This window comes from Methylobacterium sp. OAE515, assembly GCF_041806315.1.
Taxonomy (GTDB): Bacteria; Pseudomonadota; Alphaproteobacteria; order Rhizobiales; family Beijerinckiaceae; genus Methylobacterium; species Methylobacterium tardum.
Genome location: NZ_JBGMUV010000001.1, coordinates 3,755,445 through 3,868,343, shown reverse-complemented (window position 1 = coordinate 3,868,343; position 112,899 = coordinate 3,755,445). Strand labels below are relative to the sequence as shown.

The following is a 112,899-nucleotide window of genomic DNA, read 5'->3' as shown; positions in this document are numbered from 1 at the left end:
ACGCCCGGCAGCGCGTCGATCTCGGTCTCGACCTCCTTCGGGTAGACGTTGAAGCCGCCCGAGATGATCAGGTCCTTGCCGCGCCCGACGATGTGGACGTAGCCCCGCGTGTCGACCTTGCCGAGATCGCCGGTGATGAAGAACCCGTCAGCCCGGAACTCGGCCGCGGTCTTCTCGGGCATGCGCCAGTAGCCCTGGAACACGTTCGGGCCCTTCACCTCGATCATGCCGACCGAATCCGGGCCGAGCACGCGCCCGCCCTCGGGATCGACCACCCGCAGAGCGACGCCCGGCAGCGGGAAGCCGACCGTGCCGGCGACCCGGTCCCCGTCATAGGGATTCGAGGTGCTCATGTTGGTCTCGGTCATGCCGTAGCGTTCGAGGATGGCGTGGCCGGTCCGGGCCTGCCACTCGCGATGCGTCTCCGCCAGAAGCGGCGCCGAGCCCGACACGAACAGCCGCATGCCCCGGGCCGCCTCCGGCGTCAGGCCCGGCTCCTTGAGGAGGCGAGTGTAGAAGGTCGGCACGCCCATCAGGACGCTGGCCCGGGGCATCAGGCTCAGGATCAGCTTCGGGTCGAGCCGGGGCAGGAACAGCATGGATCCGCCGCTCGCCAGCACCGTGTTGGTCGCCACGAACAGGCCATGGGTGTGGAACACCGGCAGGGCGTGGATCAGCACGTCGTCGGCCGTGAACCGCCAGAATTCGACCAGGGTCCGGGCATTCGACGCCAGATTGTCGTGGGTCAGCATGGCGCCCTTGGAGCGCCCGGTCGTGCCCGAGGTGTAGAGAATCGCCGCGAGATCCTCAGGGCCCCGGGGGACGTCGGCGAACTCACCGTCCTGCCGGTCCGCGGCCTCGGCGGCGCTGCCGCCGCCCGCGGCGTCGAGGGTCCAGATCTGGCGGACCTTCGCGGCGGCCTCCGCCAGCGTGTCGCGCTTGCCGGGATCGCAGACGAACACGCTGGGCTCGGCGTCACCCAGAAAGTAGCCGATCTCCGCCGGCGTGTAGGCGGTGTTGAGCGGCAGGAACACCGCCCCGGCCCGGACCGCGCCGAGATACAGGAAGATCACCTCGGGGCTCTTCTCGACCTGCACGGCCACCCGGTCGCCGGGCTGGACGCCCGCCGCCCGCAGGGAAGCCGCGTAAGCGCCGGAGCGGGCGATCAGGTCCGCGTAGCTGTATCGGCGGCCCTCCGGCGTCTCGATCACAGTCTTGGCGAGATCGGGAACGCCGTCCCGCACCAGGGAGAAGAGATGGTTCGTCATCGTGAGGCTGAGCTATCACGGGCTGCGTGTCTCGCGCACCCATAGCCGCCTGGAGGGCCTTTGGGCGAGCCCTTTCAGGCGGCCAGCCGCTGCCGCGACGACAGGAAGGCGCCGTCCGGGGTACGCTCGGGGGCGAACAGCCCGAGACCGGTGGGCGCGGGCATGCCGACATAGATCGCCTCCATGCCGCGCCGCCCGTAGGCCTCGTGCCAGAACCCGGAGCCCTTGGAATCCCGGGAGAAGTCCCGCCACCATGTGCGGTGCGGCTCCGACCGGGTGAAGGTCTCCAGGCTCTCCAGATCGCGCCAGTACTGGCGCATGCCGACATGCGTCAGCCCGAAGAACAGGTTCTCGTGCGCCAGCAGCCCGTCCGGTTGGCTCCGCACCGAGGCGGCGATGCCGCGGCCGAGGCCCATCAGCGCGAGCAGGCCGCGCCAGCGGGCGACCCGGAAGCCGAGATACACGACCACAAGGTCGGGATAGCCGGAGAGATCCACGGACCGGCGGACGGGAGCGCCTTGCATGAGTCAGCCTCCTGGGCTTGTATGCAGTGTAAACATGCGGTGGTCTGCGTACAGTGTCAACATCGATTTCGGACAGGACCTATCACCATGGCGACCTGCGTGCGGCGCTGGTCGCGGCGGCCCTGGATCTCCTGGAGACGGCGGGCGAGGCCGCGTTGTCGCTGCGCGCGGCGGCCCGGGCCTGCGGCGTCTCGGCCATGGCGCCCTACCGTCACTTCGCCGACAAGGAGGAACTTCTCGAGGCCGTCGCGGCCCGCGGGTTCGCGGATCTCGCCGCCTGTCTGGAGGCCGCCGACAGCTCCGCGACGGGGGCCCAGGCGCTGGCCGCGCAGGGGGCGGCCTACGTGGCCTTCGCCTGCCGGCGCCCGGCCCTGTTCCGGCTGATGTTCATGAGGCCCTGCCGGACGCCGGGCAAATCGCGGGCCTACGGGATCCTGGAGGAGCGGGCGGCGACCCTGGCGGGCCCGGGGATGTCCGCCGAGGACCTGACGCTCGCCGCCTGGTCGCTGGTCCACGGGCTCGCCGCGCTGATCCTCGATCGCCGGGTGCCCCTGGAGGGCGCGGCCGCCGAGGCCGCAGCCCGGCGGATCACCCTGTCCTTCTCCCGGCTGACGGCGCGCGGCTGAATCAGGCCTCGGCGAGCACCACGGCCCGCGGCGGCGGCAGCTTGGCGCGCAGCTCCCGGGTCACCGCGGGGGCCGCGACCACGGTGCCGAGATTGGCGTAGGTCTCGTGGTTCCGCTCGATGGCGGCGAGGTCGTAGAGGTAGTTGACCATCAGGCCGTGCGACTGCGCGAGGCCCTTCCTGGAGGTGTCGCCCAGGAAGTTGATCCGGTCGAGGCGCGCGCCGTTGCCGAGATGGAACCGGGCCACCGGGTCGAGGGGGCGCCCGCGCTCGTTCTTGGCGCGCAGGAAATAGGCCGCCGCCGCGGGGATCAGCGCCCGGCGCACCGTCTCGGCTCGGGTCTTGTCGGCGGCCCAGTCCGGATCGTCCAGCGCCCGCAGGGTCTCGACATCCTCCGGCAGCAGGCCTTGCGGGCTGTCGGCGCGGCGCTCCCGCGCCAGCCACGCGGCGAAGCCCGGCACCGGCGACAGCGTCACGAAGGTCTTGAGCGTGGGGATCTCGCGGGTGAGATCCTCGACCACCTGCTTGATCAGGAAGTTGCCGAAGGTGACGCCGGCGAGCCCCTTCTGGCAGTTCGAGATCGAGTAGAACACCGCCGTGTTGGCCGCCTGCGGCTGCAGGGGCTTGCGCGCCTGCGACAGGATCGGGGCGATCGCCGAGGCGATCTCTCCGGTGAGCGCCACCTCCACGAAGATCAGCGGCTCGTCGGCCAGAGCCGGGTGGAAGAACGCGAAGCAGCGCCGGTCCGGCGGCTCGATCCGGGCGCGCAGGTCGTCCCAGTCCGCGATGGCGTGGACCGCCTCGTACCGGATGATCTTCTCCAGGATATGCGCCGGCGTAGTCCAGTCGATGTGGCGCAGCACCAGAAAGCCGCGGTTGAACCACGAGGCGAACAGGTGCTCGAAATCGCAATCGAGACTGTCGACCGCATCCATCAGGGCCGGGTCGGCCTCGTCGCCGGCGCGCAGCGCCCGGCGCAGGTCGAACAGGTCCTCGCGCATCCGCACGAGGCTGAGCGTCCCGCCACGGGCGAGGTTGAGGCGGCGGATCAGCTCCTGGCTGCGCGGCTCGGCGGCCTCGTGCAGGCTGCCGAGGCGGGCCCGCGACGGGGCGGCCCGGTAGGCGGCGATCGCCGCGTCGACGGCGGCGTGGTCCGCGTCGAAATCGAGGGCGATGGCCCGCAGGAAGGCGTGGCGCTCGGCCTGGCCGAAGCTGGCGTAGCGGTCGAGGATCAGGCGGGCCAGGGCCACGCCGGAGGCCTCGCCGCGCCGGGAAATCAGGTCCTCGCACAGCTTGACGAGGTCGCCGGCGCTCGCGCGGGACGCGATGTCGCCGCGCCCGATGCCGATCAGGTCGCGGCCGCGCTCGCTGATGGTCTGAAGCAGGTCGCCGAAGAAGGAGATCGCCGCCATGACCCTTGCACTGACCCCCGCCGGTTCGGACCTGAAGCGCCTCCGGCCCCGCGACACCGGCTCGTCGATCGGAGGCGTGCGGAACCGGGTCCGTGAACCGCCGGCCTCCGCGCGGAGGCCGGATCAGCCCCCCGATCCTGGGGGACATTCTACGGCGGCGCGCCGTCCGCGACCAGAGCTTGAGCGTCGCGGATGGCGGAAGCCCCATCCTGTCGGGCCGGGATGAAGGTCCTGTGACGGGCTGTGGCTCAGAGCCGCTCGGCCACGGTGGCGAGGTCGGCCCGTTCCCGCCAGTCGCCGACGCCGTGCTGACGGGCGAAGCGGAGCTCGGCGGCGCGGCGGGCGCGCTCGGGATCGCGCGCCCGTGTGATCTCGACCGAGCCGATCGTGAACGGCACCCCGAGGATCTCCTTGGCGAAGTCGACGCGGTAGTTCGGCATCCCGTACTCCCTGCTGCAGCGGTCCCGGATCCGTCCGCACGGAACGAAACCGCCCTCTCGCTCGTCATCCGGTGCGGAACCTGGATCGGCTCGACGCCCTGGACGTGACCTGCGGCGGCCGCTCGCATGCGGACGGCGTCAGCCGCGTCGATGGCATATGGTGCGGTGCCGGCCCGGGTGAAGGGCCTGCGGCGCGATGGAGCGTGCCGGCAGGGATGCGCCGCCGCGGCTTGCCGGGCGGCGCGCTCTGCCCGTATCGCTCGCGCCCTGCCCCATTCTCCCTGCCAGCTTCTTCCGGACACGGACCCAACCATGGCCTACCCGCGGCGGCGCGCCTGCCTGTTCCCGATCCAGCCGTGACGACGTTCCTCGACGCGAAGGCCCGGCTCGGCCTGACGCTGATCGCCGGCGGCGCCGTCGCCAACATCTACTACAACCAGCCGCTGCTCGGCCTGATCGTGGCCGAGTTCGGCGACCGCGCCGCCCTGTGGGTGCCCACCACGGCGCTGGTCGGCTACGGCCTCGGCATCGTCGGGCTCGTGCCGCTCGGCGACGCGCTGCCGCGCCGCGCCCTGATCGTGTGGCAGTGCCTTGGCCTCGCGGTGGCGCTGCTGGCCGTGGGCCTCGCCCCGAACCTCGCGAGCCTCGCGCTGGCGCACCTCATGGTCGGCGTGCTGGCCAGCGCGGCCCAGCAGGCGGTGCCGTTCGCGGCTGAGCTCGCCCCGGACGCGAGCCGCGGCCGGGTCGTCGGCCAGGTGATGACCGGGCTGCTCACCGGCATCCTGCTCGCCCGGACGGCGAGCGGCTTCCTGGGCGCGCATCTCGGCTGGCGGCCGGTCTTCCTCGTCGCCTCTCTGCTGGCGCTCGCCATGGCGGGCATCGCGCGGGCGACCCTGCCGCACACGGTCCAGACGCACCCGCTGCGCTACCGCGCCCTGATGCTGTCGATCCTCCACCTCGCCCGTACCCAGCCGGTCCTGCGCACCGCGAGCCTGTCGCAGGCGCTGCTGTTCGCCGGTTTCAACGCCTTCTGGGCGACCCTGGCGCTGCTGGTCGAGGGGCCGCCCTTCGGGCTCTCCGCCGCCGGGGCGGGGCTGTTCGGAGTGATCGGCGTCTGCGGCGCCTTCGTGGCGCCGATCTCGGGCCGCTTCACCGACCGGCGGGGGGCGAAGCCCGTGGTGCTCGGCGGCAGCCTGCTGGTCGCCCTCTCCTTCCTGGTGCTCTGGGTCGGGGGCACGTGGTCGCTGATCGCGGTGGCGTTCGGCGTACTGCTCATCGATATCGGCATGAACGGAGCGCTCATCGCCAACCAGACCCGGGCCTATGCGCTGGTCCCCGGCGCGCGGGGGCGCATCAACACCGTCCTGTTCACCACCCTGTTCGTGTTCGGGGCGCTCGGCGCCTATGCCGGCTCGCAGGCCTTCCTGCTCGTGGGCTGGCCGGGCGTCTGCGCGGTCGGCCTCGCCTTCTCGGCGCTGGCCGTGATCGTGGCGGCGCGCGACCCGCACCCGCCGGGCGTGCGGTCTACCTGAGCACCCGCGACAGCCGGCACCAGGCCCCCTTCCCGGCCGGCAGGCCGAACCGGAGGCGCTCCGGGCGCTCGGCGAAGCGCCGCACCGCGATCCCGGACGCCGCGAGTCGCCGGAAAAGGTCCGGCCCGTCGGGGAAGTCGGCGGTCCGGAACAGGCTCGTGCCGCCGACGATCCGGCCGCCGGCCCGGGCGATCATCCGGTCGAGGCGCGCCGCGTCCGCCGCGCGGTCCCGGGCGGCCTGCGCGCGCCACGCCGCGTCCGAGAGGGCCGCGCGTCCGATCGCCAGGGCGGGACCCGACACCGCCCAGGGGCCCAGCGCCGCGGCGATCCGGACCGCCGTGGCGGGATTGGCGATCGCGAAGCCGAGGCGCAGGCCGGCGAGCCCGTAGGTCTTGCCGAAGGAGCGCAGCACCACGAGACCCGGCGCCACGTCCGGTGCGGAGACGTGCGGGCACAGGCTCTCCACCGGCTCCAGGTCCGCGAAGGCCTCGTCGGCGACCAGCAGGCCGCCGCGGGCACGCAGCGTACCGGCCAGGGCGCGGCGCTCGGCGCCCGAAAAGGTTCGCCCGTCCGGGTTGTTGGGATCGACGATCACCGCCACCTGGGCGTCCCGGAGCCCCGCGACGGCCGCGACCTCGTCCACGGCGTGGCCGGCCCGCGCCCAGGCGGCGGCGTGCTCGGCATAGGTCGGGCCGAGCACCGCGACCCGGCTCGGCGCCAGGAGCCGGGGCAGGGTCTCGATCAGGATCTGCGTGCCGGGGGCGGGCACGACATGGGCCGCGTCCGGCGCGCCGTAGGCCGCGGCGGCCGCCTCCCGGAGCGCCCAAACCTCCGCGGCCTCGGGCAGCCGCGTCCAGGCGCTGGCCTCCACCGGCGGCACACGATACGGGACCGGGTTGATCCCCGTCGACAGGTCCAGCCAGGGCTCCGGCGCGTCGGGATAGGCCATTCGCAGCCCGCCGAGATCGCCGCCATGCGCGATCGGGGCGACCTCACGCGCGGGAACGCTCCACACCGAATGGTCCATCTGCCCGGTACGTTCGCCGATACGCTCGCCGTCCTCGCCGTCGCCCTCGGGATCGAGGCGGCGGCCGGCTATCCCGACGCGCTCTACAGGGCGGCCGGTCACCCTGTCACCTGGATCGGCCGGCTGATCGCCGCCCTGGAGCGCGGCCTCAACCGCGGCTCCGAACGCCGCCGCCGGATCGCCGGCTGCGTCGCGCTGGCCCTCCTGCTCGCCGTGGTGGGCGCGCTGGCCTGGGCGTTCACCGCACTCGCCGGCCTCTTGGTCGGCCCCCGGATCGGCCCCCTCCCCGCCGTGCTCCTCCTCGGCTTGATCTGCGCAAGCCTGCCGGCGCAGCGCAGCCTGCACCAGCACGTCGCCGCCGTGGAGCAGGCCCTGCGGACCGGCGGCCTCGAGGCGGGGCGCCGGGCCGTGGCGATGATCGTCGGGCGCGACCCCGAGCGCCTCGATGCGCCGGCCGTGTGCCGCGCCGCCATCGAGAGCCTAGCGGAGAATTTCTCCGACGGGATCGTGGCGCCGGCCTTCTGGATCGGCTGTCTCGGGCTGCCCGGGGGCGCCCTCTACAAGGCGATCAACACCGCCGACAGCATGATCGGTCACCGCACCCCGCGCTACGCCGCCTTCGGCTGGGCGGCGGCCCGGCTCGACGATGGTGTGAACCTGCCGGCCGCGCGGCTCGCCGGCCTGCTGATCGCCGGGGCGGCGGCCCTGCGCGGCGCCGACGCCCGGGGTGCGCTCCGGGCGATGGTGCGCGATGCGCGCCATCACCGCTCGCCCAATGCCGGTTGGCCGGAAGCCGCCATGGCCGGGGCGCTGGGCCTGCGGCTCGCGGGGCCGCGGGTCTACGACGGCACCCTCGTCCCCGACGCCCATATGGGCGACGGCCGCGCCGAGGCCACGGCCGACGACATCGCCCGGGCGCTGGCGCTCTACCGGACGGCCTGCTGGCTCCAGGGCGGCCTCGTGCTGGCGCTCCTCGCGCTGTGCCTGACCCTGGCGGGCTGAGCCACACCGTCGTCGCGAGCGGAGCGAAGCAATCCAGCTGCGCCACGCTGACGGAAAGCCCGCTGCCCTGGCTTGCTTCGCGCCGCTCGCAAAGACGGTGACATTCCCCGATCGGGCCTTGGCACGGCCCGCGCACCGGACGCATCGTGGCCGGACGGGGCTGGATGGGGGAGACGCCGATGCGCGCTGTGTTCGTGGATGCCAGCGAGACCCTGGCGGCGGTGGCCCGGCGGCTGCTGCGGCCGGACGATCCGCCCTTCGCGATCCACGCGGATCCCGGCATCACGCCGCAGGACCTGCCCGCGATCCTGGACGGGGCGGAGATCGCGGTGATCGACCACACCGCCCTCCCCGGCGACGTGGCCCGGGCCTGCGCGGGCCTGAAGCACGTGGTGTTCCTCGGCACCGGCGCGCGCAGCTACATGGACCCGGAGGCGCTCGCGGCCGAGCGCGGCATCGCGGTCCACACCATCAAGGGCTACGGCGACACGGCGGTCGCCGAATGCGCCTTCGCGCTGATGTGGGCCGCTGCCCGGGGCCTGCCCGAGATGGACCGGGCGATGCGCGCCGGATCCTGGCTGCGCACGGAGGGCATCCAGCTCACCGGCAAGACCGTCGGCCTCGTCGGGTTCGGCGGGATCGCCGCCGAGATGGCGCGGCTGTGCCGCGGTATCGGCATGCGGGTGCTCGCCTGGAACCGCACCCCGCGAACGCATCCGGGTGTCGACTTCGTCGCGCTCGAGCACCTGCTCGCCGAGAGCGACGTGGTGTCGCTCCACCTGCTCCTGACCGACGAGACCCGCGGCTTCCTGTCGGCCGCGCGGATCGCCGCGATGAAGCCCGGCGCGATGCTGGTCAACACCGCCCGCGGGGCGGTGCTCGACGAGGCCGCCCTGGTCGAGGCCCTGCGCGGCGGCCGCGTGGCGCGGGCCGGGCTCGACGTGTTCACGGTCGAGCCGCTGCCGGCCGATCACCCGCTGGCGGCCCTGCCCAACGTCACCCTGTCGGCGCACTCGGCGTTCCGCACGCCCGAGGCCAGCGACAACCTGATCGGCGCCGCCCTCGACCATTGCCGACGGATCGCCGCCGGTTGACGCGTCCTCAGTGCTCAGTACCCGGCATATTTGGGCGCGGGGTGTCGCCGTGATGGTGGATCACGCTGGAGCGTTCGGGGCTGCCCTTCGCGTCGGCGACCTGCTTGCGCGCCGCGGCGGCCAGGAACCAGACGGCGCCGAGCGTGCCGAAGGCGAGAATCAGAAGCGGGAATCCCTGGCTCATCGCGGTGCCTTCCTCAGCAGAGCCCCGCAGCCTCGCGGGTCCGCATTATCGTGCCGGAAACTCCGGCGTGAGGAAGGATAACGCACGAAGCCGTCCCGTGTTCAGGCAGGCCGCGCGCCCGTCGGAACCGCCCGCCGTGCCGCGTCCCGACGCAGGGCCGAGAGCACCACGAACATCAGGCCGGCGCCTACGGCCAGGCAGGCCGACAGGAACAGCATGGGCACGAGATTGCTCTGCGTCTGGTCGCGGATGAACGGTACGGCGTTCTGCGCGACGAAGCCGCCGAGATTGCCCACCGAGTTGATCGCCGCGATCCCGGCGGCCGCCGAGGCGCCGCGCAGGAAGGTCCCGGGCATCGACCAGAAGACCGGCTGGGCCGCGAAGGTCCCGGCCGCGGCCACGCACAGGCAGGCGAACTTCACCGCGTTGCCCGGCAGGACGACGCTGAGCGCGAGCCCGGCCGCCCCGACCAGAGCCGGCCCGACCACGTGCCAGGTCAGCGCGTTGCCCTCCGCGCCCGTGCGGGCGGCGTGACGCGGAACCCACCACAGGGCGAAGGCCGTGGCCATCCAGGGAATGATGTTGAGGAAGCCGTTCGTCAGGTTCGAGACGCCGAAGCCCTTGACCACGGTCGGCAGCCAGTAGCCGAGGCCGTAGGCGGCCAGAGGCAGCGAGACGTAGACCCCGGCGAGCATCAGCACCCGCCGGTCGAGGAGCGCCGCGAACGGGTTGCCGTGGTCGATATGGCCGCCATCCTCGCGCTCGGTGCGCAGCGTGCGGGCGAGCCAGTCGCGCTGGGCCTGCGACAGCCAGGGCGCGGTCTCGGGCCCGTCGGGCAGGACGACCAGCACCACCGCGGCCATGAGGATCGCCGGCGCACCGGTGGCCAGGAACACCCATTGCCAGCCCTGGAGGCCGAGGAGCCCGTCGAGGCCGAGCAGCGCGCCGCCGACCGCCGCCCCGACCGCGTTGGCGACCGCGCTGGCGATCATGAACCAGCCGATCATCCGCGCCCGGTGTGCTTGCGGGAACCACAGGGTCAGGGCGAACAGCACGCCGGGGAAGAAGCCGGCCTCCGCGGCGCCGAGCAGGAAGCGCAGCACGTAGAACATCGCCGTGCCCTGGGTGAAGCCGAGGAGCACCGTGACGATCCCCCAGGTGATCATGATCCGGGCGAACCAGATCCGCGCGCCGACCCGCTCCAGGAAGACGTTGGCCGGCACCTCGAACAGGAAGTAGCCGAGGAAGAACAGCGAGGCTCCGAGCCCGTAGGCGGTCTCGCTGAGGCCGAGGCTGCCAACCATCTCCAGCTTGGCGTAGGAGACGTTCTGCCGGTCGATATAGGCGATCAGGTAGAGCAGGCCGAGCAGCGGCATCAGCCGCAGCGTCACGGTCCGGACGGTGCTCGCGGCGAGATCTTCCCCGACGGGGGATGGCGTGGGCGGCATGGGGCGTTCCTCTGGGCGCGTGCGGCCCTTCGCGGCGGGACCGGCATTACACAGAGTAATCCCTGGCTCAGGCCGCGCCTACCGGGCAAGCGCCAGGAGGCGGTCGCAGTCGACATGGGCCGCGATGTGTCGCGCGAGGCCGTCCAGCGCCGCCTCGACCCCGGCCTCGTAGCCGGCGCCGTCCGAGGCCGACCCGAGGCGCGCGAGCCACGCCGCCCGCTGGGAATCGTCGGCGAACAGGCCGTGCACGTAGGTCCCGGCCACGCGCCCGTCCGCCGAGACCGCCCCGTCCAGGCGCCCGTCGGCGAAGCGCAGCAGCGGCCGGGCCGCGTCGGGCCCTTCGGTCGCGCCGATATGCATCTCGTAGCCCGAGAACGGCACGGCATCGGGCAGGCTCGTGCCGGTGACCGCGGCGAGGCGCTTCAAGGGGGTCATCACAGTCTCGACGTCGAGGAGCCCGAGGCCCGGCACCGTGCGCGGCGCGCCCTCGATCCCGTGCGGATCCGCGAGCGTGCGCCCGAGCATCTGGTAGCCGCCGCACAGGCCGAGCACCCGGCCGCCCCGCCGGACATGGGCGCGCAGGTCGATGTCCCAGCCCTCTTGGCGAAAAGCCTCCAGGTCGTCGATCGTGGTCTTCGAGCCCGGCAGCAGCACGAGGGCGGCCTCGGCAGGGATCGGCGTGCCGGGCCGGACCAGGACCACGGAGATGCCGGGCTCGGCCCGCAGCGGGTCGAGGTCGTCGAAATTGGCGATGCGTGGCAGCACCGGCACCGCAACCGTGACGGAGCCGGGCCCGCGCGCGTCCGAGCCCGCCAGGCCCAGCACGTCCTCGGCTGGCAGGCGCGTCGCGTCAGGAAAATGCGGCACGAGGCCGAGGGCCGCCCAGCCGGTCTTCTCGGCGATCAGCCGCATGCCGTCGGCGAACAGGCTCGGATCGCCGCGGAACCGGTTGACGAGGAAGCCGGCGATCATCGCGGCATCGCCGGGATCGATCACCGCCTTCGTGCCGACGAGGCTCGCGATCACCCCGCCCCGGTCGATGTCGCCGACCAGCACCACCGGCGTGTCGGTGGCCCGGGCGAAGCCCATATTGGCGATGTCGCCCGCGCGCAGGTTGACCTCGGAGGCCGAGCCCGCGCCCTCGACGAGGACCAGATCGGCCTCGTCCGCGAGCCGCGCGAAGCTGTCCAGGACGGCGCTCATCAGGCGGGGCTTCCAGGCCTGGTAGTCGCGCGCCTTCACGGTGGCGACCATCCGGCCCTGCACCACCACCTGGGAGCCGACCTCGCTCTGCGGCTTCAGGAGGACCGGGTTCATGTGCACGGAGGGCGGCACCCGGGCGGCCCGGGCCTGGAGCGCCTGCGCCCGGCCGATCTCGCCGCCGTCGGCGGTGACGGCGGCGTTGTTCGACATGTTCTGCGGCTTGAACGGCCGGACCCTCAGGCCCCGCTCGGTGAAGGCGCGCGCCAGCCCCGCCACGATCAGCGACTTGCCGACATCGGAGCCGGTACCCTGGATCATCAGGGCCTTCGCGCGCGGCGGGCTCAGAACTCGATTCCTTCCTGCGCCTTCACCCCGGCGGCGAAATGGTGCTTGACGCTGCCCATCTCGGTGACGAGGTCGGCGGCCTCGATCAGGGCCGGCTTGGCGTTGCGGCCGGTGACGACCACGTGGAGGTCCGTCCGGCGGCGCGTCAGCGCGGCCAGCACCGCGTCGAGGTCGAGATAGTCGTAGCGCAGCGCGATGTTCAACTCGTCGAGGACGAGCAGGCGGATCGCGGGATCGGCCATCAGGCCTTCGGCGACGTCCCAGGCATGGCGGCAGGCGGCGATGTCCCGGGCCTTGTCCTGGGTCTCCCAGGTGAAGCCCTCCCCGAGGGTGTGCCACACGACCCGGTCGCCGAAGGCCGCCACGGCGTGGCGCTCGCCGGTATCCCAGCCGCCCTTGATGAATTGAACCATGCCGACCCGCCAGCCGCGGCCGAGCGCCCGCAGCATCAGCCCCAGAGCCGCCGTGCTCTTGCCCTTGCCGGGGCCGGTATGGACCATGAGCAGGCCCTTCTCGAGGGTCTTGCCCGCCACCTCGGCGTCCTGAACGGCCTTGCGCTTCTCCATCTTCTCGCGGTGGCGGGCGGCATCGTCGATCATGGGGAGACTCCTGCGTCAGGGGCTCGATCGGGGGCTCGATCGGAGGCCTGCGGCTTCACGACCAGCGGCAGACCGGCCACGGTGAGCACGACCCGGTCGGCCTGCGCGGCGAGGTGCTGGTGGAGGCGGCCGGCGGCGTCGCGGAAGCGCCGGGCGAGGGCGTTGTCGGGTACGATTCCGAGTCCGACCTCGTTGCCGACCAGCACCAGTGGACCCCGCACGGCGGCGCAGGCCGCGCGCAGCCGCTCGGTCGCGTCCGCCACGTCGGCCTCCGCCAGGATCAGATTGGTGAGCCAGAGCGTGAGGCAATCGACCAGAACCGGCCCTTCGGACGCGGCGACCGCCTCCGGGAGCGCGAGCGGCACGTCGCGGGTGCGCCAGGCCCCGGCGCGCCGGGCGCGGTGCTGAGCGATGCGGTCGATCATCTCGTCATCGAAGGCCTGCGCGGTGGCGAGATACAGCCACGGGCCGGGGCAGGCTTCGATCAGCCCCTCCGCGTAGGCGCTCTTGCCGGACCGCGCCCCGCCGAGGACGAGGGTCATGCGAGGGGTGGGCTGTGGCATATTTCTCCATCGCCGCAACCCGGCGCGCGGTCAAACCTGGTTTCTGCCGCGCATGAGCGGTTGCCGGCCGCGCCCGCTCCGACTATAGAACGCCGGCCCAACCAGTGCGCCCTTCGTCTAGCGGTCCAGGACGTCGCCCTTTCACGGCGAAAACACGGGTTCGATTCCCGTAGGGCGCGCCAGTAAAATCAGGAACTGAGCTCGATTTTGCTGGCGCGGCGGCCTCAGTTCTGTCGCTGCCTGACCCTTCTGGCGGAGCACGCGTTGCGCCTCCAATCTCGGAAGGGACGTTGCTGAGCGACACGCAATGAGCTGTTCTGGAGCCTCTGGTTGAAGCAGGCCGGCCGAAGCGCCGGGGCAGGCCCATGACCCAACGCGCTGCCCTAGCTCGATCGCCTGCCGGGCGTGCTCCAAGGGGGCGCGGTGGATCGGGGCTATTCCATCCATCGCTTCCGGCAGCAGGTTCGAGAGGCCGGGGCAAAGCCCGAGGCGTGGCGGGCCATTGCCGCGCGCGACGAGAAAGCCGCCGCCCGCTGCAGCGGTATCCCCTGCCTCGCCGCTGCCCTCGATCACCTCACGTGACGACAGGCCCTGGTCCCGCGGGCCTGCCTTCCTAGCGGAAGCGGACCTTCGCCGACTGGGCGCTGGGGCGCCCCGCCGCCCAGGCCCGCGCCTGGGGCCGTGGCCGTCGCGGCGAGGGGCTGAGACCTGTCGACGGCCCCGGACGATCCGAGCCGGCCGGCTCAGAGCGTGGCGCTGGAACTGCGGGTGACCGGCGGCGGTGCCCAGGAGCCGTTCAGCAGGGCGTCCTTCGGCCAGTAGGTGCGCAGCATCAGGATGAAGGGCCCCTTCGGGGCTGGCAGCCAGTTAGATTCGCGTTGGGCGCCCGGGCTCTCGGCCTGGATGAGAAGGTCGACCGAGCCGTCCGGATTCGCCTTGAGATCGTCGCGCGGGCTGACCGAGTAGCGGTTGATCGGGTTCTCGACGAAGAAATAGTCCGCGTCGTACATCGTCAGCGACCAGAACCCGTCGACGGGCGGCAATTCGCCAGCGGGGAAGCGCATCACGTACGTGGAGGCGCCGGTCAGCCGCCGGCCTGCGGCATCGACCGTGGCCAGCGGGTAGACCGCGTCCTGCGGCAGGTTGCAGCCGAGTCCCACCGCAGTGACAAGGGCGCGCTGCAGGTAATCCTTGCCGTAATCGCCGCCCTCGGTCGTGAAGGTCCAGCCGTTCACGTGGCTGCCCGTCGCCCTCAGGTGGCCCATGATCCGAAGAATGGCCTCCTTCGGTGCCCGCTCGACCGCCTCGCGGATCGCGGGTGGTTGGCCTGACGGATCGAAGGGCTGGCCCGGCACGATGCCGAGCGAGGCCATCTTGGCGACCGGAACCCCGTCGGCGAGCGCCGGCGGGTTGTCCTTCATCAGAGTAGCCAGCAGGTTGAAGTAGGTCGCCGCGTCCATGCGGTTGACCTGCTCGCGCACGGCCGTCTTCGTATCGACGCTCGGATCGACCCGGCCTGCCGGCGGGGTGTACGGCTTGCCGGCCGCGCTCGCCGGGATGAGCCGGTACTGGTCCTGAAGCGCGTGCACGCCCCTGTAATCCTCGGGCGTGCCCGTGCAGTAGGTCCGGCCGAGGATCCAGATCAGGTTGGTCGGCGCCTGGATCAGCTTGGCGCCGGAGGGCACGCTGCCGCTCCAGCCTGGTCCGGCGATGAAGTAGGTCTGCGGCCCGGTTCCGGTCGTACGCTTGCCCGGCACGGCGAAGACGTTCGTCCAGGCGCTCAGCATCGGCATGAGGTAGTAGCGACCGTCCTCCTCCGGGATGCTGAGAAGGTGCGGTTCCGTCCCGAGATCGACGAAGGCGCTGGAGTAGAGCGTGTCGGCATTGGGTGCGGTCACAGCCCGGAACTTCGCGTCCGGATACGCGCGCATATTGGCGAACTGGCCCATCGGGGCGCCCTTGCCCTCCGGCGCGGCCACGTTGGTGAGCACGCGCCTCGTCATCTCCAGCGTGACGAGCGGATAGCCGTAGATGTAGGCGTCCACCGCCATCGCGAGGGGATCCGCGACCGCATGGGGGCCGATGAGCGGTGCGTCCTGTGCCGTGCTCTGCGCCCGGGCTACGGGCAGTCCCGAGCCGGCAAAGGGGAGCGTTGCAGCGCCTGCGGCGAAGATCCGTCTGGTGACATCCATGACCGTCTCCCGGGACTTGCCCGCTCAGGCAGGCGGCTTCAGGGGAAAATCCCCATCCCCTCTGACCCGTGTCGGATGTTGCGCGCCCGCGCCGGACCAACGTCGCCCACCGTCGGCACGACGCGGATACATTTCGGGCGCCACACCGGATCGCAGCGCGCGGCAGCATACCGAGGCTGAGCAAGGCAGCTTGATCGAATGGGACCGCGGCCCGGTTTCGGCCCGGACGTGCAGAGGAGGTCTGACGTTCCGAGAGGGCGGGCCTGTGTGGAAGGCTCCGGACGACCGCTTGCAACGCCCGCCTCACTGGTTTGCCAACCCTCCACGGTGGACGCGGCCGGCCCGCTTCTGGCCGAGGCAGTCCCGGGGCTGTCGATGAGCTCTCGAGGGACGCCACCTGCGCGCCTTTTCGATTAACGTCTTGGCGCGCCGATCGCATTCTGGATCAACTTACGAGAGGGCGCCATTTATCAACCGCTAACGCCGCGCACTTTAAATTCTGTCGCCGGTCAACAGGGTGCCGAACTTTCACGCTCTGGATATTTGTCGCGCAGTATAGGCTGTCCGTCCCAAGGTTTCGCCTTGGCATCATCGACGGGAGAGTCTCTGTGGCGTTCGCATATGTATCGGGCGGTCTCTTGATGCTCGGCGCGCTGACGGGCGTAGCCGATGGAGCCTTCGCGGCTTGCAATGTCCAGCTCCATATTGCGAATACATGTCTCGGGAATTTCAAGTCAGCCACGGGGCGCGGCGGCGATCTTCTGAAAACGACGGAAGAACGTATCAGCGCTGATGTGACCGTCGGGACATGTTCATCTCGTGAACGGGCCGAAATTGCCCGCGCCTCGTGGGATGCCGGGGAGAAAGCGCTTCAGCTCTCCAAGAGCGGTCAAGTTAAATCGACGGGTGAAGCCCAGAATGTTTGCCTGACGTCTGCTCGCAGCTACCCCAACTAGAACGTTTTCATCAATCGCTGGGGGCTGGCACGACGTTTCCGGGTCCAGGTTCGGGATGCGAGCCGAGATCGTGCCGCCAATCCCACGGGCCGCTCATGGTCCTCGGGTCCGTCTCCACCGAGCCGGAGCGCCGGCCCGAAGGTGACGTCAAGGGCTGCCAGTGCGCGGTGCGCCGATCGTCCAGGCGGTCCCCCGATATCCGCTTGAGCCGCTCAGCGATCGTGACATCGCCGAGCCATTCCGGGTGCGGGTCTGGACGTGGGCTGCTCCGCGCCCCATCGCGGGATCCTCCCCCACGCCCTCACCATCCAGCGCTGGCCGTGCGGCTTCCGCATCTTGCGGTGCGCATCGCGATGAGGACCTTACGTGCGCGGACATTGATCGATGTCCGGGCCAGCGCGGGAGGGAAAAGGATGTCATCGGGCCTTTGCAAGTCCGCCCTCCCCCACCGCGCGGCTTTGAAGGCCCGGGCCGCGTGGACCGTCGTCGCGCTCGCGTGTCTGGACGTGCAAACACCTGCGATCGGAGACGACACGATCAGCATCGATCCCTCCGATCTGGCCCATACAGCGAAATTAACCTTCTCGGATGAGTTCGATACCCTCAGCCTCTGGGACGGCAGCGGCGGCACATGGGACACGACCTACTGGTGGTCTCAGGGCAAGAATGGCGTCACCCTCGCGTCGAACCACGAGCAGCAATGGTACATCGACGCCCGCTACGCGCCGACGGCTTCCGTGAGGCCCTGGTCCGTCTCGAACGGGATCCTGAGCCTGGTCGCCGCCCCCGCCGATCCGAAGCTCCGCCCCCTGATCAACGGCTACGCCTACACCTCGGGCATGCTCACGACCTATCGCGCCTTCACGCAGCAGGGCGGCTACTTCGAGATGCGTGCGAAGCTGCCGGCGGGCCAGGGCATCTGGCCGGCCTTCTGGATGCTGCCGGCCGATGGCTCCTGGCCGCCTGAACTCGACGCGATGGAGATGCTGGGTCACGACCCTGCGACCATCTTCATGACCGTGCACTCGCAGGCCACAGGCACGCATACCCAGGCGCAAGGATCGGCCAAGGTTCCCGAAACCTCGGCAGCCTTCCACACCTACGGCGTGCTGTGGGAAGCCTCCAAGATAACGTGGTCCTTCGACGGCCAGCCCGTCTACACGACGACACCGCCGAGCGACCTCAACAAGCCGCTCTACATCCTGGTCAATCTGGCGGTCGGCGGGGACTGGCCGGGGAGGCCGGACGTTACCACGCCGTTCCCGGCGGTCTACCAGATCGACTACGTCCGCGCCTACGCGCCGCTCGGCACGAGGACGCGCTAGGCGGCCTGCGCGCTCCGACCGAACATCCGCGACCAGACCCCGCCCGCGATGGCGGACTTGTCGAGGTCGTGGATGTCCTGGCTGTAGCGGCCCGTGTAGAGCTTGACGATCATGCGGTCGCGGCACGCGCCGTCGAGCGTGTAGCTGAATTTCACGCAGACAGGCTTGCCCGCCTCCGACTGCACGACCTTCTCGACTTTGCAGCGCAGGTGCGGGAACGCGTCCATCTCGATCCACATATGCTCGCCGCTGCGCAGGTCCGGAGGCGTGGCGAACTCCGCGATTCCTCCCTCCAGCGAGAGGCTGACGATGCGCGCCTCACGGTACGTCTCACTCACCCCGAGCACGAGCGCGCGCTCGTTGGTGGAGAACGACTCCACGAGGGGGCGCGGCTTCTCGAAGCAGATCAGCGATGCGATCATCAAGACCACGATGTTGACCACGGCCCAGTAGGCCGAGACCACCGAGAACTCGCCCTCACCGATGCGCGACCATTCGGGTACGATGTTGACGATGAGACCCAGCGACGTGACCGCGATCCAGAAGGCGATCGAGAAGAACGTGTAGGCGTCGAACGCGGATTCCTCGTTGCCCGAGCCCTTGGGCGTGACCTTGAACGGCACACCGAACGGCTTGATCAGGCTGGAGAGCACGACGGGCAACATGCGGAAGGTCGCGAAGGTGCCGACGGCCGAGGAGATCAGGGGCAGGTAGCGCGTCGGCGTGAGCCAGCCCATCAGCAGGAAATAGCCGACCAGCACGGGAAGCTGGTAGCGCACGATGTCCGCCGTGCCGGTGAAGTAGAGCGGAGCCGCCCCGGTCCACAGGTAGATGGCGGGCACGATCAGGATGACGAAGCGGACGGTGTACTGCACCAACCAGGACAGGGGGATGAACATCACCCGCTGGAAGAGGTTGAGGCCGGGACCGCGCAGCGGGCCGTTATGGAGGTAGATCGTCTGGATGCCGCCCCGGCACCAGCGCCCGCGCTGCACGAAGTAGCCCTTCAGGTTCTCGGCCGCGAGACCCATCGACAGCCGCTCATTGAGGTATCGGGTCTTGTAGCCCCTGTTGAGCATCGCGAGGGTGGTGAGCAGATCCTCGGTGATCGAATCGTGCGGGAAGCCGCCGATCGCGTCGATGGCGCTTCGCCGAGCGATCGAGCAGGAGCCGCAGCAGAAGCTCACGTCCCAGGCGTCGCGCGATGTGGCCATCTCATCGAAGAACAGCCGCTGCTCATCGGGCCAGACCTTCTCGAGACTGAGGTTCGACTGCACCGGGTCCTTGTTGAAGAAGTGCTGCGGCGTCTGCACAATGCCGATGGTCGGATCCTGGAAGAAGGGCAGCGTGCGGCGCAGGAAGTTGCGGTAGGGAACGAAATCGGCATCGAAGATCGCGACGAACTCACCCGACGAGACCGTCAGGCCGTTGTTCATGTTGCCCGCTTTGGCGTGGCTGTTGTCCGGGCGCGTGACGTGGATCGCGCCCTTCGACTCGCAATACTCCCGCAGCCAGTCGCGGCGCTTGTCGTCGAGGACATAGACTTTCAGCTTGTCGCGCGGGAAGTCGAGCGCGAGAGCCCCGACGATGGTCCGTTCCAGGACGTCCAGAGGCTCGTTGTAGGTCGGGATGAACACGTCGACGGTGGGCAGGCCGTCGGAGGGGCGGGCGAAGAAATCGCGCTCCAGGCGGTCAGCCTCGGCGTGCCGATCCACGTAGCGGCTCATCGCCACGAGGAAGAGCAGGATGTCGGCGAAGGCGCCGATCTCGACGCAGAACACGAACCACGTCCAGAAGAAGCCGAAGCTTCGGTCCGCCGGGTAGGGCAGCACGGTGTGGAAGAAGCGCCACCCGAGATAGCGCACGGCGACAAGCAGCACGAAGGTGCAGGTGATCGCGCGCGTCCACGTGCGGTCCCGGGGCCAGTTCAGGGTGAAGAGGAAGAAGAAGGCCGCGACGAACAGCGTCGGTCCGAGGTTTACGAGATGCTGAACCACAGGCCCTTCACCCAGTTCACGATGGGATCGAGCGCGGTTTGCAGGGACGATCCGGCACGCGCGAACCGGACCTGAACCGTGCGGCCGACCTGACAGAAGTTGGCGTAGTCGGTCTGCATATCGCTCGGGTCGAGCGCGACCCGGATGCGCGCGTTCTTGCCCCGGCTCTGCGGCGGGATGGCTGCCAGCACCGTCTCCTCGACGGCGGCGGCCGACCCGCGCACCGACACGACCCGGCCTCCGATCACCTGGGACGTTCCGAGCAGCCGCACGTCGGCCCTGTCGCCCGGCTTGATCTCATCGTAGTTCACCTCGTCCACGAGGATGTCCACGAACAGGTCGCGGCAGTCGAGCAGGCGCATCAACTCGTTGCCGACCAGCACGTTCGAGCCCGCCACGACGTTGTTGCGCCAGATCACCCCCTTGAAGGGAATCTGCACCGCGACGAAGGAGAGCCGGTCGTTGCGGGAGCGCTCCAAGGAGAGCTGGAGGCTCAACTGCTGGGTGCGCGCCTTCTCGATCCGAATCTGCGCCTCGACGTTGGCAAGCTGGATCGTGACCTCGTCGGTGCGCTGCTGCGAGTAGGGCACGTCATTGCGGCCCTCGCCCACGAAGGTGCCGCGCTTGAGCGCGTCCAGCTGGCGCTGGAGCCGCTCCAGTTCGGCCTTGGCGATGTTCTGCTCGCTGCTGGCGCCGACCGAGGCGGCGCGGGCCTGCTCGACCGAACTGCCGGCCACCACGCCGGTCGCGCCCAGCGTCTGCTTGCGCGCGAGGTCCGCCTCGGCGGACGTCTTGTTCGCCTGCGCCGCTGCGATGCGCTGCTGACGGATGACGATCTCTTGCTGGATGCTCGTGATGCTCGCCTGCTGATATTCCTTGAGGCGGCCCACGAGATCGGTTTTCAGCGCGGACAGGTCCTTCGCCTGCATTTCCAGAGCGCGCAGCTTTTCTTTCGATGCGCCCAGATCTGCATCCAGCTGCGCCTCGGCGGTCCGCGCGATGCGGTCGTTGTTGATGAAGAACACCGAGGTATCCTCGGGCAGCGCCGTGCCGACCTTCGGTGGCGTATCGGAGACGACGCCCTCGATGGGCGCCGAGACGAGGGCGAAGCGGGCGTTCACTGTGCCGTCGAGGCTGGTGTAGCCCGTGAAGCTTGGTAGGACAGCAAGGATGGCAGCACTGAGGAGGAGCACGCCGACCAGCACGCGCATCCAGCGACTGTTCCAGGGCATTCGTAGCCTCAGCTCTGTATGATTGTTTGCAAAGCTGGTACCGATTCTATCCGTCTCGGGCACAACTATCCGACCGCAGTGAGGGTTCCACCTCACGCTGAAATTGGTAATCTTGAAAAATCGATCAATATATCTCGCGATTACTTTGGTAAATAGGCGGTTAATCTCGGGTCCTGTCTGAAATCTTATGCCTTCGAGCGGCGGGGCCCACCACCAGGTCTGCTCAGCCGCGTCTGCCTGGCCGCGTCACTCCCGTGACGGCCGTTGGGCCGGCCGCGGGTCAATGCGCCGGTGAGCGGACGTTATGCGCGGTCCGGGTGAGCGGCAGAAGGCAGCCGATTGCGGAACCTTGCAGGGCCGCGTTCACCGTGTCGGCAAGCCGGAGACCTGCAACCGGAACGGACAGGAAGCGGACCTGCTGCTCAGCTCGTCAGGGGCCTCATCCAGGCCCATGCGATGACACAGGAAACGCGCGCGACGGCGGCGCGGTCGTTGCACGACAAGCGGTCACAACGGCTCGCGACGCGCCGCCAGTTCTTGAGGCGGCCAAACACAGGCGCACGATCCGATTGCGCCGCCGGCCTGCGGCTCGGCTGTGTGCTTGCAGAGAACCGTTCGGGTGGCCGTGGACGGCAGGGTGGTCAACCCGGTGGTTCTTCCGGCAATTCCTCAGGCGCTCGGGCGACACCAAGGCCCGCAACAGGGGCAGTGCCATGTGATGTCGGCCCCATTGTGGGTGTCAGGGCGAACGCAACCGGTCGGCCACGACCATCGGCCAAGCAATGAATGTTGCTCGTGACGCCGCGCGAGCGCCCGATGGCTCGGCTCCAAGCCCTCTTTTCCGCCTGCGGCCGAACGGTGGGCTTTCACGGGGAGCGCGTCGAGCATCGACGCGTCCGGGACGGGGCCTGCAACTGCGATCCTGGCAAACAGAGGCTGCCACGCCGCGCTGAGACCACCTGTTGGAGTGGCTGTCGATCGTCGTGTGTGGGCCGTCGGCGGAGGGCGTGACCTGGCAGCGGCAGCCGACCTTCGGCACATGCAGGATGCCGGTGATCACCGGCCTATCATCGACCGGCGGTTTGCCCGGCTGCCCGTGCGGCTCGCGCCGCGCCCGAGGCTCCATCCGAGAGCCAGAACAGCCGTGCCATCGCAAACCTGCTGCGCGGGAAACGACAAACACGGGAAGAAGACGCGAGCCGCGGCAAGGAGGTGTCCGCGTCCCTGCCGGGGCTCAGACCCTGATCGGATCGCACGTGCGCCGTCGCCGAACATCGCCCGCGACGACGATCCGTGCAGATCGTCCTGCCGCGCGCCGCTCAGGCCCGCGCACCCGAGACCAGGCGCCTCCGCGCATCCCGGGTCAGGCGGATCGCCGCCCCCGTGGCCGCTTTGGCGCGATCGCTCAGGACGGAGCAGCCGGGCCCGCGTGGCGTGACGCCGAGGCGCCGGAGATAGTGATTGGCCCGGTAGATGTCGGCGCGGTACCAGGCCGGGAATTCAAAATTGAGGCTCAGCGAGATCGAGATATTGTCGTGGTTCTTGACCCAGTGGGCACCGTGGGTCGGGATATGAACCGCATCGCCGGGATCGAGCTGAAAATGTTTTGCCTCGATATCGACCCTCGGCTTGTAGTGGCCTGCCGCGATGTCGCCCGCATAATAAACCTCAAGCTCCTCCTCGGTCGTGACGGTACGATCATTCGGATCGCAGACCCACAGATCCTTGGATCCGGCGATCTGCACCAGGAAATTGACCTCGGCGTCAAAATGGAACGGCGTGACCCGATTGGGCGAGGTGATAAAGACCAGCATCTCGGGCTTGCGGAGCAGGTGAGCCCCTGAAGGTCCTGCCACGTCCCGTACGAAGGCGGCCCAGTCCGCGAGGACCGCAGCGTAGGCCGGGTTCAACTCGACATGCTTCATGACGATCCAGGCGCCAGCGCTCTCGATCCGCTCGATGACGTCGGTCACCGGTCGGTCCGGCACGGGGATCTTTCCCCATTTGTCGTCGATGCTGACGTCGCCCGCGTCGAAGTAGAGATCACCCTTGCGCTTACTCACCTCACGCGCGAGGCGCATCAAGGCGTCGATCGTGAAGAGCGGATGTGCGGCCAACGGGTGGGTTGCCCGGAACGGCTCACGGTGAAGGGCCCGCCGACAGACCTCGACAGGCTCGCGCGTCGCCCAGTGAACGGTAGCGGCCTCTCCCTTTTGCACCGTCGTCATCGGTATTCTCCTTCTCACGAGCTGATATTGTTGTACAAGTGTGTGCCGAAGCAATGATATTTATCAAACTTGGGAATAGGACAGAAAATGCGGATTTAGTTGTCAGATTACGCACAGACATCCCGCGCGATGATTGATTCGACGCAGGACGTTGATACGGTATCGTCTTAATGTTTGTTCCAGTTTAAATGAATGGTGTCACCTGGATCGCGAGAAATGGTGCGCCTCGGTATTTACCCGCGGCCTGTAATGGTCCGCCGGGATGTCGCAGGCATGATAAACCTCAAGCTCTGCCTCGGTCGTGACCGTGCGGTCGTTCGCATCGCAGACCCACAGGTTCTTGGAGCTGGCGATCTGGACAAGGAAATTGACCTCGGCGTCAAAATGGAGCGGCGTGATCCGATCTGGCGACGTGATGAAGATCAGGATCTCGGGATTGCGGAGCCGCTGAGCCCCTGAATGTCCCATCTCTCTCGTACGAAGGCGGCCCGGTTATTGCCGAATTGCAAATCGGCAGATGCGTTCGTCTAAGTAGTTCTTTTCTCACCAGTGTTGATTGCGACGTTGTCACTCTTCGACCAAAGCTCACCAAACATTTTGATCCTGTGTCCTGGAACTGCATAAGGGATATTGAAATCTCTGTATGGCAAGCGCCATCTGGCAACAAGATCGTACCCGGCGTTTCTCAATTGCTCATCATGCTTGTCGCGGTCGAATATGTAGTAAGGAACCTTAACTCTCTCAAAATTTTCTAACGTTACAAAGGCGCCGCTTCTACAGTACGGCATCTTATTTAGGATTATATTGGCGGGCTTGCATGAGAATTTACTTAGAACATCGATGATTGTAAAAGGGCAATACTGCAAGGACCCCGAACAGAGTAGGATGTCGGCTCGCGTTTCCGGTGTTATCTCTTCCGAAAATGACAGATGCGGTGCGCTATTTTTCGTAAAGATTCGCCTTCCTTTGGAGACCATGGGCGCCAAGTCCACCACATGCCAGCTAAACTCTTTGGGAAGGTCGAGAAGTTCGCGATAAGCGACATATTTGGCGCCAACATGGCCGCCAAAATCCACAAGTGAGAGCAATTTTTGCTCTACAATGAGATTTTTTAGATAAAAAATTACCGGCCAATCGAATAGATGGATTGTCTTGAATCGATCTGAATTAAAATCAACAAGGTTTTCGTCGCTGTAATCCGATATCAAAGCAGATTCAATGCCCTCTTTTGCCTCGTCAATGGTATCATATACTCCCCAGAATGATCCCGCTTCTTCATGCATGAAGCGCCGCCTATACCGCGCGCGCCTAGCATGGAACAAGATTGGAAAATCCTTTATGCGATCTAATGACAACATGAGCGCCCCTTTTTCGAAGATCGACCGTCATTTATCAGCGTACGTTTGCCTAATCTTCGGCCCATCGATCTCGCGTGGAGCATCGCTCCAGCGACCCCCGCTTTTCAGCACGTGGACGATGCCGCTGGGGATCCGCCGGTCATCGATGCGTGCTTTGCCGCGCGTTTCAGACGGCAGATGCGGTGCGATCTTCGCAAGTTGCTTGTCCATCAGCCAGAAATGCTTCATCGGCCGATTCGGTAGGTGCCGTGAATGACATCCGAGCAGATCGCGCTACACATTTGCAAGCAACGGCATCGCAAGTGTCGGCTTGAAGTGGCGTTCGCTTCGGTTTTTGCATTGCACAAATAAACCAGCGATCTGACCATCTAAATCGGCCTGCCACAGGGTAGAACCTCGCCGGTGATTTGGAATTCAAGCCGCATTTATTCGGGTCTCGCAGTTATCATTCGAAGCGACGGCCTGAGATTGATTAAAGTCAACGGAGAATCGAATTATAACGTTAGGAAGGTCGCCCGTTGGGCTTTGGCCTCACATTATAGTCCATCATCTCAAGGCCAAGAGCATGCAGTCTTCGATGGCCGCTGAAGGTGCGCTGCGCATCGCCGAGGCTTCTCAGGACGGATTTACGGCAGGACCCGGATCGGCGGCATGTGTGCTGCCTGAGCGGCTTCTCACGGCGCCGGATCTGCGGGGTTCCTCCTCCGCTGCGGTGCTGGCGTCGCTCTGCGCCGCGGCGAGCGCCGTCTTCCATCGCTACACCGGGGCATCGCAGGTGCGTCTCCGCATCTGCGGGAGCGACACGGAGCAAGGCGTCGAGCTGGAGACGGACATCTCGGACGATCCGACCTGGATCGCTGTCCGCGACGCGGTTCAGGCGCGCATCGAGGCTGCAGGACCTGTCTCGCGTGCTCGGCAAGGCATCCTGATCGAGCTGGCGGGCGATGGGTGGACGGCGGACAGCCTGAATCTCCGCGTGGAACGGGGAACGGCGGAGTACCGGGTCACGGCGTCCGGGGCGGCCGGAATTCTCGATGCGGAAGGTCTTGCCGGCTGGCTCGCTGCGCTGCGGTGGCTTCTGGAGGCCGCTTGCGCCGCGCCCGGCACGCCAGTCGCTCGCTTGCCTCTCTTGAGCCCCGAAGATCGCGACGCGCGGATCGCCAGCGGCATGGGCGCACGACGGCCGTATCCGCGCGACGCGACGGTTCCGGACCTGTTCGCGGCCCAGGTCCGGCTTCGTCCGGACGCGGTGGCGATCCGGGAGGGCACGCGCACGTGGACGTACCGTGAGCTCGATGCCGAGGCCGACGCCCTGGCACGGTGCCTGATCGGCCTGGGCGCGAAACCGGGCGCGCGCATTGGCCTGCTCCTGGACCGGTCCGGGTCCGCCATCGTGGCCCATCTCGCCGCGCTCAAGGCCGGTGCCGCTTACGTCCCCCTTGACCCGGCTCACCCTGACGAACTCCTCGCGCTGCAGATCGCCGACAGCGACCCAGCCGTCGTCGTCTCGAGGCGCGGTCTCGCCGCGGGGCGGGCGCACGGGGGTTTATGGACCTGCCCGACGCTCTGGCTCGACGATCCCGCCCCCCTCCCCGCGTCGCGCGAGGCGCTGCCGGGACCGGGTGCTGCGGAGGATCTTGCCTACGTCATGTATACCTCGGGCACGACCGGACGGCCGAAGGGCGTGATGGTCCCGCATCGCGGTATCGCGCGGCTCGTGATCAACACCGATTTCGCGGCGCTTGGTCCGGACGAGATCGTCCTTCAGCTCGCCCCGCTGGCCTTCGATGCGGCCACCCTCGAGATCTGGGGGCCCTTGCTCAACGGTGGCCAGCTCGTCGTCATGCCGGCGGGCCCGACCACCGTCGACGCCATCGCCCGCGCCGTCGGGGACCACGGCGTCACCACGCTCTGGCTCACGGCCGGACTCTTCCACCTGATGGCCGATGGCCCGCTCGGAGACCTCGCCTCCCTGCGTCAGCTGCTCGCCGGCGGGGACGTCCTGTCGCCGCGCCACGTCAGACAGACCCTCGACGCACTTCCGCATTGTCGACTGATCAACGGCTACGGACCGACGGAGAACACGACCTTCACCTGTTGCTACACGGTACCGCGCGGGTTCCCGCCGGCCGAGACGGTCCCGATCGGCAGGCCGATCGCGAATACCTGCGCCCACATCCTCGACCGCCGGCTCGAGCCGCTGCCGCGCGGCGCCGTCGGCCAACTCTGCGCCGGCGGAGACGGCTTGGCACGCGGCTATCTCGGCCGGCCGGATCTCACGGCCGAGCGCTTCGTGAGCGATCCGTTCTCCCGCGAACCCGGGGCGCGGCTCTACCTGACGGGCGATCTGGTCCGCGAGCGTCCCGACGGAACGCTCGCGTTCCTGGGGCGCGTCGACGGCCAGGTGAAGATCAACGGCCACAGAATCGAGCTTGAGGGCCTGGACGCCGCCCTGCGCCGCCTGCCGGGCGTCCGGGACGCCGCCGCGGTCGTCCAGGCCGACACGGGCGGCGGCAAGAGCCTCGTCGCCTATGTGGTGCTCGAGTCGCCGGAAACCGCGCCCGAGCGCCTGCGCACAGCGCTCGCGCAGCGTGTGCCGGCCGCGATGATCCCGAGTGCTGTCATCGCGTTGCCGACGCTGCCGCTCGGACCGAATGGCAAGGTCGACCGCCGCGCGCTCCAGCAGCCGGCGCGGACCCGCCCCAACCTCGGACGCCCCTATGTTCCGCCGCGGGGGCCGGACGAGGAACGCGTCGCCCGAGAGTGGCGCCGCGTGCTCGGGATTGACGCCGTCGGTGTCGAGGACAACTTCTTCGATCTCGGCGGCACGTCCCTTCAGCTGATGGCGATCCACCAAGCGCTTCGCGGGGTTCTGGCGCCGGATCTCACCATCATCGACCTGTTCGCGAGACCGACCATCCGGTCGCTCGTCGCCTCCCCCCGCGCCCCCGATTCCGAGGACGGCCCGAATGCGCGGGCGCGCGCGTCTCGGCAGAGCGACGCCCTCCGTCGTTTCCGGCAACATGCGAGGTCATGACGATGGACGATTCAGGCATGCTGCTCGAGGGCATTGCCGTCATCGGCATGTCCGGCCGGTTTCCAGGTGCGCGGACTGTCGACCAGCTCTGGTCGAACCTGACAACCGGCGTCGACTCGATCACCCGGTTCGGCGAGGCGGACCTTGAGGATAGCTTCCCGCCCGAAACCCGCGCCCAGCCGAATTTCGTCCGGGCCCGTGCCATCATCGACGATGTCGATCAGTTCGACGCGGGCTTCTTCGGGATGTACCCGCGGGAGGCCCAGCTCACCGATCCGCAGCACCGTGTCTTCCTCGAATGCGCCTGGGAAGCCCTGGAGGACGGCGGCTACGACCCGGCCGCCTGTTCCGGCTCCATCGGCGTCTTCGCCGGGTGCAGCGTCCCGACCTACTTTCTCAACAACGTCTGCACCGCGCGAAGCGTCATCGACGACTTCACCAATCAATACCAAGTCGGCGGCTATCCGACGCTCGTCGGCGCCGCGCAAGATTTCCTCGCGACCAAGACGTCCTACAAGCTTGATCTGCGCGGTCCGAGCATCACGTCGCTGTCGGCGTGCTCGACCTCGCTCCTGTGCGTCACGCAGGCGTGCCAGAGCCTGCTGCTCTACCAGGCCGACATGGCGCTGGCCGGCGGCGTCTCGATCAGCCTGCCGCAGAAGCGCGGCTACCTGCATCAGGACGGCGGGATGGTGTCGGCCGACGGCACCTGCCGGCCCTTCGATGCCGAAGCGACCGGCACGGTGTTCGGCAGCGGCGCGGCCGTGGTCCTGCTCAAGCGGCTGGACGACGCCGTTCGGGACGGGGACTCGATCTACGCGGTGATCCGCGGCTTCGGCGTCAACAATGACGGCGCCACCAAGGTCGGGTACACGGCGCCGAGCGTCGACGGCCAGGCGGCCTGCATCATGGCCGCCCACGCCATGGCCGGCGTCGACGCGAACACCATCGGCTACGTCGAGTGCCACGGCACCGCCACACCGCTCGGCGATCCGATCGAGCTGGCGGGTCTGGAGAAGGCCTTCCGCGCCTCGACCGGCGACCGGCAGTTCTGCGCCCTCGGCTCCGTCAAGGCCAATATCGGGCACCTCGACGTCGCGGCGGGAACCGCCGGGCTGATCAAGACCTGCCTGGCCCTCAAACACCGGCGCCTGCCGCCGATGGCGCATTTCCGGACGCCGAATCCGCGGTTCGACTTCGCGGCGAGTCCCTTCTTCGTGAACACCGCCCTCGGCGAATGGCCGGCGCGGGACGGCGTCCGTCGGGCCGGGGTCAGCGCGTTCGGCGTCGGGGGCACCAACGTCCATCTGGTGCTCGAGGAGGCGCCCGCTCAAGAGGTGGTCGAGGACGCGGCCGGTCCGCAGGTGTTGCTGGTCTCGGCACGCAGCGCCGAAGCGCTCGCCGAGGCGCGGGGCCGTCTGGCCGATCGGCTCACGGCACCCGATGCGCCGACGCTCGCCGACACCGCTTTCACGCTTCAGGTGGGGCGCCGCGCCTTCCCCTACCGCACCGCCATCGTCGCCGACGACCGCGCGACGGCGATCCGCGCGCTGCGGGAGGCGCCGTCGCCCGGCGCGGCGTCGCCCGCCGACCCGCCCGACATCGCCTTCATGTTCCCCGGCCAGGGCTCGCAGCATCCCGGCATGGCGCGGGGTCTCTACGAGGGCGTGGCGAGCGTCCGCGCCGACATCGATCGCTGCGCCGCGTTCCTCGAACGCCACGAGGGCATCGATCTCCGCCGCGTCCTCTACGACATGCCGCCGGACGCGGCCGCGGAGGCCCTGCGCTCGACCGCGATGGCGCAGCCCGCGCTCTTCAGCGTCTCCTACGCCCTCGCCCGGCTCTGGCAGACCCTCGGGCTCGCGCCGCGCGCCACGATCGGCCACAGCGTCGGCGAGTTCGTCAGCGCCCACCTCGCCGGCGTGCTGACCCTGGAGGACGCCCTGCGCGTCGTCGCGGCCCGCGGACGGCTGATGAACGACCTGCCTGGCGGTGCGATGCTCGCCGTCCGGCTGCCCGAGGCGGACCTGGCGCCGCGCCTGCCCGACGGGGTCGCCGTCGCGGCGGTCAACGGGCCGGCCCTGTCGGTGGCGTCCGGCCCATACGAGGGGATCGCCGCGCTCGAAGCGGCCCTGGCCGCCGACGGCGTGATGGCGCGCCGCCTGCACACCTCGCACGCCTTCCATTCGCCGATGATGGAGCCGATAGTCGATCGGCTGCACGATCTCCTCCGGACGGTCGAGCTGCGGCCGCCCTGCGCGCCGTACATCTCCTGCGTCACCGGCACCTGGATCAGCGCAGAGCTGGCGACGTCGGCCGAATACTGGGCGCGGCACGCGCGCGAGACCGTGCGCTTCCACGAAGGCGTCCTGACCCTGGTCGGCGAGACGCCCGCGATCCTGATCGAGGCCGGTGCCGGACAGGCGCTCACGACGCTCGCCATGCAGGCCTGCGTGCGGCGCCCGGACGTGACCGTCGTACCGTCCCTGATGGCGGCCGGGGGCGACGGTGACGACCGCGCGGCGTTCCTGGGCGCGCTCGGACGGGCCTGGGTCGCCGGCGCCAAGCCGGACTGGCGGAGGCTCCACGGGGACGGGCCGCGGCGGGTCTCGCTGCCGACCTATCCGTTCGAGCGCCAGAGCCACTGGATCGAGGCCAGACCCTGGTCCGGCGCCGCGATGGCCGGGACCCCGCTGACCGGGCCGGCTGCGCCGCCGGCCGCGGAAACGAAGCTGATGCCGGTGTCGACCGAGAGGGAGGAGGAGCGGATGCAGGACGGGCGTGAAGCGAAGGTCCGAGAGGCGGTCGCCGCGATCTTCACCGACTTGTCGGGTGAGGATATCGCGCAGGCCCCGAGAAAGAGCTTCCTCGAACTCGGGTTCGACTCGCTGTTTCTCACCCAGGCGGCCAGCAAGATCCAGGCGCGCTTCGGCCTGAAGGTGGCGTTCCGCCAGCTGCTCGGCGACCTCTCGACCCTCGACGCGCTGACGCAGCACGTTCTCGCCGCGCTGCCGCCGACCGCCTTCCGGGACGCGGCGCCTGCAGTCCCGCAGCCGGGCCCCGCGGAAGTCCCGACGCCCGCGGCGCCCACGGCGCCCACGGCGCCCGCCGCGACGGCGGGCGCCGTGGGCGCCGCGTCGCCGGTCGGCACGCCGGGTCTCGAAGGGCTGATGCGCGAACAGCTGCGTGTCATGAGCGAACTCGTCGCGCAGCAGCTCAAGGTGCTCAACGGCGCACAGGCCTCCCCGCCCGTGCACGCCCGCGTCCCGGCCGTCCCGGCAATCCCGGACGCGCCCGCGAAGGCCGGCAGCCCGCCCCGGGCCGACAAGCCCGCCGAGGCGCCGAACCGGTTCGAGATCTTCAAAGGCGGCGGTCAGGCGCGCGGCGATCTCGAGCTGACGCCCGCGCAGCAGCGTCACATCGCCGATCTGGTGGCGCGCTACACCCGCAAGACCGCCGGCTCGAAAGCCTTCACCGAACGGCATCGCAAGGTGCTGGCCGATCCCCGCGCCGTGTCGGGGTTCCGCGCCGAGTGGAAGGAGATGATCTACCCGATCGTCACCGACCGCTCGGGCGGCTCGCGCCTGTGGGATATCGACGGCAACACGTATATCGACTTCCTCAACGGCTTCGGCCCGACCTTCCTCGGGCACAGGTCCGATCTCGTCGTCGAGGCGGTGCGCGCGCAGCTCGACAAGGGCTTCGAGATCGGGCCCCAGACCGCGCTCGCCGGCGAAGTCGCCGACCTCGTCTGCGAGCTGACCGGCAACGAGCGGGCGACCTTCTGCAACACGGGTTCGGAAGCCGTGATGGCGGCGATGCGGATCGCGCGCTGCGTCACCGGGCGCGACCGGATCGTGATGTTCTCCGGCTCCTACCACGGGCAGTTCGACGAGGTACTGGTCAAGCGCGGCGGCCGTTCCGGCGCGGAGCGCGCGCTGCCGGCGGCGCCCGGGATCCCGAGCCCGAATGTCGGGAGCATGATGGTCCTCGAATACGCGGATCCCGCCGCGCTCGACTGGATCCGTGCCCACGGCGATGAGATCGCCGCGGTGATCGTGGAGCCGGTGCAGAGCCGGCATCCCGGCCTCTGCCCGACCGACTTCCTGCAAGCGCTTCGCGCGCTGACCGAAGCCGCCGAGATCGCCCTCATCTTCGATGAGGTCGTCACCGGCTTCCGCATGCACCCGGGCGGGATGCAGACGGTGCTGGGCATCCGCGCCGACATGGCGACCTACGGCAAGGTGGTCGGCGGCGGCATGCCAATCGGCATCCTCGCCGGCAAGTCCCGCTTCATGGATGCGCTCGACGGCGGCGACTGGCGCTTCGGCGACGAGTCCGCCCCCGAGGTCGGCGTCACGTTCTTTGCCGGGACCTTCGTGCGACACCCGCTGGCCCTGGCCTCCGCCCGCGCGGTGCTCCGTCACCTCAAGGCGGTCGGGCCTGCCCTCCAAGAGGAGCTCGGGCGGCGCGCGCGCGGCTTCGTCGGCCGTCTCAACACCCTGCTCGAGGAGCGCGGGATCGCGAGCCGCATCGAGACGTTCGGCAGCCTCTTTTACTTCTCCTTCGCGGCCGAGGACCGGCTCGCGAGCCTGCTCTACTACCACCTGCGGCTGCGCGACATCTACATCCAGGAAGGCTTCCCGTGCTTCCTGACGACGGCCCATTCCGACGCGGATCTCGACGCGTTCGTCACGGCCTTCCGCGAGTCGCTGGACGCCCTGCGGGCGGTCGGGATCCTGGCCGGCCGGGCGGCGGCCGACACACCGGACTTCACGACGCCGGCAGAGCTCCCGGTGCCGGCCGCGGCGCGGGCCGAGATCCCCGCCTCGCTGGAGCAAGCCCCGCTCACTGAGCCTCAGCTGGAGGTCTGGCTCGCGGCCCAGCTCGGCGACGCGACCTCGTGCGCCTTCAACGAATCGGTCAGCGTCCGCCTGCGCGGTCCGCTCGACGCGGCCGCCTTCACGGAGGCCTTCGCCGAGGTGATGGCCCGGCACGACGCGCTGCGGTGCCGGTTCAGCCCGGTCGGCGACGCGCTGCTCGTCTCCGAGGTCGCCCCGTCTCTGGTGGTGTTGGACTTCTCGGGCCAGCCGCTCCAGGCCGCCAGCGAGGCCCTGCGCGGCCTCATCGAGGCCGAGGCGGCGTTGCCCTTCGACCTCGTGGCGGGATCGCCCTGCCGCGCAAGCCTCGTGCGCCTCGCGCCGGATGAGCACGTGCTCGTGCTGACGGCGCACCACATCGTCTGCGACGGCTGGTCGATCAACGTCATCGTGGAGGAGCTCGCCGCGCTCTACGCCGAGGCAATCGGCCGAGCCCCGGCGGAACTCGGCCCGGTTCTGCCGTTCAGCCGCTACGCCGCCGCGCAGGCCGAGGCGCGCGCCACGCCGGAACTCTCCGAGGCCACGCGCTACTGGTGCGAGGTCCTGCGCGACCTGCCGTCCGCCATGGAACTGCCCGGCGACCGGCCGCGCCCGCCGATCAGGACGTTCTCCGGTTCCATGACCTGCGGCCAGCTCGACGGGGCGCTGGTGAGCGCCCTCCGGTCGGTCGGAGCCGAACGGGGCTGCACGCTGTTCGCAACCCTCCTCGCGGGCTTCCAGACCCTGCTGGGCCGCCTCCTCGACGAGCGGGACGTCGTCGTCGCGGTGCCGTTCGCCGGCCAGTCCCTCGTCGAGGATCAGGTCCTCGTCGGCCACTGCGTCAATCTTCTGCCCCTTCGGGCCCGGTGGGACGCCGAGACCGCCTTCGCCACGCTGATGGTGGAGGCGCGGCGCGCGCTGCTCGAGGCCCAAGATCAGCAGAACTGCACCCTCGGCACGATCGTGCGCGCCCTCGGCCTGCCCCGGGACGTGAACCGTCTGCCCCTGACGACGGTGCAGTTCAATCTCGAGCGCGTCGCCTCCGACCTCGCCTTCGTGGATCTGGGGGTCCAGGTCGAAGCCAACCCAAAGCGCTTCGTCAATTTCGACCTGTTCTTCAATCTCGTGGAGACCAGGAACGGCATCCGCATCGAGGTGGATTACAGCCGGGACCTCTTCGACGAGGAGACGGTTCAGCGCTGGATCGGTCACTACCGGACGCTCCTCGAAGCGGCCGTGGCGAACCCGGTCGAGCGGGTCGACACCTTGCCGATCCTGTCCACGCGCGAGCGGGCGGAGTTGCTGCGGGTCGCCGCGGGTCCGGTCCGCGCCGTTCCCGGCCTGTCCGTGCCGGCCCTGGTCGCGGCCGGGGCGCGGGATCCGGATCGCCCTGCCCTCGTCTACGACGGCACCATGCGCACCCACGGTGAGATCGATCGCCGGTCGAGCCAAGTCGCCCATCACCTCAGGCGCAGGCTGGACGGGCGACCGGGCGGCCGCATCGCGGTCCTGGTCGAGCGCTCGCCCGACATGCTCATCGCGCTCCTCGCGGTGATGAAGGCGGGCTACGCCTACGTGCCGCTCGATCCGAGCCATCCCGCGTCGCGCATCGGGCACATCCTCACCGATGCCGACGTGGCCGGTCTCCTCGTGGCAGGCGGCGCCTCCGAGCTCCCGCACGACCTCGCCTGGCCCGACGGTGCCGTCTTGATCGATCTGGCGGCCGATGCGCCGACGATCGACCAAGAGGACACGGCGGCTCCGCAGGTTGACCTCGACCCGGCCCAGCCGGCCTACGTGATCTACACGTCCGGCTCGACCGGTCAGCCCAAGGGCGTCGAGATCTCCCACGGATCGGTGGTCAATTTCCTGATCTCGATGCTGCGCGAGCCCGGCCTCGGTGCGGATGACGCTCTGCTTGCGGTGACTACGGTGTCCTTCGACATTGCGGTGCTCGAGCTGTTCGCGCCGCTCTGCGCCGGCGGTCGGGTGATCCTCGCCACGAGCCGGACCTTGTCCGACACCTTCGCGCTGCTGGACCTCGTGCGCGCGAGCGGCGCCACCGTGATGCAGGCGACGCCGAGCCGCTGGCAGATGCTTGTGGAGGCGGGCTTCCAGTCCAGGCCCGGCTTCCGGATGCTCTGCGGCGGCGAGCCGCTGACCCGGAACCTGGCCGGCGCCCTGCTGGCGGGTGGCGGCGAACTCTGGAACCTGTACGGGCCGACCGAGACCACCGTCTGGTCCTCGGTGGGCCGGGTGGAGGCCGGCGAGGCGCCGATCACGATCGGTGGCCCGCTCGACAACACGCAGCTCCACGTTCTGGACGGCGCCGGCGCGTTGCTGCCGGTGGGGGTCCGGGGCCAGCTCCATATCGGGGGGGCCGGGCTCGCGCGCGGCTACCTCCATCGCGAGGATCTGACCGCCGAGAAGTTCATCGCCGATCCGTTCTCCACGGCGGCCGGTGCGCGGCTCTACCGGACAGGTGACCTCGCCTGCCGGAAAGCCGACGGCAGCATCCGGCTCCTCGGTCGCGCGGACCATCAGGTGAAGCTGCGCGGCTTCCGGATCGAGCCCGAGGAGATCGAGGCGGTCCTGGCGCGGCATGCGGGACTGGGCGCCTGTGCCGTGGCGCTGCGCGAAGACGTCACGGGCGAGCAGCGGCTTGTCTGCTACTTCGCCGAGGCGAACGGGCCCGTCACGACCGCGGCGTTGCGCGAGGCCCTCGGCCGGCACCTGCCCGATTACATGATCCCGAGCCTGTTCGTGCCGCTGGCGGCGCTCCCGCTCTCGCCGGCCGGCAAGGTCGACCGCAAACGCCTCCCCGGGCTCGACGCGGTGCCCGCGGTGGACGCGGCGCCCCTCTCCACGGGCGGGCGGGCGCCCGGCACGCCCACCGAGCGGACGCTGACCGCGATCGTGACTGAGGTCCTCGGCATCGAGGCCATCGGGATCGACGACGACATGTTCGCCTTCGGCCTCGATTCGCTTCAGGTCTTCCGGATCGTGGCGCGCGCACATCAGGCGGGCATTCGGACCACCGCGAAGGACCTGTTCCTCCATCGCTGCGTGTCGGCCATCGCCGCCGAGAGCGACGTGGCGCCGGTTCAGGTGCGCAGCAGGCCGACGCTCGTCGGCGTCGCCCGCGCGGCGCGGCGCGCGGGGGCGAACGGCGGTCACCTGCGGTCCGAGGAACTCCTGTGAGCATCGGCTGGCCCAGGCGCTATCGCTGGCGCCGGTCGTTGCTGCTGGCGACCTTGGCGCTGCTCTTGGAGGGCACGCTGATCGGGCGCGTCACCGGTGCGGGGGCTGAACCGGATCTTGCCGCGCACGTCGTGCGTGCGCGGCTCCCGAACGAGCAGCCCGGTCCGGCTCGCAGGATCGGGATCCATGTCTGGCTGCCGTCCGGCCCGGTGACGGGCCCCTTGCCGCCGCTCGTCTATGCCCACGGTTGGGGCGGCCGCGCGCGCGAGAACGCGGATCTCCTCCGCAGCCTCGCCGATCAGGGCTTCGTCGTGATCGGCATCGACTTCCCCGCCCCGGGTTTCGCCGGCCTGGATTTCCGCTCGGAACTGGCCGGCCAGCGCACCCGCCTGCTCGCGGAGGTCGAGGTCCGCCTGCAAGCCGGCGACATCCAGGCTGCCCTGGACTGGCTAGCCGATACCGGACGCGCGCTGCTGCCCGGCGACCGCGTGGATCGCCTGGACCCGCATCTCGCGGGCGTGATCGGCTATTCCTTCGGCGGCGCCGCGGCGGCGGAGGCGGCCAGCGCGGACCGGCGGATCCGCGCGGTTCTGAACCTCGATGGCTGGCTGTTCGGGAATCCGGCCGCCCCGGTCTTCTCCGCCCCCTACATGGTCATCACCGATTCCCTGGATCCGCCGTCGGCCAAGGCGCTCGCCGGGGGCGATCCGGGCCGTCGTACCCACGCGATCCAGGACGCGCAGGACAGCGACCGGCAGCTTCGGCAGCTGCGATCGGGCGGGTTCGCGATCGAGATCCCGCACGCCACCCACGAGAGCTTCTCGGGCGCGGGGGGCGATCCCGAGATCCGGAGCGTGATCTCGGCCTACGCGGCAGCCTTCTTCGCCCGGTCCCTGCGCGGCAGCGCCGCCGAAATCTCGGAGGCGACGCACCCCTCGCCCCGAATCCGTTTCCGCGCATGGCCGCATTCCGCGGAGGGCGCGACGCTGTTCGCGCGTCCGCTCGCGACCTCCGCCATCATGGCTTCATCCCGCAGGATCTCGCGATGACACAGCTGCAATCGGCGCAGCGCACCTGCTGCGAATTTCCCTGCACACCGGTGCAGGAACGCTTCTTCGTGGCCGAGCTCCTCGCGCCCGGCAACGCCGGCCTCAACATCGCGCTCCGCTGGTCGCTGGTCGGGCCCGTGAGCGGAACCATCGTGGGTCTCGCGCTCCGGCAACTCGTGGCCCGGCACGAGATCCTGCGCACAGCCTTCGTGGAAGGCGAGAACGGCCCCGTCCAGCGCGTCTATCCCACGGCGGACCTGCACGTGCCCGAACTCGACCTGCGGCTTCTGGGGACGGTGGAGCGGGAATTCGACCGGATCTCCGCGGAGGAAGCCCGGCGGCCCTTCGACCTGTCGCGTGCGCCCCTGATGCGCGCGCAGCTGCTCCGGTTCTCCGAGCAGGAAAGCTTCCTCCTGATCACGGCCCACCACATCGTCGCCGACGGCTGGTCGATGGGGATTCTCGCCCGGGAATTCGCCACCCTGTGCGACGGCCTCATCGGCGGGACGCCGGCAGCGCTGCCCGAGCTTCCGGTTCAGTACTCGGATTATGCCCTGTGGCAGCAGGCCCTCTCCGATTTCGGCGAGGGGGCGGCCGCGGACGCTTACTGGCGCGCACGCCTGGCGGGCTTCCGCCGCTTCGAGATCGCCACCGACTTCCCGCGCCCGCCGGCCCTGACGCGCGACAGCGCCATCACGTCGATCCTGATGCGCCCCGCCCTGACCGCCGCGGCAGACCGCGTGGCGCGGGCCAGCGGCGCGACGTGGTTCACCACGATGCTGACGGGGCTGCTGCTCGTGCTGCGCGCCCGCGCGGGCAGCGACGACGTGATCGTCGGCACCCAGGTCGCAGGCCGTTACGAGGTCGAGCTCGAGAACGTCGTCGGACCCTTCATCAACACGCTGGCGCTGCGGACCGACTTCGCCGGCGTGCAGAACTTCGCGGAGGCGCTGGCGCGCGTCGCCGACACCCTGCAGGGCGCCCTCGAGAACGGCACCACGGCGCTCGAGACGATCATCGAGATCGTCAAGCCGGAACGGGACCCGAGCCGGCATCCGCTGTTCTCGATCAACGTCATACAGCAGCGGGCCTTCGACGAGGTCCGGTGCGAGAACCTCCTGCTGCGCGGCGTGCCCTCGCAGTCGGCCGGGGCCCTGTTCGACCTGAACTTCTTCTTCGTCGAGCGGACGGAGGGTTGGCGCTTCTCCTGCGAGTACAACACCGTCCTCTACCGGCCGGAGACCGTGGTCGCGATGCTGGAGGACACGCTGTCGCTCCTGACCGGGGCGCTCGACGACCCCCGGCGGCCGATCCCACAGCTTGCCGCGCGGGCCGCCGCGGAGGCCGTGGCGGCACCGTCTTCCGTCGCACGCCCAGTCGACCAGGCTGACGACGTCGTTCGGCGCCTGCTCCCCTTGTGGCGGGCGACCCTCGGCGCGGGCAGCGACGAGGCGGGCTTCCTCGACGCCGGAGGCCATTCCCTGAGCGCGTTCCGGCTCATCGCCCGCATCCAGCAGACCTTCGAGGTGCGGCTCGAGATCGATCGGTTTCTCGGCAACCCGACCGTGCGTGCGCTCGCCGACGTGATCCGGAAAGCCACGGCCCCGCGCGACGCGCTCGCCTCCGTGGTCGCCCTGCAGCCGCACGGCGCCGCGACCCCAATCATCGCCTTCGACAATCCCTTCCTGTTCCAGGACCTGGCGAAGCGGATCGGCGCCGACCGGCCCTTCCTCTGCGTCATGCCAGCCGCCCATATCAACGGCGATCCCGCGCTCTCGTTTGCCGCGGTGGCGGCCCATTACGTCGAGGGCATCCGCCGGGCCCAGCCCCAGGGTCCCTACATCCTTCTCGGCCACTGCTTCGGCAGTCATCTCGCCTACGAGGCGGCCCAGCAACTGGTCCGGGACGGCGCGGACGTCGCCTGCGTCATCGCGGTCGACGGCTGGGCGCCGGGCCACCTCGCCCGCCGCACCCGGCGCGAGGCCTTCCTGATCAACATGTCCTACCGCCTGATCCGCTGGCAAATGGCGCTCGCCAAGCTCCTGCGCGGGCAGCTGCCCCTGACACGGCTCCTCGAGAAGCTCCGGCTTCGGCTCGGCCGGCCCACCCCGTCGGCGGTCCCGGACGCGGAACTCGAGCGTGTCCTCTGGCTGAAGGACCGGCTGTCTCAGCACCGGATCGCACCCTACAGCGGGACCATCCTCGTGGTGCGCGCCCTCGGAGAGCCCACGGGACTGTTCTTGGACCCGACCCTCGGATGGCGCGAGCTCGCAACGGGGCGCCTCGAGATCCGGGATGCACCTGGAAACCACTTCACCATCTTCGAGGGCGAGTCGGTCCAACACGTCGCCGCGGCGGTGCGCCAGACACTCGCCCGCCTCGAGGACGCCGGCGCCCCAGAACCTGCGACCGCGTGAGGCGCAGACGATCATGGCCGGCCGCCGCGCGGGGCCTCTGCGCCGTGTGTGGGGCATCGTCGGACAGATCTTCACCTCTGGGGATCGAACCGCTTGGTCGTTCTCGGCTGGCGCTGTTCGTCCCTGACGTCGCTTCCCCCGGGGAGCCGTGCCAAGGTCAGGCGCTCATGACACGGGCCTCGTGATGCGGCGGCGCGCAGGGTCATCGGGGCGCTCCGAGGCACCTCCGGACGGGTCGTCCACACGTCGCACTTCGTTGCCCCCGGATCGACCCTTGACGGTCCGATGGACGAGGCGCGCTCACCGCACGGCGCTTCCCGCATGTGCCTCGCGGAGGTCCGAACAATCGCGTTTTGGCCGCTGCGGCGACCCAGCGATCATGCTCTCTGATTCGGGCAGGGAAGACGGTGTGACCTGCCGTGCCGGCGCTGGGCAGGGCCGCTGCACGACGGAGTCCGTCAACAGCCTGGCTTGGAATACGCTCTCACGTGCCAAGGCGTGGCGTTCAGGAACGCGCTGGATCAATCCGATCCCGCAGCCGAACCCGACTTGATGGGCAGAGGACATTCCGTAGAAAGAAGAACCGCTTCTTTCGCAAGTTTATGTTTCGATGAAATACATATGAGATCGGAGCGTGCTTCTCGGAAAGCAGAAGGTTTCTGGAGTATATGGTGCTCATACGACTATTTTAGCTTATTAATGGAAAAAATTAAGCACATCGTGTCGATTTAGACTTAATCTAAGGTACGAAATCGGTTCAGTACAGCTTGGCTGTTGTCTGACAATTGACTTATGTCAATCGGCTTCGTCGACGAATCGACATAATCACGTTTAGGACGAAGCGATAATCCCGAAGCGGATCCGAACTCGATCTCGCGATGACGTGCTTCATGGGGCGATCGTGAATGGCGCTGCCATCACTGGCCCCCCGGCTCAGCTCAAACAATCCCGAAGCTTGATCATTCGATCTGCAGGAGAGCACATGTCGACGACATTGGCTGCGGTTCTGCCCCCATCCTCGGGCCGTCAGCGCTTCGCACCGCTCTCGGCCTTCAACACGTTGGGTTATGCCGGACCGTTCACGCTGCGTGACACGGCCCAGGTCGAGACCTTGCGCCGCTTCATCGAAGGTCATCGAGACCCCGGTATTCTCGGCCGTATCCTGTCCAAGGCACGGTTGATCGGCGATCGCCGTCTTCAACAGGTCGACGGTCACCTGGCATTTCGCCCGCTCTACGACTTCGCGGTGCAGCCCCAGCTGCTCGACGACGTCGAGTCCATCCTGGGTCCCGACATCCTCCTCTGGAAAGGCCGGATCATCGTTCGGCAGCCCGGCAGTTCGGGGCAGGATTGGCACGTGGACTTCGACAACAAGATGGTCGGTGGCGTCCACATCACCTTCGCGATCGCGCCAATGACGAGCGACAACGGGGCGCTGCAGCTGATCCCGGGGACGCATCGCTACGAGGTTTCGCTGCACGAGAGTCAGCGCAACGGCGCCTGCGACCTGCGCGACGCCGCGAGCATGCTCGCGCTCGCCGACGCGACGCATCCCGAGAACGCGCCGCACGAACTCGTCACGATGGAGCTTGAGTCGGGCGAATACTTCCTGACGAAGGGCGGCCTCTGGCACGGCGTGCCGCCGAACCACACCGTCTCGCCGCGTCCCGCCGTGCTGTCGCGCTACATGGCGCCGGACGTCGAGAGCCACATCTGGAGCCACGACGACTCGGCGCCCGTCGTCGTGAGCAAGCGGAGTCTGCCCTGCATCCTTGTGCGGGGCGAGGACAGCTTCCGGCTCAATCGCCTGCATGCGCCGCCGCTGCCGGTGGCGGGGATGGACCCGAACAATCGAAACGCGGCGCGGCGGGCTGTCTAGACCCGTCGGGATACAGCGCGGCCATCGGAGCACCAGAGCGGGCACGTCCGCAGCAGCCGGCCGTCGGTCCTTGATGGGCGCCCAAGCCAAGCATTATAAATCGCGGCTGAAAAACCAGAGGCCGTGACAACTGGCGGGATGAGTGGCATCCCGTCTCATCCGGCCGTGCATCTGCTCGGTGATTGACCGAGACTCCGGACAATGTGCGGGGTTCGGGCGATCGGATGATGGCCGCAGCACTTGTCGGTGTGCGTCCTGCACTCATTCAGGGTTGAAGAGCCGCATGCTCCAGCCCAGGTGGAGCGATCTCTCCGTTCGGCCGCATCGGTTCTACGGCGCGCAGTTCCGGCCGCCCACGCGGTTAGGCCCGCCGTCTCGGCCACCGGTTTGTTCGAGAGCGATGCCGTGTCGCCGGCAGCGTGCACAGGCTCTTGGCGCGCCGCGAACTAAGCTGCCGCCACACGGCGAGGGACGCGCCCCGTCAGCAGAGCGGCGCGGATCAGGGCCGGGAGGCATCAGCGGCATTGGGGGACACACCCCTGAGCGCGCGGACGAACGTTCTGCCGCCGCCTCGCAGTCATGGCGAGCTGCGGGTTCCGGGCGCGTCATGGCGGGCATTCAGAGCGTTTCCCGTTAAGTCTGGTGCGGGATCGCGGCGGTCACCGCGCCGTGGCGCCGATTCGCCGGATGGCTTCGAGACAGGGGCGACGCAGGGCCCGGCCGTCCGTGAGCGGCCCGGCCCGCTCGGCGGCGATGCCGTTCCGAGATGGATCCCGATCGAACAACGGGGTGCCGCTTCGACAGAAGCTGCGTGATGGCGCCCCGGGGCGATCGCTCAAGGGCACAGCTCGAGAACGATGGTCTCGATCCGCTTCTGATTTGATTGGCCTATCGCGTCCAATAGAATCTTACGTATATGTGCGCGAACCTTGCTGATGCTTGCGGAATCGCAGGCGTCATCATTTCTTGTCTTATAAAGGATTGTCATGTCAGCACCTAAAAGCTATTGACAAACCTTAATCCTGCATCATCTTGCCGAAAGGCTTCTGCAGAGTAGGTGACTTTGTATCTTGGTGCAGGTTCGCGGGCCTTGATAAAAGTCGCCTTCTGCACGTGCGATGGTCGGGGGCAGGGATGTTCAGGCGTTTCTACTTCGACGTCGATAATGGACGGGAAACGGTTCGCGACGACGAGGGCGTCGAGGCTGATGACCTGGAGCAAGCGTTGTCCGATGCGCGAGCCGTCATCGGCGAAATAGCCGATGAACTGCAGGCTCTCGATGTGGATAGTATTTGGACGCTCGTCGTGCGCGACGAAACAGGATTGACGGTCGCGCATCTGCCACTCGGACTGTTCTCTCGTTCACAGCGGAAGTAATTCTCTCGCCGAGACGACGACCGGACCGTTCGGGGCGGAGGTCATCCACCGACGCGGACCATGGCGCTCGTTCGAAGCGCTCGCGTTCGCCACCCGCGAAGCGGTGGACGGGTTCAACGCGTCGACGGCGCGGACCGGTCGGCCGCGTGCCTCCCGCCGAAGCGGACGCGCGCTTTGATACCCGAGCCAAAGCCTCAGCCTTGGCCGGCTGCGCGAGAGTCGGCAGCGGCTCGACGGGTGTTCGCCAGACGTCTCGGTAAGGCCTTGTTAACCATACGGGCCCAGACGGATCTCACCAGCCAAGCGCTGGCCTTCCACGCCCACGCGATCCTCCGCTCAACACGCGTGGGCGTGGAAGCAAACCTGCTTGACGGCCTTGGCCGGCTCCGGCCCGAGCCGGACAGGGGGCTGACAAAGCGGCGGATCGCGGTGCAGGGCGTGCAAAGCACGCGCCGGGTGTCCGCCAGCCAGCGCGCGATCTCCGGCAGCGGTCGACGCCACCCGATGTTTCGACGCGCTGCGATCAGCAGCAGGCCTCGGCGCGTGCAGCCCATCTCCCGGCCGCCCGAAACAACGCCGGCTTCTCACGGCAAAAGCGCGGACCGGGTTCCCTGCAGGCGCCCGATTGATCGCATCCGCGCCGGCAAGCTACTGTCCCGGCAACACTTTGCCGGGAGGACGGGGATGGCCCGCGACACGATCTACGACCGCGACCTCGACCGCGTGCCGGCCAACCACCAGCCGCTGACCCCCCTGCTCTATCTCGACCGGGCCGCGCGGGTCTTCCCCGATCAGGTCGCCGTCATCCACGGCGCCCTGCGACGGCCCTACCGGGACCTCTATGCCCGCGCGCGCCGTCTCGCCTCGGCGCTGGCGGCGCGCGGGATCGGCCGCGGCGACACGGTGGCGGCGCTGCTCGCCAACACCCCCGAGATGATCGAGTGCCATTACGGCGTGCCGATGACCGGGGCCGTGCTCAACACCCTCAACACCCGCCTCGACGCCGACGCGATCCGCTTCTGCCTGGAGCATGGCGAGGCCAAGGTGCTGATCACCGACCGCGAATTCGCCAAGACGGCCGCCGCGGCCCTCGACGGCCTCGCGACGAAGCCCTTCGTCATCGACGTCGACGACCCCGAATACGACGGTCCCGGCGCGCGCCTCGGCGAGACCGACTTCGAGGCCTTCCTGGCCGGCGGAGACCCGGAGCACGACTGGCATCTGCCGGACGACGAGTGGGACGCGATCACGCTGAACTACACGTCGGGCACCACGGGCGACCCGAAGGGCGTGGTCTATCACCACCGCGGCGCGGCCCTGCTGGCGCTCGGCAACGTCATCACGGGCGGGCTCGGCCAGCACCCGGTCTATCTCTGGACCCTGCCGATGTTCCACTGCAACGGCTGGTGCTTCCCCTGGACCCTGTCGATCGTGGCCGGCACCCATGTCTGCCTGCGCCAGGTCCGGGCCGAGGCGATGTACCGGCTGATGGATGAGCACGCGGTCACGCATCTCTGCGGGGCGCCGATCGTCATGCAGATGCTGATCAACGCTCCCGATGCCGAGCGGCGCGACCTGCCCCGACGCGTCGCCTTCTTCACCGCCGCCGCGCCGCCGCCGGAGGCGGTGCTGGCCGGCATGTCGGAGGCCGGGTTCGACGTCACCCACCTCTACGGCCTGACCGAGAGCTACGGCCCGGCGGTGGTCAATGCCTGGCACGCCGACTGGGACGCGCTCGCGGCCGACCAGCGGGCGGCCCGGAAGGCCCGCCAGGGCGTGCGCTATCCGGTCCTGGAAGCGCTCGATGTCCGCGATCCGGAGACGCTGGAGCCGATGCCCGCCGACGGAGCCACGATCGGGGAGGTGATGATGCGCGGCAACGTGGTGATGCGCGGCTATCTCAAGAATCCCGCCGCCACCCAGGCCGCCTTCAAGGGCGGCTGGTTCCGCACCGGCGACCTCGGGGTGAAGCACCCGGACGGCTACGTCCAGCTCAAGGACCGCTCGAAGGACATCATCATCTCAGGGGGCGAGAACATCTCATCGATCGAGGTCGAGGACGCGCTGTTCAAGCATCCGGCGGTCGCCGCCGCCGCGGTGGTGGCCAAGCCCGACCCGAAATGGGGCGAGACGCCCTGCGCGTTCGTCGAGCTGAAGCCGGGCGCGACGCCCAGCGCCGACGAGCTGATCCAGTGGTGCCGGGGGCGGCTGGCCTCCTACAAGCTGCCGCGCCACGTCGTGTTCGGGGAATTGCCCAAGACCTCCACCGGCAAGGTTCAGAAGTTCATCCTGCGCGCGCGGGCCCGGCAGGACGGGGCCTGATCCAGACGCCGTCCGCCCGCGCTGCGCGCCAGGACGGCTGCCGGCCTGAGCAGGCCGGCGGGCCGCTCAGGCCTGCGGCGGGGTCCGGCGGTCGGCGCGGACCGGCACGGGCACGGGCACGGGCTTCGGCGCGGACCGGGCGTCGCGGAGGTCGGCCAGGATCTGGGCGAAGAACGCCTGGAACGACATCAGGCTGAACAGGGCGATGGAGGCGACCAGGGCGGCGGAGACCAGGGTCTTGGCGGTTGCGGGGTCCACGGCGGGAGTCCTTGCTGGGTCTCGTCCCGGGCGATCCGGGCGAGAGGCGCCGCGCACGGCGCCGGTGCTCTCCCAAGGTGGGCGCGCCGCGACGGCGGCGCCAGCGTCGCCGCGGTCGCGCCTGGCATGCGCGTGGGTTCGGGCTCGTGCGGCGCGTCACGTCGCGTGACGGTGCAGCTTTCGAGGCTGGCTGCGCGTTCCGTTTCCCGCAATAAGCGCCCGCGCGGCGCAGGGCGCATCGGGAGAGACGGCATGGCCGGCAACGGCATCGCGAACGGCGCCCTCGCAGTGCTGCTCGCCGTTCAGGGAGCGGTCCTGGCCGTGGGTCCATCCCAGGCGCAGGGAATGGTCCCGGTCCAGGTTCCGGCCCCAATCCGGGCCGCGTCGCAGGCCGCGCCTCCGGGAACCGTCCCGGTCCCGGCGCGGGAACCGGCCCCGCCGTCCGGCCCGGCGCCGGACGAGCCGGTGACCCGGGCCGGCTACTTCTACATCGGCGGCCGCTATCAGAAGCTCGGCGACAAGACCGTGATGGTCGGCCAGATGTTCGTGCAGTCGCGTACGCCGGCGCGGGTGACGCAGCCCTACCCGCTGGTGATGGTCCACGGCCTCGCCCAGACCGGCGTGAACTTCCTCGCCACGGCGGACGGTCGCCCGGGCTGGGTGCAGCATTTCGTCGAGAAGGGTTTTCAGGTCTACGTGGTCGATCAGGTCGGGCGCGGGCGCTCGGGCACCAACCCGGAGGTCTACGGCCCCTACGACCGGCTCGGCAGCCGCAGCCTCGAGCGGACCCACACGGCGCCGGAGATCTACGACCTCTACCCGCAGGCCAAGCTCCACACCCGGTGGCCGGGCGGGCCCGGCGTGCAGGGGAATGCCGGCTTCGACCAGTTCTTCGCCAGCCAGGTCCCGTTCCTTGCCAACAGCCAGCAGACCGAGGAGCTGGTCGATCCCGCCCTGCTGGCGCTGCTGGACAAGGTCGGGCCGGCGATCCTGCTGACCCATGGCCAGGCGGCGCTGTTCGGCTGGGCGGTCTCGGATGCCCGCCCCGACCTCGTGAAGGCGCATGTCTCGGTCGAGCCGAGCGGGCCGCCCTTCTTCGACGTGCAGTTCCGCGGCGGCAAGGATTTCTGGGAGAAGGCCGGCGACGGCCGCGCCCGCGCCTACGGGCTGACCCGCATGCCGCTGACCTTCGACCCGCCCGTGAAGGCGCCGGAGGACCTGATCGTGGCCCAGCAGGCCAAGGCGGCCGACGGGCATGTGCGCTGCTGGCTGCAGGGCGAGCCGGTCCGGACCCTGCCGAACCTCGCGAAGGTTCCGACCGTGCTGGTCACCGCGGAGGCCTCCTTCCACGCGCCCTACGACACGTGCACGGAGGCCTTTCTGACCCAGGCCGGCGCCAAGCCCGACGTGATCCGCCTCGCCGACCGGGATCTGCACGGCAACGGCCATATGATGATGCTGGAGACCAACAGCGACGCCGTGGCCGACATGCTGGCCGGCTGGCTTGCCGGCCGGGTGAAGTAACGCCGGGCGTCCAACAGGGTCCCGGCCCGCGATCCAGCCCCCTACCCCGAGGGCGGCGGCACCCGACTGTCCGGGCGCCTCGGTGCCGGCGGAGCGCGCTGGGCCGGCCGTGCGCCACCGAGGCGTGTCGCAGCAGCAACAGCCGTCGCCTTCCGCGCGAAGGCCGCTTGCGGCCGCGCTTGGCTGGCCGTAGTCCGGGTGGCGGAAACGCCAATAAAAACAGTAGTTTATCACAGTTCTAAACAGCACGGCAACCGCGTCGGCCCCGGATCCGGCGAACGCGACCGGCTGCCCGCGGCGTCGCACACGGCTAGGTACAATGAGAGTCGCTCACCCCCGTCCCGGCGCCAGGCGCCCCACCCGGCGCCCCACCCTGCGCGCCCTTCTGGCCGGCGCCTCGCTCGCGGTCCTGGCGCAGGCCGCCGCGAGCCCGGCGCTGGCGCAGGACGCCACGCCGCCGCGCCGCGGCGTCTCGAGCCCGCCGGCCGGGAGCAGCGTGCAGCTCGAGGAACTCAGCGTCGAGAGTCAGGGCGGCGGCGCACCGGTCTCGGCGGCCCGGGCCGGAGCGGCCGCGCGCGCGGTGGAGAGCCCGACCGGACCGATCGACGGCTTCGTGGCGAAGCGCTCGGCCACCGCGACCAAGACCAACACGCCGCTGATCGAGACGCCGCAATCGATCACCGTGGTGGGCCGCCAGCAGCTCGATACCCAGAACGCCCAGACCCTGACCCAGGCGACCCAGTACGTCGCCGGCACCTATGCGGGCACCTTCGGCGCCGACACGCGCCTCGACTTCTTCCAGCTGCGCGGCTTCGTGGTCAGCGATTACGGCCTCTACCTCAACGGCCTGCAGCTCCTGAATTTCGGCTTCGCCTACAGCCGGGTGAACACGTTCGGCCTGGAGCGCATCGAGGTGCTGCGCGGCCCCTCCGCGGTGCTGTTCGGCGCCGGCAATCCCGGCGGCCTGATCAACCAGATCAGCAAGCGCCCGACCCTGGATCCGTTCGGCTATATCGAGGTCGGCGGCGGCTCCTTCGACCAGCGCTACGCCGCCTTCGACGTCGGCGGCCCGGCCGACAAGGAGGGGCACTGGTTCACCCGCCTGACCGGCTACGCCCGCAACGGCGGCACGCAGGTCCAGGGCGCGCCGGACGACAGCTACTACATCGCCCCGGCCTTCACCTATAAGCCGGACGGGTCGACCAAGTTCACGGTGCTGTCGAGCTTCCAGCACGACAACACGGCGGTGACCTCGAACTTCCTGCCCTATTACGGCACGGCGCGGCCCACGGTGCTGGGCCTGCGAATCCCGCGCTCGCTCAACGTGGGGGATGCCGGCTTCAACACCTACCAGCGCGACCAGGCCTTCATCGGCTATGAGTTCGAGCACGTCTTCGACGATACCTGGGCGGTGCGCCAGAACGCCCGCTACGCGTTCACGCAGAGCTACCAGAACTCGTATATCGGCCAGCTCGGCTATGCCGACCCGCTGCAGACCCAGCTCGCCCGCTACCTGTTCCGGGATCACGCCAAGATCGCGCAGCTCGACGTCGACACCCAGGCCGAGGCCAAGTTCTCCGACGGCTTCTTCCAGCACGACTTCCTGATGGGCGTGGAGTACCGGAACTTCCAGATCCACGACAACCAGGCCTCGGGCTTCCCCGGCCCGAACCTGAACATCTTCGCGCCGGTCTACGGCCCGCAGACGGTCTCGGCCTCGCCCTACCTGATCAACGCCGACTCGTTCCAGCAGGTCGGCCTCTACTTCCAGGACCAGATCAAGCTCACGCCGGAGCTGACCCTGATCCTCGGCGGCCGCCAGGACTTCGTCCAGAACACCGTCTACGACCGCCTGAATCCGGCCAACACCAACGGCCGCAACGACAGCGCCTTCACCTACCGGGCGGCGGCGATCTACAATTTCGACTTCGGCCTCGCGCCCTACATCATGTACGCGACCTCGTTCCAGCCCGAGATCGGCACCGACATCAACAACCGGGCCTTCAGGCCCGATACCGGCGATCAGGTCGAGGGCGGCGTCAAGTTCGAGCCGCCCGGCCAGGGCTATTTCCTGACGCTGGCGGGCTTCGACATCCACCGCAACAACGTGCTCACCCCCAACCCGGTGAACACGCTGTTCCAGACGCAGGTCGGCGAGGTGCGCTCCACCGGCTTCGAGGCGCAGCTGGTGGCCAACGTCGCCGACGGCCTCAACCTCGTGGCGTCCTTCACCAAGTTCGACTTCACCACGCTGAAGGATCCCGATCCGGTGCGGGTCGGCAAGACGCCGGTCAACATCCCCCAGACCCTGGCCTCGCTGTTTGCCGACTACACCATCCCGACCGGGCCGTGGCGCGGCTTCGGCTTCGGCGGCGGCGTGCGCTACGTCGGCAGTTCGTTCGCGGATGTCGGCAACACCCTGCGGGTGCCCGACTACGTGCTGTTCGACGCCCAGGTGCACTACGATTACGAGAACTGGCGCTTCCAGGTGAACGCCTCGAACCTCGCCGACCGGCGCTACGTCGCCTCCTGCCAGTCGGACGTGTCGTGCTTCTACGGCGATGCCCGCCGGGTGCTGGCGAAGGTCAGCTACAAGTGGTGAGCCGGGGCGTCGCGGCGTCGCGAGGGGGCGGTGCTCCGGGCTTCGCCCGCTGACGGCTGCGTAACCCGGGCCTCCCGGGCGATCGCCTGCGCGGCCCGCCCCGCGGGCACCCGGGATGATGGGGCTTGGCGTGGCAGAACCGGCGTCCGGCGGTCCCTGAGACGATCGGTCCCGCCGGGCCGCGAGGCGGGCCTGCCTGTGCACTGGCAAGGGCGGGCCGGTTCTGCAACAAGGCCGGGATGAGACGGCGTCCCGCCTTCGCTCCCGCGATCTCCGATCGGCCGGCCGCGTCCGGCGCCCCGCGATCGGGCGCCGGACGCAACCGATGGGTGCGGACGAGTCGGCGGAGAGCGGGCGCGTGGCCGGGCCGCCGAACGAGACCGCCTTCGGCCGGGCAGCCGCGCGGGTGCGCGCGATGATCGCCGGCCCCGACTGACCGCCGATGTCGCTCACCACGCGGATCCTGCTGCTGGTCCTGCTGGCGCTCGCCCCGGCCCTGGCGATCCAGGGCTACAACGAGGTCGCCCTGCGGGCGAGCCGCAACGCCGCCCTGCGCGCCGACGCCCTCGCCAGCGCCCGGGCCGTCGCGGAGGATTTCGCGCAGATCGCCGAGCGGATGCGGCAGGCCCTCGACCTGATCGCGGGTGATCCGTCGGTGCAGGCGCGCGATCCGTCCGCCTGCGGCGCCTCCCTGAAACGGTCCGCCGCGCGGCTCCCGCACATCCTCCTTCTCGCGTTGACCGACCCCGACGGCAGCCCCGTCTGCGACAGCGCCGGCTCGGGCCCGGGCGCCGCCGCGGGCGGCGTGCGCGCCGATCTCCGCCGCGCCCTGGGGGCGGACGGCTTCGCGGTCGGCGGCTACACGATGCGCCACGTCTCGGATCGTCCTTTGATCCACTTCGCCCGGGCCGTGGGACACGACGCGCAGGCGGATGGCGGCCCCCGGGGCGTCCTGCTGGCCGCCGTCGACCTCGACTGGCTCTCCGACCACCTGGCGCAGGCCCTGCACCAGGACGAGACGGCGATCACCGTCACGGATCGCGACGGCCTGATCATCGCCCGGCGCCCGGACGCGGCGGCCTGGATCGGCAAGCCGATCCCGCCCGAGCGCGTCGCCATGCTGGAAGCCCAAGGTGCGGATGTGCGCGTCGCCGCGGGCCTCGACGGCCGGGAGCGGATCATCGCCACCGTCACGCCGGGCGGACCGCTCGCGGGCGTGCGCGTGGCGGTGGGCCGCGACTGCGCGACGGCCTTCGCGGATATCGACGCCGCCACCCGGCGGGGATTGGTGCTGATCGCGCTGGGCGCCGTGCTGGCCCTGGCGGCCGCGCTGATGGCCGGGCGGATGTTCATCCGTCGCCCGATCGAGCGCCTGCTGCGCACGGCGGCGGCGTGGCAGGCCGGCGACCTCGCGGCCCGCACCGGCCTGCGCGGCAGCACGGAATTCGGCCGGCTCGGCAGCAAGCTCGACGCCATGGCCGGCACCCTCCAGCGCAGCACCAATGACCTCCATGCGGAGATCCACCGCGGGCACGCCCTGCAGGACTTGCAGGTGACGATGCTCCACGAGTTGAACCACCGGGTGAAGAACACGCTCGCCACCGTGCAGGCCCTCGCCCGCCAGTCACGCGGCTCCGAGAAGGCCCTCGAGGCGCGGATCCTGGCCCTGTCGAAGACCCACGATCTCCTGACCCGCGAGGCCTGGACCGGCGCGCCCTTGCGCGAGGTGCTCGAGAACGAGCTCAGCCCCTACCGGACCGGCGACGACCAGATCGGCCTTGACGGGCCGGCCGTGTCGCTGTCGCCCCGGGAGGTCCTGGCGCTCGGCATGACCATCCACGAGCTGACGACCAACGCCGCCAAGTACGGCGCGCTCTCGGTGCCGGAGGGGCGCGTCCGGGTCGGATGGTCGCTCGTCGCCTCCGAGGCCGGGGCGCAGCGCCTGCGGCTCACCTGGCAGGAGAGCGGCGGGCCCCCGGTCCAGGCCCCGACCCGGAGCGGCTTCGGGACGCGCCTGATCGCCGGCAGCGTCCGGCGCGAGCTCGACGGCACCGTCGAACCCGCTTTTGAGACCAAGGGCTTGCGCTGCGATCTTGAGGTGCCGCTGGAACCGGCTCTCAGCGCGATGCTGGTCCCAACGCGCTAGGCGCCGCGTCGCCCGCGCGGGGTGGCCGGGACCGCCTGCCGCCCGGTGCCGGGCAACGGGACGACGCGCGGCGGGTGCGGTTGTCCGTACGTTACGCCCCGGTGGTCCGCGCGATCTCCCGGGCGTCCCGCTTCACCTGCCGCCATGTCCGCCAGGGTTCGAGGTTCGAGAGCGCCATCCGGCGTGCCCCGAGCCAGCCGAGCAGGAGGGCCACGATCAGGAACGGCGCGGCGACGATCAGCGCCGCCGGCGCCTCGGAGCCGAGCGGGACCGCCAGCAGCTTCACCACCGCGTCGAGGCCGAGGAAGAAGATGACGATCAGCAGGATCGGGATGGTCCCGACGATGCCGATGAGCGACACGATCGCCCGGATGTTGCCGTCGGTCTCGGTCCGCGCCAGCTCCAGCAGCGCCTCGATATGGGCCGCTCCCGCGCGCAGGGCCGCGACCAGCAGGGCCAGGGTTCCGTCGGGGTGTTGGCGCATCGTGCGGACTCTTCCTCTCAGGCGCTGAGCAGCCCCGGGCCAACGGAGCCGCCGGCCGAAGCGTTCCGCCCCGGTGTCTCACAGCATCAGCAGCACGGCGCCCAGGATCAGCAGCGTCGCGAGGCCCGCCAGCACGACGGCCCGGGTGGCGCCGTCGGCCTCGTCCGGGGGCCGGGCCGGTCCGGCGGCCTGAACCGGGGCCGGGTCCGGCGCCCCGGACGAAGCGGTGCCGGCCCCCTCCGTCCGCCGGATCGGGGATGGCACCCCGGGATCCCGCGCCGGGAGGGTCAGCGCGGTCGAGACCGGCCTGTCTGTCGGCGGCCCGAAGGCCTCGGGCTCGACGCTGATTCCGGCCGCCTCGAGTTCCAGCATCACCAGGACGAGGTCGTCGACCTCCATGCGCTCCACCGGCAGCACGGCCCGCAGGTCGTCCGCCGCGAGCGCCCCGGTGGCCTGCCCCCGGGCGATCAGCCGGTCGAGCGTCCCGCGATCGATGGTCTCCGACATCCCCCGCCCCCGTCCTGCCGCCCCGCCCCCCGGAAACCCGCGAACGGCCCGGGGGTTACCGGGGCTTCAGCGGCCGAGGGCGGGCGCCGCCGGCACGGCCTCGCCGGCGCCCAGCCGGATCGCGCCGCCCGAGCCCGGCCGATCCCGCAGCATCGGCCGCTCGACCAGGTACCAGCTCAGGATCCCGAGGGGGATGGCGGCCGCCAGCGCCAGGCCCGCCACCGTCCAGGGGGAGATCCCGGGGATGCGGGCGATCAGCAGGTTCTGCAGCGGCCAGGCGTAGAGATAGAGCCCGTAGGAGGGATCGACCTGCGCGGTGGCGCGGCTGAGGGCGTTGGGGCGCACCGCGAAGGCGAACCAGAAGATCAGGTAGCCGCCGAGGATCGCGAAGGCCGGCTCGGCCAGCGGCCGGCTGAACATCAGCGGCAGGAGCAGCAGGGCGGCCACGGCCGCGCCGCGCCCGGTATAGGCGATCCGGTCGGCGAACAGCCGGAAGGCGCCGCCGCAGGCGAACACGAAGGTGAGGCGGATCATCTCCGACAGGGAGCCGAGCGCGTCGCCCGGATGCCCGATGGGCAGGTAGAGCCAGCGCAGGGCCAGCAGCGTGCCGAGGCCCGCCCATCAGGGCGAGGTAGCGCCCGCGCCGCTGCAGGGCACGGGCCGTGCCGACGAGCCCGAGCAGCAGGTAGCAGCCGAACTCGCAGGGAATCGTCCACATCGCGCCGTTGAGCAGCGGATAGGGCAGCTCCGCGAAGGCGCCCGGCACGACCGGCATCAGCAGCAGCGACAGCCGGAGCAGGGTCTGCAGGGGCGAGGCCGCCGCGAGATCGCCGCCGCTCAACGGGGCGACGATGGCGATGCAGAGGAGCGAGGCCACCACGAAGGCCGGATAGATCCGCCGCACCCGCCGCAGCACGAAGTCGCCGAAAGAGCGCTTGGCGCGATAGCTCGCGGTGATCAGGTAGCCGCTCACCAGGAAGAAGCCGTCGACCGCCACTTCGCCGAGCGACAGGGTGCCGAAGATCTGCGTGAGCAGCTCGCGCGAGCGGTCGCCGTCCACGAGTTCGGGGGCGTGGGCGAGGATCACCAGGACCGCGAACAGGAGGCGCAGCGACCCGAAATTGTTCGCCCTCCGCACCTGGCCACCTGCCGCCTCCACCACCTGGACCCGCTCCGCGATCTGTCTGACGGCGTCCAGGGGCCTGGAAACAGGGCGCGAAGGCAAGGGCCCGGGGGCAACACCGAGGCGGGATCTGCGCCGACCCATCGGCGAAGCACGATCGCATTGCCGCCGTTGCGCTGGCGGCGCCGTTGGGCTAGGGAATGGCCACGGCCTGCACCCGTAGCTCAGCTGGATAGAGCGTTGCCCTCCGAAGGCAAAGGTCACACGTTCGAATCGTGTCGGGTGCGCCAATCTTAAGGCTCTGATTTTCCTATAGATTCGGCCTCGCTGGTTCGTCATCAAAGCCCGTTTCCGGTCCGTCTGTCACACTGGCGTCACAAGCACAGTGGGACACGAGGTATGGCGACCGTTCGAAAGCGCGGACAAGCGTGGCAAGTTCAGGTCCGGCGCGACGGCTTTCATCTCATCACAAAATCGTTTTGTTCAAATACTGATGCGGACGGTTGGGCGCGAGAAACTGAGCGTCAGATCGAACGAAGCGAATTCTCGGGCCACGGGGCGACCGCGAACAGGCTAACCGTCGGCGCCTTGCTGACACGGTATGAGGCCGAAGTGACAAGCCGGAAGTATAGGCGAAGGTTTGAGGCATCTCTCGTTCTGACCTTCCTCCGGTCCCCACTCGCAAAAGTCGCGGTCTATCGGCTGGCGGCTCAGATGGTCGCAGCATATCGGGATGATCGCCTTCAAGAGCGTGAGCGGGGAGACAGCCCGCCAGGAACTCACCGTCCTCAGGCAAAGTATCGAAGTCGGCCGCAAGGAATGAGGTGCGCCATTCGCCGGAAATCCTGTCCGTCAGATCGCCCCCCTCCCCATCCAAGGTCAGAGGCCAACGGCTGCCGGAGGGAGCCGAAGCGTCGCTGACGGCCGCACTGATGAAACGCGGGTGTGGTATTTTCGGCCTCTCATCATGTTGGCCCTTGAAACAGGAATGCGGCGCGGGGAATTGTTGGCCCTGAAATGGTCCAACATCGATTTAAAGGCGCGTTTAGCCAGATTGGTAGCCCTCAAAAATGGTCATGGCCGATTGGCCTGACCGGTATTTCGGGCCGAGCCGAGTGGGAGGCCACTGCATGGTAGCGGCCACGGGTAGCCGGAGGGCCAGATCTGGGACGCTGACAGGCGCGGGGGCCGGTAGCCCAGGGCGAGTGCGGCCGGACGCGGTTGTCGGTGTTCTTCCGCAGCCCGATCACGATCTGAGCTTCCTTCAGTGCGTAGAAGGTCTCTCGGCGGAGGCACTCGTCGCGCAGCTTGCCATTGAAGCTCTCGCAAGACCCGCTCTCCCACGGCGAGCCGGGTGCAATGTACTGGATCTGCGGCCCCGTCTTGGCGACCCATTGGCGATCCACTTGCGCAGCGCCTTCGAGATCATCTCGCTGCACGGTCCTTCGGTTCAGGGCCGTTGTCGCAGCGGATGTGGTTCGGGATGCCGTGCAGGCACAGGGCGTCGGCCAGCGCCTCGATCACGCCGATGCGTCGCGCCACCTTCAGCGCGAGGCAGGCCCGGCTGTGTTCGTCGATCAGTGTCAGGATGCGCAGGCTCCGGCCGTCGTGCGTCTGCCTCTGCACAAAGTCGAAGCTCCAGACGTGGTTGCGGCGGAGCGGGCGCAGCCGCACGCACGAGCCGTCGTTCAACCACAGCCGGCTGCGTGGTCTGTGTTTTTGCGAGACCTTGAGCCCCTCGCGACGCCAGATGCCCTCATCCTGAGGTTCTCGAAGGATGAACCCGATCCTTGCCCACCTGCCAGCCCGCGGCCTGCAGCAGCGCGGTGACGCGGCGGTAGCCATAGCGCCCGTACTCGGACGCCAGGGCGATAACGGCGCGAGGCAGCGCATCCTCATCGGCCGGCACGGTGGGCACGGTGCGTTGCGTGCCCCGATGCTGGCCGACGATCCGGCAGGCGTGACGTTCCGAGAGGTCTTACTTCTCCCGGATGCCAGCAACCGCCTGCCGGTGTCGTTCGGGGGCTACAAGGTTCCCGACGCGACGTCCGCCAGCGCCTGACCCACCAGAGACAGATCGGCCTCAAGCCGCCGCAATCGAGCGTCCTCGCGCTCCAGGTCTTCCATCCTCCGCGCCTGATTGACCTGCCGGCCGCCGTACTCCTTGCGCCAGCGTGAGTCGCTCTGCTCGGGGATCTCCGCCTCCTTGCACGCCAGTGCTAAGCGGTTGCCCTGGGCCGTCGGCACCTCGATCCGGCGCAGCTTCAGCACGACCTGCTCCGCGCTCGTCTTCTGACCTCGCCGCATGTCCGACGCCTCTGGTCCTGGCTGATCCGCTCAATCAGCCCGGTCCAAAGCCAGCCGGTCAGGTCAATCGCAGGATAGCAGCTCGCACGACAGCACGTCGAAGTCCCGCGTCCGCCCATGGTTGGCCAATCAGCGTGCGGGTAAATGGGTGCGAGGCCATTGCTGCCGCAGGATTGATCCGATAGCCCTCGCCGAACGTCACAGACCGGGGCGAGGGATCGGCCAGATAGGCGTCCACGACAGCCGACACATCATCATCAACGATGTGGAGGGTGGTGAACAGGTCGAGGGTCATCGGGCGTTTTGCCACGACGGCGATGTAGGCGTGCCTCCGCGAGGGAACGACGACCACAAGGCTGCGTAACGGGAATATGTTCAGCCCGTCTGATGCCTGACTCCTGGCTCGGAGACCAATTGCTTTAAGCGCCCCGGCCATACAGCCAAAAGCGGGGTTGCCCAGGATACAGGGAGGCGAACAGCAGTGTGGCGCCGAGGCGCTGGCGACCCACGCTCCGGCATGGCAGGTCAGGGCTATGCCGAACCCTGATCCGCAGACCTGTGAAGTGAAGATCGGGTGCGCCTGGATTGCCGTCAGTCTGGACGAAGCCGCGTCCCAGCACATCATGGCCGTCAAACGCTGTCCGGCCTGTCATGGGCGTGTGGCGCTCAACGGGACGTACAGCGAACCGAGCGTTCGCCGCAGCCTCTATCACCGCAAGGCGCACAATGGCTGCGCGCTCAAGCCCGACACGTACACCGGCCAGCCATCCTTACATCCGCAGGCTGTGACATAGCCCTGCATCTGCCCCGCCGCCCGATCCAATGAGAAAAGCCCGCCCTGGTGTTCCAGGTGCGGGCTTGTTGCGACTGCGCCGGCGAGGCCGCACCGCGAGACCGTACATCCGGGTCTCGGTGCTGCTCTTCCGACGCTCAGCCCCCAGCCGATCGCTGACAGCTACCTCGACCTTTATGGTTAACCGATCGTTACCCCTGGTCGATTGCCCGCCAAGTTGATGACCCCACCGCCCGATCTGATGATGGTGAAGACCACCGTGATCTTGGGTTGTCCGGTCCAGGGATGAGCGACGAAACCGCGAAACACGAACTCGTCGCCAACCGCGTGGTGGAGCGCCTGAGCGGCTTCATCCAGGGCATCGGCATGACCGGCCAGGACGCCCGGCAGATCGTGAATCGCTTCGTCGCCGGGGATCCGTCGGCGCCGGAGTATGACATCGCGGCGAAAGCGCGCCTGGATGCTGATTGCGTTGGCTTAGCCATGAGCGACGACGCCGACCTGGTCCTTGAGGCTGTAGCCATGTTGGGGGCCGCCGGCGTCGCGGTGGCGCCGATCGGCAACGAACTCGACCGCTGGCAGGTCAGAGACCTGACGTTCTTGGATGCCGGCCTGTGGCGCCTCGCCCTCAGACGCGGGCTGGTCGGGAACGGCGAGTCACGGTAGCCCGGTGCCATGCCGAAGGCCCCATCGCCCCGCGGCGCCCGCCCGCGCCTAGACGTCCGCCCGCGCGTCCTGGCGGCACTCACGCCCGAGCCGTCCACCGCCACCGAGATTGCCGAGCGTGCCGGCCTGCCCGGCCGAGAGCAGGCAATGCACGCCGCCCGGGCGCTCGTGCGCCTGGAGGGGACGGCTTTGCGGTGAGGAGCGGGACGCCGCAGGCTCCGCGATCGCGCTCCGCCGTCGCCGCTCCGGCTTCAGCCGGCCAAGGCCAGGAAAATGACGCCTGACGGCGCGGAGCAAGCGTCCGCTTTCGACCCTTCTCAGACCTACGGAAGGTCCGCTTGCCGGTGATCTAACCGACCCCGAATGAGCGAAGGTGGCCGAACGCCGCCAGCCCGCTTCGGAGAAGCGCACCTGCAAAAGCAGACGGGCGCCTACACACTTGATGCTGATGCGGGCCGCTTGTCGACGAGACGTTTTCCGAGCCGCTCCAAGTCGACCACCATCCGCTCGTGCGTCCCAGCTCCGATCTGCTCTGCCTCATCCCAGGCTGCAACGCGGAAGCGGATCTGACGCCCCATCACACCTACCACCTCGGCCTCCGCTCTTACCCGGTGCCCGACTGGGGTCGCCGCCATATGGCTTACGTCGACCTTCGTACCGACGGCGCTCTCGCCGGGATCGAGGAATTGCCGGATGGCGTTCAGAGCTGCGTTTTCCATCATCAGGATCATCATCGGTGTCGCAAAGACGGGCGGCAGGATGGTGTCCTTGAACTGGTTCGCCAGATGCGGGGGACGGACCAGCATGGCGAAGCTGCCCTTTGCGCCCAATGGAATATCCTGCATCTGCTCTCTCCTGATCCGCACCACTCTACCGGTCCGAACCGCTAAGCACCTTGAGGGTTGCGCAGACCTGCCGGCCGGATCTGGCCGGAAGCAGCTCGTCCGCTTCAGAGCAGACCCGACGCAAGGTCAGACAGAAATGAAGCGGCTCGTTCCGATCTGAACCTTGTGACGGGCAGACGATCCTGATCCGCCTCCACGAGACCGGCAAAACGTCAGTGAGCATGGGCTTCGTGACGCAGCTTGCGGCAAAAGCGTCAGGCCACGGCTTTCGGAGATCCGAAACAATCGCCGCAGCTCTCGATGTCACGAGCAAACCTGAGGCCTCTTTCGAGAACGAGCCGGCTCGCAAGCTCGGCGTCACGCAGCTCCAGCGCTTCGATAATGGCCCTGTACGCGGCCCTCAGATATGCGAGGTCGATGCTCTGGCGGAATATCGTCTCGTGAACGCTCCGCAAATGCAGCAGGAGGTGGTTGAGCATAGACAGGATCTCCGCGCATTGCGCGAGGGTGGCGGCATGGCGGCAGAACTGCCAACGAGCCTCGAAGTAGCGGTGATATTGGCCTGTCGGATCTGCCTCATAGAGGGCGCGGAAGCTCGCACGAAGCGCGCCGAGCTGCGCCTCCGTCGCTTTGGCACATGCCAACCGAACCGCCATGCTCTCCAGTGCAGCACAGGCATAGACCATCTCGATGATCTCACGCCTGGTTTTCTTGACAATGAACACACCGTGTCGCGGCCGCCGACGTACGAATCCCTGGTGTTCCAGGATCGTCAGTGCCTCTCGGATGGGCGTGCGGCTGACCCTAAGATCCCCGGAAAGTTTGCACTCATCGAGCTGCAGCTCGCCGGGATGATCATAGATGCGCAATTCGGCGATCACACCCAGTATAGCTTTATAGGCAAGAGCGCGCAGGCCCGATTCGGAACAGGCCGGGACCGCATCGGCTAAGAAGCTATCCAATGTGGACACCAGCCCAACTCCAAAGCGAGATCAAGGTTGATCCGTGTCTGGCCAGACACCGTCTTCTGTCACGATGATGTCCATAGGAACGTCGTGCGCCTGCGGGTGGATTGTCGCGAGCCGCGCAAGGGCAAAGCCGACGCCGATGAGCAGCGGCTTCGTCGGTCTGGACGCGATGGTTCGGTCATAGAAGCCCCCACCATAGCCGAGGCGGTATCTGGCCGGATCGAAGCCGACGAGCGGTGCGATCAGAACGTCAGGATCGACGGCCTCGCCCTCGGCGGGAATGGGAATGTTCCAGACGCCGCGAGTCATGCGGTCACCTGGCGACCAAGTTCGAAACTGGAGGGGGCGCCCCTTCTCCACGACGATCGGAAGCGCCAGTCGTGCTCCCTCTTCACGCATCCCTGTCAGGAGGGGTCTGGCATCGAACTCGCCCCTGAAGGGCCAGTAGAGGCCGATCAAGAGGCCTGATGCCGAGGGTAGAGCGGCTCGGAGAGCTTGCCCGATGCGCGCGCTCCAAGCAGCGCGATCCTGGGCAGAGATGCTGACCCGCCGCTCGATGAGGGCGGTGCGGGTCTCCTTTCGCCACCGCCGCACGCTCGGCCAGTCGGATACTGAGACTTCAGGGGCGCATGGTTCAGAAGGTCGCGTCTCGATCTTCGGGCTGACGAAGTCGGGATCGAGCTCATGCATGAAACAGGGTGGAGAGCTGTACTCGCCGAACTCAGGGCGTTCGGGAGCCGCAGAACCCGACGGCATCTCAGGCGGTTTGGTTGAACGCCCAGCCATGATGCGCTCCCTCGCTATGGTGTGCCCGCGTGCCGCTCGGTGAGCTTGGCCAAACGCTGTCTCAAAACCTTCAGTTCGGTGAAGCGGATCGTGACATCCCGCATCACCGCGACCATGCCGGTCATCGCCCCCTGCTCATCTCTAAGCGGCACGATGGTGAACTCGAGCGAGATCTGCCGCCCATCCTTGCGGATGCCCGGGACAGATAGGAGAGCACCCTCACCATAGCGGCTCTCCCCCGTCGCCATGGACTTGCGGTACCCCTCCCAGTGGCGCTTGCGCAGCCGCTCGGACGTGATGATGTCGAGCGATCGGCCGACTGCCTCGTCGGCCGTGTAGCCGAAGACGCGCTCTGCTCCCGGGTTCCAGACGCGGATGATCCCCTCGCTGTCCGAGGCAATCACCGCATCTGCCGCGGTAGACAGGATCGCGTCGGCCACTTTACGCGCGTAGTCCACGCAGGCGCTCCTCCGGTTGTGGCGCCGCTCACCTGAAGGAGCGGCGCCATCGTGCTCAGGCGGCTTGCCGCGGCTCTTCGATCAGCTCATCCGCCGGACCGAAGAACTCGAACCGGATGCGCTCGGCCGGAATGCCCTGGCGCTGAAGCCCATTCACAAGCGCGCTGAGGAACGGCTTGGGACCGCAGAGATAGTAGGTCGCCTCCTCGCGGGGCGTCTGCGCCACGAGCCAGTCTGCGCTGATCAAGCCGGCCGCATCGTAGTGCTCGCCCTGCCGATCCTGCGCTTCCGGCTCCGCGTAGAAGGTGTGCAAACGGACGTTCTCGGTGCCGGCGGTCAGCGCCTTCGCGTGATCACGCATCGCGTGCACACGACCGTTGAGTGCCCCGTGAACGTACCAGGTCGGCCGCTCAGGTGTCGCCGCTGTGATCGTCTCCAGCATGCTCATCATCGGCGTCAGCCCGACGCCTCCGCTGACGAGCACGACGGGGGCGTTCGACACCTGGTCGAGGAAGAAGTCACCGGCAGGCGGTGCCGCGCGAAGAACCGTCCCGTATCTGGCATGATCGTGCAGCCAGTTCGAGACGATCCCGGCGGGTTCGTCTGCCCGGGCCTCACGCTTGACGGTGATGCGGTAGGTCCGGTCGTTCGGCGCGCAGGAGATCGAGTAGTTCCGCTTCAACACCCCGTGGCCCGGCAGGTTGAACAGGAAGCCCAGGTACTGCCCGGGCCGGTGCCGCAGCACCGGGCCCCCGTCAACCGGGGCTAGGACGAAGGAGCTGATCATCTCGCTCTCCTGCGCGACGCTCTCGACCACGAAGTCGCGCCAGCCGTTCCAGCCCCCCGGCTTGGCCGACAGATCGCGGTAGATCGTGGCCTCGCGGCCGATCAGCAGCTCCGCCAGGAACCAGTACGCCTCACCCCAGGCCGCGCAGATCTCCGGCGTGGCGGCCTCGCCGAGCACGTCGCCGATGGCGCCGAGCAGCGCGTCGGCCACGTAGGGATAGTGCTCCGGCAGGATGTTCAGCGCGACATGCTTCTGCGCGATGCGCTCGACCGCTCCGGCGAGGACGCCGAGATTGTCGATGTTGCGGGCATAGGCCAGCACCGCCTGGGCCAGGGCCTTCGGTTGCGAGCCGGTCTCGCCGTGGTGGGACTGGTTGAAGAGGTCGCGGATCGCTGCGTCCTGGAAGAGGCGCTCGTACATGCGCTTCGTGATCGTCAGGCCGTGCGCCTCGAGGGCCGGCACGGTGGCCTTGATGATGGCTATGGTGGCAGGGCTGAGCGGGTTGGGCATCAACAACTCCCAAAGGTGCACTGACGATGAACCTTATGGGCTATCGGTTGAAAAGATTCAACTGAAATGTACCTTATGGGCAGTACGGAGCCGCCATGCGCCTGACCCGCTATACGGACTACGCCCTGCGCACGCTGATCTACGTCGGCCTGCACGAGCCGCGGCAGAGTTCGATCGCCGAGATCGCGCGCGCGTACGGCATCTCGGAGAGCCACCTGACGAAGGTGGTGCATCAGCTTGGACGTCTGGGGTTGATCCGCACCATCCGGGGCCGGGGCGGCGGGCTGCGGCTCGCCAGGGCGCCGGGCGAGATCGTGGTCGGCGCGGTCGTGCGCCAGACGGAGGACGATCTCGCCTTGGTCGAGTGCTTCTCGGGTGGCGCTTGCGCGATCACGGCACCATGCCGGTTGCGACGCATTCTGGGAGAGGCTCTGTCGGCGTTCCTCGCAGTGCTCGACCGCTACACGCTCGCGGACCTGATCGAAGACCCTGAAGGCCGCGACATCGCCAAGCTGTTAGGACTCCATCAGGACGGCGACGAATTCGCACCCGTTGCGTCGGCCTAGCCAGCCTCGGCCGATCTGCGATGCCGAAACCACATCGCAACCTTCGGAGGTGAGGCCGCGCCCGTTCCGGTCGCGATCGCGCCTATGGCTCGGTCGCGCTTCGATTGCAGCTCCCACGGATAGCGATACTGCTTTGTGAGCTGGGCGGCACCGGCGGGATGGCGTCGGTGTCGGCTTTCGGCGTCGAAGAAGAACGCCTTGAATGACCGGAAACGACAGGATCATCCAGAACGCCCAGCAGGCGATCCAGCGCTCACGCAAATCGCTGGAGCAAACCAAGCATCAGGTCCATCCCGGAACCGGTGGTGCCTACCTGGGCATCAATCCCGCTGGCGCACACGCCGCTGGGATCGGCACCAGCAGCGTGAGGTCGAGGAACGATGTGTGCCGCCGATGCGCGCTCGAAGCCCGTAGCTCGCCGGCCCACGCCCCGCGCCGCGAACTCCCAGACCGGAATGCCCCAGGTCTGACCCGGCTTCGTCCGGCAGCCGGAGAAGCGGTCGAAGACGATCCGGTCGGGCTCGACAGCGATCACCGGCCGTTCGTTCACCATCAGGGCGCCGGCATATTCGACGCGCAAGAAGCCGTGCTCCGGATGCACGCCGAACAACTGCGGGGCGGTTCAGCCGAGCCGGTGCGCCTCAGCGCCATGCTCGTCGAGGAAGGCCAGCGCGTTCTGCCGCATCGCGGCCCACTTCGCCGGCGGGAGATACCGGCACGGCGAGGCGTGCTCGAACAGACGCTCGATCTGGTCGCGCTCGGAGGCGACGGCGGGCGGGAGGTCGGACATGCCGGCGGGGTAGGGCCGAATGGTTGCCGACCCGCCAATCGTCCGCGCAGCTCCCGCTCCGATCTGCTCACGGGGTGGGAGAGCGTCCGATCTCACCAGCGTGTGAGCCGAGCAGCTACGACGAGGCCGGCTCGCCCAACCTAGATCCGGTGAAGGTCAGCGTCCCGGTGTAAACCCTGCGACCAGCCTCATCCCGGACTGTCACCGACACCCTTTGATCGTCGCCATCAGCCGGGGTGATCCATCCCCCGACATCTTGAAAGCTGACTATGACCTTCTCGCGAGCGGCTTCGAGATCGGCACACTGGGTACCTTCATCATCTACGAGTAGCTCGCCATCATGGATGTCAAAATAGTATCGAGGCAATTGAGCCGCCTTTTAACAGACGGTTAGCCAATAGCGGTAACGGCTCAGCTTCGCCACCAGCACGACGATGCAGAAGTGCAAAACATCGTGAGCGGCGCGGTGCCCTGCGTAGTCTTGTCAGCCGACCCGATACGCACCTTGGCTCGGGGACAGGATGGCCGACAAGGACCGCCCGCGAAGCCACACATCGCGAAACGATGATTTAAGATTACTGGTCTACCTTGCGAAGATAATACTGCTTCCTGGTGCCAGTCATGTCTCTCGCGATTGTGGTCGCTTCGATTGCTGGGGCGGTGGGTCTTGGGATGCTATCCGCCCTTGTGTCGCCCGGGCGGCGGCGCGACGATGTCGAGCTAGGCGTGGTGGACGAAGTTGGCATCTTCGATGTCGGCGGACCCCTGATCGACCTCGAGGTGATCCGCTAGAGCCACAACAAGCTTGCAGGCCGTGGCTGGTTGCGCCTCGGGGAATGAAAAGCCCCTGACATCTGATCAGGCAGGCCAGAGCGGAGGCGCGCCATGGACCCTCAACCGTTCAACATTGATACAGAGGCCGGAGCCGAGACGTATCTGGTCGATCTCCTCAAAAAACCAAAGAACCGGTCCATGACCGAGATCGCGAGGCATTGCGCCCTGCGGGTCAGGAATCCAAAGATCAAGGCCTTCTTTCTGACCGAGGGCGCCAAGATGCTCGCCGAGATGAAGGCGTAGGGCCGAAACAAGTAAGCCCGCCCAGATGGGACCCGGGCGGGCTCTATGCGACTGCGGCGGCGAGACCGCACCGGTGTACCGCGACGGTGCTGCTCTGCCGGCGCTCAGCCCGTTCAACCGAACGCGGCCAGACCTGTGATGCGACGGGGTTAACGCTCCCTTGCCTGAGCCGAGCCGCCACGGCGCAGAGACGAAAAAGCCCCGCGCGGCAGCACCGATTGGATGTGCCGCTCAGGTTCGAGAGTCGGGCGGTCGCCGTACGACCGGCGTGCCTTGATCGGTCAGCCCTAAGGTCTCCGCTAGTCGCCTCAGATCCGCCGCCGGCAGGTCAACGCTTGACCCCTCCTCGATCGCGGCAAGTGCTCCTGGCGGCAAGTCGGCTAGGCGCTCGGCGTCGCTCGGATGCAAAGCCAGGCGTAGGCGGGCAGCGTGAGCGTAATTCCGCAGGTTCATGAGAAGGGCTTCGCGTCCGTGAAATTCATCGCTCATGCCGCGCGCTACGGTTGCGCAGTCGGACAAGTTTCAAGCGAGCATGACAACGGCACGAGATAGGTCCGCGCGGCGGTGCCGGCGGGACCGGAGGACGGCAGATGATCAAGGTCCACCCGCGCGATGGCGGCTTTGTAGTGGCTGACTGTGATGGCTGGCTGCCAGGGTTCTACGCGACCGAACATGCGGCTCGGAAAGCGGCCAGTATGCCGTCGGAAACGCTTCAGGCCATTCAGAACCGCAAGAACGAAGAGGTGGGTGGGACCGGTGGCGTGATCACCGACGCCGATCTCGCTGAGGCTGAGGAGTAATCACGCACGAAAAAGCCCCGTGCGGCGGTGCCGGCGGGGCTGAGTAACCCTTGAGAGGAAGCAGGGCCGTCGCGAGCAGCGGGCACTTTGTGGTCGCAATCCGATCCGTGGAACCCGTAGCCAGGGGCTGCTTTCGACCCACTCTGGCCGTACAGATCTGCCATGACGCTTCCCGAAAGCCGCCAGTCGTCGGCAGCCCGGCGACCTCAGTTCGGGGTGGAAAGCTGCCGCACCAGGGTGCGTCCTTGGGTGACCAGCCGCCACAACCCAGGGTAATCGCGCCCGGCGGATAATTGGTGCATAAGGGTTGATCACTGGCTTCGGACCCGGCCGTCAGTGCCTGAGAGCAGCGAGCGCTCCCGCCATGATCACGCGGAGCACGTCTGTGTCTGACAGCAGGCCTCTAGCCATCCTTATCGCGGAGGCTGACGAGCTTGTCCGTATGGTCACGGCTGACATGCTGGAGGATGTTGGCTTTCAGACCATAGAGGTCCGCACAGCCGCCGAGGCGCTGGCGGTGCTCGAAGGATCGATCCCGGTGAGCATTCTGATTACGGGGCGCGGCATCGTAGGGGATGGTGTTGCCCTTGCCCACCTCGTTCATCACCGTTGGCCCGCTGTCGGCATCATTGTCACCTCGGGAGCCGGATCAGATCTTCAGGAGGCGTTGCCACCGGGCACACGCCTGCTCAGCAAGCCCTACGACTTCGCAGACCTCATCCATGAGGTGGAAGGTGGCCTCGCACAAGTTCAGGACGAGCCTTCAGGCGCTCCTGTGCTCCCGAGCGGTTTACCGCCCCACACGGGAACCGAGATGGGCAACGGGATGGGAGCTGTTGCGGCACCCACGACAGAGCCGGATAAAACGTAGCCCCTGCTGTCATGACGACCGGATCTGAACCTGATCAGCTTGGCTGTGGCGATGTCCGCAACGGGCCGCGAGTGGGCGGGACGGCGATATCCGCTTCGATGCCTCTCAGCTCCTAAGCGGACTGTCTGAAGGTTACCCGGAGCGGCCCTCCCGCTTCCGACCCAACGCAGACGTTCACGCTCAGCGGTGCGCATCCCGAAAGCGGATGCATGTTCCGCCGCGACTCAGGCAATGTTGCACCCGTTTTGGCCTTTCAGGCCGCCCTTCGGCATCGTGCCCGATGCGGGCATTTCGAGCCGCTCGGGAAGTCGCATGACCGTTCCCGCCGGGTTTGGCGGTCATGCCCTCGACGCGCGGTAGTCGCGCAGGGGCAGGCCGCCTTGTCCCAGGTCCGCGATCCCGTGCTCGTGGAAGACGACGATCGTCTCCTCGTGAGGCTTGTCCATCACATCGAAGAGTAGATCGGCAATGCCCTTGTAGACCGCGGCCTTCTGCTCGTCGGTGGTGCGGTCCGCGCCCGGAGTGGTGCCTTCACGGGTCACGAGAATGTTCACGATCGGCATGTGGCTCTCCGAGAAGAACAGGAGGGCGCCCGATGCGCTCACCCCCCGTACGGGTCAGCGACCGGCGATCAAACCGCCATCGACGTGGAGAATTTCGCCTGTGGTGAAGGCAGCGTCCTCAAGGTAGAGCACGGCCCGGACAATGTCCTCGATGTCGCCGACCTTGTTCATGGGATGGAAGGCGGCCAGAGCGTCGTAGTTCTCCGGCGAATGCATCGGCGTCTTGATGACGCCAGGGGCCACGGCGTTCACGCGGATGCCGCGCTTGACGTACTCGATGGCCAGACTCTTGGTGGCTGAGTTCATCCCGCCCTTCGTCAGCATGGCTATGAAGGCGGGAGACAGTGAACTGGCGAACTCCGCCGTGGACGCCGTGATCTGCACGACATGGCCGCTGCCCTGCTTGAGCATCACGGGAATGACCTGCTGGGTCGTGAAGAAGAAGCCGTCGAGGTTGGTCCTCAGCTTCAGCCGGTAGTCCTCCTCGGTGTACTCGGTGAACGGCTTGCCGATGAAAATGCCGGCATTGTTCACCAGGGTGTCCACGCGGCCGAACTTCTCCACTGCCGCTGTGACCAGCCGCTTGCCCGTGTCCGGATCGCCGATGTCGCCGGCGACCGTTATCAGATCCGGGTCGGTCGAGGGCCGGATCGAGCGAGAGGTGGCGATGACGCCATAACCCCGGGCACGAAACCCTTGAACGATGCCCTCACCGAGCCCCTGCGAGGCACCGGTGACGATGGCAACCTTCTTGGTGTCCGACATCGCTGGATTTCCTTGATGGCCACGTGCGGGGCCGCTCCGCCGGCTCGCATGTACGGCAGTTCCTCCAGGGAAAAAATTCGCTATCTTCGATCAATGGCTGATAGAAAACGCACAGAGCTTGACTGGCAGGACGTGCGGATCTTCCTGGCGCTCGCGCGGCACGGCAGCTTGTCCGCGGCCGCTCGGACGCTCTCCGTGAACCACGGGACTGTCTCTCGAAGGCTTCGCTCCCTGGAGGAGAGCCTCGGAGACAAGCTCGTTGAGCGGCGGCCTGAAGGCTATGTCCTGACGCCGGCGGGAACGCACGCGCTCGAAGCGGCGAGCGACATGGAACAGGCGGCCGAGATCCTCGGTCGAGGCGCCGTGGATGAGGGCCCAAGCGGTCTGGTGCGGATCAACGCTTCACCAGCGATGTCGAACGGCTTCCTCGCCTTGCGCCTCGCGACGGTGGCGTCGCGGTATCCAAGGCTCAACATCGACCTGGCAGCCAATCATCGCTCCATAAGCCTGGAGCGCCATCAGGCGGACATCGCGGTCCGCTTCAGGCGACCTACCGATGGCGACGTGGTCGCACGTCCGCTCACGACAGTCGGGTACGGGTTCTATGGTACGGACGAGGCCTGCCGTTCGGTCGAGGCGGGCTCCGATCCGGTGTTCATCGGGTTCGACGAGGCGGATGCCTACTTGCCCGAAGCGGCGTGGATGACACGGCATTTCCCACGCGCGCGCCTAGCCTTCCGGGCGCATGACCAGTTCGCGCAATCAATCGCCGCGCGGTCCGGCGCCGGGCTTGTGCTTCTTCCCCACTATATCGGGCGTAGCGACCCGTCGTTGCGGATCACCGATCTCCGCCCCGTGCCGCCGAGCAAGGAAGTTTTCCTGCTTACTCGCAGTCGCGACAAGAAGGACCCGTCGATCCGCGCCGTTGCCGTTGAAGTGGCCGACATGTTCGAGCAGGCTCGTGTTCTATTCCTATAAGTCGATTCCAGCATATCAACAGGCTGGCATAGACCGGCGTCTGAAGGTCGACATTCGCGGTCGATCTGTTCCGGAGCAGCCACTCCGCCTCTGGCCAGAAGTTGCCGAACCTATCGGATTGCCTGGAAGCGGACCTTCCTACCTTCTGCAATGGGTCGGAGGCAGAACGTCTGCTTCAGGGCGAGGGGTCAGGGGCCGCTCTCCACCCTAAGCCGGCCTCGCGAGCGGGCACCAAGCGTCAGATTCGTACTACTGGGGCGGCGCGCACGAAATAAGCCGCCGCGGCCGGAGCCGGGCGGGCAAAGAATAACGGGAAGAAGCGCGCCGTGTTCTCTCGAGCCAACGGCTGAGGTTGCGGGAGGTTTAGCCGCCGCCGCCGCTGCTACTGCCGCCGCCGCTACCGGTCGACCGCGAACCGCGCGACGGCTGACCTGCATTGCCGCCTGCAGCAGAGCTCGCCGAACCACGCCCACCGGTGTTGTTCGTGATAGGGGATCCGGTCCGCTTGGCCGACTTCATATGACGTGAACGCGCGTCAGCGGGCGTGGTCGTCTGTGTCACCACGAAGGATGATAGGGCCAAGGCGCATGCGCCAAGTAGGAGCTTCTTCACGGCAGGTCTCCAATTCACTTGAACCCGGACAACCCATGATGAAAGCATAATATCCGCGCTCGCGGAGGCGGCCCGATCGGACGACGAGATCCGCGACCTGCTCGGCTGACTGCGGCAGCACCTGCGCGGCGAGTTCGCGGTGTGGGCGAGCGCCCTGACCGTCGAGCCTCTCGGGCCAGACGGCTGCCTGCTCCTGCTCGGTAAGGCCGGTCCCGGCGGCAGCGTCGAACGTCCGCGGTGGGGTGCGGCAGGCCGCCAATATTCACGCTCATCAGAGCCTGCCGGGTAAGAGTAGAACAAGCGCTCGCACCGAACAGGGTGGCCGTTAGGGCTCAGGTGCCTCTCTGGGAGGCCACAACGATGAAGCTGCTGCGAGGGCTTGGGTAGCCCTGGATCTGTGATCTTTGTCACAGCGCATAGTGAGGCGCCGTGCTCTTCTGTTCCGAGCACATCGTCACCGTGTGACTTCGCGTGGCGTCGGTGCTGGAGGATCATCACCATGATGTCTCGCGCTGTCTTCGTGGCGGCGGCTACCCTCGCCGCCGTATGCGCCGGTCCGGCACTCGCTCAGCCTGCCGCCAACGGCGGACCGAAGTTCCTCCTTCACGGCAATTACTGCGGCCCAGGCAACAACGCTCCGCTACCACCGATCGACGCTCTGGATGCTGCGTGTGCCCGTCACGACGACTGCACGCCGGATGTCGGCCTACCCTCGAAGGCCTGCAACCTCCGGCTGGAGCGGGAAGCAGCGGCAGTCGCTCGCGATCCACGCCAGCCAGAGGATGTGCGTTCCTTGGCAGGCCTCGTAGCCTCTTTCGCGGCTTCTGCTGCGTCGAACACGGCCCCGTCAGTGCTCCCGGCAAGGCTGGCCCGCTGAAGGATTGGGCGTCGGAGTCCCCGTCTGCCCTCGGCTCAGGACCTCCCCATCAAACGGGCTGCCGCCGGCGAAGGCTGAGCCACGCTCGCGCCGTGCGCACAGCCCTCGCCGCCCTGGCTCTTGTCGTCGCTGCCGGTGGGGCGAAGTCGAGCGATGTCTGAAGGTCGGCCGGCCGCCAAGTGAGGCAGCCCGCCGAAGCCAAGGCGATGCAACGGGGGGAGCTGGCGGCCGGCCTTGCTGACGTGGCACGCTCGGAGCAGAGCATCGCCGGTGCGAAAGCCCAGGTGAGCGCCTCAGAGGGTGCGCTGACGCAATCTCTTGGACTTCTGATCGGGGCCAGGCCGGGCAGGCCTGCCGGCTGTTGATCGCCATCCCGAAGGCGCGGCAACATCGAAAGCTCACGTAACGACCACGGGTCCGACTATCGTGGTAGCCCGTGCACGAACGCTGCAACAATCTCAGCTTCCCATACGTGAACCTGAGGCATCAGCAGAGTTTGTCCGGCGACAGCCGCCGCGGCAGTGCCTGCTACGAAGATGGCAATATCGGCGATGTGGCTTATCCGGGGCATGGCGCAGGCCTCGCAGTGTCGCGCTTGGCTTCACGGCACTGCGGAGACCTATTCTGTTTTCGTTGGATCCGATGTGCCCGGCGTCACATCAGCATTCTTGCTTGCGCGCCGATTTCAGTCGCCGCGAAGGAGTGAGGACTGTCTCGACACCGACACCGCGATGGCTATCTTGCGGATATGCGCGGCACCATCGCTGCTGGGAGGCGCGCTCTGCACGAGGCGGAGTGATCATGAAAAGCGCCGTGGTCAGATGCCTCGTTGTGGCGCTTGCAGGCCTCGGCAGCACTGAGGCTGTTGCCCAACGCAGTCGAGCCCACAGATCGCTTCCTCGCGAAAGACCCGAGGGGCCACCGCCGTTCGGCTTCCCGCGTGTGCCGGCCACGACGTTGCGGCCCGCGGACGACGGCATCATCCACTGGAATACACCGAACAAGGACGGCAATCTCGGCGGACCCGGGACGGGTGGAAGTGGCGGTGGCGGAGGCTGACCGACCCCGCTTTCCATCGACCGCCCGTGGTTCTGCCCGATGGCGCCGAAGAGACTCCCCCACTCGCGCCTGCCCGCTGTCTACAGATCTTGCTAAGCTTTCCAGTATTGCGGCGCTTCAAAATAGGCGTATGAATACTGGCTGTAACTCAATGAGGGCCTGGCCATGCTGAGGTCATTTGAGGATCGCGAGCGCGCGGCTGAGTTCATCTACATTCATGGCGAGGAGATGCGGTTCGTAAACCACATCTCGGGCATCCGAGCCGTCGCAGGCTTGGCGATACGGATGCTGGGTCTCGATGGGATGACATCGGAGGCCTATGCCCAGACGCTGATTGCCGCGAGGATCGACGGTTTGAAACCTGATGCCCTGCTGGAGCGCGTCCAAGCGGATCTCGCTGCCAACGGTGTAGAGGTCACCCTTGCGGAACTGCGGGCCGAGTTGGACCGGACCTCCGCGCAGCACAGCTTCGTGGACGGCCGGATGGCGGATCGCGCGCCTGCACAAGGCTAGCGACGGCCGAAACGAAGCAGCGAAGCTTCCTCGCCGCCGACTCCTGCCCGTGGTTCTGCACGATGTCGCGACAGAAGCGACGCGCCCCGCCAGGAGCGCGCCGCAAAGCCGCTCGCTGTTCAACTGACGTGTCTGAGGCCTTTTGGCGAGGCGCAGGCAAAGCCACCGGGCGGCAACCGCGTCAGCGGCGCCGAATCCGGGGATGAAGCGTCGCGTAGACCCGATGATCTGCCCTGCGTTGTCCCAGAGCATCGCGGACCCCGTACGGTCGCATCCTCCCTGCGCTGCATTGTGGCGGCCTGCGCTCCGCGGATCTAAGGTCGATGGCATCTCGAACCGGGGTGCACGCCATGCGCACGTTCCTCGTCACCTTCCACAAGACCGTTTCGGATGGTCGCGGCCACGACCACCGGGTGCTGCAGCAACAGACCGTCGTGCCCGCCAGCTATGGGGAAGCCGCAGCCGACGCCGCCAAGGCGCTGTTCTGTCAGGCCGCCAGCATCGTCGACTGGCGACTGCGAGCCGACACCTGCGAGGTTGTCGAACTGGCCGATCTGGCCGTCTGAGCGCATGTAAAAACCCGCCCGGATCGGCCGGGCGGGCATCTCACGCATCACATCTCGTCAAGGTCGTTCTCGTGATGTGGAAAGCGGCCGAACGGTTCCCGGGACAAGGCTCATCGATCGGCGACGTAAGCTGCCAGCTCAGCTAACCCCTGCAAGCAGGATCGGTCATGCTTGCCGCTGCTTGAGCCCAATCCTGCGGCCAGCATTTCGAGCTGGGTTTGGAGTATGCCGATGCTCTTCCGGGACAGGTCGGCCGGAAGCAGTATGGTCACGTCGCCCTCGTCGAGCCTGATCGTTTGTCGGGTCGCTGGAGCGTAGGACATCTGACCCTCCGCCGGAGGTGTTGGTCGCTCTATCCGGAAGATAACATCTCATAAAACATAGACGCCCGCGGTGCTCCCGCGCACGCAATTGAGAACCGATTAACCCGGTCCGATACTAGAAAACCCGCCACGGCGAACCGGGCGGGCTCTGGAGGATCGGAGATCAGCTCGGGAAGCGACTAGAAGCCCCCGCGACGCCCGTACCCATAACCATGACCATATCCGCGACCGTAGCCGCGGCCATACCCACGGCCATAGCCATAGCCGCGCCCGCGGAAGTGTGGGCCGCCATAACCCCGACGACCGTAACCGAAGCGCGGGCCGCCATAGCCATACTGCACGTCCTGCACCGAAGAGGCGGCCTCAGGAACCGCTCCGATGCCGATCTGAGCTGCAGATGCCTGGACAGGCGCGAGAAACATGCTGGCTGCGAACAGCCCAGCCGTCAGTGCCGGTGCTTTGAACAAACGCTCTCTCCTGGCCACGTTCGCGGGTGTGCGACAGTGGCTTAGGCAAACCCGACAGCGTCTCGCACCGTTCCCGGCTACGCACCCGCCGGAGCCATCGTCCTCTCCGGAGCAAGACATCCTTGGAGCAATTGCCGGGAGCGGGACAACGAGGGTGCGTGCGCCGCTCGAAGGACCTCATGAGGTCAGATCCTAGGCGCCAAGTTCTTGTTCCAGCCGCGCTGTGGCTTCACCCGGCAGGTCGAGCGCCTCGGCGAGCATCTTGAGGAATTGCCTTTCCTGCAACGTATCCGGATCGATTGCGAGCCGGGCTGCAGCATAGATGCGAGCGGCTTGCTCCGGGCCGCTCACCCCGGCGGCAAGTTCATCGACGTCGGCTGGCTCGGTCAGTTCCTTGTCCAGCCAGGCGCGGCCAGCATCGCCGATCTGGGCAGCAGCAAGGGCGCCGTAGAGCCGCTCCCGTTCCGCGGCATCCATGAGTCCGTCCGCCAGCGTGGCAGCGACCATGGCCCGCAACATGGTTCGGGCCTCGTCCTCGCTGACCTCTGTGTGATCGAACGGCGTGCGAGAAACCGCAGGCGGGCTTGTGTCGTGAGATGGACCTGCCGAGTCCTGCACGGGCCCACGCCGCGGGAGCGCCCTCAATGCCAGGCCGACGATCAGCGCAACGCCGCCCAGTGCGGCTGTCGCGGCGATGGTGCTGCCCTCCCGGTCGCGAACCAGCGCATCGACCATTCGCTTTGCCTCAGCCACGGTGACCTCCTGGTGCCGCACGATCTTTCGTGCTGCAACGGCTCAACCGGGAGGGTGGTTCAGGAACCGTGTCAGGCCCATGGTTGACGCCCTCATCGCTTCGGTCCGGGCTGAGGGCGCGTTTTCTGGGTCCGGGTCAGGTAAGGTCAGCGTTCAGCGGCACCAAGCAGCAGCTCCACACCACCGGATCGGCGCTTGGTTGATCGCGCCGGTCACCGTGGGATCAGCAGATGGCAGACGCGCGACCGCTGGTTCAGCGGGCCGATTGGCCTCCACCAGCATCGCGGCCGAGAAACAGCAGAGCGCGAAGGCAGCGATCCAGAGAGCGCCTCTCAGGGTTCGGATCGTTCGCTTTGACATACCCGCGACGGTGACGGCCGTCGGTTACCGAACCCTTGCACCGTCCGCGACGCCTCGGGCCGGATCCTTATCCTCATGCCGTTCTGCGATGAGCCAACTCGTCGAGCAGCTTCTGGAGCGCCGCACTCGTGGGCCGTTGCGTCTCGTCGACAAGCACGAACAGCGCCCCGGCGACGACAGCGGTGTGCGGGGGCGGGTTGCTGTGTGGCGTTCCCTGCGCATCCGCATAGCCGACTGGCGTGCCGAAGTTCTGGATCAAGACGGCCGTCACAATGTCAGCCCAGGCGACGCCATCGACCTTCACGTCGAAACGAAGGCACTCGTCACCCTCGCTGGAGAACAATCGCTCGATGATCCACTCCGTACCGGGCGCGACAATGGCGCGGACGATCATCTCAGGGTAGCCGCGCAGAGGCCTGACGATGGCCGACGCGCCTGCCTTCCTGAGGCGCTCGCGGTTCAGGTCATCGACGCACTCAGCGATGATGCGGGCTTTGATCCCACGTTCGCGCAAGCGATGGATGATGTCGAACGTGCGGCTGTCGGACAGGCGCTCACCTTCCTGCTCCGCGAGGATGACGAGCACGCGGGCGTCGTCAACGCCGGCGGCTTCGAGGGCGGCAGGATCGTCGAAGCGGCCCTTCAACTGGACGATGAGCGGATCGTCCTCGAGATCGGGCGGTAGGCCGTCCGGAAAGGCTTCGGTCAGGATCAAGGAAGGCACGGTGGCAAAGTTGGCGTGGGACCGGTGCAACTGGTCGAGGAGGCGCCGCAGATAGTCGCCGGGCTCATCAGCGGGCGCGTTCACGAAAACGATGTGGTCGCGCATGCCCCACCTCCATTCGCCTCGACGCTTGCGCTCGCGCCGGAGGATCCGAAACTCGAAGAACGCGCCCCCGGCCTGGGTGAGTAGGAAGATGCCGGACAGGTAGATCAGTACGATGGTTGCTGCTCGACCTGCGGGCGTCTTGGCGGAAAGGTCGCCGTAGCCCGTGGTGGTGATGGTGGTGAAGGTCAGCCACACCGCTTCACCCAAGCTGAGGCCCTCGAAGGCCATCATGGCGGCGACGTGCAGGCCGATCAGGATCAGCAGTCCGACCAGAGCGAAGCGGATGCGGTTCCGCAGGTCGCGCACGACGCTGCGGCGAAAGCGGAGTGGCCTGCTTCGAGCCCGTGCTGGGCGCATCACCGTCGAGACCTTCATCCCTGGAGAAGCTGGACCGCCTGCCGAGCCGTTCGGCATACCGTCCGGGCTCGGACCGTCACCGCAGGGCCGCCCGCTGCCCCTCGGCAGCTGTTCGACGGCTTCGCTGAAGGCCGGCGGATGATAAGCTGTTCTCCGAGCGCGACCGCGCCGGAAAGGCTCATGTCGGCCGGGCGGCACGGACAAGTCAACGTGGATGGGAAGCGTCCGACATGCGGAGCGAAGAGCAGCGCCCTCAATCAAGGACAGCGTTGGCTGTGTCCGTCGCCCTTGCCGTCGCGCTGGCTGGCATCGGTACGATCGGCTGGCGCTGGTATAGCTATGTGACAGCCGGTCCGTCGCCCTACGACGAGGTCGGGATCGAGGTGAACCGGCGCTTGCCCGAGCCAATGCGCGCCTGGGGCTGCATGCGCATCAAGGAACGGTTTCCGCGCGCTGTGCCACCCTATGGGTGCCAGCCCGGACAGGTCTGAGCCGGCTCTCTAGGACCCCGCTCCTCCATACCCGCCAACCCGGTGCGGCCGAGCTTGCTGACGGATCGGTGGCACATGGCCAAGCACGTGAAGCAGCCATCTGAGGATCGCGGCACTGTCCTGTTCGCCGTCATCGTCGAGGCAAGCAGTCGCGCCTCCAACCGGCGTGAGCCTGTGGAGCGCCGAGCAGGCCGAGGCGCGGACCACGGACGCACGCGCATGGCTGCGGCGCATGCAGGAATGCGTGATGCGCGCGTTTGGTGCAGTGAACGTAGAGGCGACTGCGTCGAGGACACCGTGGGGGATTGCTTCGTGGCTGCGGCCGTGACGACAATGCTGACGCAGCCTGGCGACCTTCATGACCGCCGGGCGGCAGCCCAGCCCCAGGCGGCGGGGTGTCAGCAGGTCGCGACGGAGGGATCAGACATGACCGTCCAACCTCCCTCCCCTGAACAGCTGTCCGAGGTCCTACGCCTCTGCACCGTGCTGTCCGACCGTGCGCTCGACGCGAAGATCATGGGGCGCGAAATGCCCGCGGATCAGATGACCGCATTGGCGAAGGCCGCACGCCTGCTGCAGGATCATGGGGTGGAGTGGCCGCCTCTCCTGACGCAAGTGTTGCATGAGGCGGCAGACAGGGCCGACCACCAAGCGTCAGAGACCCGGGCTCAGGTCGAGCTGCCAGCAGATATCGACGCGCAAGGGCTGACCCGTTTCTTCGCCGCTCTCTGGAAAGAGAAGAGCCATAAATGATCCCCGAGACCGGCGGCGGGGTCGGCATCCGGCAGCCGCAAAACCGGTCGAAGGACACCGAACAGACCGCGTCTGAGCCATCATCCGGCCGATGTCTTCGTGCTGCACGAGCCGAACACATCATCCGGTGGCCTCGCTTCTCGTGACGACGCCGGTCGGTTCCTCTGCAGCAATCCGCCAGGCCCGCAGCATCACGAACTGCTTCACCTGATCGGGGTGTTGATCGAAGTGCATCGGCCTGCAGCGACGATGGGCGGCCCGGCACCAGAGGCGGGCGCAGCCGCTGCTGAACCGATTGCAAGCGAAACCCGCCGAGCGAAACCCGCCAAGCGAAAACCGCTTCGAGCGTGCGACGACAGCTTCAATGCAGCTGAAGCGACGTGAGTGCTTCGCGGACTACCCATTCGGCGCACGGCTTGCCGATGAAGAAGGCGCCGCGCGGCAGTAGCGCGGCATCCTCAGCCGATCGTGCAGAGCAGACGATAATCGCTGTCGACGGCCAGCGTGCGACGACCTCGTGCGCCAGCTGACGGCCGTTGATGCGGCCTGGCATGTCGATGTCCGTGTAGAGAAGGGCGGCGCCGTTGAGCGCTTCGAGGAGCAGAAGCGCGTCACTGGCGGTGCTGGCCTGCAGCACGTCGAAGCCGAAATCACCGAGCATGTCGGCGGCTTCCAAACGGATCAAGGGCTCGTCCTCAGCGAGCACTGCAACGGGGCGGGACATGGCGATAAGCCTCTAAGCGGCGGGCTTGCCGCAGGTCACAGGCTGAACCCGGACCGCCAGGAGGATCTGTGTCGGGCCGCACGGCCGACCGGGTGCCGCGGCTCGCGACAGTGCGTTGGCGCACGGTTGACGTGGGTTCCGGGCAACCTCGCGGCACTCTGCCGGCGGTGCCGCATGACCCACGACCGGCCCGAGCATCCGTGGCGGCGCTGGCGCACGCTGTTTCGCCGGAAGGCATCAGGAGACCGTTTCGACGGACGTTACGCGTACGAGATCCCCTCAGCAGGGTCATATGCGTGACGGAACGAAGCGACGCGCACCGCCGTTTCGACGGCCTGGATCGGTTTGGGAGACTGCTATGCGGATGCTGATGCTCTCGGCAGCTTTGGCTGCTCTGGTTCTCGCAGGTGCTGGCGCGGCGGAGGCAAAGGGCTGCCTCAAAGGCGCTGTCGTGGGTGGCTTAGGCGGTAAGATGGTCGGCCACGGCAAAGCCGGCGCCGCCGCTGGCTGTGCCGTTGGCCACCACCGCGCCAATAAGAAAAGCTGATCGTCAGCCAGCACGGCGGCCGGCCACGTCCTGCAAGCCGAGGAGCCGGTCGCACATCAGCGTTGGGCGGCAGAAGCCGCCTGCTGATGAACCGCCCTCGTGCTTGGGTTAGCTGCCCGGCCCATCGCGGAAACGATGAGCACGCCTGATGGAACGCTTCCCCGGTTGATTTCATTAGCCATGCAGCTTGGGATGAAACAACGCTCACGAGCGGGCTGTTGTGGCGCATAGGGATGCCAATCCCGATCGTTGTTCTTCTTGTTCTGTTCTTGCGCAGCAGGCGATGGAGTTCGGTGCTGTAGCCAGGACAGTCAACACGGGTCGTTTATGTTGGCGGCAAGGTCGGTCATGTCGTGGGAGTCTCGCCGCGGCGGACCGCGGGCGCCGATAAGGCTCCACGCTGCGCTGTCCTGTTTGGTTTTCGACAGCGAGGGCTTCAGGGCCGCATCGCGTGCCGAGCAACTGGCCGAGGCCGGATGAAAAAGCCGTGAGCCGGCGCTTGCGGTATCCAGTTCCCCACCGCGCCGACCTGGGGACTGACGGTCTTAGTCTTAGCTGTGTGGTTGTCGCGTACGGACCGTGACACCACCTGCCGTCCCTGGGAGGTAGTCCATGGCCGCGTCAACGAGGTTCCTGTCCGCTGTCGCCGTCGCCTTCGTAGCCGGTGTGGCGAGCACGAGCGCGTACATGTCCCGCGGCGACGCTCACAGGGACACTCCGGGAGCACCTCACGAAGCCGCGCCCTCTCTCTCCGAACGCCTGCGGGCTGAAGCCCACGGGCAGTCGCTGCCCTGGTCGGAACCGGTGAGGGCCAAGCCGGCGCCGTCGAAGCTGACATTCACCCCAGAGCCGGCTGACGCGCGAGCCAAGGAGGGCGTACGCGTGGCCGAACAAGGCCGGGCTCCCGGACCGCAGGCCAACCCGGTTTCCCCGCCTGTCGTCCGATTGCCGGATGACGTGGGTCGGGTACGCGACCGGCTCGCGCAATCCGACGGGCGGACCCCTCCCCCGGACGGGGATGAGGCTGATCTGGCGCTGGCCATCAAGCGTGCCCATTCATCCGAGGAGCGTGTCGCCGAAGTGCCCCGGCGTGCTCGCGCATCGGACGCGGGTGGCAGGCGCCCGGTTGCCAGTGCCGCTGAGGGGACGAGGATGGTCCGGCCGCCCGAACAGGGTGACGAGCGCCCACGCGTAAGTATCGCGGACGTATCCAGGCGCATTCGGCCCTCGGAAGAGGAAGACCGTCTCCGCACCAAGACGACGCAGGCGCCCCTGCGCGTTCGCCCGCTGGGGGCGGATGACGGGCGCGCGCGCCTCCGGGTCGCGGAAGCCCCGCGGCGCATCCGGGCCTCAGAGCCTGAGGATGATGGGTATTCGCGCGTCCGTAATGCCGAGGCGCAACGCCCTGCGCCCCGATCTCGGCCGGTGCCGTCGCGGAACCTGCCATCCCTCGCCGCGGCCGACGATATCCGGAGCGCGGTCAGGCGGGCGGAGTCGCGCCGCGATCGCGGGACCGTCGCGCCCCCGTATCGCACGGCCAGCCTTGAGGGCCGCGACGACACCCCGCGCGTTCGCGAGGTCCCCGTTGTCAGGCAAGACAACGAGCCGGACGACGAACCGCGCGTGAGGGTCCACCGGGGCGTCCCCGCCTCGGACGGCCTGATGCGCTGGCTCTCCGGGCCGGGCGGCCGATTTTGAGCCCTCCCCGCACCCGAACTGGAGCTCCGCGCATGCCGGTGCCAGCCCTGCCGCTGCTCTGCGCCGGCCTCGTCCTGTGCTCGTTTCCGGCCCTGGCGCAATCAGGGCCGGAGATGCAACGACGCACGGCCTTCATCGCCGAGCGCTACCTCGCGATCTGGTCCTCGAATGACGGTGGCGCGGTCGCGGGCGTTCCGTACATGTACGGACCCACGGTGCAGTTCTACGGGCGTCCTTATACGCAGGGGCAGCTCATCGATGAAAAGCGAGCCGCCATCAGGCAATGGCCCCAGCGCCGCTACGCCATCCGGCCCGGGACCCTGCGCGTGACCTGCAACGTGCCGCAGGCCAAATGTGCCGCGCGGGCAGTCATCGACTTTGAAGTGGCCAACCCGGCCCGGGGTGCGCGCAAGGTGGGCTCCGCACGGTTCGACCTCGGCGTCAGCTACGCGGGCCGGCAGCCGCGCATCCTGTACGAAGGCGGGAGCCTGGGTCGCCGCCGCGCGGCGACGTGAACAGGCCCGGTGCAACGAACGGCACCGACCTTGGACACATGATCCGTCAGCAATAGCCGAAAATGTCAATTCTACTGTCCTCCGGCTATCTCCGGGAGGATCAAGACACCAATGGCTTCACGTTGCTGCAGAAGCCATATCGCACGCGCGGTGGGATCGAAATATTGCGGAGTTTGCTCAGCGACCCTCGCGAAGAGACGACACTTGAATGACCGCTTGGCAGCGATCGGGTGGGGATGGAGCGCCGCTCAGATCGCGATGTCCGCTTCGGAGAAGAGCTGCCGGAAAAGCGGGCAGCCCACGATCGATCCAGTACGGCCATGCGGATCGCCGTCGGTGTTTCCCGAAAGCCGTCATTCGTCGATCGTATGGCCTCGTCGGCCCGGGGGCGACCGGACCCTGGTCTTGTGCCCCTCCGCGGTCGTCCCGCTTCCGGTCGAGCTCGGTCGTTACGATCCCTCCCAGCGGCCCTACGAGCAGCCGGAGACCCAGACGAGCGTTGCGTCCGCCGCGAGTGAGCCGCGGATGGCCGGCGGTCCGGCGTTACGGCTGTAACCCTCTTCTTTGCGGCTGACATGCTGCCGTAGCCGACTGGGCGCAGACACCCAAGCAGGAGCGAAAACAGTCGTCGACCGCCGAGCATAGGCTGGCGCGGCGCGTGCGGCTGACCATCGCTTGCTCCGCTACGGGGACCGCATGAAGATCCTGTTTGCCGCCACACCGGCCGCCGGCCACCTGAACCCGCTTCTTGCGATCGTGCGCATGGTCCTGGCTCGCGGCGACGAGGCCCTGGTCGCGACGGGCGCGTACCTTCGGCCGTCCGTCGAAGCATCGGGTGCGCGCTTCGTGCCGCTCGCCGCCGGCGCGGACATCGATTTCACGCGGGTCGAGGAGGTGTTGCCCGAGCGCGCCAGCCTGCCCCCGGGGCCGGAGCAGCTCCGCTACAATTTCGAGCGGATCTTCCTCGATCCAATGCCGCCACAGGCCGAGACGCTGCGCCGGATCATCGCGGCGGATCGCCCCGATATCGTCGTCGTCGATGATCTGTTCTTCGGCGCCACGGCCTTGTTCCTAGATCGCGAGACACCCCGACCGCCGATCGTCGCCTGCAGCATCACGATCATGGTGGCGGACAGGCCGGACGGCGCCCCGTCGATGATTGGGTTGCCGCCGGCACGCGACGAGGCCACGCGGAAGACCTACGCGGCCATGGCGGTCGGAGCCGACGACGTTTTCGGTACGCCGATCCGCGCCTATGCGGACGCGAAGCTCGCCGCCATGGGCCTGCCGCCGTTGCCGTGCTCGGTGCTACACTCGCGCCATCTCATGGCCGACGCTTTCCTGCAGACGACCGTACCGGCCTTCGAATACGACTTCGGACCGCTGCCTGACCACGTTCGTTTCGTGGGCGCGTTACCGCCCCCACCGCAGCGGGACTCCACGTTGCCAGAGTGGTGGGACGAGCTCGACGGGTCCAGGAAGGTGGTGCTCGTGACCCAGGGCACGGTCGCAAACGCCGATTTCGGCGAACTCGTCGAGCCGACCCTCGCCGCGCTTGGCGAGCGCGACGACCTGCTGGTGCTCGTGACCACCGGCCGCCGACCGATCAGGAACGTGCATGGCCCGATCCCGACGAACGCTCGGCTTGCCGAATTCCTCGATTTTGCGGCGCTCCTGCCGAAGGTCGACGTATTGGTCACCAACGGCGGCTACGGGACCGTACAGCTTGCCCTTCGCGCCGGCGTACCCATTGTGGCGGCGGGCCGCACCGAGGACAAGGCTGAGGTCGGCGCACGGGTGGCGTGGTCAGGGGTGGGCATCGAGATCCCCTCGCAACGGCCTGCGGCTGAAGATCTGCGCGCGGCGGTCGACCGAGTCCTGTCCGAGCCGTCTTACCGCAAGCGGGCGGCGGCAATCGCGGCGGACATGGCGGCGATCGACACGCCAGCCACGATCCTCGGCGTTCTGGACGGCCTCGTCACCAAAGCTCGCGGGAAGGATCTCTCCGAAAATCAATGATCTCGCATGGCCTGCTCCCGCGGTTCTGCGGGAAGCGAACATGCCGATTGCTGCTGCGACAAGAGGTTGTCCCTCGTGAAGAATACAGATCGTCTCGCGGAGCTGATCGAGCGCGACGCATGGCTCGACCTGTTTGCCTCCGCCCCCGATCATGTGCGCGACAGCCTCGGTCTGGCCAGCACGACCATCGCCGACATGGGGCTGCTGGGCTGTCGGGCTATCCCGATTACGGAGTTGAATCGGGCGATGGCCGTCGGTGCGCAGATCGCACCATCAGCCGACGACCTCAATGCTGTAGCCTCTTGGCTGGACGAGCATGCGGTCTCCTGGGCGCTCCAAATCGCACCCGGTGCTCAAACGCCTGTCCTAGACGAGTATCTTGCGCGTGCCGCTATATCGAAAGCGGGATCAGGCTGGGCGAAATTCGTCGCGACGGATGATCTTAGCCCGCGCGCTCCGAGCGATGGGCCGGCAAACATCGAGGTTTTGAGTGGCGTAGGGGCTGAGGCGTTCGGGCGAGCCGTTGTGGAAGGATTTGGCCTGCCAGCGGTGTGCGAGGCCTGGTTTGCTGCCCTTGTTGACCGTCCGTCATGGCGATGCTTCGGCGCCCTGGTGGACGGTGAGGTCGCCGGCGTCGGCAGTATGTTCGTCCGAGACGGGGCCGCTTGGTTCGGGATCGAGGCGACCCGGCCAGCCTTTCGGGGTCGCGGTATACAGCGTAGCATCGTCGCCGCACAGATGAGCGCGGCTTCGTCAGCAGGCGCTACCATCCTCACCTGCGAGACGGCGCAGCCCGCTGATCCCGCGGACGAAGGGTATTCCTCATATCGCAACCAGGAACGGGCTGGCTTACTCCATCGGTACGTACGCCCAAACTTCAAACGGCCAGCCTGACCGTGGATCCGCGTCGAACCATGATCCTCACACGATTGCTGCCAATCATCTGACAGGATGAGAATATCATAATTTCAAGCGTAACCGAGCCGCTGATCTTTTGAAACAGAGCCGAAATCTGACTGAGTTAATAATTATATCGGTAGGTCGGGAGACTTGGCGCGCAATATTGATGCTTCGTACCAGCCAAGTCGAAACCGGCCGGCAAGATCCACCGTCGCATGGTGTTTGCGCATGAAATCCGTTGCTTCCCAGATCTACGCCGCTGGCGTGTTTTCGGCGTCCGTTGTCTGCGCCGGGTCTGTCCTCGCGGAGCCGCTGCCGCTGTCCCACGGCAATTACGTCCAAGCGGATCTGGCATGCGGGGGGGCGCCGTTGGCTGCTTTGCGGACATACGACGGGCAGGGGCTGGGCGGCCCGCACGACGGCAAATGCGTCAGCAAGATCATAGACGCCCATGGCAAGACGTACAAAATAGCGACCTCCTGCGCCGCCGCCGGGGACGGAAGCCCGGTCGTGCCCACGACCACGTCCGAGACGGTGGTCGTGCAATCGCGCGCGAGCTTCAAGATCGTGGATGCGTCAGCTGCCGATCGAGGGAGCGTATCGTTTAAGCTTTGCCCTGGAAGCAAATAAGTCCAGCAGGAGTATCGGCTGGCTTCTAGCCTCCGAGATTTGGCGCACTCGGCGCGCCGAATAGTTGGTGTTTCTCCATCGCGTGTGCGCGCGGGTGGTGCCGGGATGTTCGGGATTCTGATGCGCTCAAACGCATGGTACCATGTATAGCACTGGCCACCACTTCGAGCCTCTGGCGCCGCCGCTCGCACCCGATCGTGTCACCGGGCTCGGCGTCCTCATGCGGCTCCGCCGCAACGCCTTCTCGGCGTTCCCGGCACGGTGCTTCTCCGCGCCGGCGATCAGGTACCGCCTGGGCATCACCGACCTGATCCTCGCCAACACCCCCGACGCCATGCGTCATGTCCTGGCCGATCATCCGGATCGTTTCCGCCGCGTGCGAGCGACAGGGCGCGTGCTCGGTCCCCTCCTCGGCAGGGGCCTCGCTGCGGCGGAGGGTGAGGCTTGGCGGCGGCAGCGGCGCACGCTTGCGCCCGCGTTCACGCCGCGGACACTGCCCGTCTTGTCGCGGCATATCGCGGCGTGCGCGGAAGCGACGTGCGCGCGGATCGAAGCCTCGAGTGACGGCTCGATCGATCTCTTGTCGGCGATGCAGGACCTGAGCCTGGACATCGCGGCGCGCTCGATGTTCTCGCTCGAGACGGTCCGTTTCGGGCCTGAGCTCAGGCGCCTGCTCGTGTTCTATTCCGCCACGATAGGGCGTCCCCGCGCGAGCGATTTCCTGCTGCCATCGAAGTTGCTGACGCCGACAGATGTGCGGCGTGCCCTGTTTCGGCGGCGCTGGTCGCGGCTCATCGCCTCCGTCATCGTGGAACGCCGCGCGACGGCGTCGCCGGATTCACCGCGCGACATGTTCGATATGCTGGCCGATGCCTATAAGGACGAGGACGAGGGCTTGTTGGCCGATGAGGTGTCGACGATGCTCTTCGCCGGCCACGAGACCACGGGACTAACACTGTTTTGGGCGTGCTTTCTCCTCGCCAACGCGCCTGAATGGCAGGACGCCGTGCGCGAGGAGGCTCGCGCATGCGACGTGTCGCCGAGTTCAGCCGGAGAGGCGCTCGCGCGCTTGCCGCTGACGCGGGCGGTGGTCGAGGAAACCTTGCGACTCTATCCTCCGGCCTACATGTCCGCGCGCGCAGTCATGGATCCGCACGACCTATGCGGGTTGCCGGTCCAAAGTGGCAGTCTTGTCCTCCTTCCATTCTGCATGCTGCATAGAAATCCCGCGTTCTGGGCCTTTCCATCGCGTTTCGATCCATCGCGCTTCCTCGACGCTGCGAGGCCTGACCGGTTTACGTTCCTGCCATTTGGCGCCGGACCACGTGTCTGCATCGGCGCTCAACTTGCCATCGCCGAGAGCATGCTTGTCCTCGCCCGGCTTCTGCGCGGCAACGCGATCGCGATGGAACACGCCGATCCTGTCCAGCCGATCGGGTCGTTCTCGACGCGGCCGAGCCCTGTACCGGTGTTCACGCTGCGCCGCGGCATGTCTCAGGCGCCGATGAAAAGCCGGCGAGCCCGTTCTATGACCGAGCTGGGCGCAACGAAGGCCCGCGCCCGGTCAGACGGCAACGCCGATGTCTGACGACGAGCGGTGCCATCCGGGCTGTCGCACCAGCGGCTACCAAGGCGCCCGTCGCGTCCGCCGCATGGCGCTGGAACTGTGCTGTGACGCTCACGTTTGGTTCGCCAACCGGCCACGTCAGGCTTGGTGAGGCATGCCGAATCGATGAGACTGATCGACCTCAATAGCGCGACGGCAGAGGAGCTGGACGCAATCCCAGCCTTGAAGGGCCACGGTTTTGAGATCGTGCGCTACCGGCAGGAGCGCGGTCGTTTCACCAGCCTGCGTCAACTCAACGAGGTGCCAGGCTTGGCTGGCAAAACGGACGGCCTCGACGAAGCCCTGACCGTCGCGAACGACTAAAGACTCCGAAGCGCGGACCGTGCCGCGCAACAAGCGGGCTTCAGCGGTGCGACAACAAAGGCCGACGTTCTCCGGCTGGAACCTGACCTTCCGCTTTCGGGTATGCCGGGTATCGAAGCAGGTGCAGGATCGCCTCCGCTGCCGCCGCGGACGGGTCGCGCGTACCGCGACGGACCGGCTCTGCATCCGCGAGACGGAAGGCGGCCGGCGGTCGTGCCCGATCAGGGATGCGCCTTCCAAGGCGATCCGCAACGCTACCGGGCGGTGACGGCGGCCCGGATGGTCTCGTAATCAGCCCGCTTCAGAACACGTCTCGTGACCAGATCCTCGACCGACGCATAGGGCCGAAACTCGACAACGCGTTTTCCGATCATGCCCGCTCCGAGCGCATTGAGTTGCTCGATCGAGGCTGAGTTCAGGTCGACACGCCCACCCGTCGCTGATGGCTCACCGGCGCTGTTCGCCACAGCGTCCGTCCCTGAGCCCGAGCTGGGTGCGACGTCGGCGAGCCTGGTCGGCGACCCGGCATCCGTCGGCGAACGGAGATTCTCTGGCTGAGTGGGGGCAGAGGTCGGGATCGCAGCCAAGGGGGCCGGATCCACTCCTCCTCTGTCTTGCTGAGACGGGGTGCTGCTGAGGGTCGATCCGGTCGACGGCCCAGTTGCTATGGTCCGGACCGGCTGCCCACTGGAACCCGTCGGCCGCTGCTGGGAAAGCGGCACGGGGACCGACGCCTGTTTGCCCTGGCTCATCTGCGGGCGAGGGCCATGCGAGATCCAAAGCGTAGCCGCCCCGACCGAAACTGCTGCGAGACCGGCGCTTATGAAGAGCGTGGATCGGATCATCTCGCCTCCTTCCTAGACTGACGGTATCGATGCCGCCTCGCCATGGCCTCTTCGAGGCAGTCTCGTCCAGTCGACCCACGTCGACGCCTCGCCTCTCGCAAACGTCCACGTTTATGTCCGTCTCTTGGAAAGGCGGGGCCTGAATGGACTCACCCCAGGATGAGATGAGGCACGAAGCGGGCCCGGTCGGTGGTGATGCGGCGCGTCTCCTCGCGCATGCAGAGCCCTGCGGGTTCCGCGCCGACGATCCAGCTTCCGACAAGGGCATGGCGCCCCGCGAAGGCGGGCAATTCCGCGAGTGCCTGGCGCACATGACCCTCTTTCCCGTAAGGCCCGTCGTCGCGCTCGAGGACCGCGCCATCGCGGACGAGGAGGACATTCGCGCCCTCGCGCGCGTACAGAGGCTTTTTCGCGAAGGATGTCCCGAGGACGGCCTTGGCGGGATCGTTCTCGAAGTAGGTCGGCAGCAGGTTCGGATGACCCGGCGCCATGGCCCAGAGATGCGCCAGCATCCCCTTGTTGGACAGGACCGCCTTCCACGGCGGCTCGATGAAGCGGGTCGGTGACGGACTGATGGCGGCGCCGAAGGCATCGGCGAACATCCATTCCCACGGGTAAAGCTTGAACACGGCGTCGAGGGGGCGGCCGTCGGCGTCGAGGAAGCGGCCGTCGTTGCCCAGGCCGATCGCCTCCATCGGCACGAAGGGCGCGCGCAGACCGGCCTGGGCAGCGCAATCCTGGAGGTAGGCGACCGTGCCGCGATCCTCCGGCGCGTCGGGGAAGCACGCGAAGGCGACCGTGTCGGGCAGGCCCATCTCCCCGAGGCGCGCGATCAGCCGCTCATGCAGCGCGTTGAACTGGTCGGCGCCCGCCGGCAGGAAGCCGCGCGCGAGGCCGTCCTCAAGCCAGAGCCACTGGAACACCGCGCTCTCGTAGAGGGCGGTCGGCGTATCGGCGTTGTATTCGAGGAGCTTGGCCGGCCCGGTGCCGGTCCCGCCGTAGCAGAGGTCCAGCCGGCCGTAGAGCGTGGGATCACGCCGTCCGAAGCTGTCGGCGATCGCGTCCCAGGCATGCTCGGGGATGGCCAGGGATGTCAGGATGGAGGCGTCCCGGACGGCACGCTCGGCGAAGGCGAGGCAGAGCGCGTGGAGTTCCCGGGTCGGCGCCTCGATGTCGTCCTCGATCTCGGCGAGGCTGAAGGCGTAGTAGGCGCTCTCGTCCCAGTACGGCGCGTCCGCGAAGGTGTGGAAGGTGAAGCCCGCCGCGGCCGCGCGCGCGCGCCAGTTGGGCCGCTCGGGGACGGTCACGCGGCGCATCAGCCGCCCCTGGATCCGCCCGCGTGGCCGCCAAAGGCCGAGACGGCGCGTCCCGTCCCGCCGAAGCCGCCGCGGGCGACCGTGCGCGGCGTGCTCGTCGTGGTGCGCGCCACCGCGGCGGAAACGCGGGCGACGGAGCCGCCGCCCGACGTGAGCACGCGCCCGCCGGCACCGGTGCAGTAGCCGCTCGCGAAACCGCCGGCCCCGCTGGACGCCGGGCGCTCCTCTTCCGGTGCGTGCCGATAGAGCGGCTGGGCGGGGAGGCCCTGCGCCGCAGTGCGGCCGATCATGTAGCCGGCCATCAGCGGGACGAAGCTTAGCGTGTCGCCGGCCGTATCGCCCGCTCTCGGGGTGCAGCCGCCCGGGCCGTGGTGGCGCTCGCAATCCGCATCCGTCAGGTAGCGCGGCGCGCCGGCGGCGTAGCTGTCGAGCGCCGCGCGATACTCGGTGACGCACTCGTCGGCCGGCCGCACGCCGCCCGCGATGCAGGCGCCGTCGTTGCCGTAGACCAGGGCGTCCTCCTCGCGCTGCGAGGGATCGCGCCGTGCGAGGAGGAGCGCCGCGGCGCCGGCGCCGGCGAGCAGCACGAGGGAGATGGTGGCCGAGCGCTTGGAGCGGCGCTCCGTGCCGGTCTCACCCACGGGGTCGATCGGCGGCATCGCGGCGCCTCTCAGTAGGTCATCGCGGCGGCGTTCACGATCCCGACCGCGAACGACACCGCACCGAGCAGCACGGCCGGGGCCATGCGCCCGTCGGCGATGCGCCGCGAGAGGTCCGGGATCGCGAGGCGCACCAGCCAGTAGACGAGGATCTGGACGATGAGGGCGATCAGTCCCCAGATCACGCAGTCGAGGAGCGACTGCGCGTTGAAGATCGCGGCCGCGAGCGGCATCGCGAAGCCGGCGAGGCTGAACCCCAGCGCCACCGCGGCCGCCGTCACGTCCTGCCGGATGAGCGCGAGCTCGTTATGCGCCGTCGCGAAGGTGTAGGTGGCGAGATAGAGGCCGATCAGGCCGAGCGCCGTCACGAGATAGAGCAGAAAGTCGGGCAGTCCCGAGATTGAATTCACCGCGTCGGGTCCCGCACGGGTCCGCCCGCGCCGCCTGGCATCGCGATCAGTTCAGCCATGAGATCCGATTGATCCGCATTTCCAGGGCTCTAGATCGCCGCGAAGACCGAAGCAGGGTTGTATCGGTAGCATGTGCCCGTGTCGCTTCACAAGCTTGCCGACAAAAGGAGCGCGGATCGTCATTGCTATAGAACGCACGCGAGCGCCGATCATTCTTGTTAGAACCGATCCAGGGTTTGACTGAACTTGCGCAGTGCTGATGGTTTCGCTTGCCGCCGACGACGGATCGTGCAGATTGTCGCGCCCGACGATGCCTGACGTGAGTTGATCCGCCGATCGCATGAGCCTCACCGTCGACCAGATCCTCGCGCTCGCCCCCGACGCGTCGAGCCGCAAGGCCGGCCAGGACCAGGCGAAGCCCGCGACGTGGCGCGGACTCGGCCGGGCGGGTGCGGCGATCTTCGGCGAGGTCAAGGGCAGCGGCGCGAGCCCCTACCGCACGGTCGCCGACCCCGCCAAGGCGGCCTCCAAATGCACCTGCCCGAGCCGCAAGTTCCCCTGCAAACACGCCCTGGGGCTGATGCTGATCGACGCCGCGGCCCCGCTCCCGGAGATCGCGCCGCCGGACTGGGTGAGCGCCTGGGTCGCGGGGCGCGAGAACCGCGCCGTGGCCGCGGAAAGCCGGGCTCGCGAGCCGGACCGGCCCGTGGATGCCAAGGCCCAGGCGAAGCGTCGGCAGGCGCGCGCCGACCGCGTCGCGGCCGCGCTGGACGAGCTCGATCTCTGGCTTTCCGATCTGATGCGCCGGGGCCTCGCGGCGGCGCGCGCCGAACCCTACGCGGTGTTCGACCGGATGGCCGGCCGGCTCGTGGACGGGCAGGTGCCCGGTCTCGCGCGGCGGGTGCGTGCCCTGCCGGGGCTCGCAGCCGCCGGCCCCGTCCCCGGCGCCCCCCGGCCTGAGGCGGCCCTGGCGCTGGCCGTCGGCCAGATCGCCCTCCTCGTGCGCGCCGCGCGCCGGCTCAGCCTCCTGGACCCTGAGCAGGCCGCCGGCGTCCGCGCCGCCCTGGGCCTGCCCGTGAGCGCGGAGATCCTGGCGACCCGGCCGAGCCACGACGATGACTGGGCGGTCCTCGCACATTCGGTCGAGGAGGAGGATCGGCTCGTCGCCCGCTCGGTCTGGCTCGCCGGTCGCCGCACGGGCGCCCTCGCGCAGGTGATCGCGTACGCGCCGCCGGGCACGCCGCTGCCCGCGGCCCCTGTCGCCGGCCAGAATTTCTCGGGTGCGCTCGCCTTCCATCCCGGCGATCCGGCCCTGCGGGCCGTCCTGCGCGACGGGAGACCCGTCCCCGCCGCATCAGGCTCGATGCCGGGAGCCGGCACGGTCGGCGCCGCCCGCGACGCCTTCGCGGCGGTGCTGGCGCGGGCGCCCTGGACCGAACGGTGGCCCCTCCGCCTCGGCGGCGTGCGCCTCGGGCGCCTCGCCGACGACTCGGCCTTCGCGGCGGGGGATGCCACCGGCTGCCTGCCCCTGCGCGAATCCCCGCACCTGCCGGCTCTCCTCGCTGTCGCGGCGGGGCATTCGGTGGACCTGTTCGGGCTGTACGACGGGACCGGGCTCGCGCCCCTGGCCCTGGTGGCGGAGGGCCGGCTCTACACCGTGCCGCCCCAGGAGCCGCGCCCGATCCTGGTTCAGGCGGCCTGATGGAGGCCGTCACCGCGTCGGATCTGGACTGGGATGCGGCCCTGGCTGCCGCACTCCTCGGCGCTGACCGTGCCCCGTCCGCCGCGTCGGACGCCCCGATGCCCGGCTTCGATCCGGTCGGCGAGCCGGGAGATGCCCTCCTCGCGCAGATCGCGGTGCAGGGCCTCCTCCTTCGCGCCGGCATCGGCATCGGCCCCGAGGCCCTGCGGGCCGCGCCGGAGCGGCCGGTGGGCGGCCCGGAATGCCCGCCGGCCGCGGCGCGGCGCCTTCACGCCCTCCTGGCCGCCGGATCGTCCGCGGAGCCGCGCAGGCGGGAATGGTTCGCGCTCGCCGAACAGGCCGGCCTGCGCGCCCCGTCCTGGCTGCACGCGGAACTGGCGGCCCTGCGCGGCGGCGAGGCCGCGCTGGTCCGGTCGATCGCAGGCCCGGAACTCGACTGGCTCGCGCAAGCCTGCGGCATCGAGGCGGCCGCGCCCGACCCGGCCGAGGACGCTCCCGCCGATCGCTACGAGGGCCTGACCGCCTTCCGCCGCCGCGATCCGGACGGCGCGCGCGCGGCCCTCGCATCCGGCTTCAAGGCCGAGAAGGCGAAGCTGCGCGCCCAGCTCCTGCACGCTCTCGAGGAGGGCCTGAGCCTGGCGGACGAGCCGTTCCTCGAAGGCTGCCTCGATGACCGCGCCGGCGAGGTGCGCGCCTGCGCGCAGCGGTTGCTCCGGCGTCTGCCAGGCTCGCGGCTGGGTGGTCGCATGGCCGAGCGGACCCGGGCAGCCCTCGCCATCGAGAGCCGGCGCCACCTCCTCATCCGCACGCGGCACGCGCTCACCGTCACCTTGCCGGAGGAGGCGCCGGACCTCGCCCGCGACGGGATCGAGCCGAACGCCTACGCGCGCGACGCTGGCGGCCGACGGGCCGGGCTGCTCCGCGACATCCTGGCGGCGGCACCGCTCGGCGCCTTCGCCGATCATCCGCCCCGGCTCTGGATCGACCTCGCCCTGCAGAGTGAGTGGTCGGTCCCGCTGCTCGAAGGCTTTTACCGCTGCGTGCGCCGTGAGCGCGACCCGGCGTGGATCTACGCCCTGGCCGAAGGCCTGTTCGTGGCCTGGGACGGGCGCCTGCCGGGCGTGAAGCGGACCGAGGCGCTCTCCGACCTGTGGGCCCGGAGCGTGGCTTTGCTGCCGGCCGCCGCGTGGGAGGAGGCCGTCGCGTCCCTGCTGCGCAGTCACGGGATCGGCGCGCTGCCGCTCCTCGCCAAGGGTCCGCCGCGCTTCTCCCCGGCCTTCACCGACGCCCTGCTGGACTGGGTCGCCGCCGTCAGTCGCGGCACCGACGCGGCGCGCGAGTCTTTGTCGCGCGCCTGGATCATCGGGCGCCTCGGCAACAGCGCGGCCCCGACCGAGCGGGCCGCCGCGGCGGCCGCTTCGATCCTGGCCCGGCTGCCGGAGGGCGACGTCAGCCGCCTGCGCGGCCAACTCGCCGGCTTGGCCGAGACCCTGGAGCTGCGCGCCGCCATGCGGCGCGAGTTCGGAGACCTGATCGCGGACGGGAGCGCGCCTCTGACATGACGACGGACGTGATGCAGACACAGCAGGGTGGGGCGCGGCTGCGCCAGGCCGCCGAGGATGCCTTTGCCGAGGAGATCGCGGCGCTCAAGGCCGTGGACGACCGGCCGCGGCCGCCGAACTGGCTGCTCTCGCCTCAGGCCGTCGTCACCTACCTGCTCGGCGGGCACCTCCGCTCCGGGTTCGCGGTGACGCCGAAATACATCGGCGAGCGGCGCCTGATGGAGGTGGCGGTGGCGACGCTCGCCACCGACCGAGCGCTCCTGCTCCTCGGCGTGCCCGGCACGGCCAAGAGCTGGGTCAGCGAGCACCTCGCCGCCGCGATCTGCGGCACCTCGCGTCTCATCGTGCAGGGCACGGCGGGCACGAGCGAGGAGGCGATCCGCTACGGCTGGAATTACGCGCTGCTGCTCGCCAAAGGGCCGAGCCGCGAGGCGGTCGTCGCGTCGCCGATCATGCGCGCCATGGAGACGGGGATGATCGCCCGCGTCGAGGAGCTGACCCGGATCCCGTCCGAGACGCAGGACAGCTTCATCACGGTGCTCTCGGAAAAAACCCTGCCGATCCCCGAACTCAACGCGGAAGTGCCGGCCCGGAAGGGCTTCAACATCATCGCCACGGCCAACAACCGCGACCGCGGCGTCAATGAGCTGTCGAGCGCCCTGAAGCGCCGCTTCAATACCGTGGTGCTGCCGCCGCCCGCCACGATCGAGGCGGAGATCGCGATCGTGGAGACCCGCGTGGCCTCGCTCGGCCGCGCCTTCGAGATCCCGGCCGAGCCGCCGGGCGCCGACGAGATCCGCCGCGTCGTCACGATCTTCCGCGAGCTGCGCGAGGGGGTCACCGAGGACGGCAAGTCCAAGGTGAAGCAGCCCTCCGGCACGCTCTCGACGGCCGAGGCGATCAGCATCGTCGGCAACGGCCTGGCGCTGGCCGCCCATTTCGGCGACGGCCGGCTCACGGCGGGCGACCTCGTGTCGGGCATCGCGGGCGCCGTGGTGAAGGACCCGGTGCAGGACGCGATCGTCTGGCGCGAGTATCTGGAGACCGTGGTCAAGGAGCGCGAGGGCTGGCGCGACTTCTACCGCGCCGCCCGCGCGAGCGCGTGAGCGGGGCCCGATGCCCGACATCCGCCTCTTCGGGATCCGCCACCACGGGCCGGGCTCTGCGCGCTCGCTGGCGGCGGCCCTCGATGCCTTCGCGCCGGACTGCCTCCTGATCGAAGGGCCGCCGGACGCGGACGGCCTGATCCCGCTCGCCGCGCACGCAGCCATGGCGCCGCCAGTGGCGCTCCTCGTCTACCGCCCGGACCGCCCCCGTGACTGCGCGTTCTTTCCCTTCGCGGGGTTCTCCCCCGAATGGGTGGCGCTGCGCCACGGGATCGCGGCGGGCGCGGCGGTCCGGTTCATCGACCTGCCGCACGCGATCCAGCTCGCGGACGGGTTCGGCAAGCCGGCGGAAGAAGTCTCCGCGGAGGCGGCGTCGGGTGAGGTGCCGGACGGGCCCGAGCCGCCCGGCGCGGCCGTCGCGTCGGTGGAGGCGGCGCCGGCTGCGCTGCGGCGCGACCCGCTGGGCGAACTCGCGCAGGCTGCCGGCTACCCGGACGGCGAGCGCTGGTGGGATGCCTTCGTGGAGAGCCGTGCAGGCACCGACGAGGACGTGTTCGCCGCCATCGGGGAGGCCATGGCGGCCCTGCGGGCGACAACCGGGCCGGAGCCGCGGGAGACCGGATCGGGGCAGGATGCCCGCGAGGAGGCGCGCGAGGCGCATATGCGCGGCGCGATCCGCCGGGCCGGGCGAGACGGCTTCGCGCGCATCGCGGTCGTGTGCGGCGCGTGGCACGTGCCGGCCCTGGCGCGCCACGACGCGCGGGGGCAATCCGCCGCCGATGCCGCGACCCTCAAGGGACTGCCGAAGACCAAGGTCGCGAGCGCCTGGGCGCCCTGGTCCTACGAGCGGCTCGCCACCGCGAGCGGCTACCGCGCGGGCGTGCTCTCGCCCGAGTGGTACGACACGCTCTGGAACCACGGGGACCAAGTCGCGGCCCGCTGGCTCGCGCGCGCCGCCGCGCTCCTGCGGGCGGAAGATCTCGACGCCTCCCCGGCCTCGGTGATCGAGGCTGCGCGCCTGGCCGAGGCCCTCTCCGGTCTTCGCGGCCGGAGCCGCCCGTCGCTCGAGGATCTCGACGAGGCCGCGCAGGCGACGCTGTGCTTCGCCGACCCCGCTCCCATGGCGCTGATCCGGCGAAAGCTGGTGATCGGCGAGCGCCTCGGCGCCACGCCGCCGGACAGCCCCGGCACCCCCGTCGAGGTCGATTTCGCGAAGGTCTGCAGGAGCCTGCGCCTCAAGCCCGGGACGGATGCGGGTGAGATCGTCCTCGACCTGCGCAAGGAGACAGACCTCGCCCGCAGCCACTTCCTCAACCGGCTCGCGCTGATCGGCATTCCCTGGGGCACCCGGCGGACGGCGCGGGGGCGCGGCACCTTCAAGGAGGCGTGGTTCCTCAGCTGGCAGCCCGAATGGGTGGTGGACCTTGTGGCGGCCTCCGCGGATGGCGGGACGGTGGCCGAGGCCGCCGCCGCGCAGGTGAGCCGCCGGGCCGCGGAGGCGACCCGGGTCGCCGAACTCGCGACGCTCATCGGAACCCTCCTCGACGCCGACCTCGCGGAGGCCACCGCCGCGGTGATCCGGGCAATCGAGGACCGCGCCGCCCTGTCGGCCGACGTGTTCGACCTGATGGAGGCCCTGCCGCCGCTCGCCGAACTCGCCCGCTACGGGTCCGTGCGCAGCGCCGACACCGCCCCCGTGCGCGCGGCCGTCCGGGGTCTGGTGCCGCGCGCCGCCGCGGGGCTGGTCGCCGCCTGCCAGAGCCTCGACGACGACGCGGCCGCCGCCGCCAAGGCGCGTATCGCCGCCGTCACCGGCGCCCTGGACCTCCTCGACGATCCGGAGCTCACGGCGCCCTGGCGCGAGGCGCTCGAGGCGCTCGCCGACCAGGAGCACGTGCACGGTCGCGTCGTCGGCCGCGCCGTGCGTTTGCTCTTCGATGCGCGCGTTCTCGACACCGCGCAGGCCGGCGCGCGCCTCGGCCGCGCCCTGTCGCGTGCGGCCGGCGCGGGCGCGGCCGCCGCCTGGATCGAGGGCTTCCTTGAGGACAGCGGCACGGTGCTGCTCCACGGCCAGGGGCTCCTCGCCGTCCTCGACGACTGGCTCTGCGGCCTGGAGGACGGGCATTTCACCGAACTCCTCCCCCTCGTGCGCCGCACCTTCTCGACGATCCCGCCCGCGGAGCGCCGCGCGATCGGGACCGCCCTGGGCAACCCGGGACGCGCGGGCGCGGCAGACGCGCTGCCCGGCCGCTTCCACGATGCCGAGCGGGCCGCGACGGTTCTGCCGATCCTGCGCCTGCTCTTCGCGCCCGTGCCGGCGGAGTCAGGGCTGGAGACGCCGGAGGCGGCACCGTGAGCGAGACCGAACGCCTGCGCCGCTGGCGCCTCGTCCTCGGCGGCGGCCCGGCGGAGGGGACGGGCCACGGCCTCGACGAGCGCGACCTGCGCCTCGACCGGGCGCTCGGCGCTCTGTACGATTCCGATCGCAAGGGCGGACTGGGCTCGTCGGCCCCCTCGGTACCGCGCTGGCTCGGCGATATCCGCGACTACTTCCCCGCCGCCGTCGTGCAGGTGATGCAGCGCGACGCCCTCGACCGTCTCGACCTGAAGCGCATGCTCACCGAGCCTGAGATGCTGGAGGCGGTGGTTCCCGATGTCGCCCTCGTCTCGACGCTGATCGCGATGCGAGGGGTGCTGTCCGGCCGCACGAAGGAAACCGCCCGCCTCGTGGTCCGCAAGGTCGTGGACGCGCTCCTCGCCAAGCTGGAAGAGCCTCTGCGGCAGGCGGTCAACGGCGCCATCGACCGCGCCAGCGTCAACCGCCGTCCCCGCCACGCCGAGATCGACTGGAACCGGACGATCCGGGCGAACCTGCGCCACTACCAGGCCGAGTACCGCACGATCATCCCCGAGACCCGCCTCGGCCACGGTCGCAAGAGCCGTGGCTCGCTCAAGGACGTGATCCTCTGCATCGACCAGTCCGGCTCGATGGCCAATTCGGTGGTCTATTCCAGCATCTTCGGCGCCGTGATGGCCTCGCTGCCCGCCGTCTCGACCCGGCTGGTGGTCTTCGACACGGAGGTGGTCGATCTGACCGACGACCTCGACGATCCCGTGGAGGTGCTGTTCTCGGTCCAGCTCGGCGGCGGCACCGACATCAACCGGGCGGTCGGCTACTGCGCATCGCGGATCACGCGTCCCGAGGACACGGTGCTGGTGCTGATCTCCGATCTCTACGAGGGCGGGGTGGAGGCCGGCCTGCTGGCGCAGGCGCAGCGGCTGGTGACGTCGGGCGTTCAGGTGGTGGCGCTGCTCGCCCTCTCCGACGAGGGCGCGCCGGCCTACGACCGGTCGCTGGCCGCGCGCCTCGCCGCCCTGGGCGTGCCCGCCTTCGCGTGCACGCCGGATCTGTTCCCGGACCTGATGGCGGCCGCGATCCGCAAGGCGGACCTCGAGGCCTGGGCGGCCACCGCCGGCATCGCGGCGGTGCCGGCCGATTCCGGTCCCCGCACCGGATGATCGGGATCCGGCAGCAAAAGTGGGACTGGGCCGACCATCCTAGAACCGAGCCGGCTCCTGCCGGCCGGGTCTCGTCCCGCGGGGCGAGACCGTTCGCACACGAAGAAGAGGGACGGCGATGATCATCTGGTCCGGCTGGGGCATGCTTTCGGCGCTGATCGCGGGCGCGGGCCTGATCGGCAGCGTGCTGCTCGACCCGGCGCTCGCGCGCCTGGGCATTCCCACGCCCACGGGGGTGATCCTCGTCTGGGTCGTGGCGGCGGGCTTCAACTGGTGGCTCGGGACCCGGCTGAACAACCGTCCGGGCCGGGAACTCCTCGATCCGCGCACGGGGCAGACCGTGATCCTGCGCTCCCGCCACACCCTGTTCTGGATCCCGATGCAGTACTACTCCGTGCTCATGGTGCTGCTCGGGGTGCTCGCCATCATCGGCGCGATGCACGCGGGTCCGTCGGGGCGGCCCGTCTGATGCCGGCCCGCCCGGTCGCGGGCGAACGGCCCAGGCCGTCACGCGGACCGGCGCGGGAGCCGGCGCCGGACGAGGGCCGCATCGACCTGCCCGTGGCGCGCTGGCGCCTGACGGGGCTCCTCGCGGCCGCCGCTGTCTTCATCGCCGGCACGGCCTTCGCGCTCGTCTCCGGAACCGGTCCCGTCGGTACGGCCGTGCTCGTCTTCGGCGGCGCGTTCTTCGGTCTGGGCGCCGTCGCGATCCTGCGCGACCTCCTGCGCCGCGGTCCGGTCGTCTCGGTCTCGGCGCACGGCATCTTCGACCGGCGGCTCTCGACGGACTGGATCCCGTGGTCGGCGCTCGACCACGTCAGCGAGTCCGGGATCGGCGCCCAGGCCTTCCTCTGCCTCCACCCGCGGGCGGATCGCTTGGCTTCGCTGCCCTGGACGCGGCGGGCGCGCCTCACCGCGCGCCTCAACCGCATCCTCGGCGGCGGCTTCTGGCTGCCCGGGCAGGGCGTGCAGGGCGGAATCCCGGCCATACTCGACGCCATGGCGCAGGCGCGGGGCCGGCGGCGCTAGGGGCAGTCGGGCGTGTCCGGAATCGCGTCGAACAGCTGCGGCCCGGGCTCGGCCCGGTGACGGATGACGAGGCGCACCGTGACCCGGCAGTCTCCCGCCCGCACGAGGAAGCGATCGCCGACCACGCGCTCGACCGCGTCGATGGGTCGGTTCCCGAGGATCCGCGCGGCCGCCTCGACCACGGCCTGGAACGCGCGCACCCGCTGCCAGGACGGCGGCAGGGCGGCCAAGGCGGCCATCGGCAGGATCAGGAGAATTGCCGCCAGCGCCCCGCGCAACGTGGCGATCACGGCCCGGTTCCTCAACGCGGAGGCGTGAAGGCGTCGTCGCCCACGAAGATCATGTCGCGGTCGATCGCCGGCGGATCCCCGTGGGAGGCGAAGGCGAAGAACAGGCGCCGCGCGCGGCCGTCCGGCGCCGTCAGGGTCAGGGTGTGGCGATCGAGGGCATAGCGCCCGCCCTCCGGCGCGCGGCGGCCGGAGACGGCGGAGCCGACGCCGCTCCTCGCCCCCGAATTGATGGCCCCCACCGAGCCACCCCGGCCATAGGTCCCGTCCGCGCGAAAATCGTAGCGGTTCGAGACGGCGATCATGACGTCGCCGCCCAGGGCGGTGTTGCCGCCGCCCGCCAGGGTCCGGTGGCTCTGCGCCACCGTCTCTCCCGCACCAGCCGGGAAGGCGCGGAAGAAGCGGCCGTCCTGGAGCTTGTAGGTGTCCGCGCGGCCCCGGTCGTCGGTCAGCGTGAACGTGTCGCCGGCCCGCGTCCAGCGTCCGAACCGACGGGGTTTGGCGACGCGCTCGGCCGTCAGATCGACATCCTCCAGCGCCGCCGCGGCGACCTCGTAGGTTGTGCCGTCGCGGAGCAGGATCAGGGGCTCGAAGCGCATGATCATCATGCCGCCGACCCCGACGCCGTACGCGGCGCGGAAATACACGCCCTCGACGGTCGCCCAGTTCCCCGGGAAGCGCGGCTCGGCCGGCAGCTCCGGCTCGGGCGGTGTCGCGCGGGCGGCCCCCCGGGGCACCGAGGGGGCGGGCTGCGCCGCGCGCGTCCGGGCGCCCCGCGGCACCAGTCCGTCATCGGTCATCACGAGGGTGCGCAGCGTCGCCGGCGCGAGGAGGTCGCTCGGCAGCGTCGCGAGGAAACGCGTCAGGGTCCCGGCGCGCTTGGCCGCCTGCCAGCCGGCATGGTGCAGGACCGCGCGGAGCTTCACCTCCTCGGCGAACGTCGCGCGCGCGCCGGGCAGCGACAGGGGCGGTTTGGTCGCGAGTGGCACCACGAACTGGCGGCGGATCGCCCGCAGGGCCGCTGGGCTCGGCTCCGTCGTCGCATCGTTGGCGACCATCCATTGCAGGACGATAAAGGCGGCGAGCACGTCGCCCGCGTCGGTCTCGCGCAAAGCGGTCCCGGCGAGGAAACCGCGGAAGATGGCGTCGTAATCGTGCTGCGCGAGTTCCCGGGCCGCCACCGCGGCGCCGAGAGGATCGGCGATCTGCATCCGCCGCACCCGCTCCGCCACCGTGCGGGCGCGCAGGTCGGGCGTGGAGGCGAAGGGCAGGTCCGGATCCCGCGGATCCGGAGCGGCTGCATCGGACCCCGCCCCGGGCGGCCGGGCGGGATCGGGCGCAACCGCGCGGAGGCTGTCCAGGGCCGGCGCCTGCGTCGTGGCAATGGCCGGGATCAGCAGGAGCGCGAGTAACCCAAGGCGTCCGCGCATGCGCGTCTCCCCGTTCAGACGGTATGATCGGCCTCAGCGGACCGCGAAGACGGAGGCCGGAGCGCCGTAGCGGCGGTCCCAGTTTTCCCAGGCGACGTCGGTCGGTCCCACGGTGAAATCCACGACCCGCCAGCCGCCGCCGTCCTGGCGCAGGAGCGCGGCGTAGTCGTTCGATCCCAGGTCGTCGGCGCCACGCCCGAGCGGGCGGCCGTCGGGCCGCTGCATCCGCGCGAACAGGAAGGCCCAGGGGCCGTCCCGGTTGAGGGCGTGCACGACGAACTGCACCGGCTGGCCGCGCCCGGCCTCGGCGGGGCCGCGGGCGGCGTCGAGGAGCGCGCGGCGCGCCGCGCCCTGCGGCGTTCCGGTCCCGGCCTGCGCGGGCTGTCCGGCCGCGCCACCGCAGGGCTGCCAGGTCCGCTGGGCGCCGATGTCGCCCGGCCGCCCGTAGCACCAGCCCGCGGCGACGAGCCGGCGATCGAGCGCGTCGCGCCGGTCGCAGGCCGCTTGCGTGCGCGGGTCGTCGCCGGAGCCGCCGCGACAGAGGCTGTTGAGCGCCGTCCAGTCTCGCAGAAGCGTCGGGACCGCCTCGGCGCGCGCCGGCGCTGCGATGATCAGGGCGCCGACCGCGCCGGCGAGGATCGTTCGCATGGTCAGGTCTCTCCGGTTCGCATCGGGGTGCCGAAAGCAGGGCGTTCGGCGGCGCGGGCGCGGGACGGGGTCACGGCGGCGTCACCGCAGCGCTAGCGAGGCGGCGACGCGTTCGATGCCGTCGAGCGCGCGCGTCTGGTCGGGGCCGGCGACGCCGAGGAGACGCAGGTAGCCGGATCTGGCGAACAGCATCGTCTGCGTCACGCGCAAGCTGCGCCCGGATCGCGCATCCTTGGCGGTGCCCTGGAGGCGCACGACCGTGGCACCGGCGCGGACCGACCTATCCTCCCCGGTCACCGCGACGTCCGTGATCTGCGGCAGGCCGCCCAGGAAGGCCTTTCGAGCGAGGGCGCCCTCGCCGCCGGCGGGCACCGCCACCTGCCCCATGGACGGCGTGACGATGGCGAGCGCCTGCGTGCCCTCGGGGTCCACGTCTTTCGGGCCGTCGGTCAGCAGGAGGCCGCTGCCCATGAAGACGCGCACGGGACGCAGCCCCCCGAGATCTCCGACCGTGTAGGGCAGAGCGGCGATCTGGTCGGACAGGCTCGCGGGGGCTCGGAAGCCGATCGTGCGCAGCGCCGCCTCCACCGCGGGCCCCGGCACCTGCGCGTCGGCGGTCTGCGGGACCTGCACGGTCACGAGGCCGGTGCCCGGGGCACCGCGGACGATCGCGACCCATTTCGTGTAGGTCAGGCCGTTCGCGGCCTGGCTGCCGCGCAGGATGCGCCCCTCGCCGCCCGCGACGGCGAGGGGCTCGCCGGCCCCCTGGGCCTCGAAGCCGGTCGCCCGCAGGGTCTCGGGCGTGAAGCGCTCCACGAGCTGCGGGTAGGCCTCCGGCGGCATCTCGGCGATCACGATGGAGGCGCCGGACCAGTGCTCGAAGCCCGCGAAGGTCTTCGCGGGCGTCATGCCGGGCGGCGGCACGAGGCCGACCGACGCGTTGGCCGGGAAGACCGGCTCGGCGGCGCGGGCGGCGAGCGGCGCCGTCAGCAGCGCGAGCAGCGCGGCGAGCCGGACCAGCGGGTGGTGCGGAATGCGGTAAGCCATCGGCATGTCCCTGACGGAGTCTCGGGATTCAGCGCGTCGCGATGCGACGCACGACGATGGTGTTGCCGGAGAACTGGACCTGCCCCGGTGCGCTCATGTGGTCGAGCATCAGCCGCAGGTTGCGGGTGAGGCGGGCGGAATCGGAGCGTGTCTCGTACCAGTACTCGGCCGAGCCGCCCCCGGCGCGCACCGGGCGGTGGTGCTCGTAGCAGCGGAAGGCCGCCATGTACTCCTCGGCCGCCTGCACCTCCTGGGGCGAGAACCCGTCGAGGCGCACCGTGTAGGCGGTGGGCAGGCCGCCGCAGCCTTCGCCCCCCGTGGCCGGTCCGGCTCCGACGACCGGGGTGGCCGGCGCGGCGTCGCCCGCGGGCGCGCCCGCGTCCGACCCGCGGCGGGGCGCCACGAAGCCATCCAGCTTGGCGGTGAGCGCGGAGGCGACGTCGCCGGCGATCGTCTTTGCCTCGGCGCCGACCCGCTCCAGCAGGCACTCGCGGTCGCAGCCCTGCGGCAGGGGCGGCAATTGCAGGCCCGCGACCTCGAAGGCGCCGAGCGACTGTCCCGTCCGGACGTTGAGGAGCCGGCCGGGGATGCGCACCTGCGGGCGCACGATGTCCGAGTAGGCCGACTTCGAGGCCGAGGCGTAGATCTGGAAGATCGCCACCACGTCGAGGGGCGGGTTCGACACCGCGCGGGCGACCTCGATCAGCTCGGCATCCCGGCGCCGGACGCGGTTCGGCTGGGTGAAGCCCATGGCGACCGCGGTCTCGTCGTAGACGTTGTAGCCGCGCAGGTTCATCGTCTCGGAGAGTTCGGCGATGACCCGCTGGAAGATGCGGTTGCCCCGCGGCACGGCATCCTCATCAGCATCCTCGCCCATGACCACGATGTTGGGCTTGGCCTGCGCCTGCGCCGGGGCGGCGGACAGGGCGAAGACGAGGGCGAGGCCGGCCGACACGGCGGCGGAAAGCGTGCGCATGGGTTGGGCTCCTGTCTCGGGTCGCGGGAATCGGTGAAGGGTCAGTCGGCGCAGGGGATCGGCGTCGGGGCCGCGTCGAAATCGTCGAGGTCGAGGGCGACGCGGCGCCGGGGATCGGCGAGGCCCGGCGTGGGGCAACCGGCCTCGGCGAGGACCGGCAAGCTCCGGGCGCCTTGGGAAGCGTTGCGGGGGGCGATCAGGCTCACCTCGACCCGGCGATTGACCCGGGCGAGCGGCGCGTCCGGATCCTTGAGCCGTCCGGGACCCCAGCCGTGCACGCGCAGGCGGTCGGGATCGATCCCGTAGGTCGCGACGAGGTGCGCCCGCACCGCGCGAGCCCGGGCCAGCGACAGGCGTCGGTTGTACGACCAGCCGCCGGCCGCGTCGGTGTGCCCGGCGATCAGGAAGCTGTGGCGGGCGAGTTCGCCCGAGCGCAGCGCCTGACCCAGAGGCTCGAGCTGGATGCGGGCCTCGGGCGTCAGCCGGGCGCTGTCGTAGGCGAAGAACACGGTGAGATCGACGGCCCGCGCCGCGTCGACCCGGATCGGCGCGCCCCCGTCGGCGGGCGTCACCGCCAGCGGCTGGGCGGGCGCGCCCGGGTTGCCGTCGGCGAAGGGGGCGAGGGAGCGGATGATGGCGGTGGCCGAGGGGTTGGCGGCGCGCGCCTCCTCGGCCTCCGCGGCCGCGTCGCGCGGCGGCCCCGATACTTCGGGCGCAGCATTCCGCGCGCCGGGCACCTCGGTCAGCGGTCCTGCCCAGGCCGGCTGCGCCCCGAGCAGGGCGGCGGCCAGGATCAGGCTCGGCGGTCGCGCGAAAGCCGTGCGCATGGCTGTGCTCCTCGTACCTGCGGGCCGGGCATCGGCCCCGTCTGACCCGTCCATGGGCAAGGCAGAGCGGTTTTCGCCGCCGGATCCCGTCACCGTCCGCGCAGGATCGCGTTCATCCCGTCGGTATCGAGGGGACCGCCTGCGGGCGGATTGGCCGCGGCGGTGCCGGCGGCAGGCGGAGGGGTTCCGGGCCGGGGCGGGGCCGAGGCTTTGGCGGCCGGCCTCGCCTGCGCGGTGACGGCCTCGGCGAGGACGCGGCTCCGGCCGAGGATCGCGGCGAGCCGCGTGGCGGCGTTGAAGCTCGTCGCGTCCTTCGGGTCGAGCCCGCCCTCCTTGTGGAGTGCGACGCCCGCATCCGCGTCGAACATCAGCGAGCCCGACGAGCCGCCGAGAGTGTCGCAGCGGTGGCGCAGGTCCGGCCCCTCGGCCTGGTCCTTGAGGGCGAAGCAGCGGAAGCGGCTCATCACCTTCGGCCGGCCCATCGGGTGGTGGATCACCAGCATCGAGCGGTTGCCCGGGACGGCCTCGGCGGACAGCCGCACCGATCCGTAGGTCCCCGTCGGGTGGCCGGCGACGCGGGCGACGGCGTAGTCGAGGCGCGGGTCGAACTCGACGGGGCGCGGGTCGATCTCGAATCGCTGCGCACCCTTCCCGTCGAGGGTCAGGTAATCCATCAGGATCGAGGCCTTGACCGGCCGGAACTCGCCCGATTGCGGCAGGCAATGGTGGTTCGTGAGCACGTAATCGCCCGCGACCAGCTCGCCCGTGCAGGAGGCGCCGATCATCTGGCCGCTCGACACGTTCCGCATCACGATGTCGACGCGGCCGATGGGACGGGCCAGCGCCGCGAGGGCGCTGCTGGGGTCGAGCTCGGCGATGGGCTCGAACGCGCCCTTGTTCTGGTCGACGTAGGACGCCGCATCCCCGGTCGTCTGACGCAAGGGCAGCTGCGCCTTGCCGTAATCGGCCGGGTCGAATCCGACGCTCTGCGCCCGCGCGCCCGTCGCGGCGCAGGCACTCAGCGCGACGAGGGCGACGCCCCTCGCTCGGCGTGTCCGGTGGCGGGCCTCGGCCATTCCTGTCCTCCCCTGGTCCTGCCGGCGCAGCCGCGCCCGCGCGACGCCGCTTCGTTGACGCAACTTGTCATGGGCGCTCGAGCGCGTGCGTGAGGCGGCGCGCGGCTCCCGCCTCCGGAACCGCTTGGACCGCGTAGACGAGGTTCTGGCGCGCGCCCTCGCGCAGAAAGTACGCCTGGGCGCCGTCGCTGAGCGCGCTCGGCGGCAGCGACGCCGTGCGCAGCTCGGGACCGACCTCGATCCGGCCGCCGGGCGCGGCGGGGCGGAAGGCAAGGCCGCACAGATCCGGCGCGAGGCGGGTCGGGCGCAGCCGCCCGTCCGCCTCCTCGGGCACCGGCCGGCGCTCGGGCGGATCGGCTCCGAAGGCGACCCGCCGGCAGGAGGAGCGGGCGGGTGCGACGAGTTCGTCCACGCGGACGAGGGGTGCGGCCGCGACGGGTGAGGATCCGGCCCTGACGGCGGCCGTGGATGGGCCGGTCCGTGGTGCGGTCCCGCCCGTGCGCGGCTCCGGGCCGGCCGCGGCGGTCACCGGCGCCTCGGCGATGGGCGGGCGTGCATAGACGGTCCCGAGGGCGACACCGGCGAGGCCCAGGGCGAGGGCTCCGGCTGCGAGGGCTGGTCCACGCCGCAACCGCGATGCGGGAATGGCAGACCGTGCCTCGGCGGCCCCGCCCGCCGTGAGGGCACTCAGCGCCGCCGCCACGTTGGTCGCCGGCAGGAGATTGAGGGCGCCCGGAGCGCCGAGGGCCTGAAGGGCACTCACAGCCGCCGCCCGCTCGGGGCCTTCCGGCAGCAGCACCGCGCGCGGGGTCTGCGGTGCTGCGTCGAGCAGCGCGCGCGACCGCTCGATCTTGTCGAGGAGGGCGTAGTCGCCGGGCAGCACCGCGAGGTCGAGATCGACCGCGCCCGTCGCCCACAGGAGGAGATCGGCCTCGCCCGGCTCCGCGACGAGGCGATGACCCCGCGCCAGGAGGCCGTGCGCCAGGCAGACCGGCACCTCCCAGGAGCGGCCGGCGTCGAAGGAGCCGGACAGCCGCAGCTCATGCGCGGCCGTCGCGCCCGCGAGGGATGAGAGCGGGCCGCCTGGGGCGGCGAGCCGGGCGTAGTCGCCCGACCAGGGCAGCGGCCGGTAGTCGCCCTGCGCGAAGGCGGCCGAGGCCGGCAATCCGGGGCGGGCTTTGAGCGAGCGCACCACGAGCGGGCCGCCCGTGGTCGGCACCACGATCAGGACCGCGACCGGCGTCATGGCGTTCCGGCGCTCACAGCAGGAACACCGCGGCGGCCGGATCGCGCAGGAATTGCCCGAGCCGGTCCGCCTCCGGCACCGCCGGGTCCAGGGCGATCACGATCGCGCCCTCGACCGGCGGCGGGAGCGCGAGGCGCACCGTGTCGGCGCCGAGGCTCACCTCCAGCGCCCGGAGCGGCCTGTCGTCGCCACCGCGGATGACCAGGAGCGGCGGCGCATCGTCATCGGCGGGCACCACCTCGAGCAGGAAGGGACCGACCCGACGCGCCGCGAGGTCGCCGTCCGAGGCCGCGATGGCCAGCGGGGCGTGGGCCACGGCCTGTCCGGCGAGCAGCGTGCGGTAGCGTCGCGCGACGTCGGGATCGCCGCGGAGCGCGCGCACGACCGCGAGGTCGAGGGGCGCGCCGGCCTCGCGCAGAGCATGCGCCCAGAGCGCCGCCGTCGACGGTCGCGCGGCGGCTGCAGCGGGCGCGCGCATCAGGGCGCGGGCCGCGTGGATCTCGGCGAGCAGGCGCGCCGCCTCCTCGCTCACGCCGCCGCCTCCCCGGCATAGGCCGCCGAGAGGGTCTCGGCGAAGACGGCCCGGTCGGCCGCGAAAGCCGCGTCCAGCGGACGCTGCCGCGCGAGCGCATCGAGCGCCCGCTCCAGCCCGCCGACCTCGTCGGCGAGGCGCAGGAGCGCCGCATCCGCCGCCGCGAAGCCGGCCTGGACCTGCGCGCGGTCGTCGAAGCCCGCCCGCCGCACCCGCTTCAGGTCGGCCTCCGCGGCGGCGAGGGCCGCGCGCACTTCCGGCGCGAGGCCGTCGGCTTCGGCGAGGCGCAGGGCCGCCGCGATGCGCAGCATCCGCGCGAGATGGGCCGACAGTGCCCGCGCGCGGGCTGCCACCGCCGCGTAGCTCTCCGCCTCGGCGCAGGCCGCGCGCTCGGCGAGGCCGGCCCCGCCGCCGCCGCGGCGCAGGCGGTTCGCGAGCCCGGACTGGACGCGCCCGAAACTCACCGCGCGCAGGCTGGTGAGCGGGCGCGTCCGGTGGAACGGGTCGAGACGGAGGAGGTCGGCGAGGTCGTCCCGCTCGGCGCCCGTGAGGATCTTGAGCCCGTCCGGCAGGTCGGCGAGCAGGTCCGCGAGCCCCTCAGCCGGCTCGGCGGTGGCGAGATCGGCCAGCGAGGCGTCGAGACGCTCCTCCCAGCCCGCGACCGCGTCGAGAGAGGCGGCCGCATCGAGACTCCTGAGGCTGCCCAGGAGATGACCGGCGACCTCGAAGGTGACGAAGTGCTCGGCGACGGTGCGGAAGCCCGGCCGCTCGTCACCCGCCGCCATCTCGGCGCGCCAGTAGCCGACGATGTCGTCGTCGGTGAAGACCGTGCGGCCGTCGAGGTGGTCGAGGATCGCCCGGAAGCGCCGCTCGAGGGGCGCGAGCGGCAGGTGGGCGTTCCGATAGGCGGCCAGCTGCCGCGCGAGGCGCTTGCCCAGGAACTCGGCCGCGTCGGGGCCGGGCGCGCGCACCAGTTCGTCGAGCCAGCCGGATACCGTGGCGAAGGACGCGAGATCGTCGGCGGTCAGCACGAACTCGGCGACGGCGAGCAGGCGGCCGAGACCGGCCCAGGTGCAGCGCCAGTCCCGCGCGCCGGACAGCACGAGGCCGCGCGCGTCCGTGGCGGCGCCCTCCGTCCGCGCGTCGGCGAAGCGGGACGCGGCCGCCGCAGGCCGGGCGAGCCGGGGGTCGAGGATGAGGGTGACGAGGTCGCGCCCATCCTGCGCCCGCGTGAGGGCGGCGAGGGCGGCGAGGGCGTGGGCGAGATCCCAGAGCGGCTTGTCGCGGTTCGGCCGCACGGCGCCCGTCACGACGCGGACGAGCCACGCCCGATCCTCACGTGTCAGGTCGCGCCCCTCGCCGATACTGGCGAAGTCAGCCGCGCAGCGTTCGTCATAGCCCCCGATGAGTCGCCCCCCGCGGTCTGTCTTGCGCGCCCGAAGGCGCGGCTCGCCGATAAACTTTCCGTGATCCCCTGTCATCCCCCCGCAACCCTCGCGTGAGCTGGTCCCGCATCAGTCTTGGGCCGCCAGACCAGGTTTCGCGGGCTTTCAGCGCACGGAGATACGCGCGGTCGCTTCGGTCACACCGGGCACCCGGCGGATCCGGTCCAGAAGATCGAGCACCTCGGCGGGCTGGAGCAGGCGCGCCTCCGTGTCGGCGGCGGGCGCGGCGTCGAGCCAGCGCGCCGCCAGCTCGGGGGGCAGGCCGCCCTCGACCCCGAAGCAGGCGAAGAGGTTCTCGAAGGGTTCGGACGCCACGATCTCGTCGAGCCCGTAGCCGCGGGGGTAGCGCCGGGCCGTCCCCGGAGCGAGGGGCGCCTGCGACGCCGCATTGCCGCGCACGGGCAGCGCGACGAATGCGGTCTCGTCCGGGGCCAGGACCCAGCAGTACAGGGTCTGGCGCACCTTCGCGTCGATCCGCAGCTCCAGGCGCTCGCCTCGGGCGAAGGGCGCCGAGACGGCCGAGACCGAGAGCCGCGCCCCGTCCGTGGGCGCCGTGGCCGCCACGTGGTCGAGGAAGGGCCGTGGCGTGGGATCGCAACCGAGACCCTCGATGCCGATGCGGCGGCGTCCCGTCGGTGCGATGACGATTCCGTCCCGCTGGAATTCCAACTCCATCCAGGATTGCCGGGCCGGATCGGTGAGGAAGCGCCCGCGCGCCGTGAGGCCGGTGCCGGGACAGGCGCCGCCGGCAGGTTGACGCCGCACCTCCAGGCGCCCGCCCTTCAGGATCCGGTTCGGCGTTCGCGCCTCTGCGTCGAGGGCGATCGCGAGGCGATCGGTGAGGGCCGCCGCGCAGGAGGAGTGACCACCATCCGTAGCGAAGGGGCAGATGTCGATGCGGCCCGCGTTCGGCACGGCCGCGTCGAGCGTCCGGACTGCGCCCTCCATCACCGCGTCGACGTCCGAGACGCCCGGCCCGGTGCGGATCGGCACGACCATCGGCTCGCTGGTCGCCTTGCAGTCGGCGGCCCTGGTGATGGCCTGGAGGCGGAAGGTGGCGGTGTCGCCCGCGCGCCGCGTGTCGACGAGGAAGACGCTGGCGTCACCCGCGAAGGCCGCGCGGATCTGCGCCTCGGCCTCGCCGGCCGCGAGTCCCGTCGTGCCCTCGCGCAGGGCCTTGATCCGCACCACGTCGGCCGCGGCCGCCAAGCGGACGCGGCCGGTGGCCTGAAGCCGGGTCTCGGCCGCGAGCCGCACCTCCTCGGCCTGCTCGCGCGAGAGCGCGGTCTGGCCCGCCTCGACGCCGATGACGGCGACGGTGAGGTCGGATCGGCCGGTGCAGGCCGCCACGGCGTCGAGGAGGGGTGTCAGCGCCGCGGTTCCGGGATCGGCGCGCGCTGGGACCGGCGCGGCAAGACGTGCGGCGAGGCATACGGCCAGGAGCAGGGCCGGGCGCCGGCCCGCCCTGCCCGCGCGGCGCGTGGACCCCGTGCGGCGAATCGGGGCGCACGGCCGCCCCAGCCCCTGTCCGCTCATTCCGCCTCGTTGGCGCGCGCGTACTGGTCGAGCGCGCGGACGAAGACGGGGTTGAAGCGGCCGTCGATGGCGCCCGGGTAGTAATCCGCCTGCTTCACCGCCTTCTGGATCGCCCGGATCGTGTCGGGCTTCAGCTTCTGGGCCGCGGTGTCGGTGGCCGAGACCGAGGCGGCGCCGAGCTCGCCCCGCTTCAGGGCCTGCATCACGAGGTCGGCGGAGCGCACGCCGGGGAAGAAGCGCCCGAAACCGTTGTCGATGAGCGTCGCCATGGTGGCCATGGCGACGGGGTCGCCACGGTCGGCGGCCTGCCGGAACAGGTCGAAGCCCTGACGCAGGTCCTTCGGGAAGCCGTAGGCGCCGGTTGCGTAGTGCGGGACGAGCTTCGAGATCGACGCGACGTCGCCGCCGTCCACCGCCCGCTTGTAGAGGGCGACCGCCTGCGCCTCGTTCCTGGGGATGCCGTTGCCGTACTCGAGCATGCGCGCCGCATTGGCGAGGGCCACCACGTTGCCACCCTCACCGGCCTGCCTGTAGAGCCGGAACGCTTCGGCCTGAGAGCGCTTCACGCCCTGGCCGTTCTCGTAGAGGGCCGCGAGGTTGTTCATCGCCGCGATGCTGCCGGCCTTGGCCGCCTGGTCGTAGGCCGCCAAGGCCTCCTTGTAGCGGTCGGCGCGGTCGTAGGCGCGGCCGAGCTGATAGGCCAGGCGGCGCAGCTTCGGGTACGCCTCCGCGGCCGGGCGGCAGGCCTCGATGGCGGCGGCGGGTTCGATGCGCCCGAGCTTGACCCCGGTGACGGACGCCGGCCGGTCCGGATCGTCCGTCCCGGCAGCCAGCGCGTCGCACCGCTTGACGCGTGGGTCGGCCGCGGGATCCGAGCCGCCGAGGTAGCCGAGGGCGAGGCTGCGGTAGGCGCAGACCGCGCCGCACGTGTCGAGATAGGCCTGGTACTGCCGCGCCGCGCCGAACTTCGCCCAGTTCTCCTGGTCGAGGGCTGCCGCGTCGCGCTGCCGGCCGGCGAAGAGCCGGTCCATCGCCTGGGCGCGGTAGGCGCAGGTCGGCCCGCAGGTGCCGATGTAGGTCTCGACGGCCGCCTGGGTGCCGAGCGCCTCCGCCCGGCGCCACGCCGCCTCATCGCGCACCTGCGCGACGCCCGCCGCCACCGCGGCGACCGGGGCCGAGGCCTTGAGGACGATCGGGGCGTCGTCCACCTCCGGCACCTGCTCGCGCCCGCTGGTGCGGCGCGCCGCCTCCGCAACCTCGCGGCGCAGGTAGGCTTTGAGCGCGGCCCATGGGACGTCGCCGCCCTCCGCCGCGGCCAGGCCTGAGACGCCCATCAGGAACCGGCTGGTGAGGAGGCCGAGGCTGTTCGCCGCGTCCCAGTTCGCGGGTGTCGCCCCCGAGGTCGCGACCACCCGAACGATTCCCGCTTCGGCCCTCGGCTTGGCCGGCGCGAAGCCGGGGGCCGAGACGGCGAGCAGACTCTCGCCCTTCCGGCCGGTCTCCCCGGTGAAGCAGGCATCCACCATCACCACGAGCTGGCGCTCGGCGCCGATCTTGCGCTTCACGAGGTCGAGGTTGCGGTAGAGCGTCTCGAGGGAGAAGCCGCTCTCGCCCTGGTTGGGGTTGCCGTCCTGGGGCAGCAGAAAAGGCTGGCGCGTGGCGAGATCCGGCACGCCGTGGCCGGAATAGTACACGAACACGTTCGAGCGGCCCTCGCGCACGCTGCGCCACAGGCGGCCGGATTGCGGGTTCCGCTCGGTGCCGAAAACCTGGTTGAACTCGTTCAGCGTCGCGTCCTTGAGGACGAAGACGTTGGCCTCGCGGTAACCGAGGCGCTGGACGAGGTAGTCCCGCATCGCGTCGGCGTCGTTGTGCGCGTAGTCGACGGGCACGGTCTGCTTGTAGTCGCGGTTGCCGATCACCACCGCCACCGAGTCGGCGTTGTCGGCGAGGGATGCGGATTCGGCGGCCCGGGCCGCGCGGTCGCCCCAGAGGCAGGCGCACGCGACCAGCACGAGGATCGGCAGCCAGCCGCCCCATAGGCGCGGATATCCACGACGCGCGGACATTGTGACGAGGGTCACCATGCGCCTATCCTTCTCGAGTGCCGGCGCGATCAGTATTCGTCGCCGGCTGCTCCGAACCGTGGCCGCAATAGTCGGCCCGGACCGGCGAGACAATGCCGGCGGCGCTGCCTGAGGCGCGCTCACAGGCGATCGATGAGCGCGAAGACGAGGCCGAGCGCCGCGAGGTGCAGGGGGGAGAGCCGGGCGAGCATCATGCCGCTTCGCCTCAGCGCAGGTAGAGGCCGCGGCCGCAGCGGCGCACGCGGCGGGCCTCGACGTAGCCGGTGTAGCGGTTGAACACCTCCACCGTGCGGTAGACGCAGAAGCGGCCCGAGTCGTGGCCGTTGTAGTAGACGCCGCCATTGTCGAGGTCGACGCCGATGAATTCCTGGTTGCCGCGGGGCTCGGCCGTCGCGACCGGCTCCTGCGCCAGGACGGGGTGCGCCGCGCCGATCAGGCTGCCGGCCACGAGCACGAAGATCATCGTCTTGGTCATGTCACGTCTCCCGCGGGCGGTCCGTTCCGCCCTTGCGAGAGCCATGGGTTGGGCAGAGCCAGTTTTGCGGGGGCCGATCCGGCGCCCGATGTTTTGGGGGGCGTTTGTCGTCAGTCGGATCGCGAAGGGGGCGATGTCGACGGGTGTGAGGGTCGGCCCTTGTTCACGCCGCGCGGGAAGTCCGTGCGGCCGCGGGCGCGCGCCAGCTCGATGCGCCGGCACCCGCCGCCGGCCGGGCGACGACGGGCACGCGATCGCGTCGCGCGTCCCATGCCGCGACAGCCATGAGGTGCTCCGGTCTCCGAACGGGACATGGGGCCACCGGGCAGGTGGCGGTGCCGCGCCGTCAGGGATAGCGGACCGGCGGATCCTCGGGCAGCGGGATGAACTCGGCATCGTTCGGCACGGTGTCGAACCGGCCCTGGCGCCAATCCTCCTTGGCCTGCGCGATCCGCTCGGGCCGGGACGAGACAAAGTTCCACCAGAGATGGCGCGGCCCGTCCATCGGCTCGCCGCCGAGCACCATGAACCGGGCCGTCTCCGACGCGCGGATGCTGATCCGGTCGCCGGGGCGGAATACCAGCAGCTGCCCGGGCCCGAAACCGTCGCCGGCGATCTCGATCGCGCCCGCGACCGTGTAGATCGCGCGTTCGTCGTAGGTGGGATCGAGCGGCAGCACGGCGCCCGCCTCCAGCGCCACATCGGCGTAGACCATCGGGCTGGAGGTCCGCACGGGTGAGCGCGCCCCGAAGGCCTCGCCGGCGATCAGCCGGACGGTCTTGCCCTCGCCGGTCAGGACCGGCAGCGCCGCCGCATCGTAGTGTTCGAAGGCCGGCGCCGTCTCCTCGTCCCGGGCGCTCAGGGCGACCCAGCTCTGGATACCGAAAAGCTGGGAGCCGGTCTGCCGGAGGTTCGGCCCGGTGCGCTCGGAATGGGTGATGCCGCGGCCGGCCGTCATCCAGTTCAGCTCGCCCGGCCGGATCGGCAGCTCGGTGCCGAGGCTGTCGCGGTGCATGATCTCGCCGTCGAACAGGTAGGTGACGGTGGACAGACCGATATGCGGGTGCGGCCGCACGTCCATGCCCTGCCCGAGCAGGAACTCGGAGGGGCCCATCTGGTCGAAGAAGATGAAGGGGCCGACCATCCGGCACTCGGTCGAGGGGAGCGCGCGGCGCACCGCGAACGAGCCGAGGTCGCGCGATCGCGGGACGATCAGAGTCTGGATCGCGTCGCAGCTGAAAGAGTCGCCCGGGACCGGGTCATCCGCACTGTGCCAGCTCATCGCTCTTGCTCCTCTTTCGGCCAAGCCCGACCGGGTGAGACGGGATGCGCCCCGACGACGCGTCGCCGGACGCACATTGCGCGATCCTGTCAGCGTCGAATACGGAAACCGGCGAAACGCAACGTTTCCATTTCCGGGCGCAAACCCTTGGCCTCGGGTGGCCGTCAAACCCTTGTCGGCCTGGTCATTCGCCGGCCGCCCGTGCGGCGGCACGGATCAGGCACGGGCGGTGTGCTTTCGCGTGTGTGGATCCGAGGCCGGCAGCAGCCCTCACCTGCCTGCAAGACCGAGACTTCAGGTCCGTGCTTCCACGAGGTCTGCTTGCGCAATACCTTGGAGCAGTGCTTTACGGCTCCTCTCCGCGGTCCCTCTCCTCGCCAGCATGACTCTGCCCAGCGAAGCCCTGGACGCGGCCGTGAAGGCCGCGTTCGCCCCGTCCGGCACATTGCGGGTCGGTCTGATCGAGGCCCCCGCCCCCGGCCTCATCTTCGTCAGTCGCTCGGCCGACGGGACGCCCGCGGGCGTCACGGCCGATCTGGCCCACGACTTGGCGCGAAGGACTGAGTTGCCGCTCGCCGTCACTCTGTTTCCGAACTCGGGTGCCGCGGCTGCGGCGCTCCAGGCTGAGGCCATCGATGTGAGCTTCATGCCGGTCGACGCGACCCGGCGGCAGGTGCTCGATTTCGGTCCGGGCTACTACGACCTGGAGAGCACCTACCTCGCCAGCGCGGCATCGGGGATCACCGACGTGGCGCAGGTGGACCGGCCGGGTGTCCGCGTGCTGGCGATCGACGGGACCACGACGTTCCGCGCCTCCGCGCGCACCCTGATGCACACGCAGCCTGTCGCGGTGCCGTCCGTGGCCGAGGCCGTGGCGTGGATGCGCGCCGGACTGGCAGATGCTTTCGCCCTCTCGCGCGATACCCTGCGGCCGGTGATGCAGCAGGTTCCAGGCTCGCGGATCGTCACGGGCGGCTTCCAGCAGACGCAGGTCGCCGTCGCTGTCCCAAAGGGCCGTTCCGGCGCCCTCGGCACAGTCACGACTTGGCTGGATGACGCGAAGCG

100 protein-coding genes, 2 tRNA genes and 4 pseudogenes (2 of these 106 running past the window's edge) are annotated in these 112,899 nt (G+C 69.3%); 50 read left to right on the top strand and 56 right to left on the bottom strand.

Going from position 1 to position 112,899, the window contains the following annotated elements:
* Positions 1-1,268: the 5' portion of a malonyl-CoA synthase gene (locus ABIE45_RS18850; protein ID WP_192709412.1), read on the bottom strand. Its footprint begins 241 nt before the window's first position; 1,268 of the gene's 1,509 nt are visible here — the first part of the coding sequence; it begins with the start codon at positions 1,266-1,268; its stop codon lies off the left edge, out of view.
* Positions 1,269-1,342: 74 nt separating this feature from the next.
* Positions 1,343-1,792: a monooxygenase family protein gene (locus ABIE45_RS18845; RefSeq protein WP_192709411.1), complete on the bottom strand. Its 450-nt coding sequence runs from the start codon at positions 1,790-1,792 to the stop codon at positions 1,343-1,345.
* Between the two features lie 53 nt (positions 1,793-1,845).
* Between ABIE45_RS18845 and ABIE45_RS18840 the strand changes: the two genes are divergently transcribed.
* A complete protein-coding gene (locus ABIE45_RS18840; protein WP_373622464.1) occupies positions 1,846-2,418 on the top strand; it encodes a TetR/AcrR family transcriptional regulator in 573 nt (190 codons plus the stop codon).
* Position 2,419: 1 nt separating this feature from the next.
* Here the strand turns inward: ABIE45_RS18840 and ABIE45_RS18835 are convergent, their stop codons facing one another.
* Both ABIE45_RS18835 and ABIE45_RS18830 read right to left on the bottom strand, forming a co-directional pair.
* Positions 2,420-3,829, bottom strand: a complete 1,410-nt coding sequence (locus ABIE45_RS18835) for a malonyl-CoA decarboxylase (RefSeq protein WP_192709410.1) — start codon at positions 3,827-3,829, stop codon at positions 2,420-2,422.
* A 248-nt stretch (positions 3,830-4,077) separates the two neighbouring features.
* Positions 4,078-4,269, bottom strand: a complete 192-nt coding sequence (locus tag ABIE45_RS18830; protein WP_192709409.1) for a hypothetical protein — start codon at positions 4,267-4,269, stop codon at positions 4,078-4,080.
* Positions 4,270-4,625: 356 nt separating this feature from the next.
* On the opposite strand from ABIE45_RS18830, the gene ABIE45_RS18825 reads away from it, so the two are divergent.
* Positions 4,626-5,801 (top strand): MFS transporter, encoded by a 1,176-nt coding sequence (locus ABIE45_RS18825; protein WP_192709408.1) that lies wholly within the window; start codon positions 4,626-4,628, stop codon positions 5,799-5,801.
* Here the strand turns inward: ABIE45_RS18825 and cobD are convergent.
* The gene (cobD, locus tag ABIE45_RS18820; RefSeq protein ID WP_192709407.1) at positions 5,794-6,828 is read right to left on the bottom strand and encodes a threonine-phosphate decarboxylase CobD; all 1,035 of its coding nucleotides are present in this window, start codon (positions 6,826-6,828) and stop codon (positions 5,794-5,796) included. The two genes, ABIE45_RS18825 and cobD, sit on opposite strands and share 8 nt — an antisense overlap.
* On the opposite strand from cobD, the gene cbiB reads away from it, so the two are divergent.
* Both cbiB and ABIE45_RS18810 read left to right on the top strand, forming a co-directional pair.
* Positions 6,820-7,830 carry an adenosylcobinamide-phosphate synthase CbiB gene (cbiB, locus tag ABIE45_RS18815; RefSeq protein ID WP_192709406.1) on the top strand — a complete coding sequence of 337 codons (1,011 nt, stop codon included), beginning with the start codon at positions 6,820-6,822 and terminating at the stop codon, positions 7,828-7,830. The genes cobD and cbiB overlap by 9 nt on opposite strands.
* A gap of 179 nt (positions 7,831-8,009) precedes the next feature.
* Positions 8,010-8,924 (top strand): NAD(P)-dependent oxidoreductase, encoded by a 915-nt coding sequence (locus ABIE45_RS18810; RefSeq protein ID WP_192709405.1) that lies wholly within the window; start codon positions 8,010-8,012, stop codon positions 8,922-8,924.
* 7 nt (positions 8,925-8,931) lie between these two features.
* Here ABIE45_RS18810 and ABIE45_RS18805 read toward each other — a convergent pair whose 3' ends face one another.
* The 5 genes from ABIE45_RS18805 to cobU form a co-directional block, all read right to left on the bottom strand.
* Entirely contained in the window at positions 8,932-9,108 is a 177-nt protein-coding gene (locus ABIE45_RS18805; RefSeq protein ID WP_192709404.1) for a hypothetical protein, read from the bottom strand.
* A gap of 101 nt (positions 9,109-9,209) precedes the next feature.
* Positions 9,210-10,556 carry an MFS transporter gene (locus ABIE45_RS18800; protein ID WP_192709403.1) on the bottom strand — a complete coding sequence of 449 codons (1,347 nt, stop codon included), beginning with the start codon at positions 10,554-10,556 and terminating at the stop codon, positions 9,210-9,212.
* Positions 10,557-10,634: 78 nt separating this feature from the next.
* The gene (locus ABIE45_RS18795; protein ID WP_192709402.1) at positions 10,635-12,077 is read right to left on the bottom strand and encodes a cobyric acid synthase; all 1,443 of its coding nucleotides are present in this window, start codon (positions 12,075-12,077) and stop codon (positions 10,635-10,637) included.
* Between the two features lie 23 nt (positions 12,078-12,100).
* Positions 12,101-12,703: a cob(I)yrinic acid a,c-diamide adenosyltransferase gene (gene cobO / locus ABIE45_RS18790; protein ID WP_192709401.1), complete on the bottom strand. Its 603-nt coding sequence runs from the start codon at positions 12,701-12,703 to the stop codon at positions 12,101-12,103.
* The gene (gene cobU / locus ABIE45_RS18785) at positions 12,700-13,266 is read right to left on the bottom strand and encodes a bifunctional adenosylcobinamide kinase/adenosylcobinamide-phosphate guanylyltransferase (protein WP_192709400.1); all 567 of its coding nucleotides are present in this window, start codon (positions 13,264-13,266) and stop codon (positions 12,700-12,702) included. The genes cobO and cobU overlap by 4 nt, the downstream gene beginning before the upstream one ends.
* A 106-nt stretch (positions 13,267-13,372) precedes the next feature.
* On the opposite strand from cobU, the gene ABIE45_RS18780 reads away from it, so the two are divergent.
* Positions 13,373-13,448, top strand: a tRNA-Glu gene (locus ABIE45_RS18780).
* Between the two features lie 561 nt (positions 13,449-14,009).
* Here the strand turns inward: ABIE45_RS18780 and ABIE45_RS18775 are convergent.
* On the bottom strand, positions 14,010-15,458 hold the full coding sequence (locus ABIE45_RS18775; protein WP_192709399.1) for a DUF1254 domain-containing protein: 1,449 nt from the start codon (positions 15,456-15,458) through the stop codon (positions 14,010-14,012).
* A 608-nt stretch (positions 15,459-16,066) separates the two neighbouring features.
* On the opposite strand from ABIE45_RS18775, the gene ABIE45_RS18770 reads away from it, so the two are divergent.
* On the top strand, positions 16,067-16,414 hold the full coding sequence (locus tag ABIE45_RS18770) for a hypothetical protein (RefSeq protein WP_192709398.1): 348 nt from the start codon (positions 16,067-16,069) through the stop codon (positions 16,412-16,414).
* A gap of 413 nt (positions 16,415-16,827) precedes the next feature.
* The gene (locus tag ABIE45_RS18765; RefSeq protein WP_192709397.1) at positions 16,828-17,739 is read left to right on the top strand and encodes a glycoside hydrolase family 16 protein; all 912 of its coding nucleotides are present in this window, start codon (positions 16,828-16,830) and stop codon (positions 17,737-17,739) included.
* Here the strand turns inward: ABIE45_RS18765 and ABIE45_RS18760 are convergent.
* The 4 genes and pseudogenes from ABIE45_RS18760 to ABIE45_RS18745 all read right to left on the bottom strand — a co-directional run bounded on the left by ABIE45_RS18760 (position 17,736) and on the right by ABIE45_RS18745 (position 23,196).
* The gene (locus ABIE45_RS18760; RefSeq protein ID WP_192709396.1) at positions 17,736-19,736 is read right to left on the bottom strand and encodes a glycosyltransferase; all 2,001 of its coding nucleotides are present in this window, start codon (positions 19,734-19,736) and stop codon (positions 17,736-17,738) included. The genes ABIE45_RS18765 and ABIE45_RS18760 overlap by 4 nt on opposite strands.
* Positions 19,718-20,968 carry an HlyD family efflux transporter periplasmic adaptor subunit gene (locus ABIE45_RS18755; RefSeq protein WP_192709552.1) on the bottom strand — a complete coding sequence of 417 codons (1,251 nt, stop codon included), beginning with the start codon at positions 20,966-20,968 and terminating at the stop codon, positions 19,718-19,720. The genes ABIE45_RS18760 and ABIE45_RS18755 overlap by 19 nt, the downstream gene beginning before the upstream one ends.
* Before the next feature lie 422 nt (positions 20,969-21,390).
* Positions 21,391-22,119 (bottom strand): annotated as a pseudogene (locus tag ABIE45_RS18750) (IS5 family transposase).
* A 168-nt stretch (positions 22,120-22,287) separates the two neighbouring features.
* Positions 22,288-23,196, bottom strand: a complete 909-nt coding sequence (locus tag ABIE45_RS18745; protein WP_192709395.1) for a cupin-like domain-containing protein — start codon at positions 23,194-23,196, stop codon at positions 22,288-22,290.
* Positions 23,197-23,469: 273 nt separating this feature from the next.
* On the opposite strand from ABIE45_RS18745, the gene ABIE45_RS18740 reads away from it, so the two are divergent.
* Positions 23,470-23,655 carry a hypothetical protein gene (locus tag ABIE45_RS18740; RefSeq protein ID WP_192709394.1) on the top strand — a complete coding sequence of 62 codons (186 nt, stop codon included), beginning with the start codon at positions 23,470-23,472 and terminating at the stop codon, positions 23,653-23,655.
* Between the two features lie 68 nt (positions 23,656-23,723).
* Here the strand turns inward: ABIE45_RS18740 and ABIE45_RS18735 are convergent, their stop codons facing one another.
* On the bottom strand, positions 23,724-24,479 hold the full coding sequence (locus ABIE45_RS18735; protein WP_192709393.1) for a methyltransferase, TIGR04325 family: 756 nt from the start codon (positions 24,477-24,479) through the stop codon (positions 23,724-23,726).
* A gap of 129 nt (positions 24,480-24,608) precedes the next feature.
* Positions 24,609-24,782, bottom strand: a pseudogene (locus tag ABIE45_RS18730) (transposase); the annotation flags it as partial.
* Between the two features lie 427 nt (positions 24,783-25,209).
* Between ABIE45_RS18730 and ABIE45_RS18725 the strand changes: the two are divergent.
* From ABIE45_RS18725 to ABIE45_RS18695, 7 genes are all read left to right on the top strand, one after another.
* A complete protein-coding gene (locus ABIE45_RS18725) occupies positions 25,210-27,591 on the top strand; it encodes a non-ribosomal peptide synthetase (RefSeq protein ID WP_192709392.1) in 2,382 nt (793 codons plus the stop codon).
* 2 nt (positions 27,592-27,593) lie between these two features.
* Positions 27,594-35,651: a non-ribosomal peptide synthetase/type I polyketide synthase gene (locus ABIE45_RS18720; protein ID WP_192709391.1), complete on the top strand. Its 8,058-nt coding sequence runs from the start codon at positions 27,594-27,596 to the stop codon at positions 35,649-35,651.
* Entirely contained in the window at positions 35,648-36,700 is a 1,053-nt protein-coding gene (locus tag ABIE45_RS18715) for an alpha/beta fold hydrolase (RefSeq protein WP_192709390.1), read from the top strand. Before ABIE45_RS18720 ends, ABIE45_RS18715 begins: the two co-directional genes overlap by 4 nt.
* Entirely contained in the window at positions 36,697-39,117 is a 2,421-nt protein-coding gene (locus tag ABIE45_RS18710; protein WP_192709389.1) for a condensation domain-containing protein, read from the top strand. The genes ABIE45_RS18715 and ABIE45_RS18710 overlap by 4 nt, the downstream gene beginning before the upstream one ends.
* Positions 39,118-40,018: 901 nt before the next feature.
* Positions 40,019-40,996: a phytanoyl-CoA dioxygenase family protein gene (locus tag ABIE45_RS18705; protein WP_373622462.1), complete on the top strand. Its 978-nt coding sequence runs from the start codon at positions 40,019-40,021 to the stop codon at positions 40,994-40,996.
* A 1,134-nt stretch (positions 40,997-42,130) separates the two neighbouring features.
* Positions 42,131-42,373: a hypothetical protein gene (locus ABIE45_RS18700; protein ID WP_373622461.1), complete on the top strand. Its 243-nt coding sequence runs from the start codon at positions 42,131-42,133 to the stop codon at positions 42,371-42,373.
* A 684-nt stretch (positions 42,374-43,057) separates the two neighbouring features.
* Positions 43,058-44,695: an acyl-CoA synthetase gene (locus ABIE45_RS18695; RefSeq protein WP_192709386.1), complete on the top strand. Its 1,638-nt coding sequence runs from the start codon at positions 43,058-43,060 to the stop codon at positions 44,693-44,695.
* A gap of 66 nt (positions 44,696-44,761) precedes the next feature.
* Here the strand turns inward: ABIE45_RS18695 and ABIE45_RS18690 are convergent, their stop codons facing one another.
* The gene (locus ABIE45_RS18690; protein ID WP_192709385.1) at positions 44,762-44,953 is read right to left on the bottom strand and encodes a hypothetical protein; all 192 of its coding nucleotides are present in this window, start codon (positions 44,951-44,953) and stop codon (positions 44,762-44,764) included.
* A 252-nt stretch (positions 44,954-45,205) separates the two neighbouring features.
* Between ABIE45_RS18690 and ABIE45_RS18685 the strand changes: the two genes are divergently transcribed.
* From ABIE45_RS18685 to ABIE45_RS18675, 3 genes are all read left to right on the top strand, one after another.
* Positions 45,206-46,477, top strand: coding sequence for an alpha/beta fold hydrolase (locus tag ABIE45_RS18685; RefSeq protein WP_192709384.1), 1,272 nt, complete (start codon positions 45,206-45,208; stop codon positions 46,475-46,477).
* A 319-nt stretch (positions 46,478-46,796) separates the two neighbouring features.
* The gene (locus ABIE45_RS18680) at positions 46,797-49,079 is read left to right on the top strand and encodes a TonB-dependent siderophore receptor (RefSeq protein ID WP_192709383.1); all 2,283 of its coding nucleotides are present in this window, start codon (positions 46,797-46,799) and stop codon (positions 49,077-49,079) included.
* 442 nt (positions 49,080-49,521) lie between these two features.
* Complete coding sequence (locus ABIE45_RS18675; RefSeq protein ID WP_192709382.1) at positions 49,522-51,225, top strand: HWE histidine kinase domain-containing protein; 1,704 nt, start codon at positions 49,522-49,524, stop codon at positions 51,223-51,225.
* A gap of 91 nt (positions 51,226-51,316) precedes the next feature.
* Here the strand turns inward: ABIE45_RS18675 and ABIE45_RS18670 are convergent, their stop codons facing one another.
* From ABIE45_RS18670 to ABIE45_RS18655, 4 genes and pseudogenes are all read right to left on the bottom strand, one after another.
* Complete coding sequence (locus tag ABIE45_RS18670; protein ID WP_192709381.1) at positions 51,317-51,709, bottom strand: phage holin family protein; 393 nt, start codon at positions 51,707-51,709, stop codon at positions 51,317-51,319.
* Between the two features lie 78 nt (positions 51,710-51,787).
* Positions 51,788-52,216 (bottom strand): hypothetical protein, encoded by a 429-nt coding sequence (locus tag ABIE45_RS18665; RefSeq protein WP_192709380.1) that lies wholly within the window; start codon positions 52,214-52,216, stop codon positions 51,788-51,790.
* Between the two features lie 66 nt (positions 52,217-52,282).
* Positions 52,283-52,750: a hypothetical protein gene (locus tag ABIE45_RS18660; RefSeq protein ID WP_373622909.1), complete on the bottom strand. Its 468-nt coding sequence runs from the start codon at positions 52,748-52,750 to the stop codon at positions 52,283-52,285.
* A 145-nt stretch (positions 52,751-52,895) separates the two neighbouring features.
* Positions 52,896-53,483: pseudogene (locus ABIE45_RS18655) on the bottom strand (acyltransferase family protein); the annotation flags it as partial.
* A gap of 69 nt (positions 53,484-53,552) precedes the next feature.
* Between ABIE45_RS18655 and ABIE45_RS18650 the strand changes: the two are divergent.
* Positions 53,553-53,629, top strand: a tRNA-Arg gene (locus ABIE45_RS18650).
* Between the two features lie 677 nt (positions 53,630-54,306).
* Positions 54,307-54,432, top strand: coding sequence for a tyrosine-type recombinase/integrase (locus ABIE45_RS18645; protein WP_192709378.1), 126 nt, complete (start codon positions 54,307-54,309; stop codon positions 54,430-54,432).
* On the opposite strand, the pseudogene ABIE45_RS18640 reads toward ABIE45_RS18645, so the two are convergent.
* Positions 54,404-55,646, bottom strand: a pseudogene (locus tag ABIE45_RS18640) (IS3 family transposase). The gene ABIE45_RS18645 and the pseudogene ABIE45_RS18640 sit on opposite strands and share 29 nt — an antisense overlap.
* Positions 55,647-55,704: 58 nt before the next feature.
* Positions 55,705-55,941 carry a hypothetical protein gene (locus ABIE45_RS18635; protein ID WP_192709377.1) on the bottom strand — a complete coding sequence of 79 codons (237 nt, stop codon included), beginning with the start codon at positions 55,939-55,941 and terminating at the stop codon, positions 55,705-55,707.
* A 238-nt stretch (positions 55,942-56,179) separates the two neighbouring features.
* Here ABIE45_RS18635 and ABIE45_RS18630 point away from each other — a divergent pair, with 238 nt between their 5' ends.
* The 3 genes from ABIE45_RS18630 (at position 56,180) to ABIE45_RS18620 (ending at position 57,303) form a co-directional block, all read left to right on the top strand.
* The gene (locus ABIE45_RS18630) at positions 56,180-56,440 is read left to right on the top strand and encodes a hypothetical protein (protein ID WP_192709376.1); all 261 of its coding nucleotides are present in this window, start codon (positions 56,180-56,182) and stop codon (positions 56,438-56,440) included.
* A gap of 284 nt (positions 56,441-56,724) precedes the next feature.
* Entirely contained in the window at positions 56,725-57,105 is a 381-nt protein-coding gene (locus ABIE45_RS18625; protein WP_373622460.1) for a hypothetical protein, read from the top strand.
* Positions 57,106-57,114: 9 nt separating this feature from the next.
* Positions 57,115-57,303 carry a hypothetical protein gene (locus tag ABIE45_RS18620; RefSeq protein ID WP_192709374.1) on the top strand — a complete coding sequence of 63 codons (189 nt, stop codon included), beginning with the start codon at positions 57,115-57,117 and terminating at the stop codon, positions 57,301-57,303.
* Positions 57,304-57,536: 233 nt separating this feature from the next.
* On the opposite strand, the gene ABIE45_RS18615 is transcribed toward ABIE45_RS18620, so the two are convergent.
* From ABIE45_RS18615 to hmpA, 5 genes are all read right to left on the bottom strand, one after another.
* A complete protein-coding gene (locus ABIE45_RS18615) occupies positions 57,537-57,950 on the bottom strand; it encodes a thioesterase family protein (protein WP_192709373.1) in 414 nt (137 codons plus the stop codon).
* A gap of 254 nt (positions 57,951-58,204) precedes the next feature.
* Positions 58,205-58,921 (bottom strand): GntR family transcriptional regulator, encoded by a 717-nt coding sequence (locus ABIE45_RS18610; protein ID WP_373622459.1) that lies wholly within the window; start codon positions 58,919-58,921, stop codon positions 58,205-58,207.
* A gap of 21 nt (positions 58,922-58,942) precedes the next feature.
* The gene (locus ABIE45_RS18605) at positions 58,943-59,704 is read right to left on the bottom strand and encodes a 5-formyltetrahydrofolate cyclo-ligase (protein ID WP_373622458.1); all 762 of its coding nucleotides are present in this window, start codon (positions 59,702-59,704) and stop codon (positions 58,943-58,945) included.
* Positions 59,705-59,718: 14 nt separating this feature from the next.
* Positions 59,719-60,162, bottom strand: a complete 444-nt coding sequence (locus ABIE45_RS18600; protein WP_192709372.1) for a PAS domain S-box protein — start codon at positions 60,160-60,162, stop codon at positions 59,719-59,721.
* 55 nt (positions 60,163-60,217) lie between these two features.
* A complete protein-coding gene (gene hmpA / locus ABIE45_RS18595; protein WP_192709371.1) occupies positions 60,218-61,459 on the bottom strand; it encodes an NO-inducible flavohemoprotein in 1,242 nt (413 codons plus the stop codon).
* 95 nt (positions 61,460-61,554) lie between these two features.
* Here hmpA and ABIE45_RS18590 point away from each other — a divergent pair, with 95 nt between their 5' ends.
* Positions 61,555-62,025, top strand: coding sequence for an Rrf2 family transcriptional regulator (locus tag ABIE45_RS18590; protein WP_192709370.1), 471 nt, complete (start codon positions 61,555-61,557; stop codon positions 62,023-62,025).
* A 253-nt stretch (positions 62,026-62,278) separates the two neighbouring features.
* Here ABIE45_RS18590 and ABIE45_RS18585 read toward each other — a convergent pair whose 3' ends face one another.
* The 3 genes from ABIE45_RS18585 to ABIE45_RS18575 all read right to left on the bottom strand — a co-directional run bounded on the left by ABIE45_RS18585 (position 62,279) and on the right by ABIE45_RS18575 (position 63,182).
* On the bottom strand, positions 62,279-62,605 hold the full coding sequence (locus ABIE45_RS18585) for a hypothetical protein (protein WP_373622457.1): 327 nt from the start codon (positions 62,603-62,605) through the stop codon (positions 62,279-62,281).
* A 42-nt stretch (positions 62,606-62,647) separates the two neighbouring features.
* Complete coding sequence (locus ABIE45_RS18580) at positions 62,648-62,815, bottom strand: hypothetical protein (protein WP_373622456.1); 168 nt, start codon at positions 62,813-62,815, stop codon at positions 62,648-62,650.
* Positions 62,816-62,930: 115 nt separating this feature from the next.
* Positions 62,931-63,182 (bottom strand): hypothetical protein, encoded by a 252-nt coding sequence (locus ABIE45_RS18575; RefSeq protein ID WP_373622455.1) that lies wholly within the window; start codon positions 63,180-63,182, stop codon positions 62,931-62,933.
* 254 nt (positions 63,183-63,436) lie between these two features.
* Here ABIE45_RS18575 and ABIE45_RS18570 point away from each other — a divergent pair, with 254 nt between their 5' ends.
* The 4 genes from ABIE45_RS18570 to ABIE45_RS18555 all read left to right on the top strand — a co-directional run bounded on the left by ABIE45_RS18570 (position 63,437) and on the right by ABIE45_RS18555 (position 65,563).
* Positions 63,437-63,607: a hypothetical protein gene (locus tag ABIE45_RS18570; RefSeq protein ID WP_192709369.1), complete on the top strand. Its 171-nt coding sequence runs from the start codon at positions 63,437-63,439 to the stop codon at positions 63,605-63,607.
* A gap of 93 nt (positions 63,608-63,700) precedes the next feature.
* Positions 63,701-63,892, top strand: a complete 192-nt coding sequence (locus ABIE45_RS18565; RefSeq protein WP_192709368.1) for a hypothetical protein — start codon at positions 63,701-63,703, stop codon at positions 63,890-63,892.
* A gap of 590 nt (positions 63,893-64,482) precedes the next feature.
* Positions 64,483-64,692, top strand: a complete 210-nt coding sequence (locus ABIE45_RS18560; RefSeq protein WP_192709367.1) for a hypothetical protein — start codon at positions 64,483-64,485, stop codon at positions 64,690-64,692.
* A 442-nt stretch (positions 64,693-65,134) separates the two neighbouring features.
* Positions 65,135-65,563, top strand: a complete 429-nt coding sequence (locus tag ABIE45_RS18555; protein WP_373622454.1) for a response regulator — start codon at positions 65,135-65,137, stop codon at positions 65,561-65,563.
* Between the two features lie 338 nt (positions 65,564-65,901).
* Here the strand turns inward: ABIE45_RS18555 and ABIE45_RS18550 are convergent, their stop codons facing one another.
* A complete protein-coding gene (locus ABIE45_RS18550) occupies positions 65,902-66,126 on the bottom strand; it encodes a tautomerase family protein (RefSeq protein ID WP_192709365.1) in 225 nt (74 codons plus the stop codon).
* Positions 66,127-66,180: 54 nt separating this feature from the next.
* Positions 66,181-66,891 (bottom strand): SDR family oxidoreductase, encoded by a 711-nt coding sequence (locus ABIE45_RS18545; RefSeq protein ID WP_192709364.1) that lies wholly within the window; start codon positions 66,889-66,891, stop codon positions 66,181-66,183.
* 48 nt (positions 66,892-66,939) lie between these two features.
* Between ABIE45_RS18545 and ABIE45_RS18540 the strand changes: the two genes are divergently transcribed.
* The 4 genes from ABIE45_RS18540 (at position 66,940) to ABIE45_RS18525 (ending at position 71,496) form a co-directional block, all read left to right on the top strand.
* Positions 66,940-67,869: a LysR family transcriptional regulator gene (locus ABIE45_RS18540; RefSeq protein WP_373622453.1), complete on the top strand. Its 930-nt coding sequence runs from the start codon at positions 66,940-66,942 to the stop codon at positions 67,867-67,869.
* Between the two features lie 1,111 nt (positions 67,870-68,980).
* Entirely contained in the window at positions 68,981-69,358 is a 378-nt protein-coding gene (locus ABIE45_RS18535) for a hypothetical protein (RefSeq protein ID WP_373622452.1), read from the top strand.
* Between the two features lie 1,224 nt (positions 69,359-70,582).
* Positions 70,583-70,930, top strand: a complete 348-nt coding sequence (locus tag ABIE45_RS18530; protein ID WP_192709363.1) for an ATPase inhibitor subunit zeta — start codon at positions 70,583-70,585, stop codon at positions 70,928-70,930.
* Positions 70,931-71,280: 350 nt separating this feature from the next.
* On the top strand, positions 71,281-71,496 hold the full coding sequence (locus tag ABIE45_RS18525; RefSeq protein ID WP_192709362.1) for a hypothetical protein: 216 nt from the start codon (positions 71,281-71,283) through the stop codon (positions 71,494-71,496).
* Between the two features lie 110 nt (positions 71,497-71,606).
* On the opposite strand, the gene ABIE45_RS18520 is transcribed toward ABIE45_RS18525, so the two are convergent.
* The 3 genes from ABIE45_RS18520 to ABIE45_RS18510 form a co-directional block, all read right to left on the bottom strand.
* Positions 71,607-71,819 carry a hypothetical protein gene (locus tag ABIE45_RS18520; RefSeq protein WP_192709361.1) on the bottom strand — a complete coding sequence of 71 codons (213 nt, stop codon included), beginning with the start codon at positions 71,817-71,819 and terminating at the stop codon, positions 71,607-71,609.
* A gap of 659 nt (positions 71,820-72,478) precedes the next feature.
* Complete coding sequence (locus ABIE45_RS18515; protein WP_192709360.1) at positions 72,479-73,039, bottom strand: tellurite resistance TerB family protein; 561 nt, start codon at positions 73,037-73,039, stop codon at positions 72,479-72,481.
* Between the two features lie 433 nt (positions 73,040-73,472).
* Complete coding sequence (locus ABIE45_RS18510; RefSeq protein WP_284201530.1) at positions 73,473-74,534, bottom strand: potassium channel family protein; 1,062 nt, start codon at positions 74,532-74,534, stop codon at positions 73,473-73,475.
* A 326-nt stretch (positions 74,535-74,860) separates the two neighbouring features.
* Here ABIE45_RS18510 and ABIE45_RS18505 point away from each other — a divergent pair, with 326 nt between their 5' ends.
* The 3 genes from ABIE45_RS18505 to ABIE45_RS18495 all read left to right on the top strand — a co-directional run bounded on the left by ABIE45_RS18505 (position 74,861) and on the right by ABIE45_RS18495 (position 76,213).
* The gene (locus tag ABIE45_RS18505) at positions 74,861-75,076 is read left to right on the top strand and encodes a hypothetical protein (RefSeq protein WP_373622450.1); all 216 of its coding nucleotides are present in this window, start codon (positions 74,861-74,863) and stop codon (positions 75,074-75,076) included.
* A gap of 75 nt (positions 75,077-75,151) precedes the next feature.
* Positions 75,152-75,829: a hypothetical protein gene (locus ABIE45_RS18500; protein ID WP_192709358.1), complete on the top strand. Its 678-nt coding sequence runs from the start codon at positions 75,152-75,154 to the stop codon at positions 75,827-75,829.
* 99 nt (positions 75,830-75,928) lie between these two features.
* On the top strand, positions 75,929-76,213 hold the full coding sequence (locus ABIE45_RS18495) for a hypothetical protein (RefSeq protein ID WP_192709357.1): 285 nt from the start codon (positions 75,929-75,931) through the stop codon (positions 76,211-76,213).
* Here the strand turns inward: ABIE45_RS18495 and ABIE45_RS18490 are convergent.
* On the bottom strand, positions 76,191-76,553 hold the full coding sequence (locus tag ABIE45_RS18490) for a response regulator (RefSeq protein ID WP_210331870.1): 363 nt from the start codon (positions 76,551-76,553) through the stop codon (positions 76,191-76,193). The genes ABIE45_RS18495 and ABIE45_RS18490 overlap by 23 nt on opposite strands.
* Positions 76,554-76,911: 358 nt before the next feature.
* Here ABIE45_RS18490 and ABIE45_RS18485 point away from each other — a divergent pair, with 358 nt between their 5' ends.
* The 7 genes from ABIE45_RS18485 to ABIE45_RS18455 all read left to right on the top strand — a co-directional run bounded on the left by ABIE45_RS18485 (position 76,912) and on the right by ABIE45_RS18455 (position 84,792).
* Complete coding sequence (locus tag ABIE45_RS18485) at positions 76,912-77,100, top strand: hypothetical protein (protein WP_192709356.1); 189 nt, start codon at positions 76,912-76,914, stop codon at positions 77,098-77,100.
* Between the two features lie 1,730 nt (positions 77,101-78,830).
* Positions 78,831-79,313 carry a hypothetical protein gene (locus ABIE45_RS18480; protein WP_192709355.1) on the top strand — a complete coding sequence of 161 codons (483 nt, stop codon included), beginning with the start codon at positions 78,831-78,833 and terminating at the stop codon, positions 79,311-79,313.
* A gap of 696 nt (positions 79,314-80,009) precedes the next feature.
* Positions 80,010-81,332, top strand: coding sequence for a glycosyltransferase (locus ABIE45_RS18475; protein ID WP_192709354.1), 1,323 nt, complete (start codon positions 80,010-80,012; stop codon positions 81,330-81,332).
* 75 nt (positions 81,333-81,407) lie between these two features.
* Complete coding sequence (locus tag ABIE45_RS18470) at positions 81,408-82,226, top strand: GNAT family N-acetyltransferase (protein WP_192709353.1); 819 nt, start codon at positions 81,408-81,410, stop codon at positions 82,224-82,226.
* Between the two features lie 234 nt (positions 82,227-82,460).
* A complete protein-coding gene (locus ABIE45_RS18465) occupies positions 82,461-82,862 on the top strand; it encodes a hypothetical protein (protein ID WP_192709352.1) in 402 nt (133 codons plus the stop codon).
* Positions 82,863-83,004: 142 nt separating this feature from the next.
* Entirely contained in the window at positions 83,005-84,450 is a 1,446-nt protein-coding gene (locus tag ABIE45_RS18460) for a cytochrome P450 (RefSeq protein WP_373622449.1), read from the top strand.
* 144 nt (positions 84,451-84,594) lie between these two features.
* Positions 84,595-84,792: a ComEA family DNA-binding protein gene (locus ABIE45_RS18455; protein WP_373622448.1), complete on the top strand. Its 198-nt coding sequence runs from the start codon at positions 84,595-84,597 to the stop codon at positions 84,790-84,792.
* 254 nt (positions 84,793-85,046) lie between these two features.
* Here ABIE45_RS18455 and ABIE45_RS18450 read toward each other — a convergent pair whose 3' ends face one another.
* From ABIE45_RS18450 to ABIE45_RS18435, 4 genes are all read right to left on the bottom strand, one after another.
* Positions 85,047-85,259: a ComEA family DNA-binding protein gene (locus ABIE45_RS18450; protein WP_373622447.1), complete on the bottom strand. Its 213-nt coding sequence runs from the start codon at positions 85,257-85,259 to the stop codon at positions 85,047-85,049.
* Positions 85,260-85,786: 527 nt separating this feature from the next.
* Positions 85,787-86,953 carry a glutathionylspermidine synthase family protein gene (locus tag ABIE45_RS18445; protein ID WP_192709350.1) on the bottom strand — a complete coding sequence of 389 codons (1,167 nt, stop codon included), beginning with the start codon at positions 86,951-86,953 and terminating at the stop codon, positions 85,787-85,789.
* Positions 86,953-87,612 (bottom strand): DUF1190 domain-containing protein, encoded by a 660-nt coding sequence (locus ABIE45_RS18440; protein ID WP_192709349.1) that lies wholly within the window; start codon positions 87,610-87,612, stop codon positions 86,953-86,955. The genes ABIE45_RS18445 and ABIE45_RS18440 overlap by 1 nt, the downstream gene beginning before the upstream one ends.
* A gap of 11 nt (positions 87,613-87,623) precedes the next feature.
* Positions 87,624-88,022: a DUF350 domain-containing protein gene (locus tag ABIE45_RS18435; RefSeq protein WP_192709348.1), complete on the bottom strand. Its 399-nt coding sequence runs from the start codon at positions 88,020-88,022 to the stop codon at positions 87,624-87,626.
* Between the two features lie 340 nt (positions 88,023-88,362).
* Between ABIE45_RS18435 and ABIE45_RS18430 the strand changes: the two genes are divergently transcribed.
* The 7 genes from ABIE45_RS18430 to ABIE45_RS18400 all read left to right on the top strand — a co-directional run bounded on the left by ABIE45_RS18430 (position 88,363) and on the right by ABIE45_RS18400 (position 96,940).
* Complete coding sequence (locus tag ABIE45_RS18430) at positions 88,363-89,724, top strand: SWIM zinc finger family protein (RefSeq protein ID WP_192709347.1); 1,362 nt, start codon at positions 88,363-88,365, stop codon at positions 89,722-89,724.
* Positions 89,724-91,286 carry a DUF5691 domain-containing protein gene (locus ABIE45_RS18425; RefSeq protein WP_192709346.1) on the top strand — a complete coding sequence of 521 codons (1,563 nt, stop codon included), beginning with the start codon at positions 89,724-89,726 and terminating at the stop codon, positions 91,284-91,286. The genes ABIE45_RS18430 and ABIE45_RS18425 overlap by 1 nt, the downstream gene beginning before the upstream one ends.
* On the top strand, positions 91,283-92,392 hold the full coding sequence (locus ABIE45_RS18420; RefSeq protein WP_192709345.1) for an AAA family ATPase: 1,110 nt from the start codon (positions 91,283-91,285) through the stop codon (positions 92,390-92,392). The genes ABIE45_RS18425 and ABIE45_RS18420 overlap by 4 nt, the downstream gene beginning before the upstream one ends.
* Before the next feature lie 10 nt (positions 92,393-92,402).
* Positions 92,403-94,748: a DUF5682 family protein gene (locus ABIE45_RS18415; RefSeq protein ID WP_192709344.1), complete on the top strand. Its 2,346-nt coding sequence runs from the start codon at positions 92,403-92,405 to the stop codon at positions 94,746-94,748.
* Positions 94,745-95,911 carry a VWA domain-containing protein gene (locus tag ABIE45_RS18410; protein ID WP_192709343.1) on the top strand — a complete coding sequence of 389 codons (1,167 nt, stop codon included), beginning with the start codon at positions 94,745-94,747 and terminating at the stop codon, positions 95,909-95,911. Before ABIE45_RS18415 ends, ABIE45_RS18410 begins: the two co-directional genes overlap by 4 nt.
* Positions 95,912-96,029: 118 nt before the next feature.
* Complete coding sequence (locus ABIE45_RS18405) at positions 96,030-96,380, top strand: hypothetical protein (protein WP_192709342.1); 351 nt, start codon at positions 96,030-96,032, stop codon at positions 96,378-96,380.
* Positions 96,380-96,940, top strand: coding sequence for a hypothetical protein (locus tag ABIE45_RS18400; RefSeq protein WP_192709341.1), 561 nt, complete (start codon positions 96,380-96,382; stop codon positions 96,938-96,940). Before ABIE45_RS18405 ends, ABIE45_RS18400 begins: the two co-directional genes overlap by 1 nt.
* Here ABIE45_RS18400 and ABIE45_RS18395 read toward each other — a convergent pair.
* The 14 genes from ABIE45_RS18395 to ABIE45_RS18330 all read right to left on the bottom strand — a co-directional run bounded on the left by ABIE45_RS18395 (position 96,937) and on the right by ABIE45_RS18330 (position 111,834).
* Complete coding sequence (locus tag ABIE45_RS18395; RefSeq protein ID WP_373622446.1) at positions 96,937-97,230, bottom strand: hypothetical protein; 294 nt, start codon at positions 97,228-97,230, stop codon at positions 96,937-96,939. The two genes, ABIE45_RS18400 and ABIE45_RS18395, sit on opposite strands and share 4 nt — an antisense overlap.
* A gap of 11 nt (positions 97,231-97,241) precedes the next feature.
* Positions 97,242-98,657: a hypothetical protein gene (locus ABIE45_RS18390; RefSeq protein ID WP_373622444.1), complete on the bottom strand. Its 1,416-nt coding sequence runs from the start codon at positions 98,655-98,657 to the stop codon at positions 97,242-97,244.
* A 33-nt stretch (positions 98,658-98,690) separates the two neighbouring features.
* Complete coding sequence (locus ABIE45_RS18385) at positions 98,691-99,305, bottom strand: hypothetical protein (protein WP_192709340.1); 615 nt, start codon at positions 99,303-99,305, stop codon at positions 98,691-98,693.
* A gap of 81 nt (positions 99,306-99,386) precedes the next feature.
* A complete protein-coding gene (locus ABIE45_RS18380) occupies positions 99,387-100,352 on the bottom strand; it encodes a hypothetical protein (RefSeq protein ID WP_373622442.1) in 966 nt (321 codons plus the stop codon).
* A 28-nt stretch (positions 100,353-100,380) separates the two neighbouring features.
* Positions 100,381-101,328 (bottom strand): hypothetical protein, encoded by a 948-nt coding sequence (locus ABIE45_RS18375; RefSeq protein WP_192709338.1) that lies wholly within the window; start codon positions 101,326-101,328, stop codon positions 100,381-100,383.
* A gap of 41 nt (positions 101,329-101,369) precedes the next feature.
* Positions 101,370-102,155: an OmpA family protein gene (locus ABIE45_RS18370; RefSeq protein ID WP_192709337.1), complete on the bottom strand. Its 786-nt coding sequence runs from the start codon at positions 102,153-102,155 to the stop codon at positions 101,370-101,372.
* 89 nt (positions 102,156-102,244) lie between these two features.
* Complete coding sequence (locus ABIE45_RS18365; protein ID WP_192709336.1) at positions 102,245-103,231, bottom strand: serine protease; 987 nt, start codon at positions 103,229-103,231, stop codon at positions 102,245-102,247.
* 67 nt (positions 103,232-103,298) lie between these two features.
* Positions 103,299-104,477 carry a hypothetical protein gene (locus ABIE45_RS18360; protein WP_192709335.1) on the bottom strand — a complete coding sequence of 393 codons (1,179 nt, stop codon included), beginning with the start codon at positions 104,475-104,477 and terminating at the stop codon, positions 103,299-103,301.
* 13 nt (positions 104,478-104,490) lie between these two features.
* Positions 104,491-105,009 carry a hypothetical protein gene (locus tag ABIE45_RS18355; RefSeq protein ID WP_373622441.1) on the bottom strand — a complete coding sequence of 173 codons (519 nt, stop codon included), beginning with the start codon at positions 105,007-105,009 and terminating at the stop codon, positions 104,491-104,493.
* The gene (locus tag ABIE45_RS18350) at positions 105,006-106,490 is read right to left on the bottom strand and encodes a hypothetical protein (protein WP_210331869.1); all 1,485 of its coding nucleotides are present in this window, start codon (positions 106,488-106,490) and stop codon (positions 105,006-105,008) included. Before ABIE45_RS18350 ends, ABIE45_RS18355 begins: the two co-directional genes overlap by 4 nt.
* A 69-nt stretch (positions 106,491-106,559) precedes the next feature.
* Positions 106,560-107,990, bottom strand: coding sequence for a hypothetical protein (locus ABIE45_RS18345; RefSeq protein WP_373622440.1), 1,431 nt, complete (start codon positions 107,988-107,990; stop codon positions 106,560-106,562).
* Positions 107,987-110,077 (bottom strand): caspase family protein, encoded by a 2,091-nt coding sequence (locus ABIE45_RS18340; protein WP_373622439.1) that lies wholly within the window; start codon positions 110,075-110,077, stop codon positions 107,987-107,989. The genes ABIE45_RS18345 and ABIE45_RS18340 overlap by 4 nt, the downstream gene beginning before the upstream one ends.
* Positions 110,078-110,282: 205 nt before the next feature.
* Positions 110,283-110,552 carry a hypothetical protein gene (locus tag ABIE45_RS18335; protein ID WP_192709334.1) on the bottom strand — a complete coding sequence of 90 codons (270 nt, stop codon included), beginning with the start codon at positions 110,550-110,552 and terminating at the stop codon, positions 110,283-110,285.
* A 346-nt stretch (positions 110,553-110,898) separates the two neighbouring features.
* Positions 110,899-111,834, bottom strand: a complete 936-nt coding sequence (locus ABIE45_RS18330; protein WP_192709333.1) for a pirin family protein — start codon at positions 111,832-111,834, stop codon at positions 110,899-110,901.
* A gap of 382 nt (positions 111,835-112,216) precedes the next feature.
* On the opposite strand from ABIE45_RS18330, the gene ABIE45_RS18325 reads away from it, so the two are divergent.
* Positions 112,217-112,899, top strand: partial view of a transporter substrate-binding domain-containing protein gene (locus tag ABIE45_RS18325; protein ID WP_192709332.1) — the 5' portion only. It continues 64 nt past the right edge of the window; 683 of the gene's 747 nt are visible here — the first part of the coding sequence; the start codon lies at positions 112,217-112,219; the stop codon falls past the right edge of the window.

Bases quoted from the DNA above. Each gene is read 5' to 3' on its own strand.
- ABIE45_RS18835 (WP_192709410.1), bottom strand. From the start codon at position 3,829: ATGGCGGCGATCTCCTTCTTCGGCGACCTGCTTCAGACCATCAGCGAG.
- ABIE45_RS18335 (WP_192709334.1), bottom strand. From the start codon at position 110,552: ATGACCAAGACGATGATCTTCGTGCTCGTGGCCGGCAGCCTGATCGGC.
- ABIE45_RS18735 (WP_192709393.1), bottom strand. From the start codon at position 24,479: ATGCATGAAGAAGCGGGATCATTCTGGGGAGTATATGATACCATTGAC.
- ABIE45_RS18555 (WP_373622454.1), top strand. From the start codon at position 65,135: ATGGTCACGGCTGACATGCTGGAGGATGTTGGCTTTCAGACCATAGAG.
- ABIE45_RS18380 (WP_373622442.1), bottom strand. From the start codon at position 100,352: ATGGCTTACCGCATTCCGCACCACCCGCTGGTCCGGCTCGCCGCGCTG.
- ABIE45_RS18440 (WP_192709349.1), bottom strand. From the start codon at position 87,612: ATGCCGCCGATCGACCCCGTGGGTGAGACCGGCACGGAGCGCCGCTCC.
- ABIE45_RS18350 (WP_210331869.1), bottom strand. From the start codon at position 106,490: ATGACAGGGGATCACGGAAAGTTTATCGGCGAGCCGCGCCTTCGGGCG.
- ABIE45_RS18550 (WP_192709365.1), bottom strand. From the start codon at position 66,126: ATGCCGATCGTGAACATTCTCGTGACCCGTGAAGGCACCACTCCGGGC.
- ABIE45_RS18360 (WP_192709335.1), bottom strand. From the start codon at position 104,477: ATGACGCCGGTCGCGGTCCTGATCGTGGTGCCGACCACGGGCGGCCCG.
- ABIE45_RS18680 (WP_192709383.1), top strand. From the start codon at position 46,797: ATGAGAGTCGCTCACCCCCGTCCCGGCGCCAGGCGCCCCACCCGGCGC.
- ABIE45_RS18520 (WP_192709361.1), bottom strand. From the start codon at position 71,819: ATGTCCTACGCTCCAGCGACCCGACAAACGATCAGGCTCGACGAGGGC.
- ABIE45_RS18545 (WP_192709364.1), bottom strand. From the start codon at position 66,891: ATGTCGGACACCAAGAAGGTTGCCATCGTCACCGGTGCCTCGCAGGGG.
- cobU (WP_192709400.1), bottom strand. From the start codon at position 13,266: ATGCCACAGCCCACCCCTCGCATGACCCTCGTCCTCGGCGGGGCGCGG.
- ABIE45_RS18345 (WP_373622440.1), bottom strand. From the start codon at position 107,990: ATGAGCGGACAGGGGCTGGGGCGGCCGTGCGCCCCGATTCGCCGCACG.
- ABIE45_RS18560 (WP_192709367.1), top strand. From the start codon at position 64,483: ATGATCAAGGTCCACCCGCGCGATGGCGGCTTTGTAGTGGCTGACTGT.
- ABIE45_RS18590 (WP_192709370.1), top strand. From the start codon at position 61,555: ATGCGCCTGACCCGCTATACGGACTACGCCCTGCGCACGCTGATCTAC.
- ABIE45_RS18580 (WP_373622456.1), bottom strand. From the start codon at position 62,815: ATGTCCGACCTCCCGCCCGCCGTCGCCTCCGAGCGCGACCAGATCGAG.
- ABIE45_RS18675 (WP_192709382.1), top strand. From the start codon at position 49,522: ATGTCGCTCACCACGCGGATCCTGCTGCTGGTCCTGCTGGCGCTCGCC.
- ABIE45_RS18405 (WP_192709342.1), top strand. From the start codon at position 96,030: ATGATCATCTGGTCCGGCTGGGGCATGCTTTCGGCGCTGATCGCGGGC.
- ABIE45_RS18635 (WP_192709377.1), bottom strand. From the start codon at position 55,941: ATGACCCTCGACCTGTTCACCACCCTCCACATCGTTGATGATGATGTG.
- ABIE45_RS18460 (WP_373622449.1), top strand. From the start codon at position 83,005: ATGTATAGCACTGGCCACCACTTCGAGCCTCTGGCGCCGCCGCTCGCA.
- ABIE45_RS18800 (WP_192709403.1), bottom strand. From the start codon at position 10,556: ATGCCGCCCACGCCATCCCCCGTCGGGGAAGATCTCGCCGCGAGCACC.
- ABIE45_RS18720 (WP_192709391.1), top strand. From the start codon at position 27,594: ATGGACGATTCAGGCATGCTGCTCGAGGGCATTGCCGTCATCGGCATG.
- ABIE45_RS18740 (WP_192709394.1), top strand. From the start codon at position 23,470: ATGATAAACCTCAAGCTCTGCCTCGGTCGTGACCGTGCGGTCGTTCGC.
- ABIE45_RS18775 (WP_192709399.1), bottom strand. From the start codon at position 15,458: ATGGATGTCACCAGACGGATCTTCGCCGCAGGCGCTGCAACGCTCCCC.
- ABIE45_RS18810 (WP_192709405.1), top strand. From the start codon at position 8,010: ATGCGCGCTGTGTTCGTGGATGCCAGCGAGACCCTGGCGGCGGTGGCC.
- hmpA (WP_192709371.1), bottom strand. From the start codon at position 61,459: ATGCCCAACCCGCTCAGCCCTGCCACCATAGCCATCATCAAGGCCACC.
- ABIE45_RS18830 (WP_192709409.1), bottom strand. From the start codon at position 4,269: ATGCCGAACTACCGCGTCGACTTCGCCAAGGAGATCCTCGGGGTGCCG.
- ABIE45_RS18455 (WP_373622448.1), top strand. From the start codon at position 84,595: ATGAGACTGATCGACCTCAATAGCGCGACGGCAGAGGAGCTGGACGCA.
- ABIE45_RS18630 (WP_192709376.1), top strand. From the start codon at position 56,180: ATGCCGAACCCTGATCCGCAGACCTGTGAAGTGAAGATCGGGTGCGCC.
- cobD (WP_192709407.1), bottom strand. From the start codon at position 6,828: ATGGACCATTCGGTGTGGAGCGTTCCCGCGCGTGAGGTCGCCCCGATC.
- ABIE45_RS18645 (WP_192709378.1), top strand. From the start codon at position 54,307: ATGTTGGCCCTTGAAACAGGAATGCGGCGCGGGGAATTGTTGGCCCTG.
- ABIE45_RS18340 (WP_373622439.1), bottom strand. From the start codon at position 110,077: ATGGTGACCCTCGTCACAATGTCCGCGCGTCGTGGATATCCGCGCCTA.
- ABIE45_RS18465 (WP_192709352.1), top strand. From the start codon at position 82,461: ATGAAATCCGTTGCTTCCCAGATCTACGCCGCTGGCGTGTTTTCGGCG.
- ABIE45_RS18565 (WP_192709368.1), top strand. From the start codon at position 63,701: ATGGACCCTCAACCGTTCAACATTGATACAGAGGCCGGAGCCGAGACG.
- ABIE45_RS18755 (WP_192709552.1), bottom strand. From the start codon at position 20,968: ATGCCCTGGAACAGTCGCTGGATGCGCGTGCTGGTCGGCGTGCTCCTC.
- ABIE45_RS18620 (WP_192709374.1), top strand. From the start codon at position 57,115: ATGCCGAAGGCCCCATCGCCCCGCGGCGCCCGCCCGCGCCTAGACGTC.
- ABIE45_RS18385 (WP_192709340.1), bottom strand. From the start codon at position 99,305: ATGCGAACGATCCTCGCCGGCGCGGTCGGCGCCCTGATCATCGCAGCG.
- ABIE45_RS18445 (WP_192709350.1), bottom strand. From the start codon at position 86,953: ATGCGCCGCGTGACCGTCCCCGAGCGGCCCAACTGGCGCGCGCGCGCG.
- ABIE45_RS18480 (WP_192709355.1), top strand. From the start codon at position 78,831: ATGCCGGTGCCAGCCCTGCCGCTGCTCTGCGCCGGCCTCGTCCTGTGC.
- ABIE45_RS18795 (WP_192709402.1), bottom strand. From the start codon at position 12,077: ATGATCCAGGGTACCGGCTCCGATGTCGGCAAGTCGCTGATCGTGGCG.
- ABIE45_RS18710 (WP_192709389.1), top strand. From the start codon at position 36,697: ATGACACAGCTGCAATCGGCGCAGCGCACCTGCTGCGAATTTCCCTGC.
- ABIE45_RS18700 (WP_373622461.1), top strand. From the start codon at position 42,131: ATGTTCAGGCGTTTCTACTTCGACGTCGATAATGGACGGGAAACGGTT.
- ABIE45_RS18475 (WP_192709354.1), top strand. From the start codon at position 80,010: ATGAAGATCCTGTTTGCCGCCACACCGGCCGCCGGCCACCTGAACCCG.
- ABIE45_RS18420 (WP_192709345.1), top strand. From the start codon at position 91,283: ATGACGACGGACGTGATGCAGACACAGCAGGGTGGGGCGCGGCTGCGC.
- ABIE45_RS18660 (WP_373622909.1), bottom strand. From the start codon at position 52,750: ATGATCCGCCTCACCTTCGTGTTCGCCTGCGGCGGCGCCTTCCGGCTG.
- ABIE45_RS18845 (WP_192709411.1), bottom strand. From the start codon at position 1,792: ATGCAAGGCGCTCCCGTCCGCCGGTCCGTGGATCTCTCCGGCTATCCC.
- ABIE45_RS18615 (WP_192709373.1), bottom strand. From the start codon at position 57,950: ATGCAGGATATTCCATTGGGCGCAAAGGGCAGCTTCGCCATGCTGGTC.
- ABIE45_RS18530 (WP_192709363.1), top strand. From the start codon at position 70,583: ATGCTGAGGTCATTTGAGGATCGCGAGCGCGCGGCTGAGTTCATCTAC.
- ABIE45_RS18695 (WP_192709386.1), top strand. From the start codon at position 43,058: ATGGCCCGCGACACGATCTACGACCGCGACCTCGACCGCGTGCCGGCC.
- ABIE45_RS18765 (WP_192709397.1), top strand. From the start codon at position 16,828: ATGTCATCGGGCCTTTGCAAGTCCGCCCTCCCCCACCGCGCGGCTTTG.
- ABIE45_RS18330 (WP_192709333.1), bottom strand. From the start codon at position 111,834: ATGAGCTGGCACAGTGCGGATGACCCGGTCCCGGGCGACTCTTTCAGC.
- ABIE45_RS18485 (WP_192709356.1), top strand. From the start codon at position 76,912: ATGCGGATGCTGATGCTCTCGGCAGCTTTGGCTGCTCTGGTTCTCGCA.
- cbiB (WP_192709406.1), top strand. From the start codon at position 6,820: ATGGTCCATCTGCCCGGTACGTTCGCCGATACGCTCGCCGTCCTCGCC.
- ABIE45_RS18570 (WP_192709369.1), top strand. From the start codon at position 63,437: ATGTCTCTCGCGATTGTGGTCGCTTCGATTGCTGGGGCGGTGGGTCTT.
- ABIE45_RS18390 (WP_373622444.1), bottom strand. From the start codon at position 98,657: ATGCGCGGACGCCTTGGGTTACTCGCGCTCCTGCTGATCCCGGCCATT.
- ABIE45_RS18425 (WP_192709346.1), top strand. From the start codon at position 89,724: ATGGAGGCCGTCACCGCGTCGGATCTGGACTGGGATGCGGCCCTGGCT.
- cobO (WP_192709401.1), bottom strand. From the start codon at position 12,703: ATGATCGACGATGCCGCCCGCCACCGCGAGAAGATGGAGAAGCGCAAG.
- ABIE45_RS18535 (WP_373622452.1), top strand. From the start codon at position 68,981: ATGATGTCTCGCGCTGTCTTCGTGGCGGCGGCTACCCTCGCCGCCGTA.
- ABIE45_RS18365 (WP_192709336.1), bottom strand. From the start codon at position 103,231: ATGGCCGAGGCCCGCCACCGGACACGCCGAGCGAGGGGCGTCGCCCTC.
- ABIE45_RS18605 (WP_373622458.1), bottom strand. From the start codon at position 59,704: ATGGCTGGGCGTTCAACCAAACCGCCTGAGATGCCGTCGGGTTCTGCG.
- ABIE45_RS18745 (WP_192709395.1), bottom strand. From the start codon at position 23,196: ATGACGACGGTGCAAAAGGGAGAGGCCGCTACCGTTCACTGGGCGACG.
- ABIE45_RS18665 (WP_192709380.1), bottom strand. From the start codon at position 52,216: ATGTCGGAGACCATCGATCGCGGGACGCTCGACCGGCTGATCGCCCGG.
- ABIE45_RS18670 (WP_192709381.1), bottom strand. From the start codon at position 51,709: ATGCGCCAACACCCCGACGGAACCCTGGCCCTGCTGGTCGCGGCCCTG.
- ABIE45_RS18430 (WP_192709347.1), top strand. From the start codon at position 88,363: ATGAGCCTCACCGTCGACCAGATCCTCGCGCTCGCCCCCGACGCGTCG.
- ABIE45_RS18685 (WP_192709384.1), top strand. From the start codon at position 45,206: ATGGCCGGCAACGGCATCGCGAACGGCGCCCTCGCAGTGCTGCTCGCC.
- ABIE45_RS18525 (WP_192709362.1), top strand. From the start codon at position 71,281: ATGCGCACGTTCCTCGTCACCTTCCACAAGACCGTTTCGGATGGTCGC.
- ABIE45_RS18805 (WP_192709404.1), bottom strand. From the start codon at position 9,108: ATGAGCCAGGGATTCCCGCTTCTGATTCTCGCCTTCGGCACGCTCGGC.
- ABIE45_RS18400 (WP_192709341.1), top strand. From the start codon at position 96,380: ATGCCGGCCCGCCCGGTCGCGGGCGAACGGCCCAGGCCGTCACGCGGA.
- ABIE45_RS18490 (WP_210331870.1), bottom strand. From the start codon at position 76,553: ATGTCCCGCCCCGTTGCAGTGCTCGCTGAGGACGAGCCCTTGATCCGT.
- ABIE45_RS18370 (WP_192709337.1), bottom strand. From the start codon at position 102,155: ATGCGCACGGCTTTCGCGCGACCGCCGAGCCTGATCCTGGCCGCCGCC.
- ABIE45_RS18540 (WP_373622453.1), top strand. From the start codon at position 66,940: ATGTACGGCAGTTCCTCCAGGGAAAAAATTCGCTATCTTCGATCAATG.
- ABIE45_RS18415 (WP_192709344.1), top strand. From the start codon at position 92,403: ATGCCCGACATCCGCCTCTTCGGGATCCGCCACCACGGGCCGGGCTCT.
- ABIE45_RS18500 (WP_192709358.1), top strand. From the start codon at position 75,152: ATGGCCAAGCACGTGAAGCAGCCATCTGAGGATCGCGGCACTGTCCTG.
- ABIE45_RS18625 (WP_373622460.1), top strand. From the start codon at position 56,725: ATGAGCGACGAAACCGCGAAACACGAACTCGTCGCCAACCGCGTGGTG.
- ABIE45_RS18375 (WP_192709338.1), bottom strand. From the start codon at position 101,328: ATGCGCACGCTTTCCGCCGCCGTGTCGGCCGGCCTCGCCCTCGTCTTC.